The following is an 87,511-nucleotide window of genomic DNA, read 5'->3' as shown; positions in this document are numbered from 1 at the left end:
CCCTCGCCAAGGCACTGTTCCGCGACAGCCAGCGTGACAAACACGCCGAGGCACCACAGGCCGCAGAATAAACCCACCAAAACACAAACAACCCAAGCGCCGCCCAAAACAAGGGCGGCGCTTTTCGTTGATACCGTGCTCTCTAATAGAAACGGCGCTATCGGTTATCCGGCGACGACACTCTGCCGTTGCACACCCAATCCATCAATCCCAAGCTCTATGCGGTCGCCCGGCTTGAGGTAGGTCTGCGGGTTTTGCCCCATCCCAACGCCCGGAGGCGTCCCGGTCGAGATCACATCGCCCGGTTGCAGTGACATAAATTGCGACAGGTGCGAGATCACCATCGCAACACCGAAATGCATTGTTCTGGTCGAGCCGTCCTGATAGCGATGCCCGTTCACCTCAAGATACATCGGCAGGTTCTGCGGGTCGGGCACCTCGTCGCGTGTCACTAACCAAGGACCGATGGGGCCAAACGTGTCGGCGGACTTGCCTTTGACCCACTGCCCCGAGCGGTGCAGTTGAAAGTCGCGCTCGGACAGGTCGTTGACGACGCAATATCCAGCCACATGATCCAGCGCTTCTTCTTCCGAAATATATTTGGCCTTTTTCCCGATGACGACGCCCAGTTCGACCTCCCAATCGGTTTTAACCGAGCCGCGCGGAATTTCGACGGTATCGTCCGGGCCATTGATCGCTGAGGTGGCTTTGAAGAAAATCACCGGCTCTTGCGGCAGTTCCATACCGCTTTCGGCGGCGTGATCGGCGTAATTCAGACCGATGCAGATGAACTTTCCCACCTGACCGATGCAGGCGCCAATTCGGGGGGTGCCTTCGACTTTTTGAAGGGTAGAGGGATCCAACGCACGCAACCGTGTAAGCGTTTCATCTCCCAGCGCCTCGCCCGAAATGTCGTTAACTTCCCCCGAGAGATCGCGGATCGTACCTTCGGCATCCAGCAGCCCAGGTTTCTCAGCACCCTTCGGGCCATAGCGGAGCAGTTTCATATCGAGTTCCTTCGTTGCTTGGATCGTTAAGCCGCCGTTAAGGGCAAGCGGCTTTTCGGTGGTATCTCTGCTGACAACGCCCGCAAGGCGCATCCGGCGGTGTTAAACACCCTCGGGAAGCAGATCAGTGGGAATGTCCTGGTAGCAGACTGGCCGCAGGAAACGACGGATCGACAGAGTGCCAACCGATGTCGCGCCGAAATTCGTCGATGCCGGGTAGGGGCCGCCATGAACCATGCTGTCGCAGACCTCGACCCCCGTGGGGAAGCTGTTGGCCAGCAAGCGCCCGGCTTTACGCTCCAGCAGTGGCAGCAACGCTCGTGCGTCGGGCTTGTCGTCGGGGTCCAAATGCAAGGTGCAGGTCAGCTGGCCTTCGATGGCGCGTGCAATTTGCTGCATCTGAGCTGTGTCGCGGACGCGGACGACGATGCCGAGCGGGCCAAAGACCTCCTCTTGCAGTTTGTGATCCGCCAACCAGTCATCGCCGGACACCGTGAACAGGTAGGGCGCCGCATCACGCGTCGCGCAGCTGGTGCCCATGATTTGAGTGACTCCGGTGCCCGCTGCGACACGCGAAACCCCCTGACGGTAGGCGTCGGCGATGCCATCGGTCAGCATGGTTTGCTCGGCTACGGCGGACAGGCCCGCCTCGGCGGCGGACTGGAATGCATCTGCCTCGGGGCCGTCAATGATAACCGCGATGCCGGGATTGGTGCAGAACTGCCCAGCTCCCATGGTCAATGAGCCAGACCAGCCGGCCCCTATCTCGGCCCCGCGCGCGGCGGCGGCTTGCGGCAGGATGAACATTGGATTGACCGAGCCCAGCTCACCGAAGAACGGGATTGGTTCGTCGCGTTGCGCACATATATCGAACAGGGCGCGACCTCCAGCAAGGCTGCCAGTAAATCCAACCGCCCGGATAAGAGGATGCTGCACCAGTCGCGTTCCCACATCCCGCTTGCCGCCTTGCACCAAAGAGAACACACCGGGATTGACGCCTGTCGCCTTGATAGCAGCATCAATGGCCTGCGCGACGATCTCACCCGTACCCGGATGCGCCGAATGGCCCTTGACCACGACGGGGCAACCTGCGGCCAACGCGGCCGCCGTATCGCCCCCCGCGACCGAGAAAGCGAGCGGGAAGTTGGACGCGCCGAACACAGCCACAGGCCCGAGCGGGCGCTGGATCATGCGCAGGTCGGGGCGGGGCAGGGGTGCGCGATCGGGCATGGCCGGATCGTGGCGCATGTCCAGATAATCGCCCGCCACAATGTGATCGGCGAACAGGCGCAGCTGCCCGACGGTACGGCCACGTTCGCCCTGCAAACGGGCCTCGGGCAGGCCGGTTTCTTGCGTTCCGATTTCAGTGATCGCTTCGCCGCGTGCGTCAATCTCATCCGCGATCTTGCGCAGCAACTCGGCGCGCTCGGCCCGGGTTGACCATCCGAATGAGGCAAAGGCCTCCTCGGCAGCGTCTACGGCACGGTCAACCAGCGCGGGCGTGCCCACTGCAAAGTCATGGCTGGGACCATGGGCAGGTTCCGATGCGAAAGTGGCGTCTGCGCCGACCCATTCGCCAGCGATTAGGTGTTTTCCGGTTAACATGTTGGTTCTTTCTTAAAGCAGGCCCCGTTGGGCGAGGTTTCGCATCAGATGTGAGGCCCCGAAGGTCCATTCAGGGCATTCCGTGGACAGGCGCACCGTGTTTGTCAGTGCCCCAAGCTGGCCGTTGGCGATGGTGACGATATCGCCCAATTTATGAGTGAAGCCGCCTCCGGGTGTGTCGCGGTCCTGGGTTGGGGCAAAGAGCGTGCCCAAAAACAGCATCAGCCCGTCCGGATATTGGTGGTGCCGCCCGATTGTCTGTTTCACAAGATCCGCCGGATCGCGGCTGATCTGGGACATCGAAGACGCGCCGTTCAGAACAAACCCATCGGGCCCGGTGACAGTCAGCGTCAACTCGGCCTTGCGCACGTCATCGAGGGTGAAGCCATCGTCGAAGAGCCGGATCATCGGCCCGATCGAGCATGAGGCGTTGTTGTCCTTGGCCTTGCTGAGCAACAGGGCCGAGCGCCCCTCGACATCGCGCAGGTTCACATCGTTGCCCAAGGTCGCGCCCTTGATTTCGCCGCGTGAGGTTACGGCCAGAACCACCTCGGGTTCTGGGTTGTTCCAGGTGGAAATCGGGTGCAGCCCGATATCCGCATCCGAGCCGACCGAAGACAAAACCTGCGCTTTGGAGAATACTTCGGCATCTGGACCAATCCCGACCTCCAGGTACTGGCTCCAGAGTCCTTCTTCGATCAGCGCCTCTTTGACCTTTGCGGCCTCATCCGAGCCGGGCGTGATATTGGACAGGCTGTCGCCAATCCGCGCGCCGATGCGCGACCGTATCGCCTCGGCTTTGGCTGGGTCGCCTGCGGCCTGTTCCTCGATCACGCGCTCGACCATTGAACCGGCGAATGTGACGCCGCAAGCCTTGACCGCTTGCAAGTCACACGGAGCGAGCCACTGATGATCCGCGTCAAACGGTCCAAGGTCTTCGCCTCGCGCTGTACGGACGTAGTCCGCTGCATCGTCCCGCTCGAGAATATCCCGAACGGTTGGCGCAGTTTTCGATGTGATATCGACCACGCGGCCATTTCGCAGGGTCACAATGCAGGGGCCGACCCCAGCGCGCTCAATACGTCCGAGCCACAGGCCGTTGGAGTCCAGATTTGGTAGAGTCATATCAATCCCTGAGGTTATAGGCCCGCGCGGCGTTGCCACCCATGACGGCATCTCGTTCGGAACTGCTTAGTTGGCACAGCAAAAGGTCCGTAGTTTCCAGCCAGCGTTCAAAACTGCTGGCCAAGGTGCAAACCGGCCAGTCGCTGCCCCAGATCAAGCGCGACGGGCCGAAAGTGTTCAACAGGTGGTCCACATAAGGGCGCAGATCATCGACCGTCCAATCGGATGCGGCTTCGGTGACAAGGCCGGACAGTTTGCACCATGCGTTGGTCTCACTGGCTAGCGCTGCCATATCCTCGGCCCACCCCTCGAGTAGTGCGTCCCGGATCAGCGGCTTGGAGCCGTGATCAATGACGACCTTCATGTCCGGATGACGGGCCAGTAGATTTCTGAGCGGTCCCAGATGCTGCGGCAAGGTCAATGCGTCGAACGTCAGACCCCGCGCAATAAGTTCGGTAAAAGCGGGGGTCAGAGCGTCGCCGAGCATCCAGAGCGGGTCGGCAATATCCTGAATCATGGGACGAAGCCCAATCAGCGCCGGGTGCGCATCCAACGCAGCGATCTGGGTAGCCGCATCCGAGGCTTCGAAATCGACCCAACCCACAACACCTTTGATAAATGGGGTCTCATCGGCCAGGGACAGCATATATTCCGTCTCGGCCTCTGTCGGTGCCGCCTGCACCAGCACGGTGCCTTCAATGCCTGCGTCTTTCAGCATCGGGGCGAGATCATTGGGGGTAAAATCGCGGTAGATCACGTCCAAGTCAGGCGTCAGCCAGCCATAGTCCCCCCGCGCCAAGGTCCAGAAGTGCTGATGCGCGTCAATCCTCATGCGACAACGCCCTTTTTCAGGATGATATTGCCATAGAGCCTACGCTCACCCGTTTGAACGATGGCAAATGCGTTGGCCGCTCGTTCGTAGAATGCGAACCGCTCAAGCCCCCGTACCTTGGCCGGGTTGTCCGCTGTCGCGTCGATGATGTCCTGAAAATCGGCGACGGCTTCGGGAATTACGTCCGGATCACCGACCACCTGCATGGTCAGGGCCGGGTCGGTCACAAATGTATCCAGAGGCATCACGGACAGCACAGCCCGCAGCACTTCACTGGCGGTTGAGCCATCCGCCCGGATACATTCCGGGCCGGTGCTTGTGCCGGGAAAATTCGCATCCGCGATCACGATTTCATCACCGTGTCCCATGGCTCTGAGCGCATGTAGCAGGCTGGGCGACAGAATGGGGTCGATGTTACGCAGCATCAGCGGCCTCACTCGGAAGCGGTGCATCCGGTCGGATCAGCCCCTCGGAGCGCAGATCAGACCAGAGGCCCGGGGGCACTTCCCGCTCTAGCAGGGCCACGTTGGATTGCACCTCGGCTGCGCTGACGGCACCCGGCACGACTGTTTTGACGCACGGATGGCCCAGAACAAATTGCAGGGCCGCCGCGATCAGAGGGGTGTCATGCGCGGCGCAAACGGCCTCGAACTTACGGACGCGCGCCAGTATCTCCTCGGGCGCATCAGCGTAGTTGTATTTTGCACCCGGCACGGCTCCGGTTGCGAGGATGCCGGAATTGTAGGGCCCACCCAGAATGATTCCCACGTCGCGCTTTTCACAGAGGGGCAGGAAGCTGTCCAATGCTTCTTGCTCAAGCAACGTGTAGCGACCGGCCAGCAGAAAGCCGTCGAAATCACCCAGACCCAGCAGCTTTTCACACACCTGCCATTCGTTAACACCTGCGCCGATGGCGGCAATCTCTCCGGCGTCGCGCAGCTCAACCAGTGCCTTGTAGCCGCCACCGTCGAACAGCTCACGCACCTTGGCGTCGGACATTTCCTGACTGCCCTGGCTGAACACGCAGACGTCATGCACAAGAAGGATGTCGGCATTTGCGACCCCGATGCGTTCACGGCTGGCCTCGTAAGAGCGCATCACCCCGTCATAGGTATAGTCGAACACGATCCGTTTTTGCGGAACGTCCACAAATGCTTCGGGCGTGACCTCATGGGGTTCGCAATCCAGCAGCAGACGCCCGATCTTGGTGGACAGCTGGATGTTCTCGCGTCCAAAGCGAGCAATCGCCTCGCCAAAGCGACGCTCGGACCGCCCAAGCCCGTATTGCGGTGCGGTGTCAAAGAAACGGATACCCGCATCATAGGCGGCCTGAAGCGCGGCCTGCGCGTCTTCATCCGACACTTTGCGGTACAGGTTTCCCAGCGGGGCACCGCCAAATCCCATCCGGGTCAGCAGAACGGGCCGCGCAGTGCGGTTATTGAGCAATTCTGTCTGTGAAACGGTCATCCTGCCTCGCTATGCGACTGTTGGGTGAGGTTGAAAAGGTGGGGTTTTTGCTGCTTGAGTTCCTCGATACGCGGCATCAACTGCCCCAAGTGGGCACGCATGGCGTCCTGAGCGGTCTGTTCGTCGCGGCTGCAAATTGCGTCAAAAATGGCTTTGTGTTCCGCCAGTGTTTCCGCAATCCGGCCGGGGGTCGGCAACAACAGCATCCGCGCCCGGCTCACCTGCAGAGAAACATTCTGCGCAACGTTGGCGAGGTGACGGAAGCCGGTGAAGTCCATCAGCATGCCGTGAAACTCTTCGTCAGCCTGATAGAAGCCGGGAATATCATCATCTTCGATCAAAAGCTCTTGCAGGCGCATATTGCGGCTGAGGCGTTTGCGCTGATCTTCGGTCAGGTCCCGCGTTACTTTGGCGACGGTTGCCAGTTCGAGCGCTTCACGGAGAAAGGCGCCTTCGCGGATTTCCTCCATCGAGAAATAGGACACACGCGTCCCCGATTGCGGGACCACATCCACCAAACCTTCAGATGCAAGCCGGGCGATGGCGTCCGCAACAGGCGCGCGTGACACGCCTAAACGCTCGCAAACCGGGGCCTTCCGAAGATTCGCGCCTGGTGGAAAGTCCAGCGCCAGAATCGCCGTTTTCAAAGAGTGGTGAACCCGCTGAGCCAGCGATCCTTCGGTGGTCGTAATCTCGGGCAGGAGAGAGGCATCAATATCTTGGAGCTTGTTCATAGTTAGGTTTTAACATTCTAACATGTTAGTTGACAAGAGAAGATCTAACACTTAGCAACATGGGCCAAGCAAGCGGGGAAGTGATGCAAGCACAAGACGGCATAAATGTTCTGGAAAAGGCGGCGCGGGACGTCGTTCAGCTTAACCCTGATGACAATATTGTTATTGCCCTGCGTGACTTGCAGGCGGGCGAGCAGCCGTCACATGTGCCGACACCTCTGACCTCGCACGTGGCCCGCGGGCACAAGATCGCGAAGATGCCGATTCGGGCTGGCGAAAATGTCATCCGTTATGGCCAGATCATCGGTCAGGCCAAAAGCGACATTGCACCGGGGGATCACATCCATGTCCACAATCTGGGGATGGGCGCGCATCAACAGGACTATGCGCATGCCAGTGCCAATGCTCCGCTGCCGACGCTGCCCGCAGATCGGACGTTTGACGGGTATCATCGTGCCGATGGGCGGGTAGGGACCCGTAACTATGTCGGTATCTTGACCAGCGTGAATTGCTCGGGCTCGGTTGCAAGGTTCATTGCCGAGGCAGCCGAGAAGTCCGGGCTGCTGGACTATTTCCCCAATGTCGACGGGGTGGTGCCGATTGTGCATGGCACGGGCTGCGGCATGTCCGGCAAGGATGAAGGCTATGCCACCTTGTTCCGAACATTGGCCGGTTACGCTCAGCACCCGAATTTCGGGGGTATCCTGCTGATTGGTTTGGGCTGCGAGGTCATGCAGGTCGCAGACCTTGTCGGAGGACGCCCGATCCGGTCAGACGGCGCGTTGCGTTACATGACCATCCAGAACGAGGGTGGTACACGCCGCACAATCGAACGCGGTTTGGATGAGCTGCGGGGAATAGCCGAACTGGCCAATCAAGCCGAGCGCGCGCCCGCTCCCATCAGTGCAATCACGGTTGGAATGCAATGCGGTGGATCGGACGGGTATTCCGGGATCACGGCCAATCCAGCCCTTGGATATGCATCCGACCTTTTGGTGCGCCGGGGCGGCACAACGATCCTGTCCGAGACGTCCGAGATCTACGGGGCCGAACATCTTTTGACCCGCCGCGCCGAGACCATCGAAGTGGGCGAAAAGCTCATAGAGCGTATCCACTGGTGGGAAGACTACACCGAGCGCAATGGCGGCGAGATGGACAACAACCCAAGCCCCGGCAACAAGCGCGGCGGGCTGACGACCATTCTGGAGAAGTCGCTGGGCGCTGTCGCCAAAGGCGGCACGGCACCGCTGCGCGATGTTTATAAGTTCGGCGAGAAGGTGGAAAAACACGGGTTCGTCTTCATGGACAGCCCCGGATTTGATCCATGCTCGGTTACAGGGCAGGTGGCCTCAGGCGCGAACCTGATCGTGTTCACCACCGGGCGTGGTTCGGTGTCGGGTTATCAGCCAACACCCTGCATCAAATTGGCGACCAACTCGGAAATGTATGCCCGGATGGCAGACGACATGGATCTGAACTGTGGCGACATCGTCACCGATGGCGTCAGCATCGAAGCCAAAGGCGAAGAGCTGTTCGAAATTCTGATCCGTGTTGCCTCGGGCGAGAAAACCAAAAGTGAAGAACTTGGCTTTGGGGGCGTGGAGTTCGTCCCCTGGCAAATCGGCGCGGTGATGTAAGCCGCACCGCCCTTGGGGAGAGGGGCAGAATGGGAGGAGAAATGACGAAACTGGTCGACATGACGGGGATTGATAAGCACTTTCCCGGTGTGCATGCGCTGAAATCCGTGCAATTCGATCTGTTTCCGGGTGAAGTTCACGCGCTGATGGGCGAGAACGGTGCCGGGAAAAGCACGCTGATGAAGATCCTGTCCGGGATCTATCAGCGTGACGGCGGCGATCTTGTGATCGAGGGGAAATCCGTTAGCCCAACCACCCCGCGCGAGGCGCAGGATCTGGGCATTGGCATCATCCATCAGGAACTGAGCCTGATGAATGACCTGACCGTCGCGCAGAATATCTTCATCGGACGCGAACCGCGCAAAAGCTTTGGTCGTCTGGACGAAGCCGCGCTGAATGCGCAAACGGCCGAGATCTTCGCCTCGATGAACCTGAACCTCGACCCCAAGGCGCTGGTCGGCAGCCTCACCATTGCAAAACAGCAGATGGTCGAGATCGCCAAGGCTTTGTCCTTCCGGTCGAAAGCTCTGATCATGGACGAGCCGACTGCCGCCCTGAATGACGCCGAGATCGCCGAGTTGTTCGTGATCATCCGCCGCCTCAAGTCTGAGGGTGTGGGTATCGTTTATATAAGCCACAAAATGGATGAGCTGAAGCAGATCTCGGATCGGGTCACGGTCATGCGCGACGGGGAATATGTGGGTACGGTGGGTGCTGCAGAGACCCCGATCAGCCAGATCATCGCAATGATGGTGGGGCGTGAGGTGAATGAGGAACCTCTGGACGTGCCCGATCTGGGTGATGCCGAGGTTTCGCTTCAGGTTTCGGGCCTGACCCGCAGCAAAGAAATCCACGATGTCAGCTTTTCAGTTCAGAAAGGCGAGATACTGGGCTTTGCTGGTCTGATGGGCGCTGGCCGGACCGAGGTCGCGCGGGCCATCTTTGGTGCCGACCCAAAAGATGCCGGTGAAATTCGGGTGCATGGTCAGGTGGTCTCGATCAAGTCGCCCACCGACGCGGTGAAGGCCGGGATCGGGTATCTATCTGAGGACCGCAAGCATTTTGGCCTCGCCACGGGGATGAATGTGCGGGACAATATCGCGCTGGCCTCGATGGATCTTTTCACAAGCGCAGGCGGCGTTCTGAACGACAGTGAAATCAGCACCACCGCCAAAGGCTACATCGCGCAGCTGGGCATTCGGACGCCATCAGATGTGCAAGAGGTTCGGCTGCTGTCCGGCGGTAATCAGCAAAAGGTGGTCATCGCCAAATGGCTGCTGCGCGATTGCGATATCCTGATCTTCGATGAACCCACACGGGGCATAGACGTCGGTGCAAAATCCGAAATCTACAAACTGCTCGAGGAGCTGGCTGAGCAGGGCAAGACGATCATCGTGATCTCGTCCGAATTGCCCGAGATCATGCGCCTCAGCCACCGCATCGCCGTGATGTGCGAAGGCCGGCTGACCGGCATTCTGCCCGGCGGAAAAGACACCACACAAGAAGACATCATGCATCTTGCCACGCAACGCGCTGCGGCGATGCAGGTAACGGGGACAATTCAATGACCACAGCTACGGATATCGACAAGAAAAAACCCCTCGGGGGTTTGTCGGAAAGCGGCGCCTACCAGAAAATGCTGGCCTTCGCGAGCTTGATCGCGTTGCTGATCGGCTTTTCGATCGCGTCGCCGAACTTCATGCAAACCTCGAACATGATTGCAATTTTGCAGGCGACCTCGGTCAACGGGGTGCTGGCGGTGGCCGCGACTTTGGTGATCATCACCGGCGGCATTGATCTGTCGGTGGGCACATTGATGACCTTCTGCGCGGTGATCGCGGGGGTGGTGCTGACCTATCTGGGCATGCCGTTGCTATTGGGTGTCGCGGCCGCAATCGCGGCGGGTGCATTCTGTGGCCTGTGTTCGGGGACCTTCGTCGCCAAGATGAAAATCCCGCCCTTCATCGCCACACTCGGCATGATGCTGATCCTCAAGGGGCTCTCGCTGGTAATCTCGGGGACGCGACCGATCTACTTCAACGACACGCCGGGCTTTGACCAAATCTCGCGCGGGTCGCTGATCGGAGAGGTTTTCCCAGCGCTGCCCATCCCCAATGGCGTGCTGATCCTGTTTATCGTTGCGATCGCCGCCTCGTATATCCTGAGCCGTACCGTTCTGGGCCGCTATACTTTTGCGTTGGGGTCGAACGAAGAGGCCGTACGCCTGTCGGGCGTCAACACCGATATGTGGAAGATCCGCATCTACGCACTGGCCGGAGCGATCTGCGGCATCGGCGGCATCCTGATCGCCTCGCGTCTGAACTCGGCGCAGCCTGCTTTGGGCCTTGGGTACGAGCTGGAGGCCATCGCGGCGGTTGTCATCGGCGGCACATCGCTCTCGGGCGGTCGCGGCACGATCCTTGGCACCTTGATCGGCGCCTTGATCATGGCGGTGCTGACCAACGGGCTGCGGGTCCTGTCCGTCGCGCAGGAGTGGCAGACGGTTGTCACCGGCGCAATCATCATTCTGGCCGTCTATGCCGACATGGCACGGCGCAAGAAATCCGGCTGAATAAACTAACGACAAAACGACCAACTGTGGAGGAGAAAACATGTTTTCACGTCGTTTCATTCTGGGGGCGCTGAGTGCGGCCACCCTGGCAGGTCCCGCCTCGATGGCGGCTGCCGAAGAAATCTATATCCCGCTGGTGTCCAAAGGCTTCCAGCACCAGTTCTGGCAGGCGGTGAAGTCCGGGGCCGAGCAGGCAGCGGATGAGTTTGACGTCACCATCACCTTCGAAGGCCCTGACAATGAAACCATGGTGGACCGTCAGATTGACATGCTGGCGGCGGCCCTGGCCAACAATCCCAAAGCCATCGGCTTTGCCGCGCTGGACAGCCAAGCGGCGATCCCGCTGCTGAAACAGGCCAATGACAAAGGCATCCCGATCATTGCCTTCGACAGCGGCGTCGACAGCGACATCCCGCTTTCGACCGCAACTACAGACAACCTTGCAGCGGCCGGTCTGGCAGCGGACAAGATGGCCGAGAAGATTGGCGGTAAGGGCAAGGTTGCCGTTGTCGCGCATGACCAGACCAGCCGCACAGGGATCGACCGCCGCGACGGGTTTGTAAACCGTATCGCCGAGAAATACCCGGACATCGAAGTCGTTACCGTTCAATACGGTCAGGGCGATCACCTGAAATCGACCGAGGTCACCAAGGCAATTCTAACGGCAAACCCGGATCTGAATGGTATCTTCGGCACCAACGAGGGCTCGGCCATTGGTGTTGTGAATGGCGTTCAGGAACTGGGCACCGAAGGTCTGGTCATCATTGGCTATGACAGCGGCAAGGCGCAGAAAGACGCGATCAAAAGCGGTCTGATGGCTGGTGCGATCACGCAGAACCCCGTTGGTATCGGCTATGAAACCGTCAAAGCTGCCGTTTCGGCCCTGAACGGTGAAGAAGTACCGACCCTGATCGACACGGGCTTCTACTACTACGATGCCTCGAATATCGACGACCCGAAAATCTCGGCCGTTCTGTACGACTAAGACCATCCACTCACAATAACCTGTCCGGCCTGCCCTTACTGGGTGGGCCGGATGCTTTAGAGGTAGCTCGGGTCAACTAGTGGCCATGTGTCCTAGGCCTGGGGTGCAGGCCCAAGTGACTCGCGTATCTTTGTCGTGGCTTCAAGCTGAATACTTGACCCCGCATCCTCACCTTTGCGCAAAGCGACCAGCATACGGGCGGCGCCTTTGCCCATGTTTCGATGCGGAACATGAACCGTTGTCAGGGCCGGAGTTACGATCTCTGCTATTTCGATGTCATCAAACCCGGTGATGGAGACATCCCGAGGCACTTGAAGACCCATTTTCCGGGCCTGCCTGAGCGCTCCGGCGGCAAGCACATCGTTGCCGCACAGGATCGCAGTCGGCCTCGGGTCCAATTCCATCGCCGCCTCAAGGGCGCGCGCTCCGTTGTCGATCGAATAGGGAGTTTCGATCACGTGCAGGTTGCCGACATCAAGGTTCCGAGACAGCATCGCTTGTTCTACGCCCTCACAGCGGAGCCGAGCCCTGTCGTTGCCGTCCCGCTCTGCAGTGACAAAGGCAATGGCGCGATGTCCCAGGTCAAGTACCTGCTCGGTCAGCGACTGCATCGCGCTTCGGTTGTCGAACCCGATGGACAGGTGCGTTTGGTCAGGATCGTAGACCCAGGCGACTACACACGGGATCCGTTGTTTCTTCAGGAAATCGTAAACCTGTGGGGTCCGGTCAAAGCCAATCAGCAACAGCGCATCCGCACCGCGTGCCACGAGGCTACGGATCTGCTCTTCTTCAAGCTCAGGATTATATGAAGAGCTGGCGACGAGCAGGGTTATGCCATGCCTCTGAAGCTCTTCCTGAAAAGCTTGGAGGCCACGTGCGAAGATGGCGTTTTCCATCGTCGGGATAATCGCGCCAAAAGTTCTGGTGCGTTTGGCGGCAAGGGCCTGAGCCCCGAAATTCGGTGTGTAGCCAAGTGTTTTGACTGCGCTTAGAACCCTTTCGCGGGTTTTCTCGGACACCATTATAGGATTGTTGAGGCACCTTGACACCGTGGCCGTCGAAACGCCTGCACGCTGCGCAACGTCTTCCAGCGTCGGTGACGTCCGGCTTGGCTCGTCTGGAAATGGTGCCTTCGTCATCTACCTGAATACACTCGTGGCTTTGGCGCTCCATTTGCGCCCTTCGGAATGTGGGGTCAACTGGCGTGCCCGTCTAGATACAGTGTAAGCGCTTGCAATGCAAAATGTAAGCGCTTACAGTGGCTTCGAATCGGAGAGGAGGGGATTTGGCAATGTTCATATTCGCGGCCATTGCGCTTTTTCTGGCGTTCCTGATCAACGTCGTCGCGGGCGCATTTGGCTACGGCCAATTCCTGGGCGACGTAGGAGAAATGGTGTTGCTGTTCGCGGCATCGCTCGCATTCGTTGTCGTCACGCTAAGGAAAGAGGCGGCCGCACAATCAAAAAAACAATAAATGACATGACCCATAGGGAGGAAAACATGGATCGTGAAAAGCAGGAATTGACTTCGGCTTCACGCCGGAACTTCTTGAAGCTGGCAGGAAGCGGTAGCTTCACCGCAGCTCTGGTTGCAGGCGCTGCGGGGACCTTGTGGTCCAGCGAGGCCGCGGCACAGACCGCCAAGGAAGAGCGTGAGCGCGAGGATGCAGCGGAATTCACGATGACCCTTGCGACAGCGTATGTCTTGGGTGCGTCGCGCAGCTATCCGATCATGCAGCTGGACCTGAAGGAAAACATCCAGAACGCCACCAATGGCAAGGTCTATGTCAAGCTGGCACCGGGTGGTCAGCTCGGGGCAGGTGGTGCCTTGGTGCAGGCGGTGCAGGCTGGCACTATCCAATGCGCACAGCATTCCCTGTCGAACTTCGCGCCCTATGCGAGCGCGGCTGACCTGATCAACATGCCCTATTTCTGTGGCTCGAACCAGCGCTTCACCAACCTAGTGACCTCAGATGCGTGGAAAGCCGAAGTACACCCCAAGATCGAAGCCGCAGGTTTCAAGGCGCTTTTCTACATCAATATCGACCCGCGCGTTGTGGCTGTGCGCAAGGGCGGAAACGCCGTGATCACGCCAGGCGACATGGCGGGGGTCAAGTTCCGCGTGCCCGGCTCGAAGATGCTGCAGCAGTACTATCGCATGGTCGGCGCGAACCCGACGCCGGTGGCCTGGGGCGAAACGCCTTCGGCGATCAAGCAGGGCGTTGCGGATGCTCTTGACCCGTCTGTTGGCGCGCTCTTTGTGTTTGGTTTCAAGGACATCCTGAGCCATGTCACCTTTACACAGGCGGTGCCGGACAGCCAGATTTACTCGATGAATCTGGAATGGTTCAACTCGCTACCCGCAGATGTTCAGGAAGGCATCGAGTTCGCGGGCGAACTGACCTCGCATCAGAATCTGGCCAAGGTTCCATCTGCACGCACCTACGCAATGGCGGAACTGCGCAAAGCAGGTGTTGAGTTCCACAGCCTCAGCGAGGATCAGCTGGCGGAATGGAAAGCCGCTGGTGGGTACCAACTGTCCGATTGGGACGAGTTCAAGGTCGAGCTGGCCGGTTCCATGGACAACTTTGCCAAGCTGGAAGAAGCGGCTGGCACGAAAGGGCGCTACTACGTCCACGATGCTTGATTCGCCTCGTCGCGTTTCAGGGGCGGCATAGTTACTGGCCGCCCCACAAATCTGACGACAACTTGGAAATCCGGCTGCCGGCTGCCTTTGAGGTGCCGGTGAACGGGAGGATTGCATGCAAAGAATACTGCAAGAACTGAACCGGAATGCCGAGCGCTGGCTGCTGCTCGTGTTCTACACGATGCTGGTGGCGACGATGTTCATCGAAGTGCTTCGGCGCGAGTTGTTGTCCTATTCCTCGATCTGGGGCGAGGAAATCGTCCGATACTCGTTCATCTACCTCGCCTGGATCGGCGCTGCCGCTGCGGTTCGTGAGCGTGGCCATATCCGCATTGACGTGATCATGCACTATGTCAGCCCTCGGATTAAGGCGTTGCTGTATCTCTTTGGGGATTTTGTGATGGTCGCCGTGTCGGTCGTGGCGCTCTATTATTCGTATGAAACAGTCCACGTTTCCGCAAAATTTGGATCTGTGACAGACGGTCTGCGCATCAGCCGTGTCTGGTTCCTGATGGCCGTTCCAATCGGTTTCGCACTGGTTCTGCTGCGCCTCTTCCAATCCATCCTCCGCGACATCGCGGACCTTCGTGCGGGTCGCCCCGTTTACGAAGGTGACAAACTGTTCGACTGAGGGGGCTGGACATGCTTTGGAACCAACTCGATCAATCCGTTGTCCTCGGCTGGGATTTTTATGGCCCGGTCATCCTGTTCGTCGTCCTTGTCGCACTTGCTGTTCCCGTCTGGGCCGCCATCGGTTCGGCCGCGATCCTGATGCTTGTCTGGTCAGGGGCTCTGCCTTTGAGCCTCGTCGGGGAAAAGCTGTTCTCTGGCATCGACTTTTTCGCGCTGACGGCTGTGCCGCTGTTTATCTTAACGGGTGACGTCCTCGTCAGAACCGGGCTCAGTCGAAAATTTCTTGATGTGGCTGAGGCTCTAACACAATTCGCCAAGGGCGGCTTTGGATCAGCCACGGTGCTTGTCTGCGGTATGTTCGCCGCGATCTCGGGCTCAGACGCGGCAGGGGCAGCAGCTGTTGGCCGTATGACGATCGACCGACTGGTCGAATCCGGCTACCCCCGGCCTTATGCCTGTGCACTTGTTGCGGCGGGTGCCTGTACCGGCATCCTGATCCCGCCATCGATCGCCTATATCATCATCGGCCTTGTTCTGGGCATTTCTGCCTCGACACTGTTCCTGGCCGCTCTGATCCCCGGCATCGCGATCCTTCTGTCCATTCTTGCCACCAACATCATCATGAACCGCCTCAAGGGCTGGGAAGGTGGCGGCAACATCAGCATGGGAGAATACTTCTCGCGGCTAGGCAAAGCCCTGAAGTCAGGTTGGTATGCCTTCCTGGTGCCCGGCATCATCTTCTACGGCATCTTTTCGGGTCGACTAACGCCGACCGAAGCAGGCGCTACAGCCGTGGTGGTGACGATCGTCATGGGGTTCATCCTGCGCACTCTGAGCCTGAGCGATTTTCCAGCGATGCTGGTTAGTTCAGCCAAGGTGAACGGGGTCATTCTGCCGATCATCGCCTTTTCGGCTCCCTTGGCCGAAGCACTGGCCATCATTGGCGTCCCGCAAGGCTTTGTGGCAGCCGCCACCTCTGTCAGTGACGAACCGCTTGTCCTTATCCTGATGATGGTCGGCATCCTGATCGCAGCGGGCTGCGTGATGGAGACGACGCCGAACATCGTGATCCTCGCGCCGATCCTTAAGCCTCTGGCAGATGACATCGGCATGAACGAGATCCAGTTCTGCATCATGATGATCACAGCTTTGGGCGTTGGTTTTATCACGCCACCCTTGGGGCTGAACCTTTTCGTGGTCGCAGGGATAACGGGCGAGTCGATCCTGAAGATCGCTTATCGCGCCATTCCGTTCGTCCTGTTCATGCTGATCGTCACCCTGTTCATCGCTTACGTGCCGACGATCTCGACCGTTCTTCTGCCAGATATTTACAAATAGGAAGCAATCAATGCCGAGAGAATATCTCAAAAAAGCGACGCTGACCTCGAAAAGCGATGCTTCGGAAACCAAGAAAATCGTCCGCGACATTCTTGATGAAATCGAGGCCGGCGGGGATGAGGCAGCCATGGCCTACGCCCGGAAGTTCGACAACTACGATGGCGAAATTCTGTTGTCGCCTGAGGCCATTGAGGCTGCGTCGGCCCTTGTGCCCGAAAAGCTGAAGCAGGACATCCAGTTCAGCCACGCCAATGTCAAGAAGTTCGCTGAGGCGCAGTTGGGCACGGTCAAAGACTTTGAAACTGAGGTCGTCCCGGGCTTTATCGCCGGTCAGAAGGCGATCCCGGTGGATGCTGCAGGCTGCTATGTGCCCGGCGGGCGGTATAGCCACATCGCAAGCGCGATCATGACCGTCACAACGGCGAAAGTCGCTGGGTGCAAGCACATCGTCGCTTGCTCGCCGCCACGTCCTGATGTGGGTATCGCGCCTGCCATCATCTATGCGGCGCATATCTGTGGTGCAGACAAAATCTTGGCCATGGGCGGTGTTCAGGGCGTTGCGGCGATGACGTTTGGCCTGTTTGGCTTGCCCAAGGCCAATATTCTCGTAGGTCCGGGAAACCAGTTCGTGGCTGAGGCGAAGCGGATGCTGTTCGGCCGTGTCGGCATCGACATGATTGCCGGCCCGACCGACAGCCTGATCCTGGCCGACAATACAGCCGATCCGATGGTGGTTGCAGCCGATCTCGTGGGTCAGGCCGAGCATGGTTATAACTCGCCGGTTTGGCTGGTCACCGATGACCGCGCGCTGGCTGAAGAGGTCATGCGGCTGGTGCCAGAGCTGATTGCCGATCTGCCAGAAGTGAACCGCGACAATGCCACCGCCGCCTGGCGCGATTACGCAGAGGTCATCCTTTGCGCGGACCGTGAGGAAATGGCCGCAACATCCGATGCTTATGCACCCGAACACCTGACGGTTCAGGCGGAGGATCTGGAGTGGTGGTTGGATCGCCTCAGCTGCTATGGCTCGTTGTTTTTGGGCGAAGAAACCACCGTGGCATTTGGCGACAAGGCGGCAGGAACAAACCACGTCCTGCCGACCTCTGGGGCGGCCAGCTACACAGGTGGCCTGAGTGTGCACAAGTACATGAAAATCGTGACCTGGCAGCGCGCGACCCGCGAAGGTGCCAAGCCCGTCGCTGAAGCGACCGCGCGGATTGCGCGCCTCGAAGGCATGGAAGGCCACGCGCGCACGGCTGACATCCGCCTGAAAAAATACTTCCCGGACGAAGAATTCAACCTGACGGCGCAAGGCTAGAACACTTGTCTTCCTCTCGATTATTCAGCGTTGGTGGCCGCGTGGCCGTTGTGACCGGGGCCAGTTCTGGCCTCGGACAACAAGCGGCAACAATCTTGGCAAACTCTGGCGCAAAGGTGGTGGGCGTTGCCCGCCGCGCCGACGCCTTGGCAAGCTGGGCCAATGAGATGGGCAGAAACGTTGCCGTCGTCGCCGGCGATGTGGCCGATCTTGAAAAACAACCGGAGCTTGTGCGCGAAATGGCGGCTCCGTTCGGCGCGCCAGATATTCTTGTTCATGCTGCGGGCCTGAACCCCAGACTGCCAGCCGAGGACCTGTTACCAGACATTTGGAACGCGACCCTCGCAGTCAACTTGTCCGCCCCGTTCTTCCTGAGCCAGGCTTTCGTCCCGGCCATGAAGGCAAAAGGCTGGGGACGGATCCTCAATTTTACGTCGCTGCAATCCTTTCGGGCCTTTCCAAACGGGCTGCCCTATGGGGCGTCAAAGGGCGGCGTGGCCCAAATGACCCGCGCCATGGCCGAAGCGTGGTCGTCTGCGGGGATCAATGTGAATGCAATTGGTCCGGGCTTTTTTGAGACCGAACTGACTGCGGCGGTCTTTGCTGATCCCGAACGGGCCGAACGTAACGCAGCTCAAACTTGCATTGGCCGCAACGGGGCGCTCGGAGATCTCGATGGGCCTCTGCTCTTTCTGTGTTCAGAAGCCTCTCGCTACGTGACCGGCCAAATCCTGATGCTGGATGGAGGGTTCACCGCCAAATGAAAGCTCTTGTTTATACAGAAGTTAAAGCCCTGTCTTACGAAGAGACCAGGGACCCAACCCCACAGCTGGGCGAGGCGCTGATCCGGGTGGAAAGCGTGGGCATCTGTGGCTCGGACATGCATGCCTATCTGGGTCACGACAACCGTCGCCCGGCCCCTCTTATCCTTGGGCACGAAGCGGCTGGCACCATCGTTGGCGGACCTCGCGCAGGTGAGCGTGTGACGATCAACCCTCTGGTCAATTGCGGTGCATGTCCGGCCTGTGTTTCCGGACGTGAAAACCTGTGTCCGACGCGGCAGATCATCTCGATGCCCCCGCGCGAGGGCGCTTTCGCTGAGCTTGTACGCATCCCCGAAGCCAATTTGGTCACGGTTCCTGACGATGTTTCACTGGCCAAGGCAGCACTGGCCGAACCCATCGCCGTCGGCTGGCATGCGGCCCGACTTGGCGTTGAGGCGCTGCATCCATCGGAACCTCGCCACGCGCTTGTCATTGGTGGTGGCGCAATTGGAGTGGCCGCCGCTTTGTCCCTGCAAGCGATGGACTTTGAGGAAGTTATAATCGTCGAGAGAAATGACATCCGCCGAGAATACCTCTCCTCCACCTGCGGGATGCAAGTCGCCAAGGAGGTTCAGGGCGAGTTCCCTGTTGTTGTCGACGCTGTCGGATTTGCGGCAACAAGGGCGGCTGCTTCTGCAGCTGCCAAGCCGGGAGGTGTGGTTCTGCATATCGGCCTGGGTGAAGACACAGGCGGTCTGGATGTGCGTCGCATGACCCTGCAAGAGATCACCTTTATCGGCACCTACACCTATACCGCGCAAGACTTTCGCGACACCGCCGCCGCCATGTTCGAGGGCAGGCTGGGCGCACTGGACTGGGTGGAAAGCCGCCCGTTGTCAGATGGCGCGCATGCCTTCGAGGACATTCTGGCAGGGCGAGTCGCGGCCCCGAAAATCATTCTAAAACCTGACGCCTGAGGAGACTACAAATGGCTGAAATCCCCCACTTGCTCGTCCACGAACATGCCGACAATGTCGGTGTTGTCGTGGTCGAGGGCCTGACGGCCGGCACCGATATGCTGGTCTGCGTAACCCATGACAATTCGACCTTCCGCCTGACATCGGGCGCTGATGTGCCAATTGGCCACAAGATCGCGCTGAAAGACTTCAAGGACGGTGATACCGCGATCAAATACGGCGAGGACATCGGCAAGATCATCGCGGACATTCCCAAGGGTGGCCACGTCCACACCCACAACTGCAAAACGAAGCGCTGGTAAGGAGTCCTCTTCATGGCACTCGATTTCAAAAATATGTCTGTGCATGCTTACCGTCGTGAGAATGGCCGTGTTGGTGTTCGAAACCACGTGATTATCCTGCCGGTTGACGATATCTCGAACGCGGCGTGCGAAGCCGTTGCCAATAACGTCAAAGGCACACTGGCAATCCCGCATGCCTATGGCCGCTTGCAGTTTGGCGCGGATCTGGAGCTGCACTTCCGGACCATGATTGGCACCGGGGCGAACCCTAATGTGGCCGCTGTTGTCGTGATCGGCATTGAGCCCGGTTGGACCAAACGGATTGCCGATGGCATTCGCGAAACTGGCAAACCGGTCGCTGAATTCTCGATCGAGCAGAAAGGGGACTTTGAAACCATCCGTCAGGCCAGCTGGGCCGCGAAAGAATTCGTGCATCTGACCTCGGAATACCAGCGCGAAGAGTGCGCGCTGAACGAACTTTGGATCTCGACCAAATGCGGTGAGTCCGACACCACCACTGGTTTGGGTTCCTGCCCGACGGTTGGCAATATGTACGACAAGCTGCTGCCTGAGGGCATCACTGGCTTTTTCGGTGAGACTTCAGAGATTACGGGCGCTGAGCACATCTGCCAGAAACGCGCAATCAACGAAGAAGTGGGTGAGCGTTGGTACAAGATGTGGAAAGCCTATCAGGACGACGTGATCTTTGCGCATCAGACCGACGACCTGTCGGACTCTCAGCCGACCAAAGGCAACATCGAAGGCGGCCTGACCACGATTGAGGAAAAAGCCCTGGGCAATCTCGAAAAGATCGGTCGGACCTCGCAATATATAGACATCCTCGATGCCGCCGAAGCGCCAAGCTCGGGCGCGGGGCTGTACTTCATGGACAGCTCCTCGGCCGCGGCAGAATGCGTGACCCTGATGGCGGCCGGTGGCGCAGTCATCCACACCTTCCCTACGGGTCAAGGCAATGTGGTTGGCAACCCGATTGTTCCGGTTATCAAGATCACCGCGAACCCTCGGACCGTGCGTACGATGGGCGAGCACGTGGACGTCGACGTGTCGGGCATCCTGCGTCGGGAACAGACCATTGACGAAGCGGGCGATGCACTGATCGACATGATCCGCCGCACAGCCAATGGCCGCAACACAGCCGCCGAAGCACTTGGCCATCGCGAATTCTCGATGACCAAGCTTTATCGCAGCGCCTAGATCTGGCAGGGGCGGCGCCAAGGTGCCGCCCCACCCAAAGACAAAACCATGGCACATATGGAAAACATCAGCCTTTCCGAGGCCAAGGCCCTCATTTCGGGTGCATTGATGGCTCAGGGGGTTTCTAAGGAACACTCTGAGTCCGTCGCCAATGCGCTGGTGGCGGCAGAAGCCGAAGGCCAGGCGGGTCACGGGTTTTCGCGCCGCGGGGACTATGTCGCGCAGGTGCGTAGCGGGAAGATAAACCGGGACGCAAACATTACTTCTCGCCTGACCAGTCAAACTGCGATCTCCACTGACGCCGATTTCGGTTTTGCGTACCCGGCGCTGGATCATGCCATCTCACAAGGCATAAGCGTGGCGCGTTCATACGGCACGGCAACGATGTCGGTCAAAAACTCACATCATGCGGGGGCGTTGTCGGTGCAGGTCGAAAAACTCGCCGCAGAGGGCCTTGTGGGCTTGATGTTTGCCAACGCCCCTCCGGCAATCGCCCCTTGGGGCGCCGCGATCCCGGTTTTTGGCACCAACCCCATCGCCTTTGCAGCCCCGCGACGCGATGCACCACCACTGGTGATTGACCTGGCGCTTTCGCATGTTGCGCGCGGCAAGGTCATGCATGCCAAGAAAACAGGCAAACCCATCCCGCCGGACTGGGCCTTTGACAAAGACGGCAAGCCCACGACCGACCCAGCCGCCGCATTGGCTGGTTCCATGGCCCCAGCCGGAGGGGCAAAGGGAACCGTCCTCGCCTTGATGGTCGAGGTTCTCGCGTCGGTTTTCACCGATGCAAACCCCAGCTTGGGCGTGGCTTCGTTTTTCGACGCAGCGGGGCCTTCTCCGGGGTCCGGGCAGTTCCTGATTGCTATGAGCCCAAACAATCTGGGCGCCTTCACGGATCGTCTCGAAATGGTGCTAACGGCCATCGAAAGCCTCGAAGGCGCACGGCTTCCGGGGGATCGGCGGGCAAACTCGATCAGCCGCGCGCAGGCGCACGGCATAGCGGTTCCCTGTCAATATCTTGATCTGGCTCGCGAACTCGCGCGCGCAAATGTCTGAGGCCGCCAATATGACCATGTCCCTCAGCACTGACGCCACAAACGCCCCCTAAATCGACAAAGGAACCGACTATGTACAAGCACATTCTGATCCCGGTCGCTCTGGACCACGAAGGCGTTGTCGCCAACAAAATCGTCGCTGGGCGCCGTCTGCTTGCCGAAGACGGTCGGATGACCTTGTTGACAGTGCTGGAAGACATACCCGGTTTCGTCGCCGAATTCGTGGAGTCGAAACCCGAAAACCACCTTACAGCGCGCATCAAGGACGAACTGGATCGCCTTGCGAGCGGCGCGGACGACATCTCGACCGAAGTCATCACTGGCAAGCCCGGCCTGAAGGTCGCGGAGTTTGCCCGCGAGAACCATGTTGATTTGGTTATTGTCGGATCTCACAAACCTGGCGTTCGAGACTATCTTCTGGGCTCGACGGCGTCGCGTATTTCACGCCGTGCGCCGTGTTCGGTCTTCATCCTTCGATGAGGGGTAAGGGGTCTAAGACCCTCAAAAGGCCCGGTACTGGCCGCCCGGACAAAGAGACACGGCTGTTGCTTGGCCAGAGTGACGGAACAAACCTGAGCGAACAGCCCTATGATCGGCGCCGCTTGTCTTATGCATCCACATTCAGCAACCCGGTTCAGCGATGGGCGATCAAAGCGATTGAGCTGGCTACAAGCAAATTCCATTTGTTGCGTCGCATCCGCAAATTCGAGGCAATGGGCGTGCCCGCTGGGCAACCCTTCTGGGGGCAGGCCCTCAAGGTGATGGGCATCGCGCTGCAAACGCCCGATGAAGAAATTCGTCAAATCCCGAGCAAAGGGCCCGTGGTGGTTGTCGCCAATCACCCGCACGGGCTTGTCGACGGCATGATCCTGGCGGAACTGATCGGTCAGGTCCGAACCGATTATAAAATTCTAACGCGGTCTCTGCTGACGGGTGTCGTTGAGATTGACCAGTTCATGATCCCGGTCCCCTTTGATCATGAACCCAACGCTCTTGAAAAGAGCCTGGAAATGCGCCGAAAAGCTATGGAGCATCTTGCGAACGGAGGGTTAATCGCATTGTTCCCTTCCGGGGTTGTTGCCTCGTCGGACAGTTGGTGGGGGCCTGCGATCGAACGCGAATGGAATCCCTTTACAGCCAAACTTATCCAGCGCTCTGGGGCCACAGTTGTCCCCATTCGTTTTCCGGGACGCAACAGTCGAGCATATCAAATCGCCAGCAATGTCTCCGCCACGCTGCGCCAAGGGTTGCTTTTGTACGAGGTGCGGCATGCCTTGGATAAACCCCAGCGCCCGATCGTCGGTGACCCTATTGAGAGAGACGAGATTGAAAAACGGGCCGGCAATCCACGGGAAATGCTCGAGTTTCTAAGACGGCGCACTGTCTCTTTGACCAGTCGGCGTTGATCTCCCTTGGGGCCAATCAAAAAGAGAGCGTTTCAGACAGGAGAGACTGTTAAGTGCCTACAACTATTGCCTATTGCGCCCTTCATATAACGTTTGGTTCATGGGCTTGGACGACATGCAATTTGTTCAGAATCGTGGTCTGCGCTTTTGCCGCAAACAGAGCTTCCAACGGAAAGTATAGCGACTGCGCAGAGCACGACCACTACAAGATACCTAGGTCATGCCCGGCCATATTTGACGACCCCTTTTCGGCCGATAGTGCGGAAATTTGGCACGCAGAGAAGGAGCGCCAAAAAACAGGTTTTGCTTTAGGTTTGAGCATGCTTGCAGCTCCAAAGGCTTCCAAATTTTGTCAAACCGATGCCTTTCCTATTGGCCTGAACGTAGGTTCTCATTCCAACCCATCTGGGATGGCGCCTGTCATGCGCCTTGGTGATCATGCAAATTCTATGTTAGGGAATGGCGCGCTCTGGTTCTTGAAGTGCAAAACAAATTAGAACGACGATTCCAACAAAGGGAGAAATTAAATGTTTGAAAACAAAAGAACTGTTCGTGCGCCTGATGGCCGTCTGATCACTATCGGTCAATCCGGAGTTTTTGCTCAGCCTGAAACCAATTCTGCACATCGCCAATCTGCGATCGCTGCCGAATACGTTGGCCACGGCGAGCCTTCGCAGGTCGGTGCCAAGATTGACCCCGGCCAGCATGGAGCCAAAATTGACCCGTCTCAGCTGGGCGCAAAGATTGATCCGGGCCAAATCGGGGCCAAGATCGATCCAGGCCAAATTGGCGCCAAGATTGACCCCGGCCAACACGGAGCCAAAATTGACCCGTCTCAGCTGGGTGCAAAGATTGATCCGGCCCAATTCGGGGCGAAAATTCAACCAACTGCTTAAAACCAGTCCAAACAACGTACTTGAATGTTGGCTCAAGCCTTTGAGCCAACATTCGTGTCGCGCAGTATGAATCGTCATTGCGCGTACTGATAGGTTGTTGCCAGTCGCGTGAGAACTTGGTTTGAAACAGTATTTTGATGGAACACATCGCATTCGCTCGCCCAAGCAGACGGTTGAGCTTTTGCGGGACCTGTTTCCGGTTTTTGGCATCACGCGTATCGCGAATGTCACGGGGCTTGATCGTGTTGGGCTACCGACAACCGTCGTATGCAGGCCCAACTCGCGATCAATGGCGGTTTCTCAAGGGAAGGGAGTGACATATGACGCTGCGGTCGCTTCTGCCGTGATGGAGTCCATCGAGATTTTCCACGCAGAACGCATTGTGGCTCCGGTCATACTCGCGAGCCTTGAAGATATCAGATACACACACAACGTTTTGCCCGTTGATCAGTTGCCGCTGAGCAATGAGATGGAATTTGATCCTTTCGCGCCGAACCTCTGGATTGAAACGCAACTGTTGGCGGGTTCCGGAAATGTGTGGGTTCCCTACGAATTGGTTCATACAAACTACACACGCCCTCTGCCACCCGGGAGCGGGTTTTTCCTGTCGAGTTCGAACGGTCTGGCCTCGGGTAACTCACTTTCCGAAGCAAAGTTGCACGGCTTGTGCGAGGTGATCGAACGGGATGCTGTTGCGCTATGGTCGCGTTTGCCGTGGCAAGAGCGTGATGCACGTCGAATTGATCAACGGACGATCGAAGATCACGGTTTGTGCCAGACCTTAAGCAAATTCAAGGACGCCGACATAAGCTTGGCGATTTGGGACGTGACGACGGAAATCGGCGTACCGGCTTACTTGGTATGGGCATGTGAAAACGGAAACGTGCCGATACTTCTCTCTCGCCCATCTGTCGGCGCAGGGTGTCACCCGTGTCGGCAGATCGCGCTCTCGCGCGCCCTGACAGAAGCTGCGCAGGAACGGCTGACATTGATCACGGGCGCGCGTGATGATCTGCACTCGGACTACTACTCTGAGATGGAGTTCCAAGAAACGATTGCCCGACCTGGGTGCCTGAGTTTTGACTCCAGGCAATCCTATGAAAGCAAATCTCCCGAAGGCGATCTTGTTTGGCTCAAATCGCGGTTGACTGCAGCTGGACTAGACGGTGCCTGCTTCATCGACATTACAGCCGACTATGTCTCCGATCACATCGCAGTTGTACGTGTGCTCGTCCCCGGGTTGGAGGGGCCACATGATGACCCACGCTACACGCCGGGCTCGCGTGCGCAAAACGCATCAGAGTTGATGCAATGACCGTTTTTGTTTTCTGCGGCCCCACCATTCACGAAAGTGAAGCCAAACAGATTTTAGCGGCTGAGTATCTGCCGCCGGCGGCTCAGGGGGATGTATTGAATGCGGTGTCGCGAAAGCCACGCGCCATAGGAATAATTGACGGCTATTTTCAGTTCACACCGTCTGTGTTGCACAAGGAAATACTCTGGGCGCTTGATCAGGGTGTGCATGTATTCGGCAGCTCCAGCATGGGCGCGTTGAGGGCAGCGGAGCTGCATAGTTTTGGCATGAAAGGGGTTGGTCGCATTTTTGAAGAATACCGCGACGGTCTTTTGACGCGAGACGACGAGGTTGCCTTGAATCACGGACCTGCCGAACTGAAATACCCGTCTCTATCAGAGCCGCTTGTAAACATCAGAGCAACGCTAGAGGTTGCTTCGGAAAACAAAGTCATTTCCCAAGAAACGGCCGATAAGCTCATGAATCTAATGGATCAAGAGTATTTCTCCAGCCGCTCATACAAACATATGCTGCGCCTAGGCGAACAGAACAATGTACAACCCGATGAATTGCTTCGGCTTGATCGATGGCTCGAGAACAATACGGTCAATCAGAAAAAAATAGATGCGATCGAAATGCTAAAGTCTATGAACGCATTTCTACGCGACACACCTGGTCCGTTCACTGCGCGCTTTCGGCTGGAGCGAACGTCGATATTTGATCAGCTCACATCATGATCGCCCGCCTCAAACCATCGCAACTCTACGCCAATGGTCCAGCTTACTTTGCGCTTGGCGTGTTTTTTATGTCTGCGATGGATGCGGTCGCCAAGGTGCTTTCCGAGACGTATTCCGGGCTTCAGATCATCTTGTTCGAAAGCACCTTTGGCCTTTTGTTTTTCCTTTTGTTCATTGCGCCTCGAAACTGGAGATCCTTGGCTTCACCAAGATGGCCGCTATTGATGGCCAGAGGGGTGCTGACCTTAGGCACAATGTACTTTTTCATTTCCGGTCTTCAAAACTTACCGCTTGCCGAAGTGACCATGATCTTCATGGTCGCGCCTATCTTTTCGATGGTCTTGTCTTCACTTGTCTTTCGGGAACATCCTGGGCTTCCCCAGTTACTTGCACTTGTTGCAGGCGCTATGGGCGCTTTACTTTTGATACGCCCACCGGGCCTAGGTCTTAACCCGGCAGCCTTTTTTCCATTGGCGGCCGCGTTGTGTAGCGCACTCGGCTTAATCACGGCGCGTGCCCTTTCAAGACGGGATACACCGGAAGCAATCGCCGGATATGAATATCTCATGGTCTTTGCTGCGGCCGCTATTTTGGTGCCCTATGGGAGCTACGTTCCGGGTTTTTCCGACCTCTGGCTCGTTGGCTTGTTGGGTGTTTGTGGCGCTTTGTGCGTGTATTTCAGAACATCGGCATGTTCCTTCTCGCCGATTAGTACGCTGGCCTCGATTGAGTATTCCGGAATGCTCTGGGCGGTCTTCTTCGGCTATTTGATTTGGAATACCTTGCCCGATTTGTGGGGCTGGATAGGCGCTGGTCTCATCACAATTGGCGGTCTTTTGGCCAACAAAACCAAAAAGAGCGCAACTCTTGTCTAAAGATACGATTTTTGGCGAAAGCCGCCTTTTCGTAAATGAACCAGGGCGGACATATACTAACCTGCCTGACCTTGTCCCATGGTGACAAGCGACTGGTAGGTCAGGCTTGCGACTTGCCCGTGTAGAAATCAGTCAATTCTTCCGCCAGCGATTTGTAGAGTTGGTGCACGTCTTCTATTCCCGGAACTTCAAGCTGATCGATCCTTTCCAAAAATGGGCAGTTCACAACGCTGATTGCCTGCCCTTCGTGGTCCAGCACAGGGTAGGCGAGGTTCGTCACCCCAACCGCTGTGGCTGATGGCATTTGCTCATAACCCCACTCGCGTATGCGGGCGACATGTTCCCTGAATTCAACGACATCCAATTCCGGCTCACCTTGCGCAAGCCTGTGATTGTCTAGCAGGTCCTCAAGGGCGGCGTCACTGCGAAACGCTGCAAGAACACGGCCGGTACCGGTATTCCCAAGGCCAATCACGGTTCCGACGCGCAATGCCAAACCCCAGTTCCCGGGAGAGGCAATCGAGGCGACAACAACTATGTCTCCATTGCTCTCCATACCCATATGGCAGGATTGCCAGGCCTTTCTCGTTACGGCCCGCATTTTGGGTGTCGCCATCTCAAGCAACCGCTCGACTGGAGGATACCTTTGTGAAATCGCAAACATTTTCAGGCTGAGTGAATAGAGATCATCGTCAGATGACCGGATCACATAACCGCGTCGCACCAGTGTGGACAGCATGCGGTAGATTTCGCTTTGGGACCGGTCCAGAGCGCGTGCAATGTCACCTTGCGCCAGCCCGTCGGCATGCAGCGATAGCAACTCGATGATGTCCAAACCCTTCTCTAGGGCAGGGGCACGATATTTCTCTGAAGTTGCCGACACGTATTCCTCCCAATTCGCGCTTGCGGGCGAATGCGTGGGCAAAGTGCATTGAATGAACGGTGGATGTCAACATTGATTTATATGTGAATAGGTGTTTTGTATACGAACAAAGTTGGCGCGCAAGAGCCGCCAAAAAAAGAACTCAGGGAGAAGCAAGTGATGAATTCGTTATGTAAAATTAGTAACTTGCTTGAAAGCTGCGCTGTTTTGCGTGCAGGGGCAACACATGCCGAATCGAACTGTGGATCGTTCGTCGGAGCTGCAGAAAATACACGGCTTTGCGTATGATCACGGGGCTCGAAGATATCTCCGATAGTGAGATTTGTATCAGCAGTCGGGTGGTCAACGACCTGCCTCCGCGTGAAAGTAACATCGCGATGATGTTCCAGAACGACGCGCTGTACCCATATATGACTGTGCGCGAGAATCTGGGCTTCACGCTGCAGATCGCCAAGCGCCCCGAGGCCGAAATTACCAAGGTCGTGACCGAGGTCGCGGCGATCCTTGAGCCGGACGAATTGATGGGCGACAAACCAGCGGAACTGACCGGTGGTCAGCGCCAGCGCGTCGCCAATACCATCGTCTACGTGACCCACGATCTGGTTGAGGCGATGACGCTGGACGACCACATCGTTCTGAAGGATGCGCTCACGGTCCCGGCCTCGGCACGCGATCATGTAAGCGCGGGACATGTGGTTCAATTCGGCTGCCGCGCCGACAATCTCACGCAAGTCGGCCACGCGGTCGAGGAAAAGGGCGCTTTGGTCGATCTGGAGCTCCCGGTTGCACTGGAAGAACCGTTGGGCATCGAAACCTTTATGTTTGCCGGGCTGGCGGGGGTCGAGGTTCAGGCCAAGACGTTCAATCCGCACCAGGTGGAGCAGGGTGAGACGCTGCCATTCCATCTGGTTCTCGACAAATGCCACGTCTGCGACGCGGCCACCGGCGAGGCGCTGAGAGGGTAAGCAACCATGGCCACCATCACCCATATCGAACTGCGCATGATCGACCTGATCCCAAAGGTGAAACGGGTCGATGCCATTCAGTCCTTTGTCAGTCAGGAAACGCCCATTGTGACCGTGACCGACAGCGACGGGGCAAAGGGTGTGGGCTATTGCTATACCATCGGCACCGGCGGCCCGTCGGTTATGGCACTGCTTGAAAAAACGCTGGCACCCGCTCTGATCGGGCGCGATGCGGACCGGATCGAAGGCATCTGGCGCGATCTGTTGTTCCTGACACATGCGACGGCGGTGGGGGCGATCACTTCGCTTGCTTTGGCCGCGATTGATACAGCTCTTTGGGATTTGCGCTGCCGCAAACAAGGGCTGCCGCTGTGGAAAGCCGCGGGGGGATCGCGGGATCGCGTCCCGCTCTATTCGACCGAGGGCGGTTGGCTGCATCTGGACACACAGGCCTTGGTCGATGACGCGCTGTCGATGCAGGGGCAGGGGTTCCGTGGCTCGAAAATCAAGATCGGGCGCGACCAACTAAGCGAGGATGCTGCCCGTTTGGCTGCGGTGCGTGAAGCGGTTGGGCCGGGATATGAAATCCTAACCGATGGCAATCAGGGCTTTACCCTGTCCGAAGCGATCCGCCGAGCTCAGGTTTTGGAAGACTATAGTATCGCCTGGTTCGAGGAGCCTCTACCCGCGGATGACGTCGCAGGCCATGCCGAACTGTCGCAACGGACCTCGGTGCCGATAGCCGTCGGCGAAAGCATATACTCGCTGAGCCAGTTCAAGGACTATTTACACGCGGGTGCGGCCAGTATTGTGCAGGTTGATGTGGCGCGGATCGGAGGCATTACCCCATGGTTGAAAGTGGCGCATCTGGCCGAGGCGTATAACGTCATGGTCTGCCCGCATTTTTTGATGGAACTGCATCTGCCACTGGTCTGTGCGATACCAAATGCAAAATGGCTGGAATACATCCCACAACTCGACAGCGTTACGACGGACGCGATACGCATTGAGGATGGGCTTGCCTTTCCGTCAGATGTGCCCGGGCTTGGTATCGCGTGGGACTGGCAGGCAATCACTGCCCAGTCCACGCCGATGGAGATCAGGGAGGGCGCATGATGCAAGGTATGGCCATGGTGATCGCAGCGAAGCCCAAAAAGCTATACGAATACAAGCGTCTGCACGCTGCCTTCTGGCCGGATGTGCTGGCTCAGATCGCCAAAAGCAATATCCGCAACTACACGATCATTTTGCGTCAACCCGAGAACCTGCTGTTTGGGGACTGGGAATATCACGACACCGATTTCAAAGGGGATATGGCCGTATGGCGCAAGACCCCAAAACGCGGGAATGGTGGAGTTTCACCGACCCTTGCCAAAACCCTCTGCCCAGCCGCGCCGAAGGCGAGCAATGGGCGCCCATGATTGAAGTATTCCATACGGATTGAGGACGACATGACCAAACCACAGGGCCGTCTGGCCGGAAAGAAAGCACTGATAACCGCAACAGGGCAGGGCATTGGACGCGCCAGCGTCGAAAAATACGTGGCCGAAGGCGCGCAGGTGATTGCCTGCGACATCAACGATGCAACTCTTGCGGAACTGGCTGCGATCGAGGGTGTGACGGCTCTGAAGCTGGACGTCACCGATGCAGACGCTGTGGCTGAGGCCGTCAAAACCGCCGGAGCGCTGGACGTTTTGTTCAACTGTGCAGGGTTCGTTGGCGCTGGTTCGATCCTTGAATGCGACGACGACCAGTGGGATTTCAGTTTTGATCTGAACGTCAAGGCGATGTACCGGCTAGCCAAGCTGGTTCTGCCCGTCATGTTGGAGAATGGCGGTGGTTCGATCATCAACATGTCTTCGGTCGCGTCGTCGATCAAAGGCGTGCCGAACCGCTTCTCGTATTGTGCGTCCAAAGCGGCCGTGATTGGCCTGACGAAATCCATCGCCGCTGACTTCATAACGCGGGGCATCCGCTGCAACGCGATCTGCCCCGGCACGGTCGACAGCCCCAGTCTGCACGACCGCCTACGCGCCACCGGCGACTACGAGCAAGCGATGAAAGACTTCATCGCGCGCCAGCCCATGGGCCGCATTGGTCACGCAGACGAGGTCGCCGCCTTGGCCGTCTATCTGGGCAGCGACGAGACCGCATTCACCACCGGACAGACCTTCGCCATCGATGGCGGCTGGACCGTTTGATCAGGGAGATTTGAGATGAAACTGCTGCGTTACGGTCCGGTTGGACAAGAAAAACCCGGTCTTATGGATGAAAATGGCGTGATCCGCGATTTGTCGGGTGTCATTGACGATATCGCGGGCGACGCGTTGTCGGATGCCGGGCTTGATGCTTTGCGCGCGTTGAATGTGGATGCTCTGCCCGAGGTCGAAGGTACCCCCCGTATCGGCGCCTGCGTCGGTCAGGTGGGTAAGTTCATCTGCATCGGCCTGAACTATGCCGACCACGCCGCCGAAAGCGGCATGGCCCTGCCCGAGGAGCCGGTGATCTTTTTCAAGGCCACCTCAGCCATCATTGGGCCAGACGACATGGTCGAAATCCCGCGCGGATCGGTCAAAACCGATTGGGAAGTCGAACTGGGCGTGGTGATCGGCAAACACACCAAATACGTCTCCGTCGAGGAGGCGCTGGACCACGTCGCGGGCTATTGCGTGGTCAACGACCTGTCCGAGCGTGATTTTCAACTTCACCGCTCGGGCCAGTGGGTCAAGGGCAAGTCCGCCGACACGTTTGGCCCTATCGGCCCATGGCTGGTGACGCGGGATGAGATCTCGGACCCGCAAAACCTGCCGATGTATCTTGAGGTGAACGGGCATCGCTATCAGGACGGCTCGACCAAGACGATGCATTTCGACGTAGCAACGGTGATCTCGCATCTGTCGCAATTCATGTCACTGCAGCCGGGCGATGTGATCTCAACCGGGACACCTCCCGGCGTGGGTATGGGGCAGGACCCGCAGACCTACCTCAAGCCCGGCGACCGGATGGAGCTGGGAATCGACGGGTTGGGCGTTCAGCGCCAAACCGTTGAGGCCAGCAAGTGACCCGGATAACCGGCATTCGAACCGAGGATCTGAGGTTCCCGACCTCGGACAGTCTGGACGGGTCGGATGCGATGAACCCCGACCCCGACTACTCGGCGGCTTATGTGGTGCTGGAAACTGACGGCGCGCATGAGGGCCACGGGCTGACCTTCACCATTGGCCGCGGCAATGAGATCTGTGCGGCCGCGATCCAAGCCCTCGGTGCGTTGGTCAAAGGGCTGGAGCTGGACTGGATCACCGACGATATGGGTCGGTTCTGGCGTCATATCACCGGCGACAGCCAACTGCGTTGGATTGGTCCCGACAAGGGGGCGATCCACCTAGCGACCGGCGCGGTAGTGAACGCCGCGTGGGATCTGTGGGCCAAAGAGGCCGGCAAACCCGTCTGGCAATTGGTCAGCGGAATGACCTCCGAAGAGATCGTGCGCCTGATCGACTTCCGCTATGTGACCGATGCGATCACCCCGGATGAGGCGTTAGCGATGCTCCGCGCCGCTGAACCGGGCAAAGCGGAGCGCATCGCTAAACTGAAGACCGAGGGCTATCCCTGCTACACGACCTCGGCGGGCTGGCTGGGCTATCCCGACGACAAGCTGCGCCGCCTTTGCCATGAGGCCAAGGAGGCGGGCTTTACTCATACCAAGTTCAAAGTTGGCCGCGATCTGGATGACGACATTCGCCGCCTGACCATCGCACGTGAAGTACTGGGCGAAGACATGAACATCATGATCGACGCCAATCAGGTGTGGGAGGTCGATCAGGCGATCGACTGGGTCAAAGCGCTGTCCTTTGCGCGACCCTTCTTCATCGAAGAACCCACAAGCCCTGATGACGTGTTTGGCCACAAGGCGATCCGCGAGGGCGTCGCACCGGTCAAAGTAGCGACGGGCGAGATGTGCCAGAACCGGATCATGTTCAAGCAGTTCATCAAGGAAGGCGCGATCGACATCGTTCAGATCGACAGCTGCCGGATGGGTGGGCTGAACGAGGTGCTCGCGGTCATGCTGATGGCGGCGAAATACGATCTGCCGGTTTGGCCCCATGCCGGAGGCGTGGGCCTGTGCGAATACGTCCAGCATATGTCGATGATCGACTATGTCGCGATCTCGGGCGAGAAGGACAGCAAGCGGATCGAGTATGTCGATCACCTGCATGAGCACTTTATCAACCCCTGCGTGGTGAAGAACGGCGCCTATATGGCGCCGACGCGGCCCGGGTTCTCGATCGAGATAAAACCCGACAGCATCAGAGATTTCCGGTTTCTGCCCCCAATGGCAGCGGAAAAAACCCCTGTTGCCTGACCCTAGTAGCCACAATGGTCGGGCTGCGCTTTGCCCACTCTGAAGAAGATACAAAACGTTCTACTTTGGGAATACGGCCTTTGAGGCCGCCTGTTTGTTTTGCTTGCTGCAACCGAGGCTCTGGCGCAACGCCGGATTACTGCAAGAATCTTTGACCCGCCATGCGCTATACATGACATCATCCAAATATTGGCTCAAGTTTTCGAACCATACCATGACGCATGGCCAGCTGATTCGTCATGCGGGCTAAGAAAATATGTATATCTGCGAACTGACCGAGACTCCTCGACAGGTTTGACTAAGTGACATCTAACGTGTTTTTCGCGCACGGCTTTTGCAAAATTGGGGCAAGCCGCAGTTACCCCGACGTTGCATTGTTTGATCGGAAAAACGGCATCCTCTCATGCGGCCACGAACATATCCTTGTACTGGTCACGTAGGATGTTCTTTTGAACCTTGCCCATGGTGTTGCGGGGAAGTTCATCCATCAGGATCAACTTGCGGGGGTGTTTGAACCGCGCGAGGCTGTTGCATACCGCAGCCTGCATCTGTTCAAGGTTTGGGGTCTCGCCCGGTTCCGCGACAATCACACCAAGAACCGTTTCTCCGAAGTCTGGGTGGGGTACGCCAACGACGGCGCTTTCCAGCACGCCGGGTTGGTCATCGAGCACCAGTTCAATCTCCTTGGGGTAGATATTATAGCCACCTGAGATGATCAGGTCTTTGTTTCGGCCTACGATCTGGACATAGCCCTCTTCATCGATCCGGCCCAGATCGCCGGTGATGAAAAAGCCGTTCTCCCGTAGCTCGGCCGCGGTTTTTTCAGGCATTTGCCAATAGCCCTGGAATACGTTTGGTCCGCGCACCTCGATCTCTCCAATCTCGCCATTGGGCAGGGCGTTGCCATCAGAGTCGCAGATTTTCAGCTCAACCCCGGGCAGAGGGACCCCGACGGTGCCTGCGCGACGCTCCCCTTCATAGGGGTTTGATGTATTCATGTTGGTTTCGGTCATGCCGTAGCGTTCGAGTATGCGGTGTCCGGTGCGCTGTTCGAACTGCACATGCGTTTCCGCCAGCAAGGGCGCGGAACCGGAAACAAAAAGGCGCATGTGTTCGGCCAGTTCCCTTGTGAACCGATCGTCATCCAACAGGCGGGTGTAGAAAGTGGGCACGCCCATCATTGTCGTGGCCTGAGGCATCTGACGGACAACCTCGTCCAGATCGAACTTAGGCATGAAAATAATGCTACTGCCCGCAGCCAGTGACACGTTAGTTGCCACAAACAGTCCGTGAGTGTGAAAGATCGGCAGCGCGTGCAGCAGCACGTCGTCGGATGTGAAACGCCATTCTTCGACGAGCGTTTCGGCATTCGACAACAGGTTGTTCTGGGTCAACATCGCGCCTTTGGACCGGCCCGTGGTGCCCGATGTGTAAAGAAACGCCGCCAAATCCTCGCCGTCCCGATCGACTGTGTCGAAACTGATAGGCATAGCCGATGCCTTTTCCATCAGGCTACCGCTGCCATCCGCGTTCAGGGTCTCTACGCGCGCGCTCAGTTGCGCGCCAATGGGGGCAAGTTTCTCTTCACTTTTGGCGTCACAGACAATCAGCGAGGCACCGCTGTTTTCAATAAAGTAGGTCAGCTCATCGACGGTATAGGCGGTATTCAAGGGTAAAAACACCAGGCCGGCCTGCGCGCAAGCGGCATAGAGGGCCAGCGCTTCTGCTGATTTCTCGATCTGCGCCGCAACCCGGTCGCCGGGCTTTAGGCCTAACTGTGTGGTCAGATGGGCGATCTGCGCTGCGGTGCTTAAAAAGTCCTGATGCGTTATCAGCGAACCGTCGAGCAGATGCAAAAAAGGTGTGTCTTTGCCGGCGTGAGCGCCGAACAAACCGTCATAGAGAGGATTGGCCATAGGGATTACCTTTCCTGTGTCGATGTGAGAGAGGCGGACGCGGCAAGCGATTTGACCTCGGTCGAGGCGATCACCTCGCGGGTATTCGCAAATTGCTCGTGGTTCTGCGCCACGCGGCTGAGGTCATAAAGATAGTTGACCATGGTGCCGCCGGACTGTGCCCGGCCCTTGTCCGAGGTATCGGCATCCGCATGAACCGCATGAACCAGCGCACCGTTGCCAAGATGGAACCGCGCCACCGGGTCGAAAGGCATGTTGCCCCGGCCTTCGGCGTTCAGCAGGTAATGCGCCGCCAGCGCCTTCATCTGATCGGGCCTTTCGATGTCCCATTCAATTTTTTCCTGCGTCAGCCACTTGCTCAGGCCAGGAATGGGCGACAGGGTGACAAAGGTCTTCAGCCCCGACAATTCTGCCGCCAGATCCGAGGCCACCTGCTTGATCAGCGAGTTGCCGAACGAGATGCTGGCCAACCCGGCCTGACAATTCGAGATCGAGTAGAACACAGCCGTATCCGCCTGATCCTGCGGCAGCGGATCGCGGTCTTCGGCGAGCAGCGCCTGAACCGAGCCCGGGATGCCTTGGTTCAGCGCCACTTCGACAAAGATCAATGGCTCGTCGGGCATTGCGGGGTGGAAGAAAGCAAAGCAGCGTCGGTCGGTTGGCTCGAGCCTGCGGCGCAGATCATCCCAGCTGTCGATGGCGTGGACCGCCTCATAAGCGATGATCTTTTCCAAAATATGCGCCGGGCTTTCCCAGTTGATCGGGCGCAGCACCAGAAAGCCACGGTTGAACCAGCTGGCGAATAGATGCCTGAAATCCAGATCCAGCGCCTGCAACTCGGGCTCCTTGCCGCCCAACCGCAGCAGGTCGGCGCGCATCTGAACCAGCGCGCCGGTGGCACCGGGCACCCGGTTCAATCGGCGGATCAATTCCTGCCGGGCCGGTTCCACCGCAGCTGCGAAGCTGCGATAGGTGGCTTTCGAGGGATCGCGTTCGTATTCATCCAGTGACGAGCGCACCGCCTCGGGGTCGATATTCATGGCGGTGGCGAGATAGCGGAAGCACTCCAGCTTGTCGTCATCGCTCAGCGTATCGAACCGATTCAAGATTTCCTCGGCCAGCGCCAGCCCCGAGGTCTCGCCCGCTGACCCGACCAGCGCATCGGCCAGTTCGGTCAGCGGGCGGCCGTCTAGGGCCGCCGCGCCCGAGCGGCGATAACGCCGCTCGAACACGGTGGACAGAAGATCCGCTAGCAGGGTCATACCGCCGCTCCCATCACGAGGTCAGGCAGCCAGGTGGCCAGACCGGGGAACAGGCAGAGCAGGACAATCGCAATTACCATGCAGGCTACGAAGGGGAGGGAGCCTGTCAGGATGGTCTTCAGCGAGATGTCGGGCGCGATGCCGTTGATCACATAGAGGTTAAGGCCGACAGGGGGCGAGATCAGGCCAATCTCCATGTTGATGGTCAGTACAACCGCAAACCAGATCGGGTCGAAGCCAGCTGTGGTGATGATCGGCAGCAAAATCGGTGCCGCCATCAGAATTACAGCCACGGGCGGCAGGAAGAACCCGGCGATCAGCAGGAACACGTTGACCGCACCCATCAGAACCCAACGGTTCACATCCAGTGTACCGATCCATTCGGCAATCGCCTGTGTGATGAACAGCGAGCTGAGCATGTACGAGAACACACCGGCAGCGGCGATGATGAAGAGGATCATCACGCTTTCCTTGGTGCTGTCGCGCAGCACGACCCAGATGTCCTTGGGGTTCCACAGCTTGTATATGACCATTGCGATCAGCAGGCAGAGCAGGGCGCCAACGGCAGCCGTTTCCGATGGCGTGGCGATACCGCCATACATGGCGTACAGCACACCTAGAATGATGCCGAGGAAGGGTAGAACCCGCGGCAAGATCTCGAAGCGTTCACCCCAGGTGTAGCTTCCAGACCCCAGACGGGTGGCGTCACCGGATTTCCAGGTCGAATAAAGCGACCAGGCCATGAACAGACCAACCAGCATCAGGCCGGGGATCACGCCGGCCAAAAACAGGCGACCAATCGAGGTCTCGGTGGCGATGCCGTAGACGATCATGGTGACCGAGGGCGGGATCAAGATGCCAAGCGTACCACCTGCGGCGATGGAACCTGCGGCAACGCCGTCGGGATAGCCGCGCTTGCGCATCTCAGGGATGCCCATCTTACCAATTGCGGCACAGGTTGCGGGTGACGATCCGGACATGGCCGCGAACAAAGCGCAGGCGCCAAGGTTGGATACGACCAACCCTCCGGGTACACGGGTCAGCCAGCGTTCCAAGGCTTCGTACAAGTCGGCTCCGGCCCTCGTCGACGCGATGGACGCCCCCATGATGATGAACATCGGGATCGACAGAAGGGCAAAGTTATCCAGCTTTCCGAACAGAATCTCGGGCATAAGTTCCAGCGAACGCGGGCCGTCGAAGACAATCAGAAACCCGGCTGAAACTATCAGCAAACCGATGGCGACCGACACGCCCGAAAACAGAACAAGGATGGTGGCGATGGCGACAATGGCGCCGAGCAGAAGGGGGTCCATTGGCTTTACTCCAGACCAAAGGGTTTATCGATGCCAAGCAGGACGGCGACGAGGTCAGCGATTAGCTGAAGCAGCAGCAGTCCAAAGCCGACCGGGATAGACAGGTAAGGAATCCACAGCCGCACACCCCATACGGTGTCGGATTTCCAGCCACGCTCCCATGCGAAGTGCCAATACTCGTAGCCGTAGAACAGCATGACCGAGACGATGGCGATGGACAGGGCCGAGGTCAGGATCGCCATAAAATAGCGGGGGCGCGGGGCCAACGAGATCGGGATCAGGTCGACATTCACATGCCCGCGCAGGCGTTGCACATAAGGTAGACCGACGAGGGTGGCGGCGATGACAAGATAGATGACCGCTTCGGTTTGCCAGATGGTCGAGCCATTCAGGACAAAACGCACGACGATCATTTGGCAAGTGATGGCGACGGCAGCAACGATCATGGCTGCGGAACACCATCCGGCCAGTGTTGAAAGCGCAGCGACAAGGCGAAGGAAAGGATTGTTCCCGGTATGGGAAGCAACGGCAGAGCTATGGCCAGCCATTTGCGTCTCCTGATAATTGAGATGCAATTAAGTCTGAAGATCAGAACTGAGATCGGTGCCGGGCGGCGGAAGGGCCGCCCAGGCGAGAAAGGGTCACTCGACCGCCAGAGCCTTGTCCAGCAGCTCCTGCCCGTCCGGGACTTCTTCCACGAACGCCTTATAGGATGTTTCCTGCGCCAGAGCGCGCCATGCTTCGAAGTCTTCGGCGCTCATTTCGGCGATCTCGACGCCCGCTTCGGCGAAGACTTTGGCCGAGTTTGCGTCCTGCTTCTTGGCTTCTTCCAGATAGTAAGTCTGTGCCTTTTCAGACGCGGCAAGCAATGCAGCTTGCTGATCTTCATTCAGCCCGTCGAAGGTGGATTTGTTCATCAGCAATGGCTGGTACATGAACCACAGGGCAACGTCGCCCGCTGGCGTATAGCAGCTGACCTGTTCGTAGATGCGATAGCTAACAAATGACGATGACGAAGTGTTGGCCGCCTGCAAAACACCGGTCTGCATCGCGTTGTAGATCTCCGATGACGCCATCGAGGCGATCGAAGCATCGGCCCCGGCCAGCATTTGCTCAAAGGATTTACCTGCTGCACGGGTCTGCAAGCCGGCGATGTCTTCGGGCTTGGTGATGCACTTGTCCTTTCCGGCAAAGCCACCGGCCAGATAGCCATGGACCAGAACCATCACGTCATCCTCGGCCATCTTCTCTTCCAACGCTTCCATGAAAGGAGAGTCGGAGAGACGCGCTGCGTGATCGTGGTTTTTCACCAGACCAGGCATTAAAGTCAGGTTATAGGCGGGCTGCTGACCACCGGCATAGCTGAGCGGCAGAACTGTCATGTCCAGCTGACCTCGGCTGAGCGGCTTGTACTGCTCGCGCGGTTTGAACAGCGATTTTGAGCCGAAAATCTTAATCTCCAGATCAACATCGGCGGCGGCAACCTCATCGGCCACGATCTGGGCGACCTGGTGACGGATGTCCTTGTTGGACCACTGGTGCGATAGGCGCAGCTCTTTTGCGGATACAAGCGAGCCGGCGGATACAAGCGCTGCTACAGCAACGGCTGTCTTAAAAATGGTTTTCATTATTTCCTCCCTGGTTCGACCCGGCGTACCGGGGTCAGGGTATGCTTAAGCCGGTTCTGTTTTTTAGTCAACGTTTTTGTATACAAGATCATTGCTCTTGAATTTTTCGTAGATTGAGTCCTATACATAATCCTATGGACCTACGACTTGCCGATAATATCGCCCAGGAACTGGAAGAGTTGATCTTTGACGGTACATTCTCAGATGGCGACCGTCTGGATGAGGTCAAATTGGCCGAAAAGTTTGGAGTCTCGAGAACGCCACTTAGAGAAGCATTTCAACGACTTGCGCTGTCGGGCTTGGTCGATCTCATTCCACGCCGTGGTGCTTTTGTGCGACAGCCGGGTCCGGTCGAACTGATGGAGATGTTCGAGGTCATGGCCGAGCTCGAAGCTGTCTGCGGCCGACTTGCCGCCATGCGTATATCCGAGGACGCCCTGAAAGATCTGACGGACGCCAACACGAGATGTCAGCAGGCCGTCGATGCTGGTGATCCAGACACGTACTACCTCGAAAACGAACGGTTTCATCGCATTATCTACAAGCAGTCCGGGAATTCGTTTCTGGAACAGGAGGCCTCCAAGCTGCATCGGCGCCTTAAACCTTTCCGGCGGCAACAGCTTCGATTTCGTGGCCGTATGACGCAGTCGATGTCCGAACATCAGGACATCGTTCGCGCACTTGAGGACGGCTTGGCAGACGATACCGCCAATGCACTCCGCTCCCATGTCGCCGTGCAAGGCGAGAAGTTCCACAACCTGATGGCATCGCTTAAAAACACTGCTGAGCGATAAGCGGGCGGGGATTCACCACCTGCAACCACTCAACCTAGTTCAGTTCCGGCGTAGGCGAATGCTTGGCAATGCCATGTGACACGTTTCATCGGTCAGAACGCGGTTGCTCTCCTCACATTCAAAATATCGCATTGAACAACAACACGGTTCTGGCACAATTGCTGCGGCAGTCAAAATGGTAGGGTTATCGGCTATGCAATACTCATGGATTGATAAGTTCAAAGGTCTCAACCGCCTACCGGATACTGTACGTGCTGATCTGATCAGCGGTAGCCAGATCGTCAACGTTCCCGCTGGCACCCAGATATTCGCGCCAGGCCAAACGGCTGACAATCTATTGCTTCTTTTGGAGGGAACCGTCCGGGTTCAGCAGAAATCTGAGACCGGGCGCGAGGTGTTCCTCTACCGTGTTCACGCCGGTGAAAGCTGTGTGCTGACCACGGCGTGTATGCTGGCTTTTGAAGACTATTCCGCCGACGGCATTGCCGAGACAGACGTTTCAGCGGTGGCTATCCCGCGACAAACGTTCGACGATCTGGTTGCGAAATCCCCTGTGTTTCGCGAGTTCGTCTTTTCAGCTTACTCACGCCGGATCACCGATCTCTTTACTTTGATCGACGATATCGTGTTCAAGCGTATGGACGTACGGCTGGCTTCTCGGCTGCTAGAGCTGGCAGGGCAAGGCGCGACCGTACACGCAACGCATGCCGTGTTGGGTACAGAGCTGGGCACGGCGCGCGAAGTGATCTCGCGTACTTTGGCGGAATTCCAACGCCGTGGCTGGGTGGAACAGTCGCGTGGCGAAGTCTGCCTGACCGACCGTGAGGGGCTAGAACGCTTGGCAAGATCGGCGACGCCCGAGGTCTGACTTCAAACTTTGAATTTGTTTGGTTCGTTTGGTGACCATGTCACCAAAGCTGTGATCCGCGCTGTGCAAGTGTCAACTCACTGATTCCCGACGGAGTGTGACATGACCACAAATATGGGCAAACTTGACCGCGCATTGCGCATTCTGATTGCTGCGATGCTTCTATACATGGCTTTGGGCACGAGCGTGCTGGGGGCTGGACTCCTGTTCTGGCTGGCATTGATCGTGGCGGGTGTGTTCACCCTCACGGCCTTTGTCGGCAACTGCCCACTTTACCGCATCGTTGGCCTCAAGACATGTCAGGGCTGCTGATGATCGAGACAGCATTTACCCCTTGGGCGTCGCTGACGGGCGGCGTTCTGATTGGTGTGGCCTCGGTTCTGCTGATGTTGCTGTTGGGGCGCGTGATGGGGGCAACCGGAGTTTTGGCCGGCCTGTTGCGGCCTGCATCGTCCAGTGATTTTACTTGGCGCGCTGCGTTGTTGGCTGGCATGGCAACCGGCCCCTTGGTGGTGTGGGTAGTGTCTGGGCAGATGCCTCAGGTACAGGTGCCGGTCTCCACTGCCGCGTTTGTTCTGGGCGGTGTGATTGTCGGTGTCGGTGTGACCCTGGGCGGCGGCTGCACCTCGGGCCACGGTGTGTGTGGAATGGCGAGACTAAGCGTTCGCTCGATCACAGCCACAGCAACGTTCATGCTGTTCGCCTTTGCCACCGTTTTCGTCACACGCCACGTTTTCGGAGGATAAAGCGTGAAACTCATCTCAACCTATTTGATCGGTCTGGTCTTTGGTGTTGGAATCTCGCTTTCCGGCATGGCGAACCCAGCCAAGGTGCTGAATTTCTTCGACCTGTTTGGTGCCTGGGACCCGTCCCTGATCTTTGTCATGGGAGGTGCACTGATAACCACCTTTGTCGGCTACAAGATGGTCTTCGGCCGCGCCGCACCCGTGCTTGAACCTGCGTTTCATTTGCCATCGGCGCGAAAGATCGACGTCAAGCTCGTCGGTGGGTCCGCCTTGTTCGGCATCGGTTGGGGCATCGCCGGATTCTGCCCCGGCGGCGCATTGCCCGCACTGGGCACGGGCCGATGGGAGGTCTTTGCTTTCGTCGGTGCCTTGATTGTGGGCATTTCCCTCGCCAAGGGCCTGCAGGCGGCGCTGGCTCCTGATTTGCAAACAGATACCTGAATTGAGAACCGGAGGAGACAAGATATGGCCACTTACCCCGTAAACATGGCGATCAAGCCAGACGTATTTGCGTTCTTTGACGCTGCAACGAACACGATCAGCTACATCGTGAAAGACCCGGATTCGAGCGCTTGCGCGATCGTCGACAGTGTCATGGGTATCGACTACGCGGCCGGGCGTATCACTTTCGACCACGCGGATGAACTGATCCGAACTGTGATCGACAGGTGCCTTCAGCTGGAGTGGATTATCGAAACCCATGTGCATGCCGATCATCTGTCCGCCGCGCCGTATATTCAGGAAAAACTCGGTGGCAAGATCGGGGTCGGCTCCAAAATCACCATAGTGCAGGACACGTTCGGCAAGGTCTTTAACGAAGGAACCGAGTTCCAACGAGACGGCTCGCAATTCGATACGCTGTTCGAAGATGGCGACACCTATATGATTGGGAATATGCAGGCCTGCGCCATGTACACACCCGGACACACGCCAGCCTGTATGGTTCATGTCATGGGAGATGCGGCCTTTGTTGGGGATACGCTTTTCATGCCCGATGGCGGCTCCGCCCGGGCCGATTTTCCGGGCGGCGACGCGGGCGTTCTGTACGACTCGATCCAGAAAGTTCTGGCATTGCCGGATGAGACGCGTCTGTTCATGTGCCACGACTATGGGCCGAACGGGCGCGATATTGCCTGGGAAACCAGCGTAGCCGAGGAAAAGGCCCACAATATCCATGTTGGCGGCGGCAAGACAAAGGAAGAATTCGTCAAGTTCCGCACCGAACGTGATGCAACGCTGGCGATGCCAAACCTCATTATCCCTTCACTGCAGGTCAACATGAGAGCAGGCGTTGTGCCCAAGGATCCCGACGGCAACTCGATGCTCAAAGTGCCTGTAAACGCCCTCTAAAGGGCCAGAAGGAGAGCAGAGATGGAGTTTCGCACGATATCACCCAAATTCACCGCCAGCCCTCAGATCTCGGTCGAGGATGTCGGGACAATCGCTGCGCAAGGTTTCCGCGCGATCATCTGCAATCGGCCGGATGGCGAAGGGGTGGATCAGCCCTCGTTCAAGGAAATCGCCGCCGCTGCCAAGGCCGCAGGGATCGAGGCCCGCTATGTTCCCGTGCAATCAGGCATGGTGAAAGATCAGGATGTCGAGGCGTTTGGCGCAGCGCTTGAGGACCTGCAACGCCCGGTGTTTGCATATTGTCGCACCGGGACTCGCTCGGCCACGCTATGGTCTTTTCATGAGGCTATGAAACGGCCGATTGCCGAAATCCTGACAGCCACCAAGGCAGCGGGCTACGACATGAACGGCGTGGCCCGCCGGATCGCAAATGGCGGCAAGACCCCAACAGATACGGGCGACGCCCATTTTCAGGTTGTTATTGTCGGCGCGGGGGCAGGGGGGATCTCGGTCGCTGCCAGTCTGAAATCGAGGCAACCCGGTCTGGATATTGCTGTCATTGATCCGGCAGATGTTCACTACTACCAGCCCGGTTGGACCATGGTGGGCGGCGGTATCTTTGATGCCCAGACGACGGCCAAGACCATGGGCAGTCTGATCCCCAAAGGCGTGCATTGGATCAAGGCGGCCGTCGCCGCGTTTGAGCCGGAAAGCAACGCCGTCGTTTTGGATGGTTGCCGAGTGGTGAAATACGACCGACTTGTCGTCTGCCCGGGTCTGAAGCTGGATTGGGGCAAGGTCGAGGGGCTAGAGGAAACTCTTGGCCGCAACGGTGTAACCTCGAACTATCGCTATGATCTTGCACCATATACGTGGCAGTTGGTGCGTGAGATGCAAAAGGGCAGGGCAATTTTTACCCAGCCACCGATGCCAATCAAATGTGCCGGTGCGCCGCAAAAGGCCATGTACCTGTCCGGCGATGCGTGGTCTCGGCGGGGCGTATTGAGTAACATTGACATCCAATTCATGAACGCGGGCGGAGTGCTATTCGGCGTCAAAGACTACGTCCCGGCGCTGGAGCGCTATGTAGAAAAATACGACGCTTCGTTGAACTTCTTCCACAACCTCGTTGCAATCGACGGTCCCGCAAAGACGGCGGTGTTCGAGGTGACCCAACCAGATAGTGAACAGGGCAAGGTCGAAGTGTCCTTCGACTTGATCCATGTCTGCCCACCGCAGACCGCGCCAGATTTCGTGCGGGTGTCGCCGCTTGCGGATGCCGCGGGGTGGGTCGATGTCGATCAGGCCACGCTTAGGCACAAGAGCTATGACAATATATGGTCCTTGGGTGATGTAATGAATGCACCGAATGCCAAAACAGCGGCGGCAGCACGCAAGCAGGCGCCAACCGTGGCCGACAACATCGTGGCTGACATCGTAGGTCGGTCTGCCACGGCGCAATATGACGGTTATGGCTCGTGCCCGCTGACCGTCGAACGCGGCAAGATCGTATTGGCCGAGTTTGGCTATGGTGGAGCTCTCAAGCCCAGTTTTCCGCGTTTTCTTATAGATGGCACGAAACCCAGTCGTTTGGCGTGGTTTCTAAAGGAAAGCCTGCTGCCGCCGATCTATTGGAAGGCAATGCTACGCGGCAAGGAATGGATGGCGCGGCCTGAAAAGCTGAACGTGGCCCCGGAATAGCCCTACGCATCGGAAGACCTCAGATGATCAACCATCTTCGCCGGTTTGTCCCTGTTCTGGAATGGGGTCAAGGTTATACGCGCGGCACATTTTCCAACGACCTGATTGCAGCCTTGATCGTGACGATCATGCTGATCCCGCAATCGCTTGCTTACGCTCTGTTGGCGGGATTGCCTCCCGAGGCCGGCATCTACGCGTCGATTGTTCCGATTGTGCTTTATGCGATCTTCGGCACAAGCCGCGCGCTGGCGGTCGGGCCGGTGGCCGTTGTGTCGCTTTTGACCGCCACCGCGATCGGGCAGGTGGCCGAGCAGGGCACAGCAGGCTATGCCGTCGCAGCGCTGACCTTGGCCTTTCTGTCTGGCGCGTTTCTGGTGCTTATGGGCTTGATGCGGTTGGGGTTCATGGCCAATTTCCTCAGCCACCCAGTGATTGCCGGGTTTATCACAGCCTCCGGCGTTTTGATTGCGACCAGTCAGCTCAGGCACATTCTGGGTGTCGATGCGCATGGGCACACACTGCCTGAAATGATCGGATCAATCCTTGCGCATTTACCCGAGACAAATTGGGGGACGCTGGCAATCGGCAGCCTTGCCACCGGCTTTTTGTTCTGGGTGCGCAAGCACCTCAAACATTTTCTTGGGTTCTTGGGGGCAGGGCCGGTTCTTGCCAACATTCTGACGAAAGCCGGGCCTGTCGCCGCCGTGGTCGCCACAACTGTTACCGTCTGGGCTTTGGGTCTGAATGCTCAAGGGGTGCAGATTGTAGGGACGGTGCCACAGGGCTTGCCTCCGTTCACAATGCCTGACCTTTCCCTTGATCTTGTAGGAGAGCTGATCGCTCCTGCGGTTCTGATTTCGATCATCGGATTTGTTGAAAGTGTCTCGGTCGCGCAGACACTGGCCGCAAAGAAACGCCAGCGGATTGATCCGGATCAGGAGTTGATCGGTTTGGGCGCAGCCAATCTGGGGGCAGCGTTTACTGGGGGCTATCCGGTTACGGGTGGGTTTGCGCGTTCGGTTGTCAATTTTGATGCCGGAGCGGAAACACCGGCTGCCGGTGCATTCACTGCCGTAGGGCTAGCCATCGCCGCCTTTGCACTGACCCCGTTAGTCTACTTCCTGCCCAAGGCCACTTTGGCCGCGACGATCATTGTTGCCGTCCTAAGTCTTGTGGATTTTTCAGTTCTGAAAAAGACATGGGTCTATTCTCGCGCAGATTTTGTAGCGGTCGCCGCCACCATTGGCCTTACGTTGGGGTTGGGGGTCGAGGTGGGGGTTGCCTCGGGCGTGGTAACCTCGATCCTGCTGCACCTTTACAAGACTTCGCGCCCGCATGTGGCCGAGGTGGGGCTTGTGCCCGGCACCCAGCATTTCCGCAACATTCGACGACACGAAGTTGAAACGATCCCGTCCATAGTGACGTTGCGCGTGGATGAAAGCCTGTATTTCGTCAACGCGCGGTTTCTGGAAGATCTGATCCAGCACCGTGTGCCTGAAGGAAGCAATGTCAGTCATGTGATCTTGATGTTTTCTGCGGTGAACGAAGTTGACTACTCCGCGTTGGAAAGTCTTGAGGCGATCAACCACCGTCTATCAGATATCGGCGTCGGTCTACATCTGTCTGAGGTCAAGGGGCCGGTCATGGACAGACTGAAGCGATCTCATTTCCTTGAACAGTTGAACGGTCTGATATTTCTATCGCAATATGAGGCTTGGATCACGGTCGGCGCGCAAGACAAAGTTGTTGAGACAGTCCGAAACCGCTCGAAGCTTTAGAATTGTCAGGCTTAACTTCCGATTGAAGTGCGGCGCTTAAGCCCTGTATAGCGAGTGATAAATGGCAGTAACGAATCCTCTGACGGGGGTGTCTCCGCTCAACTTACAGTAGGCGTATTCCCATATCCTTTTTTGAAATGGACAACAGTTCGTCAGTTCCTCCAACAATTCTTTTGCGACGAAACCTGCCTTTGGCATCTGTAAAACGCCCGTTTGGGTCATAGTAACGAATATCCCAAGTGTAAGCATCCGGCCAATATGCAATCTTCTAGCCAAGACTAGTGAAACCGCGACTTGTATGTATCCTGGGGGAATAAACCGGTTTTCAACATAATCATGATTACACGAAGAAAATGGAGAAATCTCGCTTTTGTCGGTGTACATAAATAATGGGATTTAGTTATTGCGTCTCCTTCTCATTGAATTCGACACCTGAAAGTTTTTGTTTTTTTGAATCTTTCGGCGGTTCAAGCGCTTTAAGCCTACGTCGAACAGAAAGCCAATGAGCCTCTTCGCAACCTGGAAACAGACGCTGTGTGCCCTGCTAGGACTTGGTTTATCGGCAGAATACCCTTCCGTCACTGCGCTGCGGCCCGTTAAACTGGCCATTCCCTGCGGGCGCAAGATCTGCGGTCAGACGAATACGGGATCAGTTGGATAAAGCGACAGTTCACTGCTGCTGCGCAGGTGTCCGCTCCCTTGCGGCGAGGTTAAGAGGATCGTCGTTGTCACTGAGGACGTTTTCGACAAGTACAATTCAAATCAAGATGGCTCAGACTCTGCCATGCGCACCGTCCTGCTCATATGTCATCATGTGTTTGTGGCACAACTTCAATGACGCGAGCGCCAAGCGTTTAAAGATTCTTCGCAGCATATTCCTGACAACCGCCGCATCTTCGTGCATGATAAAAAAATAGGCAGACTCTTTTTTGCCTTCCTGGAAGTGCTTGAATTCTCAAGGGGCGCGCTTTGGAAATATTGGTTAACGGCATAAACACGGTTCTTTGGAACTACGTATTGATCTACGGTCTTCTTGGGACCGGTATCTTTTTTACAATTCGACTCGGTGCGCTTCAGTTTCTCCATTTTGGGGAAATGTTGCGCGTCCTGACGTCTGCGAAGAGCACGGACAAAAGAGGTATTACTCCTTTTCAAGCGCTGACAGTAAGTTTAGCCTCACGCGTCGGCACTGGAAACCTTGCTGGCGTAGCGGTAGCTCTGACCTTGGGAGGTCCGGGCGCAATCTTTTGGATGTGGATCGTGGCATTGGTTGGAATGGCCACCGCCTATTCCGAAAGTACTTTGGCCCAACTCTACAAAGTCACATCTTCCAACGGAAGGTTCAGGGGAGGTCCTGCGTTCTACATGGCCAACGCCTTGAACGCGCCTTGGGCTGGGGTCATTTTCTCGATCTGCCTGATTGTCAGCTTTGGTTTGGTTTTTGTCGCAGTCCAATCCAACTCGATTGCTGAAGCTTTCGAGGGCGCGTTCGGGCTAAACAAATTGGTGGTTGGCATAGCGCTGGCCGCAGCCGCAGCGGTAGTCATATTCGGTGGAATAAGAACCATCGCAAAGTTTGCAGAGATCGTTGTACCGCTCATGGCAGGTCTCTACCTCTTGCTTGCCTGTATTGTCGTAGTCCTGAACATTTCCGAAGTACCTGCTATGTTGTGGTCGATTGTTGCAGGTGCATTTGGCCTTCAGGAAGCTGCCGGAGGCGTGACAGGAGGCGTCATGGCTGCTGCACTTAACGGCATCAAACGGGGACTTTTCTCAAACGAAGCGGGCATGGGCTCGGCACCAAACATTGCGGCGGTTGCTACACCTGATCCCCACCACCCTTCCAGCCAAGGTTTCGTTCAGGCATTTGGGTGTTTTGTGGATACGATTTTGGTCGCAACGGCAACTGCACTGCTTATTCTTCTGTCGGGCGCAATCGAAATTGATGGACCTACCGGAATGCGACTGACTCAAGACGCCGCGGCGGTCCATCTCGGCGAAATAGGCCGCCACTTTATCGCGATTGCCATCGTCTTCTTTGGTTTCACATCCATACTTGGCAACTACTCATATGCCGAAAACGCGATGACGTTCCTAAAATTGGAAGGCAAATTACCGATTTACATCTTGCGATTGGGTTGCCTTTCAATGGTTGTCTGGGGCGCAGTGCAAGCTGTTGCCACAGTGTTCAATTTCGCGGATGCGGCCATGGGAATAATGGCGACCATCAATTTGGTTGCGATAGTGCTGCTCTCTGGCACCGTCTACAAACTAACGGTGGATTATTTCTCGCAACGCCGACAAAACCTTGAACCTCGCTTTGTCGCAAGCAAATTTCCCGAGCTTAGCAAGGGCGTAGATCACACTGTCTGGACGGAGGAGATCCATGCCGACACTCAAAACCACTGAAAGCGAAAGGCTTCAGGAAGTCTTGGACGACATTGCAGATCGCATTGCCGGCATGTCCGAAAGGGGGAAGGTAGCAAAGTATATTCCAGAACTCGCAACAGTTGATCTGAACCAATTCGGCATTGCCATTGCACCCATCAACGGTCCGCTCGTGTCTGCTGGGGACGCGGGCACGCTGTTTTCAATCCAAAGCATCTCAAAAGTGTTTTCGCTTACTTTGGCGCTGCAACAGGTTGGCGCCACCTTGTGGCAAAGAGTTGGCCGAGAACCTTCCGGCGATCCGTTCAATTCGATCGTTCAGCTTGAACACGAGCGCGGAATTCCAAGGAACCCGTTTATCAACCCCGGTGCGATCGTAGTGGCCGATGTTCTGCTCGAAAACCGTTCTGCTGACGACGCAATCAACGACCTTTTGACGTTGTGCCGAGAGCTTTCGGAGGACAACTCGATTGAGGTTGATGTGTCGGTTGCGGAATCAGAGATCCGAACCGGTTCCAGAAATCGTGCGCTTGCCCATTTTATGCAGGCGGAAGGCAACCTTAAGTCTCCCGTAGAGGATGTTCTGTCGCTCTACTTTCGCCAGTGTAGCATCGCTATGTCTTGCGAACAGTTGGCGCTAGCAGGTCGTTTTCTTGCGGCGGCGGTTCAAAATCCGGCCACCGGCGCTACAGTATTATCAGCGCAAAGAGCAAGAAGAGTTACTGCGCTCATGATGATGTGTGGATCCTACGATGCTTCGGGCGAATTTGCCTTCCGAGTTGGCCTTCCAGCGAAAAGCGGTGTTGGCGGCGGAATCCTGTGCATTGTACCTGGTATCGCATCTGTTGTCGCCTGGAGCCCCGGGCTCGATCAAAAAGGCAATTCCCATTTGGCAACAATCGCATTTCAAGAACTGGTACGCGCCACAGGGTGGTCCATCTTCGGACCAAGTGTTTAACCCGGATTGTGGGAACCGGGTTCAAATAAATTGTGTTGCGCTTCAATGACCGGCATAGAACACAACTGACGTCAGACCGGAATGGGTGGCGGCGCTGTCACACGAGTGATCCGAGAATAGGTTTACAGCACTTTGAGCGGCGATCATCTTTTCATGGATAGAAGCTTAGAAAGCCCCCTACCCGCCTCAAACCAAGTTCTTCTGACAAGACTGCTCCAAGGGTATCTTCTCGGCAATCAACTCGCGCGACTTGTTACCCAACGGATATGAGGCCTTAGCCAGATCTTCTGACAAGACCGAAGCGCCGCTGTCAATCACTGCGTTTTCTTCAAACTGCCTATTAAGCCTGCCTCACAGAAACTCAAAAGGTTCAAGGTCATGCTCTCGCGATCCGCCTGGCCAATGTTTCCGCTTAGAGCCAAAATTCGCCACTGCGACGTACACAAGGCGAGCATTGAAGACACGGCAAACACCAACGCACCCGCAACTCGTTCTGGACTAGCCTCAGGGTGTCTTGAGCACAGCTTTTCTACAACCCTCATGGCTACAGGATCAAAGTGTGTTTGAGCCAATTCTCTCCACCGCGTATCAGCTGAGACAATCGCCACTATTCGAGCATATGCAAGCCACTGAGGATCTCCACTAAAGGCTCGCGAAACGAGCGGCAGCATGAAGGCTGACAACAAATCACCGACACTCCAGTCCGACTGTGCGTCCAACAATTCAATTCTAGAGAGTCGCTCTTCAGAGAGTTCCGAAGCTCGACGCGCCACTATGCGCTCGAACAACTCTTCTTTAGGACCCCCGTGAAAATTCACGTTGGCTTTCTGAACCCCTGCGCGTTCAGCAATGTCTCGAATTGAAGCGCCCTCGAATCCCCTCTCGGCAAAAACCTGTTCTGCAGCGTCGAAGATTCGTTCTCTCGCGGCGACGGATCGCTGCGACGGAGCTCTTTTTCTTTCTTTTACAGCATGTTGTGGCATCTCAAAAACCAGTTTGCCTTATTTAGAACGTTCGTTCAAGATAAATACTGTCGCAGGAGGAGACGCGAATGGAACAGGCGCAGGTGAGAGCGGGCCAGCTGGTTGAGGCAAAGGCCCGCCCCGAAGAGTGTTTTGCTTTGATCGGTGCGGGGCCAATGGGCCTTGCAATGGCAAAGACGCTTGTCGAGCAGGGAGTGCCATTTCAAGGATTTGAACTGGCCGATGATGTGGGTGGTCTGTGGAACATCGATGCACCTCGGTCCACGATGTACGAGACCGCCCATCTCATTTCTTCCAAGCGCATGACGGAATTCACCGATTTCCCGATGCTAGAGGATACGGCAGAATATCCGTCACATCGCGAAATGAAGGCATATTTCCAAGACTTCTCAAAAGCGTTTGACCTTTATCAGCACTTTCATTTCGGAGCTGAAGTTCTCAAGACCGAACCATTGGAACGCGGCGGATGGGAAATCACCTGGCGAGGCAAGACCGGCACCCATCATATCCAAAACTTCGCAGGGTTAATGATTGCCAACGGTACGCTGTCGGAACCGAACATGCCAGATTTCCAGGGTGAATTCACAGGTGAGCTCATCCATGCGTCCGAGTACCGCTATCCCACCCAATTTGCCGGTAAGCGCATTCTGGTTGTTGGTGCGGGAAACTCCGGTTGCGACATCGCAGTCGATGCCATTCACCATGGCGTTTCTTGCGACCTTTCTATGCGCCGCGGGTACTACTTTGTTCCCAAATATGTCTTCGGAGTCCCTGCCGACACAATGGGGGGCAAGATCCGCCTGCCCATGTGGCTGAAGCGAAAAGTCGATGGCGCGATCCTGAAATGGTTTGTCGGTGATCCGCAAAAATACGGGTTTCCGAAACCGGACTACGCTCTTTACGAGTCACATCCAGTGGTCAATTCCCTCATTTTGTTCCACGCGGGTCATGGCGACCTGAAGGTCCGTCCGGATATTGAGCGTTTGGACGGCAAAACCGTTCATTTCCGCGATGGGACCTCGGCTGAATACGACATGATACTGGCCGCGACCGGGTACAAATTGCACTACCCATTCATCGAAAAGAAACATCTGAATTGGAGGGGTTCCGCGCCTCACCTCTACCTAAATTGCATGCACCCAGAACGAGATGACCTGTTTGTTCTTGGCATGGTTGAAGCATCGGGGTTGGGCTGGCAAGGACGTCATGAGCAGGCCGAAATGGTCGCTCGTTACATAGCTGGATTGCGGTCCGGCAATTCTGCGGCGCAGGCAATCCGCTCCACCAAGTCCGATGGATATGAGAGAGCAACAGGAGGAATGAACTACATCGACCTTCCGCGCATGGCCTACTACGTGGACAAAGCGACCTATCGGAGAGAGGTAACGGGTCAAATCGCAGCACTCAAGGCGGCCCAAGCATGAACGGAATAGATCAGGTCGCGCTGAATTTTGATGCCGGAAATCTTAGAGTTCTCAATGCCATCCTAGCGATCGTCATGTTCTCGATCGCGCTGGATTTGCGTACGGACGACTTTCGACGCATTGCAGGTGCACCCAAGCCCCTCATTGTTGGTCTTGTGTCGCAGTTTCTGGTACTTCCAGCGCTAACTTTTCTAATGATTGTCGCACTGCGGCCGATGCCATCTGTTGCGATGGGCCTTATCCTCGTTGCTGCGTGCCCTGGTGGGAACATATCAAATTTCATGACCCATCGGGCGAAAGGGAATGTGGCGCTATCAGTTTCAATGACCGCTTTCGCGACGGTCGGAGCCATCGTCGTAACACCGGCAAACATTGCATTTTGGGGTAACCTTTATGGCCCGACGCGCGAGATCCTGCAGCGCACTGAAATCGACCCAGTCGCCGTCGCAATAACGGTCGGGTTCATGCTGATCCTACCATTGGTCCTGGGAATGCTAGTAAACGCGCGGTTAAAACCATTAGCTGATCGCATCCGCCGCCCAATGCAATGGCTCTCAATGGCCATCTTTATTGCCTTCATTGTGCTTGCGCTGGCTGCCAATTGGGCGAATTTTCTTCAGGTTGCCGGAGCCGTCATAGGTCTCGTCATTGTCCACAATACGCTGGCATTCCTTAGCGGGTACACAACGGCGACAATCGCTGGGCTGTCCGAGCGGGATCGCCGTTCAGTTACCATTGAAACAGGTATTCAGAATTCAGGACTGGGGCTCATCCTGATCTTCGCGTTTTTTGGAGGGATGGGAGGTATGGCTGTTGCCGCTGCTTTGTGGGGCATATGGCACGCGATTTCTGGATTGGTTCTTGCGGGCTTCTTCGCAAGGCGGGAGATTCCGGCATGAAACGCCTTCTCATCACTGGCGCTGCAGGTGCAGTCGGAACAGCGTTACTAAGTCGCTTGGCGCAGAAAGACAACTATGCCGTCATAGCCACGGACATCCGAGAACCAGCAAAATTGCCGCCTAACGCGCGGTTTTTAAAGATGGATGTGACCAGTAGCGACCCACACGACGTCATCATGTCAGAACGCCCCGACACGGTCGTGCATCTTGCTTCGATCGTAACCCCCGGGCCAGACACAACGCGGGACTTTGAGTACCAAGTTGATGTTGAAGGTACGCGCAGAGTTCTTGATGCCGCCATTTCCGCGGGAGTACAGCGACTGGTCGTTACGTCCTCTGGCGCGGCCTATGGCTATCACGCCGACAATCCTGCGCTATTGCGAGAAACGGACGCAATTCGCGGCAATCGGGAATTCGCGTATTCTTGGCACAAAAGACTGGTCGAGGAGATGCTGGCAGACGCGAGAAAAACAGCCCCGGAATTAGAGCAAGTCGTATTGAGGGTTGGGACGGTTCTCGGGAACCATATCGAGAACCAGATAACGTCTCTGTTCCAAAAGCCTCGCCTACTTGGGCTGAAAGGTTCTGAGAGCCCCTTTGTCTTCATATGGGACAAGGACCTGGCAGAAATACTGCTGCGCGCATCGACAAACGGGCCTACGGGCATTTTCAACGTCTCTGGCGACGGTGCGCTTACTGTTTCCCAAATCGCCAAGGCCATGGGCAAGACTGTGCGCTGGTTGCCGCCAAAGTTGGTCAAGATGGTACTGGCCGTGGCCCGGCCCGTTGGACTTTCTCGCTATGGTCCTGAACAAGTTCGCTTTTTGCAGTTTCGGCCAGTGCTGGACAACACTGCACTCAAGGTGAAGTTCGGCTATCAACCCAAATACTCAAGCGCCGAAGCATTTGAGCTCTGGTGGGAGCACGCGAAGTGAAAAGAACTGCAGTCATAACTGGTGGTGCTGGCGGCCTGGGACAAGCTTTATCTGAAGCATTGCGAGAACAAGGTTGGCATACCGCTATCATTGACCTGCCAGGTCCGCGCCTGGACGCTTTGGTGAATGACGAAGATCTAAGTCTCTACGCTTGTGACCTCACAAAACCTAAACAGTGCGCAGATATATGCACTCAGATTTTGAAGGATAGACCTTCAATTGACATGGTTGTTTACAACGCAGGGGTCACACAAATCTCTGCATTTGCCGACAGTGACATGAACTCCCATCGCGACCTTTTTGAGATCAACTATTTTTCTGCAATTGAGTGCGCTCGGCACTTCTTACTTCCACTAAGAAAGTCCAAGGGAACGCATCTGGCGATCTCATCAGTCGCGGGATTTGCACCGCTTTTTCGTAGAACGGCCTACGCCGCCAGCAAGCACGCAATGGAAGGGTTTTTTAAGTCTCTGAGAGCCGAGGAAACCTGTCACGGCGTGTCCGTTACGATTGCCGCACCTTCCTTTGTTGCAACGAACATTGGGCAAACCGAAAAAGATACTAAGGGTTTCGCCCGTCCGGGTTCCGCAACTGACGGTGTTGACTATATGACGCCACAAGACGCAGCCCAGATCATTCTCCGCGGGTCTCGAAACCGAAAAGCATTTGTGCCCGTTGGTCGAGTTGCAACTCTATCGAACGTCATGAACCGGCTAGCTCCAACGCTCTTCTTCCGCCAAATGATGCGCACAATTGGAAGGAGTTAGTTTTCGAAGGGTGCTGTCAGACGAATTCGGACTAGTCTCACCTAAGCCAGTAGAGCTATCCTTCATGCCACGCCAAGTTCGGACCACTCGGCGATAGCAGCGGCGCGTGTCAGCTTGAAGACACCTCGGCTGGTGAGAGATCGCTCCGGTTTAAATTGGTTTTAGACGGAGGAGTGGACGGCGGTGAATTTCTGTAAACTTTGCATACGCCTGACTCGCTGCATCGCGCATTCTCTTCGTTGGAACGGAAGGCGCTAGTTCTCACCCCGGTTGTTAAACCACCAGCCCGTCTTCTGCTTTTCCGTAGCACCGAGATATCCGAGCGAGGCTCGGTATTACGCGAAGCAATCGGTGACAACTTCATCCGCAGCACCCTGTCGCTGCATTAATTTATTGAGAAATTTCAGTGCTGCCTGCTTATTTCGACGTTTTGTGACAATGGCTTCAAGCACCTCGCCTTAGTGATCTAAGGCGCGACACAGGTAGTGCCGCCGACCGTTTAACTTTATGAAGACTTCGTCAAGATAACTTTTTAATTTTGAGTATAACCGCAGCTGTTGGACCCGTTTTCTCCGGATCTCTGCCGCAAACCTCGGACCGAAACGGTTCCACTAAAACCGCACTGTCTCGTAACTCATTTCAATGCCGCGCGCACGCAACAGATCTTCATCGACTAGAAGCGATAGTGGAAACTGAATACAAAGCATCATTGAAAACGAATGATCTTGGGACTGGTTTTGAAGTACTTGAAGGGCTACCGTTTATGAAAGCTTGAAGGCTACAAGAGCGCCCTGCCCGCTTGAAGCCAAGTTCTTCTGACAAGGCCATGCCCAGAACTGTTGCCCAAATGCGGAAATTGAATCAGCGACTTGCGGCGAGATCAACAAAGAGTTTTTCAACGCAATCTCTGCATAGTCGCCGTCGGTTGATGGCGCAGTATCGGTGACCAGGGAGCTCGGTTTAGACGTCCGCCAAATCGCGGCCAATGTCCGGTTTGCGGACAAATTCGCATTCGCTGCGGTTCGACCAATGTTTCACGAACGCGTGATCACTGTTGCGATAGCGAGATTGAGAAATAACTTACCTATCGATAGGTAAGTAGAGACAATTTGCACCGACGCAGTGACACTGGAAGGAGACCAAACCATGCGCGTGAATGCCGACTTCAAAGAACGTACCCTTGTACATTTTGAAGAGAACGATTGGGTCGCATCCCCGATGCCTGGAGTTGAGCGCAAGATGCTTGACCGAATTGGAGAGGAAGTAGCTCGCGCCACCACCATCGTCCGTTTTGCGCCTGGCAGCGCCTTCTCTGCCCACACGCATGACGGCGGCGAAGAATACCTGGTGCTCGACGGTACTTTTCAGGACGAGGACGGTGATTTTCCAACTGGTTCCTACGTGCGGAACCCGCCGACCTCGTCTCATACACCTGCCGCACAGGACGGCGCGACAATTCTGGTAAAGCTCCACCAATTCGATGCTAGCGACCGCAATCAGGTCCAGATCGACAGCGGCAAGGCAAGCTGGATTGAAGCAGCAGACGGTGTTTCCAGGTTGCCCCTTCATACAGATGTACGTGAAACTGTAGCGATGGAATACTGGGATGCAGGTACAGTGCGCTCTCTAGATGCTTCAGGCGGGCTTGAGGTCTTTGTGATTGATGGGAGCTTGAACGAGGGTCGCGATACCCTGTCCCGCTGGGATTGGTTACGCCTACCCGTCGGGGCGAGTTTCGAGGCGACCGCTGGCGCTAACGGGGCGCGAGTCTGGATCAAGACCGGCCACCTTAGTCACGTCGCAGAGAGCGCGACATGAAGCCAAACGCAGAGATTGTCATCGTCGGCGCAGGGTTGTCTGGCCTCGCTTTGGCGCATGCGCTGAAGCTTGAAGGGCGCGACGTGCTTTTGCTGGAGGCGCGCGACCGCGTAGGCGGTCGCATTCTCTCACAGGGTGGCTACGACCTTGGCCCTGCTTGGATTTGGCCGCACAACCAACGCATGCTGGCCCTCGTAGACAATCTTGGGCTGCGAACATTTCCACAATACAGCGATGGACGATTGGCATTCGAGGATGCTCAGGGAAATGTGCGTCGTGACTTCGATTTCGCCCCCATGGGTGACGCGCTTCGCGTTTCAGGCGGACTCGCTCAGATAACCAACGCCCTCGCTCAAAAGCTTGGTGATACGCTGTGTCTTAGCCACCCAGTTCAGCGTGTGATCGAAGAAGACGAATTCGTGACATTGAGTGGAAACGGGTTTTCATTGCGAGCCGACTTCGTTGTTTTGGCGTTGCCCCCGCGCCTCGCTGCACAGATGGGTGTGGTCGTTCCGGATGTTCCAACGTGGATGGCCGGGCACGCCAAACTCGTTGCTGTTTACGACACCCCATTCTGGCGCGACGCGGGTTTGAATGGCGACGCAATCTCTCATCACGGTCCGTTGGCTGAAATCCATGACGCGTCACCCATGGACGGAACCGAGGGTGCTCTGTTCGGCTTTGCCATGCCCGGTACGGCGCGGCAGTCCGGGTTCGAGGCTCTCGCTGTGGCTCAGCTGGTTCGCCTGTTTGGCCCCAAAGCGGCCGAGCCGCGCGGTGTAGTCGTCAAGGATTGGAGCGCCGATATGGCAACCGCCACGTCTGCCGACCTCGAGCCGCTTAAATCACATCCTATGTTTAGTACAGTAACTCCCACTCCGAGGGTGATCTTTGCAGGAACTGAAACCGCACCGTCGCATGGTGGTTTCCTCGAAGGCGCTCTTGAAGCCATGGATGCTGCGCGGAAGGAATTGTCGAGGGTGATGGTATGACATCAGAAGAGAAAATCCTTGCCGCCGCCGAGGCGCGGGTCCGCACTGGTGGCTACAACGGCTTTTCGTTCCGAGACATTGCGCGCGACGCAGGGCTGACTAGCGCAGGCGTACATCATTACTTCCCGACCAAGTCCGATTTGGTCGCTCGACTGGCCAGAAATTACACGTCCCGTTTCTTAGACGCTTTGGATGAATGCCCGTCTGACGCGCGTGTCGAACGCCTACGCGAGCTTTTCGCGGAAAGCTTGCGCCAGGACGGAAAGATGTGCCTTTGTGGACTTCTCGCAGCTGAAAGCGGAGGTCTGCCTGAACCTGTCGCGGAGGCGGCAAAAACGTTCTTTGCAGAATTAGTCGATCGGCTTGTCAGCGCATTTCCGGATAGCGACGATCCGCTTTCTGACGCATTAGCAGTGCTCGCGACGCTGGAAGGCGCTGCACTACTTGCGACCGTGCAGTGTGACCACGACATCTTCGACAAAGCAACGTCAGCTTTGCACTCTTAGCGGTCATTTGCTGCACCCTGCATACGCATCAGCTTTGCGGCAGATTCTCCCGTTGCCAAGGCTTACACGTATGGCCGCGTTACGCGCTTTGCGACAGCCGCAAAAAAAACAGCAATAGGGGCTTCGCGGCATAGCTCCGGCTTTCATGTAGCGACAGCACGCAGGAGGTCAGTCCAATATTTGACGATCAGTTTTATCTCGTTCTTACGCCACTAAGGCTAAGCTTTTCCATGAGCGCTGCTGCAGGATCGAAAAGATCGAGGCGCTTGGATGACAGATAGCGAATGCGCTGAGCGAACCGACACAACAACGAGGCTGTGTCGACGAAGACGTGAGCAGCAAAACCTCAATTGGGATCGGGCAGCCAAAACCTTGGAGCATTTTGTTGATAGCCTTGATACCCGCCGTCTTGGCACCGCTCTTGTCGATCACAGTTTTCGTCGGCAATACATTGATCTTCAACATTCTGGCGAAGAACTTGATGTCGGCTGGTTCGTTTCGACACCGTGAAAGCATGAAATCAAGGGTCTTACCGTTCTTGTCGAAAGCTCGATAGAGCTAAACCCTTGCGTCTTTAACTTAGGTGTAAATTTCGTCCATTCTCCACGAACGATCACATGGCCCTTTGCGGCGACGTGCTGCTTCAGCGATTGCACCAGATCCCCTATGATGTTGACAAATGAACTCGCGTTGCAAGAAATCCACTCTGAAATGTAATCGACCGGTGGCGATTTCGATGTGCTGCTGAAACTATACGTACCTGCGAGGGAAGATGTTTGTCTTTTTGTCAACGACCAGAACAGTCCCGCACAGGGGAACGAGTGGACGCTTACAAAGCTGACCTTTCGCAAATTATGACCACAGCAAAAAATAACCACAGCAAAAAACCACAGCAAAAAACAGGGAGTAAAATCATGAAGAACACACTGGCAGCGGCGCTTGCCGTAACAGCTTTGTGCGGACCCGCCTTAGCCGAGACCAAGATCGGTATGATCACGACACTATCTGGCGGTGGCGCCGGGCTTGGAATTGACGTTCGTGACGGTTTTATGCTGGCAATAAACCAATCTGGCCGTGACGACATCGAGGTCGTAGTTGAGGACGACCAACGCAAGCCAGATATCGCCGTGCAACTGTCTGACAAAATGATCCAGTCAGAGAAGGTTGACATCATGACTGGCATCATCTGGTCCAACCTGGCCATGGCTGTCGCCCCGTCCGCTGTAAACCAAGGCGTTTTTTACCTGTCTCCAAATGCGGGACCTTCAGCATTGGCAGGAAAAGGCTGTCACGAGAACTATTTCAACGTCGCCTGGCAAAACGACAATCTCCACGAAGCAGCTGGTGCCTATGCAAACAGTGCGGGCTACGGCAACAGCTTCATCATTGCCCCCAACTATCCCGCGGGCAAAGATGCATTGACCGGATACAAGCGTTTCTTCGAAGGTGAGTTGGCTGGTGAGCTTTACACGGAACTTGGTCAAACCGACTACGCCGCTGAAATCGCTCAAATCCGTGCTTCGGACGCGGATAGCGTGTTCTTCTTCCTTCCCGGTGGAATGGGGATTTCTTTCCTGAAGCAATATGCCGATAGCGGCGTCGATCTTCCCGTGGTCGGACCAGCATTCAGCTTTGACCAAGGCATCCTCCAAGCTGTTGGTGACGCCGCCTTGGGTGTTGTGAACACTTCGCAGTGGAACAAGGACATCGACAATCCGACAAATGCCGCATTCGTCGAGAGCTTTCAGGCCGAGTACGGAAGACTACCCTCGCTTTATGCAAGCCAAGGCTTTGACACGGCAAACCTGATCCTTTCCGCATTGAACAAGGCAAGCGTTGACGATGCCGATGCGTTCCGCGCAGCTCTCAAAGCGGCCGAGTTCGATAGCACGCGTGGAGACTTTGCGTTTGGAGAAAACCATCACCCGGTGCAAACGATTTATGCACGCCAAGTGATCCAGGAAGGTGACGTTTTCACCAACAAGATCCTAGGGGTTGCCCTGGAAAACCACTCAGACGCTTACGCGGCTGATTGCAAAATGTAGCGAAAAGGCGAGCCTGTCGCGCATCATTTGCAAGACAGGCCCGCTTGTTTCCGAGGCAAATGAATGTCGACCATTCTCATCATTGAGCAGGTCCTGAACGGGCTTCAATTCGGCGTGATGTTATTCCTAATGGCAGCCGGCCTGACACTGATCTTCGGCGTAATGGGTCTGATAAACTTGGCGCATGGCTCACTTTACATGATTGGAGCATTCGCCGCTGCCGCCGTTGCTGGATACACAGGATCTTTCCTACTTGCGCTTGTTGCAGCGCTGGCCGCAGCAGCATGTGCCGGCGCGATTGTTGAAGTTGTCGTCATACGGAGGCTCTATAGCGCCCCCCACCTTGATCAGGTATTGGCGACCTTCGCCCTGATCCTGATTTTCTCAGAAGGAACGCGCTGGGTCTTTGGCTCCTTTCCGCTGTTTCTGGATATCCCGGACTACTTGTCGGGCCCAGTCATTTTGCCAGGCGGGATTGAGTATCCGCTGTATCGCTTAACCCTCATCGGGGTGGGCATCATTGTGGCGCTTGGATTGTGGTGGCTTACCGCGCGCACCCGGATCGGCATTCAGATCCGTGCCGGTGAAAATGACCGAGAGATGATCGCTGCGCTGGGCGTCGATATCTCTAAACTCTATACAATCGTCTTCGCACTTGGCGCAGCTCTCGCAGGGCTGGCCGGTGCCTTGGTGGGCGCAATCCAATCTGTTCAGGTGGGCATGGGCGAACCCGTGCTTATCCTGGCTTTCGTGGTGATCGTGATTGGTGGGATCGGTTCTATCAAAGGGGCTTTTGTCGGCGCGGTTCTCGTCGGTTTGACCGATACACTTGGCGGCATCTTCCTGCCGCAAGTCTTTAAGCTGTTTATGGAACCCGGGGCCGCGACACAGACCGGCTCAGCCTTGGCGTCGATGGCCGTCTACATTCTTATGAGTATCTTGTTGATCTGGCGTCCGACAGGTTTGTTTGGAGCGCGCGCATGATCCGGGAGGACTATATCAACTGGGTCGTATTGGCTGGGTTCCTTGCTGTCCCGCTTTGGGCGCTGATGACCGACGAGCCGTTCACGATCACTCTGACCACACGAGCCGTCATTCTCGCACTTGCTGCAGTGGGGCTGAATATCGCACTCGGGATTGGCGGTCTGGTCAGCCTTGGTCATGCCGTGTTTTTTGGCCTTGGCGGTTATGCAATGGGCATTCTCGCGTATCACGCCCAAACATATACGGCATTGGATCTTGGGCTCATCAGCATCGACGGTACGAAATCCATGCCGGTGATCTGGCTTACTGCCGTGCTCATCTCGGCCCTTGCCGCGCTTTTGATCGGGGTGCTGTCACTGCGCACCTCTGGTGTTTACTTTATCATGATAACGCTGGCCTTTGGTCAGATGTTCTTTTTCTTCTCGATATCCTGGAGCGCCTATGGCGGCGAAGATGGGTTGTCGATCTACGTGCGCAACGGGTTTCCAGTATTTAACACGCTTGTTCCGATCCAGTTCTTCGGTCTGTGTTTTTTGATGCTTTGTGCAGCGCTGTTCTTGCACGCACGGCTGCGGTCCTCGCCCTTTGGTCTGGCCTTGAACGCCGCGCGCCAAGTGCCGCAAAGAGTGGAAACAGTCGGATTGAATCCGACGCGCCTGAAGCTTCTGGCCTTTGTTATCTCAGGTGCCACTACCGGATTGGCAGGCGCGTTATTTGCTGATCTCAACCGCTTTGTGAGCCCAACGATGTTCAGTTGGCAATTGTCGGGCGAGTTGATCGTTCTGATCATCATTGGCGGCGTAGGGCGCCTGATGGGGCCTGTGATAGGAGCCGCGCTCTTTGTAGCGCTAGAGCACTTTCTGGGGGGGCTGACCGACTTCTGGCACATCTGGTTGGGGGTTATTCTTTTGATCATCGTTCTGTTTGCCCGTGGTGGTCTTGTGGGCATTCTCACAGGCAAGGAGGGTCCTCATGTCTGATACCGTCTTGTCCACCCATAACCTCAACAAAAGCTTCGGCGCTCTGAAAGCGACACAAGATGTCTCGATTGATCTGCGTGCGGGGGAAATCCACGCCATCATAGGCCCAAACGGCGCCGGAAAATCCACTTTGATCGGGCAGATCTGTGGAGGGCTGAAGTCCGACTCCGGCAGCGTGCACCTGAATGGTCAGGACATCTCTGCGTTGTCCACACAAGCGCGCGCCAAGGCCGGACTGGGTCGGACCTTCCAAATATCCCAGCTTGCGATGGAAGATACCGTTTTCGAAAACGTGCTACTTGGTGCTCTGGGACACTCCGGTCGACCATGGCGTTTCTGGCGGGCGGCAGGGAGGGATCAAGACTTGCGCGACCGCGCCACGAAGGCACTGGTCCGCGTGGGCCTCGAAGAGGCCGCCGATCAAACCACTGCAAACCTCAGCCATGGTCAACGCAGGCAATTGGAAGTTGCCGTCGCCCTGACCCTATCCCCGAAGGCTTTTGTCATGGATGAGCCAATGGCTGGGCTAGGAGCCGCAGGATCGAAAGCGTTGACCGGTTTTCTGAACGAACTGCGCCAAGAGGCCCCGATTCTGTTGGTTGAACATGATATGGACGCGGTTTTTTCATTGGCTGATAGGATCAGCGTGCTTGTCTATGGCCAGGTGATCGCGTCTGGAACAGTCGACGATATCCGGTCTTCGCCCGAGGTCAAAGAAGCCTATCTGGGGGAAGAGGCGTGAGCTTGCTAACCGTTGAAAACCTGACGGCGTCCTACGGTCCCGTGCCAGCTTTGTTCGGCATCAACCTGACTTTGAATGAGGGCGAAGTCTGTGCATTGATGGGGCGAAATGGCATGGGGAAATCCACCACCGTCAAAGCGATTTGTCGAATGATCGACTCTTCCGGCGGTCTGACCTTTGCCGGGAAAGATCTGCACAAAATGGCCAGTCACAACGTCGCCCGACTAGGAATGGGCTTGGTCCCTGAAGGGCGGCGCTGTTTTAGGGATTTAACCGTCGAGGAGAATTTAGTCGCCGCGGCGCGTCCAGGAGCATGGGATTTGACCTCGATTGCACGGCTGTTCCCAAGACTAGGCGAGCGCAAGGGCCAGCGCGCGGCCTCCCTTTCTGGGGGCGAACAGCAGATGCTGGCGATTGGACGGGCCTTGATGACCAATCCACGGCTTCTGGTTCTCGACGAGGCGACAGAAGGCTTGGCCCCGATCGTCCGGCAGGAAATCTGGGCCGCAATCACGCAGATTAAGCAGGAAACCCGCATGTCCATCTTGTTGATTGATAAATCCCTACGCGAACTGTCCTCTGTTGCGGATAGCGCGGTTATCGTGGCGCGAGGCAAGACAGTATGGTCGGGCAAGATGGATGAGCTCACTGCGGATTTGACCGAACAATATGTTGGTGTGTAGTGGTTTTTAAACTTGCACAGAATACAATGTTCAGGCTGTCCGTCGTCAGGGATTTTGGAACGTATTTCGGCCTCAGCTGGGCTCTAGAATCATTGACCTACAGCTAGAACAGCACGGTAGCTGCTAGGGCGGTGGCTGAGAGGAAGACCTTTGGACATCTGTCATATCGGGTTGCGACGCGCAGCCAATCCTTCAGACGTCCAAACATAATCTCGATCCTGTTGCGTCGTTTGTAGCGGCGCTTATCGTATCTGACAGGCTTGTCGCGTGATTTTCGACCTAGGAAACAGGGCCTTAGTCCCCTGCCACTAACGGCTTCGCGGAACCGCCCCGCGTCACAAGCTCGACCTCCCAGCAGCCAATCAGCAGATGTAGGCTGTTTGTCAAAGCCCTGGCCCCAGTATAGTCGCTCACCTGCCCGGCAGATACATCACCACCAATGCGCAATCGGGTGAAGTCCTGATGTTGGGTTGGATGAATGCAGATGCAGTTTGGCTGCGGGTCGACGCTACTGGATCGGGTGCCTTGTATTTGGGCTAGTGTTCTTGCTTCTATCGCGCCGTGCCCTTGGACCCGGATGCAGGCCAACCGCTGACATTTACGGAAGACCACAAAACCTTCGACCCCTTTAAAGTCTATTGTGATGTCCAAAACCCATCGCAACTCTGGACTCCTCCAGACGCGACATGCCCCGGGTTTGATCAACCGGGTACGCGGACATATCTGGCCAAACCCGCCAATCGGCTGCGGATCATGAAAGATGACACTCGCGCCGCCGTGGTCGACACGCCCCCCGGCGGTCTGGCTTGCCCTTTACACGCCGCAATCCAAAGCGCAAGCATGGCAACATCTCGACCGCGCTCATGATGCAGAGCAGAACGCTTGCAAAAAAGGCGCGGACCCTCTGGCACATCCAATGTACCTAGCGCCCGATCTACGTTCAGCTGAGCCACGGCGCACAATGCCATGTCTCGGTTCAAGAGGCCGTTTGAATGCACCTCAAATGCGAAGGCCCGGAAACCAAAGTGAGTATCATGATGCTCGACTTCCGAGGGATTATAACCACAATCCACTAGCCACTATCTCAAGTCTCGGCGTCAGATATTGCCGCAACACTCTGAACAAATGGCCGGTTTCAATGGCGACATAAGTTGCCATACTCCAGGCAGGTGAATGAAACAGTACGCGTAGCATGAATATCGAATTCACATGTTGGGCTCATTGCTGTCGCTCTTTGCGCGTTTGACGAACGACTGCTCTTTTTTTGGTTAGAATATCTCGGGTTCTGGGGTCTAAAAAATTCAAAACTCCAAGTAGCTTATTATGTTGAAACCACAGTCCCACCATTAAGGTAATCCGACATCTATACAGGAGTGCGTCACTTGTTGGACGTCAGTGGGTTAACTAAAGAGAGCATGGAGTGGGTGTTGTTTGTACACAACCGAGCTTGAAGGAACGTTGAAGTTTCGAGGATTGGGAACATGCAAAAGCCCCCATTCGAAACATGGCGCGCTTCCTTCTATTTGATGTCGCTCACCACGGCCATTTCGGGCACTAGAAGGAGGATTTGATGCTTTACAATAAAGTTTGGGCACACGAACGCTACATCCCTGGATCAGCGCGAAGTCGCTTTGTGGTGCTGCTGAAGAACCCTAACACACGAATCAAACCGAAATAGGTAAGCAATCCAGATTTTGAGTTACATCCGCACCTTGGGGAAACACATAGTCGAATACACCAATCGCCGCGTTCGAAGAAGGCTGCATAGAATGCGAGATATAACCATACGCATTGATCTTGATTTGATGATGATCGGTGATACCCTTATGGTGACGCCCCGCAAATGCGTCGGTTGGAAGGCGCTAAACGCAGAAATCTTGCTTATTTTTTGCTTTGTTGCTGCGATCTTGACGACCAGCCAAGTTCCTTCGAACTGAACCGCTGACACCTCACAGTTGACCGTTGGATATCCCCTCATCCGCCTGGGTCACAATCGGATGCCTTACGATATCCAGCAGCTTGTCGCGGTGTGCTTCCTTGATCTCCGCACCCGCATGCCGTTGTTTCGACTCGAACAAAGAGTGGAGCCGCAGGGACGAAGGGAAAATCCTCCGCGGCTTTCTTTGCGCGTACGTTCGACAATACGGCGCAAGGCTTGAAGAATGCTAAACTTCATCCCGAGCCAAAAGCGAACTAGTCGACAACCTGAATTTGCGTTTTACTTTATCGCCTTCGTGCAAAATCAAGCAATCGGCAACTTGTTGGTCTCACCCGCGCACCCGACCTTTTGCAGGTAGCTTTCCAGCGATCTAGGGAAGTTGGTATGCTCGATCGGGCGGGTATCGGTTTTTCGTTGCCCGTGCCTTGTGGTTTCTGAAACTCAGCAACGTGCTCGGTCTCACTACGCGTCGTGCAAGATATCACAGTGTCGGATTAGACTTCAGAGGGCCGTAGTCGTTTGATCACTGTCAAAACATCTATATGGAATTGGGAATGATCGACGGCATCCGCTGCTACGATTTTGAAATACCGAGACAGAGCGGGCATCTGGCAATACATGGACTTTCCGATGCCTGGCGGTCAGATGCCGAGAAGGCCATTGCCCGACATGGCTTCATCGACAATGAGTTCCTCCAAGCGGTAGCGTTCTGGGTAGACTAGTTGTGTCCGGAAACTGCGAAATGCGTCCACGTGGGGATAAGGTCATTGGCAAAACCTTAGCCGCTTTCGGATTCACCTCAAGGTCGACGACAGGCATTTGGAAAGGAAATCACTGTTTTGACCAGTTATTTTTGATGCACATCGCATCAGTGGGCTGTGTCAGAGAACAGCTTTTGAGAGTATGCACACACCGAACAGCTCGTGAATCGCAACGCAAACTCGTCGCGAAGCTAGCTCTCGCGGATCAAAAAAGAAAATCGTCCAGCGCTAGGTGAATCCTCGAAATCCCCAAACAATTACCATGATTGTCAAATTTTTGCAGAGAGAGCTGTCGCCTCCTTACGGCTGGTTCGATCCTCACAACCGGAGCATATGTAAACGGGCACGGCTTTTCTTCAGGAGCACACATGAGCAAGCAATACTACGCACCCCATGGCGGACACCCCGGACAAGACCAGTTGCTGACGGACCGCGCGGTGTTTACGGATGCGTATGCCGTGATCCCCAAGGGCACAATGCGGGACATCGTGACAAGCTTTCTGCCGTTCTGGGACGATACACGCCTCTGGGTGATCTCCCGCCCCATGACCGGATTTGCCGAGACATTCTCGCAATACATCATGGAGGTCCAGCCGGGCGGAGGCTCGGACCAGCCCGAGACCAACCCCGAAGCCCAAGGTGTTTTGTTCGTAGTCGAAGGCACCGCAACGCTGATCGCTGAAGGTACGCGCTATAAGCTGACGCCTGGCGGCTATGCCTATCTGCCGCCCGGATGCGATTGGACCCTGCATAACCACTCCGATGACACCTTACGGTTCCATTGGATTCGCAAAGCCTTTGAGGCGGTTGAAGGGCTCGGGACCCCGGATGTCCTCGTGCTGAACGAAAACGATATCGCGCCGACCCCAATGCCCGGCACCGATGGGAAATGGGCGACGACGAGATTTGTCGACCCGAGTGACCTGCGCCACGACATGCATGTAACTGTGGTGACGTTCGAACCCGGTGCGGTCATCCCTTTCCTCGAAACCCATGTCATGGAACACGGCCTCTACGTGCTGGAGGGAAAAGCGGTGTACCGGTTGAACAATGACTGGGTCGAGGTCGAGGCAGGAGACTATATGTGGCTGCGCGCGTTCTGCCCACAGGCTTGTTACGCCGGTGGTCCGGGCAAGTTCCGGTATCTGCTCTATAAGGATGTGAACCGACACATGCCTCTGCGCCTTGGATCTGCTGCCAACCGGCGATAGAGGCCTCTCAGTTCACGGTTCCTCCGATGGCCTGAGTCAACGCTTGGCCCGCCTCGATCACGGGGCGGCTCAGCTGTTCGATCCCGTCCTCGCGCACACGGCTGGTTGGCCCAGAGACGGAAATACCCGCAACCGCTTCACCGTTCACGTCGAACACCGGTGCAGCGATGCAGCGCATGCCCTCGTTTTTCTCTTCATTGTCGATCGAAAAACCTCGCGCGCGGATAGAAGTCAGATCCTGCTTCAGACTCTCTACCGTCGTGATCGACCGGTCCGTGAATGCCTGCAACTGGACCGAGGCCAGCAACCTGTCCAATCGGTCCTCATCCATATGCGCCAGCAGGACCTTCCCGATCCCCGATGCGTGCATGGGCGACAATGTCCCGGGAGGGAAAAAGGCACGGATGCTAGCATGCGTTTCGACTTGGCTTAGAAACAGAACCGAACCTTCTTTCTGAATGCCCAGATTGGCGGTCTCACCCGTGGCTTCCATCAGCTTGCGCATCACCGGCCTTGCCCGATCCACAAGGCTGGTACGCCGTAGAAATCGCGACCCTATAACAAAGGCGCGGGGGCCGATATGCCAGATCTGTTCGACGGGATCGAACTCTACTAAGCCCCTGCCCTCAAGCGTGACAAGGATGCGGTAGACCGTGGCCGGGGATTGCTGCATTTCATCGGACAGCATCGTCAATGACTTGCCTTGCGCCTCGCTCAGATACTCGAAAACCTCCATCGCACGGTCGAGGGATTTGATCGTGTTCTGAGCTGTTTTATCATCCCATCCCCGGGGTCTTCCCCGGGCTTTTCGAGGGGAACCAGCGCCATTGTTTTGGGAAGCCATAAGAACCTTCGGATTTTTTTCGAAAACCGAATTCATCATATGAAAAACATAAGTTACTGACAACAATATTCTAAATAGTAGTAGCCGGTTTTTGAAAATCGTTTTCAAAAAAATTTAAAATCAAAAAACTTCGTCTTAAGGTGTCCCCAACGACGGAAGGAGACCATCCATGAGCTTTCAAAATCCCGTTTTCATTCCGGGCCCGACCAATATCCCTGAAAGCCTGCGCAAGGCTTGTGACATGCCCACGATCGACCACCGGTCGCCGCTGTTTGGGCAAATTCTGCACCCTGCCCGCGCGGGTGTTCGGAAAGTTCTGAAAAGCGACAGCGCCGAGGTGTTCATCTTCCCCTCGACCGGGACGGGCGGCTGGGAAACAGCTTTGACCAACACCCTATCTGCCGGAGACAAGGTTCTGGCCGCGCGCAACGGCATGTTCAGCCATCGCTGGATCGACATGTGCCAGCGCCACGGGCTGAATGTCGAGATCGTCGAAACCCCGTGGGGTCAGGGCCTGCCTGCCGACCGCTATGAAGAGATCCTGACCGCGGACACCAACCACGAGATCAAAGCCGTTCTTGCCACGCATAACGAAACGGCAACCGGCGTAAAATCGGACATTGCCGCCGTGCGCAAGGCGCTGAACGCGTCAGGGCATTCTGCGCTGCTGTACGTTGATGGCGTCTCGTCCATTGCGTCGATGGATTTCCGCTTTGATGAGTGGGGCGTCGATGTGGCCGTCACCGGATCGCAAAAAGGGTTCATGCTGCCCGCAGGTCTCGCGATCGTCGGCTTTAGCCAGAAGGCGATGGAGGCGACCAAAACTGGCACCCTGCCCCGCACGTTTTTTGACGTCCACGACATGGCCAAGGGATACGCAAACAGCGCCTATCCCTACACGCCTGCCGTCGGCTTGATGAATGGCCTAAACCAGGCCTGCGACATGTTGCTGAAGGAAGGGTTGGAGAACGTCTTTGCCCGCCATACCCGCATCGCCGAAGGGGTGCGTGCCGCTGTTGGCGCATGGGGGCTGGAGCTTTGTGCCGCGAACCCCTCGGTTTATTCCGACACGGTCAGCGCGATCCGCACACCGGATGGTTTCAACGCAACCGATATCGTCACCCATGCCGCCGAGAAATACGGCGTGGCCTTTGGCGTCGGCCTTGGCGAAGTCGCTGGCAAAATCTTCCGGATCGGACATCTGGGCAGCCTGACCGACGTCATGGCCTTGTCGGGGATCGCGACAGCCGAAATGTGCATGGTCGATCTGGGCCTCAACATCCAACTGGGCTCGGGCGTGGCGGCGGCGCAGGAATACTATCGCGGCCATCCAGCCGCCGTTCAGAAGGACGCTGCATGATGAAGGACCTCTCCATGTATATCCCGACCTATCAGGACATGCTCGAAGCGCATGCCCGGATTGAGCCTTACATCCGACGGACCCCGGTTCGAACCTCGGACTACCTGAACGAATTGACGGGCGCCCAGCTGTTCTTCAAATGCGAGAACTTTCAGGAACCGGGCGCCTTTAAGGTACGCGGCGCCACCAACGCAGTGTTCGGCCTTAATGAGGAACAAGCGAAGAAGGGTGTTGCCACCCATTCCTCCGGCAACCACGCGTCGTGCCTGTCCTATGCCGCATCGAGGCGCGGTATTCCGTGCAACGTGGTGATGCCGCGCACGGCGCCTCAGGCCAAGAAAGACACGGTGCGTCGCTATGGAGGCAAAATCACCGAGTGTGAGCCCTCGACCACCTCGCGCGAGGCGACTTTCGCGCAGGTTCAGGCGGCCACGGGTGGGGATTTTGTCCACCCATACAACGATCCGCGGGTGATCGCCGGACAGGGCACCTGCGCGCGCGAGTTCATCGAGCAGACCGATGGTCTGGATGCGGTGGTTGCCCCCATCGGCGGCGGCGGCATGGTGTCCGGCACTTGCCTGACCCTGTCCACCCTCGCGCCCGAAACCGAAATCATTGCGGCGGAACCCGAACAGGCTGACGACGCCTATCGCAGCTTCAAGGCGGGTCACATCATCGCCGATGACGCGCCAAAAACCATCGCTGACGGCCTGTTGGTGCCGCTGAAAGACCTGACGTGGCACTTCGTTTCGAACCACGTTTCCGAGATCTACACGGCCTCTGAGCAAGAGATCATCGACGCGATGAAGCTAACATGGAAACACCTTCGGATCGTGATGGAGCCGTCCTCGGCCGTGCCTCTGGCCACAATCCTCAAGAACCCCGACGCGTTTAAAGGCAAGCGGGTCGGCCTGATCATCACTGGTGGCAATGTCGATCTGGACAAGCTGCCCTGGCTGAACACCTGACCCAGCCGCAAAAGACATCAATCCAGACACAGGAATACGGACATGAAAGATATGACCAATCTCGACGCATTCGAAGTAGGCTATGACATTCCGGCCAAGCCCGGAATGGATGAAGCAGATATCCAGACCCCTAGCCTTGTGCTGGATCTCGACGCGCTTGAACGCAACATCAAGAAGATGGGCGACTATGCCAAAGCCCACGGTATGCGCCACCGCGTCCACGGCAAAATGCACAAATCCGTCGATGTGGCGAAACTTCAGGAACGCATCGGCGGAGCAGTGGGCGTGTGCTGTCAGAAGGTCTCGGAAGCCGAAGTTTTTGTGCGCGGTGGGATCAAGGACGTGTTGGTATCAAACCAGGTGCGCGACCCTGCCAAGATCGACCGCCTGGCCAGCCTGCCAAAACTCGGCAGCCGTATCATCGTATGCGTCGACGATGTAGACAATGTCGCAGATCTTTCCGGAGCAGCCGTCGATCACGGCACTCAGCTTGAGGTCTTCGTCGAAATTGACTGCGGCGCAGGGCGGTGCGGGGTGACCACTACGCCTCAGGTGATTGAAATTGCCAAAGCCGTCGAGGCGGCCGACAATCTCAAATTCACCGGCATTCAAGCCTATCAGGGTGCGATGCAGCATCTCGACAGCTTTGATGCGCGCAAGGAAAAGCTGGATACTGCAATTGCGATGGTCAAAGACGCCGTTGACGGCCTTAAGGCGGAAGGCATCGATTGCGAGCTGGTTTCCGGCGGCGGCACTGGCTCCTACTACTTCGAGTCCAACTCGGGCGTATACAATGAGCTTCAATGCGGGTCCTATGCCTTCATGGATGCCGATTACGGCCGCATTCTGGACAAGGACGGCAACCGTATCGACCGTGGCGAGTGGGAGAACGCTCTGTTCATCCTGACCAGCGTCATGAGCCACGCCAAAGCCGACAAGGCGATCGTCGATGCTGGCCTCAAGGCGCAATCGGTGGACAGCGGCTTGCCCGTCGTGTTTGGACGCGACGATGTCGAGTACATCAAATGCTCGGACGAGCATGGCGTTGTGATGGATACGGATGGTGTTCTCGAGGTCAACGACAAGCTCAAGCTGGTGCCCGGTCACTGCGACCCAACGGCCAATGTGCATGATTGGTATGTCGGCGTGCGCAACGGCAAGGTCGAGGCGGTCTGGCCGGTATCCGCCCGCGGCCGCGCCTACTGAGACCAAACAATCAAAGAAATCTGGCTCGAGAGTAGCCTGATCCTCGCCCGTGTGCCTCCTCTCCCTTCGGGACAAGCGCACGGGCGAACGAATTCCAAGTGGAGACTGACATGTTGATCGTACCCGAGCGCGAGATCGCCGGATTGATGACCCGCCAAGCGGCTTTTGATGCCGTCGAAAGCGTCTTTGCAGCGATGGCCGCAGGCGATGCCTATAACTTCCCTGTCGTGCGCGAGGCCATCGGCCACGAAGACGCTCTGTATGGCTTCAAGGGTGGTTTTGACCGAGCCGGCCTGACTTTGGGCCTGAAGGCCGGCGGCTACTGGCCGAACAATCTTGAGAAACGCGGTTTGATCAACCACCAATCCACGGTTTTCCTGTTCGATCCCGACACAGGCAAACCTTCGGCGATGGTTGGCGGCAACCTACTGACGGCGCTGCGCACAGCGGCGGCCTCGTCCGTGTCGATCAAACATCTGGCCCGCGCAGATGCCAAAGTAATTGGAATGATCGGGGCGGGCCATCAGGCCGGTTTTCAACTGCGCGCCGCGCTGGAACAGCGTAGCTTTGAAAAGGTCATTGGCTGGAACTACCACCCGGATATGCTGCCCAATATCGAGAAAGTCGCCGTTGAGGCGGGCGTCCCGTTCGAGGCAGTCCAACTTGACGGGATGACCGAAGCGGATGTGATCATCTCGATCACTTCGGCCTTTGCGCCGTCGCTTATGGCGCACCATGTCAGCCCCGGAACGCATGTGGCCTGCATGGGGACAGACACCAAAGGCAAGCAAGAGGTCGAACCTGCCCTGCTGGCCAAGGCGCGTGTTTTTACCGACGAGGTCGCGCAATCCGTCACCATTGGCGAGGCACAGCACGCCGTCGCCGAGGGACTGATCAGCCAAAGCGATGTCGCGCAGCTTGGCGCGGTCATCAATGGAACGCATGAGGGGCGCTCGGCCGATGATCAGATCACAGTATTCGACGGCACAGGCGTTGGCCTGCAGGACCTAGCGGTGGCCGCAGCGGTGGTCGACCTTGCCGTAGAAAAAGGGATCGCGATCGAGGTCGATTTCTGACCTCGCTGGTACCTGTTTCCGAGCGGCAAGTCACCCCTCGGTTTGCAACGGCCGGGGTTCTTGCCCCGGCCAACGTCATTCCACCCGGAAGATTTTGCTAGGCGTTGAATTTTCGCTGGATTTCCAGCCTCATGCGCAGGGAAGTTGCGATACCCCGCGCATCTTCAGGCGATTTTTTCGACGACAAGGAACGGTATCTCGAACCAATGTTCCTGCAGGTTTGGTTCGGTTCCAATTCTGTCCACGACCGCAAAAAGCCCCGGATCGTGGAGCGGAGTCAGCACGCCGTGCCAGGTATTGCGGTGATAGTTCACCCCCTGCCCCGGCGCAGTTAGGAACGCAATCGGGTGGCCGGGTTTCCCATCTTCATCGGGAGCTACAACCACAACGAACGGCTTTTCGGACAATGGAAGAAACGCCTGACTGCCCTCAGGGTGACGCTCCATCATTTCCAGCGTGATCGGCAGGCTGAAAGCCTCGGACTTGAACACGCTGATCCCGGCGCGGCCGTCTTGGAAATCCAACTCCGCGCGGTCATGATAGCGGGCGCATTTGCCCTGATTGATGTACTTGTCCACCTCACCCGCCGCTTGGATCACATCTCCAAACGGCGCAAAGGCTTCGGGGCTCAGGGGCTGCAGCTTCAACTCGATGGTCATTCCGAGAACTTCTCGATCAAGCGCAACTCGGCGATCCGTTCGACCTGACGGCAGGCTTCGTCGAACTCGGTGTCCCGATCACTGTCAATGCGACGGTGAAAGGCCTCCAGGATGCTGGCCTTCGTGTTGTCCTTGACGGCGATGATGAAGGGAAAGCCGAATTTGGCCGTGTAGGCCTCATTCAACGCGGTAAAGGTTTCGCGTTCTTCATCCGTCAGCATGTCCAGACCGGCCCCGGCCTGTTCCGCCGTACTTTCCTTGGTCAGCCGCCCGGCGGTCGCAAGCTTGCCCGCCAGATCCGGGTGCGCCGTCAAAACGCCAAGGCGCTGTTCGGACGTGGCCGAGCGAAAAACGCGCGCAAGTGCGTTGTGGACACCAGCCGCATTGTCATGGGTCGGTCCCAGTTCAAGGTCAAACGCGCCTTCGGCAATCCATGGGCTGTGTTCGAACACGCCGCCAAATTCGGACACGAAGGTAGGCTGATCCATTTCGGACGGGGTGAGGCGGTGCATCGGCGGGTGTTCCTTTGCCCAGTGATCGGCAATCTGTTCACGTGTCGCGAACCAGACACCGTCGTGTTGTCTGAAATAGTCCAGCGCGCGTTTCAGGGCCATGGCGCGGCCCGGACGGCCGATCAAGCGGCAGTGCAACCCGATCGAGAGCATTTTCGGCATACCCGCTGTGCCCTCGGCATAGAGCATGTCGAAACTATCTTTCAGATAGCTTTCGAACTGCTCACCATTTGTGTATCCGGCCTGAATCGCGAAACGCATGTCGTTGCAATCCATCGTATAGGGTACGATCAACTGATCCTTGCCGCCTGCCTTGATCCAATAGGGCAGATCATCGGCGTAGCTGTCCGCGATATAGGCAAAGTCACCCTCTTCTGCGGCAAGACCGATTGTATTCATCGAACACCGACCCGTGTACCAACCGCGCGGAGGCTGACCGGTGACTTCCTTGTGCAGCTGGATGGCTTCGCGGATCTGGGCACGCTCGTCTTGCGGGTCCATATCCTTGTGTTCGATCCATTTCAGCCCATGGCTCGCGATCTCCCAGCCAGCATTTTTCATCGCCGTAACCTGCGCCGGGGCACGCGCCAAAGCGGTTGCCACGCCATAAACGGTCACTGGCAGGTCCTGCAAAAGGTGGTGAACACGCCAGAACCCGGCACGGCTGCCGTATTCGTAAATCGATTCCATGTTCCAGTGTCGTTGCCCCGGCCATGGGGCTGCACCGGTGATCTCGGACAAAAACGCCTCGGATGCAGCGTCACCGTGCAAGATGTTGTTTTCGCCACCTTCCTCATAGTTCAATACGATCTGAATCGCGATCCGGGCCCCGTTGGGCCAGTTGGCTTTGGGCATTTCGCTGCCGTAGCCGGTCATATCTCGTGGATAAGGCTTCACATCTGTTTCCTTCTTCTTGAGTTCCTCAATACTCCGGATAATCAAAGAAATTTTTCAAAAAATACGAAAAGCAGTTTCGGACAGTCTGGCTTTGCCCTCGGACGAGAAAACAGACTAAGAAATAAGCAACTTTAGGAGTGGCACAAATGACCGGTTACCTGACCACACACGTTTTAGATACAGCGCGGGGGTGCCCCGCCGAAGGGCTGAAAATCGAGCTGTACCGCATCAATGGCACAGACCGCACTTTGCTGAAAGCGCTGGTGACAAATGACGACGGCAGAACCGACGAACAGATTCTGCCGCAATCCGAGTTTTCAACGGGCGAGTATGAACTGGTTTTCTATGCTGGCGCGTATCTAGATGCCTCAGACACCCCGCCAGAAGATCCCCGTTTTTTGGATGTGATCCCGATCCGGTTCGGGATGTCCGAGCAGTCTCACTATCACGTGCCTCTGCTTCTTTCCCCCTTTGGATACTCGACCTATCGCGGCAGCTAAGGTCTCCGCTTTAGGTATTCGCGGATATCGAAGATCTGATACGCTCTATGATGAACTCCATAAAAAGCCGCGTTTTGGGGTCTTGCATGCGGCGGTGCGTAAACAGGCACGCCATCTGAATGGGTTCCGGTGGCGTTTCTGTTGCGACCGGAGCCAGATTTCCGGCCTTAAGGTGCTGTGCGATCTCAAAGATCGGCTTCAGCGCGATCCCGTGACCTGCAAGCGCCCAATCCGTCAACACATCGCCATCGTCCGACTCATAGCGACCAGAGACACGGAATCGCTTTGGCCCCGAAGCGGTCCTGAGCAGCCATTGAAACTCGGTCGCACCAGGGAAACGTAGGTTGAGGCATTCGTGATTGTCGGCGATCAAGTCGTCTCCGCTTGCCGGCATCCCACGTTTCTTGATGTATTTCGGAGAGGCGCACAGAACCCTTTCCACATCGGCGATCTTGCGAATGCGCAAATTACTGTCCTCGGGCTGCCCTAGGAAAAACGCAAGATCCAGACCTTCTGTTGTCAGGTCGACTTTTCGATCTGTCAGCCTCAGCCTGACATTGACCTCGGGGTACTCGGCCAAAAACTTTGGAACCTGTGGCGCTATCAGCCTGCGACCGACGCCCAATGGCGCAGCAACATAGAGAGAACCTTTCAGATTCTCGGTAATGTTGACGATCTGAGCTTCGGCATTTTCAACGGCCTCAAGGATTTCGGCGGCCCCCCGATAGAAGGATTGTCCCTGTTCGGTCGGCGTCAGGCTGCGCGTCGTGCGTTGAAAGAGCCGCACACCCAGATGCTCTTCCAGTTGCGAAATTCGCGCCGAGGTGACAGCCGGAGAAACCCTCAGATCACGGCCGGCGGCGGACATGCTGCCCAACTCGTAGACTCGGACAAAGGTTCTGATGTTATCTAGATAGGACATTTTTTTGCATTTTTTGATACTGCTTGGTCTTTGCTAGCAATACCAGAACAAAGCAGTCTCGCATAGAGTGAGCGGAAGCAAAGAATCTTAGGAGCAAACCCATGTATGATCTGGCCGTAGTGTGGGAGTGGATTGCCTTTTCGGTCCGCTGGCTGCACGTGATCACTGCGATGGCGTGGATTGGGGCATCTTTCTACTTTATCGCATTGGACCTGATGCTTAAGCCAAACCCTGCGCTGCCGGATGGGGCCTATGGCGAGGAATGGGAGGTCCATGGCGGCGGGTTTTACCACACCGTAAAATACCTCGTGGCCCCCGCCCGGATGCCCGAACATCTGACCTGGCACAAATGGCAAAGCTACACCACATGGCTGTCCGGTGCTGCGCTCCTGATGATCATTTACTGGGTCGGAGGAGAGCTGTTCCTGCTGGACCCAACCAAGGTCGATCTGGCGTTGTGGCAGGGAATTCTGATCTCGGGCGGGTCATTGACCATTGGTTGGTTGCTCTATGACCAGATGTGCAAATCCAAGCTGAGCGATCACCCCACCATTCTGATGCTGCTATTGTTCATGATCCTGGTGATCATGTCCTGGGGCTACAACCAAATATTCACCGGACGAGCCGCGCTGCTACATCTTGGGGCGTTTACCGCAACGATCATGACGGCCAATGTGTTCTTTCAGATCATGCCGAACCAGCGCATCGTGGTCGCAGACCTCAAGGCGGGTCGAACCCCTGACGCCAAGTACGGCAAGATTGCCAAAGTACGCTCGACGCACAACAACTATCTGACCTTGCCGGTCGTGTTCCTGATGCTGTCGAACCACTATCCGCTGGCGTTCGGCACCGAGTATTCATGGATCATTGCAAGCCTGATCTTCCTGACCGGCGTCACCATTCGCCACTACTTCAACACAATGCATGCGACTGGAACAGGCCCGCATTGGACCTGGGCCGTCACGGTCCTTCTGATGATCGCGATTGCATGGCTGTCCTCAGTCCGGTCCGGCGAAACATGGGAAGAGGCCGAAGCGCGCGAACTGACACCCTATGAACAGAAATTCGCCTCGGCCGAGGGGTTCGAGGCCGCTTATGACACGGTTCTGGGCAATTGCTCCATGTGTCACGCACGCGAGCCGGTCTACGGCACAATGAAATGGGCGCCCAAGAAAGTGTATCTTGAAACGCCCGGCGATGTCGCCCGTCAGGCTGATCAAATCTATCTGCAGGCCGGGATCAGCCACGCGATGCCGCCGCCAGCTGCGGTTCAAATGGATGACGAAGCCCGTCAGACTATCATCGCATGGGTGCGTGAAGTAAGAGGCCAGTAAGCCCCGACTTGTGGCAGGCGAAACAGGACCCTCCTGCTGGTTTATCCAAAGAACCTTTTGCTGTGTTTCGCGATGTGTTCGACGAACAGGCGTATTTTAGGATCCTGAAGTTTCTTGTGCGGATAGAGGCAGCCGAAGATGGTCGGCAATGGCGGTGTCGAGGGCAGAACCTCGACCAGTTGGCCTGACACGAGATACTCTTTCACATCAAAGCGCGGTTTGTTGACGATCCCCTTCCCTGCCAAAGCCCAATCCGTCAGGACATCGCCATCATCCGCATCGTATTTGCCCCGAACCTCAAGTTTGCGCGGACCCATGTCGGTGTTCAGGGTCCAGAAATACTCGGGCGATCTGGGATAGCGCAGCAGCAGGCAATTGTGCTGAGAGTGCAATAGGTCATCCGGCGTTTTGGGTACGCCGAAATTTGACAGATATTCAGGCGAGGCACATAGCAGCCGGTCACAATCCGCGAATTTCCGCAGTTTCATCGTGGAATCGCCCGGCTCTCCGATAAAGAACGCAATATCCAAACCATCGGCCATCATGTCCACTTTGCGGTCAGACAGGCGCATGCGGATCTCGGTCTCTGGATAACGCTCCGAGAATTCCGGCACCAGCGGCGCAACGATTCTACGCCCAACCCCCAGCGGCGCTGTGATGCGGATTGCGCCTCGAGGGGCGTCCGAAAAACTGGCGACGCGCGCCTCGGCGTGGTCCAACGCCAGTAAAACGGCCTTGGCCTCATCATAGAAAACCTCGCCGACCTCTGTTGCCGTTATCGAGCGGGTCGTTCTGTTGAACAGGCGCACGCCCAAGTGGTTTTCCAGCTCTTTCAGACGTTTGCTGGCCACTGCGGGGGTTAGCCGCAGGTCTCGGCCGCCGGACGTGATGCTGCCCAGCTCCATCACCCTAACGAAGACCCGCAAGCTTTCGATGTATGACATTCATTCCTCCCACTGCGGGAAGACTGCGATGGTGGGATTTCTTTTTCAACGTTTTGTTGAAAGAATTTGTCATTTCCGACGATTTTAAGACTCAATCTCTGTCTCTATGGTCCTGCGGCGACCCACCCGAAGGCAGGTGTAGAGGGAGACTAGCATGACGCCGCGTACTGACATCCGATTTGTCCTGAATGGCAAGGATGTATCCGTTCCAGACGTATCAGCCGACCAGACTCTTCTGGATTTTCTACGTCTCGAACGACGACTGACCGGCACCAAGGAAGGCTGCGCCGAAGGCGATTGCGGCGCATGTACCGTACTTGTCGGGCGGCTTGGGCGGACAGGACTTGCCTATGCTCCGGTGAACGCGTGCATTCGGTTCCTCGCCTCTTTAGACGGCTGCCATGTCGTGACGGTTGAGCATCTGTCCGGCCACGAAGGTCGCCTGCATCCGGTACAGCAAGCTATGGTGGACCATCACGGCAGTCAGTGCGGGTTCTGCACGCCGGGCTTCGTGATGGCGCTCTATGCGCTGTGGATGCAAACGCCTGAGCCAACAGAGGCGCAGGTCGAAACCGCTTTGCAGGGCAATTTGTGCCGTTGCACCGGGTATGAGCCGATCATTCGGGCGGCGGTTGCTGTCAGCCGCTACGGCACCCCGGCCTCGGACCACCTGAACACCGAACGTGAGGCCATGACCGAGCGTCTGGCGGCGCTGAAAGACGGGCAGCGCGTTGTCTCGGGGCCGCAGGACAATCTTAGTATCCTTCCCTCCAGCGTGGATGATCTGGCCGAATGCCTGCAGACCTATCCGGAGGCCACCATTGTCGCGGGTGCAACGGACGTGGGCCTTTGGGTCACGAAATTTCTGCGCAAAATCGGACCCGCGATCTTTACCGGGCATCTCGAGGACCTGAAAATGGTCGAAAAACAGGGCCAAAACCTGCTGATCGGAGCAGGTGCCACCTACACCGATTGCCAGGATCTGCTCTCCGAGCATCTACCGCACCTGACCTCATACTGGGATCGTATTGCCGGGTGGCAGGTGCGCAATATGGGCACATTGGGTGGCAACATCGCCAACGGCTCTCCCATCGGGGACACGCCGCCTGTGCTGATCGCGCTTGGAGCGGAAATCACGCTGCGCCGTGGGTCGGACGTCCGGACCATGCCGCTAGAGACTTTCTTCATCGACTACGGCAAACAGGATCGCCAACCGGACGAATTTGTCGAAAGCATCCGCGTCCCCCTGCCCCATTCAAAAGACCTGAACGCCGCCTACAAGATCTCGAAGCGCCGGGATGAGGATATCTCCTCGGTCGCGGCAGGCATTCATATGTCGGTTGAAGATGGCATCATCCGCGATGGCCGCATCGCTATGGGTGGCATGGCCGCGACGCCAAAGCGCGCGACGGCTGCCGAGGCCGCTCTGAACGGTCAGCCCTGGTCGCGGGAAAGTTTCGAAGCTGCGGCAACAGCGTTGGCTCAGGATTTCTCGCCCCTGACGGATTGGAGGGCCTCGTCCGACTATCGGATGCTGACGGCCCAGAACCTGCTGCGTCGGTTCTTCCTAGAACATGACGCCCAGACGGACACCCCCGTTCAACTGGCTTGTGCGTAACAAGGAGACGACACAATGAAAGACATCGTTTCCATCGTTGGGGCCGCCCACACTGACGTCAACCACGACAGCGCGATCAAGCATGTTACCGGAGGGGCTGACTACACCGACGATATTGCCCTACCCCAAGGCGCGCTGCACGCCTATCTTGGCGTGTCCGACGTGGCCCATGCCAAACTGCTTGGCATTGATTTTGCGAAGGTTCTGGCAACACCCGGCGTTGTTGGGGTTTTGACGGCAGATGACGTGCCGGGGGTCAATGATATCAGCCCGACCCACCTGAACGACGAGCCGGTTTTCCCAACTGATGCCATTCAGTTTCACGGCCAACCCCTGTTTGCCGTCATAGCCGAGACTCGCGACATCGCACGCCGCGCCGCCGAGCTGGCAGAGATCGAATACGAAACCCTGCCCCATGCGCTTGACCCCATTGAGGCCCAGAACGCCGGCTACCCGCATGTCACCGCCCCTCTAAAGCTAGAGCGCGGGGATGTTGCCCCCGCTCAGGCTGCGGCCCCCAATCGGATCCAAGGCCGGATGCGAGTCGGCGGTCAGGATCACATGTATCTTGAGGGCCACATCGCCTTTGCCATTCCGGGCGAAGATGACGATGTGGTCGTGCATTGTTCGACCCAGCATCCATCTGAGGCGCAGCATATGGTGGCCCATGTGCTTGGGGTGCCGTCCAATGCGGTTGTGGTCAATGTCCGCCGCATGGGTGGTGGCTTTGGCGGCAAGGAAAGCCAGATGAACCTGTTCTGCGTTGTGGCTGCCATGGCCGCGAAAAAGTGGAACCGCGCCGTCAAGATCAGGCCCGACCGGGATCAGGACATGACGGCGACCGGCAAACGCCATGACTTTGTGATCGACTATGACGTGGCCTTTGACGATGCCGGTCGCATTCAGGCTGTCGAAAGCAGCTTTGCCGCGCGCTGCGGATTCTCGGCAGATCTGTCGGGGCCGGTGACCGACCGGGCGCTGTTTCATGCAGATAACGCTTATTTTTACCCGAATGTGCGCCTTAACAGCCATCCGATGAAAACCAACACGGTCTCAAACACCGCTTTCCGCGGATTTGGCGGGCCGCAGGGTGTGATCGCGGCGGAAAGGATGATCGAAGAGATTGCCTACGCCACGGGTCAGGACCCTCTGGATGTGCGCAAGGCCAATTTCTATGGCACCGAAGACCGGAACGTGACGCCTTATCATCAGGTGGTCGAAGACAGCATTCTGGACCGGCTGGTCGGAGAGCTGGAGGAGACCTCGGACTACCGCCAGCGCCGTCAGGACATCATCGCTTTCAATCAATCCTCGCCGATCCTGAAAAAGGGGATCGCTCTGACGCCTGTGAAATTCGGCATCTCTTTCACGGCGACGTGGTACAATCAGGCCGGCGCGCTGGTACATGTCTACAAAGACGGCTCGATCCACTTGAACCATGGCGGCACCGAAATGGGGCAAGGCCTCAACACCAAGGTCGCGCAGGTGGTGGCCGAGGCTTTTCAGGTTGATTTCAGCCGGATCAAGATCACCAAGACCACGACCGAGAAGGTCCCGAACACATCCGCCACTGCAGCCTCTAGCGGTACCGACCTGAACGGAATGGCGGCGTTGAACGCGGTCGAGCAGATCAAGGAACGGCTGGTGAAATTTGCCTCGGAAAACTGGGATGTAAGCCCCGAGCAGGTGATTTTCCTCGCCAATCATGTCCATATCGGCGAAGAAGTTCTGCCCTTCGATGCTTTCATTAAACAGGCCTATCTGGCGCGTGTGCAGCTGTCGGCAGCCGGGTTCTACAAGACCCCCAAGATCCACTGGGACCGGGACAAGGGCCAAGGCCGCCCCTTCTACTACTACGCCTATGGGGCATCCTGTTCGGAAGTGACCATAGACACCCTCACCGGAGAATACCGGGTCGACCGCACGGATGTGCTGCACGATGTCGGACGCTCACTGAATCCCGTTCTCGATAAGGGTCAGGTGGAAGGGGCCTTTGTTCAGGGCATGGGCTGGCTGACCACAGAAGAGCTTTGGTGGGATGATGCTGGTCGCCTGCGCACCCATGCTCCGTCGACATACAAGATCCCGCTGGCCTCGGACCGCCCGCGTATCTTCAACGTGAAACTCGCCGATTGGTCGGAAAACCGAGAGTTGACGATCAAACGTTCCAAAGCCGTGGGCGAGCCGCCCTTCATGCTGGGAATTTCGGTGTTCGAGGCCCTGTCGATGGCCGTGGCATCCGTCGCCGACTACCGGGAATGTCCTCGCCTAGACGCCCCAGCCACGCCCGAGCGTGTCCTCATGGCCGTTGCCCGCCTGCAAAACGGTGCCTAAACGATGCCCGCCGCGCAGTCCCTGAAGACGTTTCTGTCCGAACAAAGCAGCGTGATCCGCATTGCGCTGACGCGTGTGCGGGGGTCTTCGCCGCGCAACGAAGGGACAGAGATGTTCGTGGCGCCTAGCGCGCTGTGGGGGACGATCGGCGGTGGGCAATTGGAATTCATGGCCATCAACGCTGCGCGGGACATGCTGCGGGACGGGTCGCTGCACCGGGATATGGATGTGCCGCTCGGGCCTGAAATCGGCCAATGCTGCGGGGGACGGGTCGAGCTGCAACTGACCCGCATGCGGTCCTCGGACAAAAGGGCCGCAACCGACCGGGCTGCGCGGCGCGAAGATGCCTTGCCGCATGTCTACGTAATGGGGGCAGGTCATGTGGGGCGCGCACTTGCGGATCTTTTTCAGCACTTGCCTGTGCGCTGCATCCTTGTCGACACACGGGCCGAGGAAATTGACCTCTGCACTGCGGATGTTGAAACCCGGCTGAGTGCAATCCCCGAAGCCGAAATCCTAAGTGCGCCTGCGGGCAGCGCCTTTATCGTCCTGACCCATGATCACGGGCTGGATTTCCTGCTGACCACCGCCGCGCTTGAACGTCAGGACGCGGCCTATGTTGGCATGATCGGATCCGCGACCAAGCGGATCAAGCTGAGGAATTGGGCACATAAACAGTGTGACGGACAATCCATCGAACATTTGAGATGCCCCATCGGGGCAAGCGGTAGCCGCGACAAGCGGCCCAGCGTCATAGCCGCCTTTGTGGTGGCCGAGGTGATGGCTGAACTGACCTCTGAAACTGCCGCGACCGCCCCAACCGGGGCAACCAAGGTGCCCCTTGCGGGCCAACATCACGACCGGAGAGGGAGAACCGCCTGACATCCACCAGGCAATTCCGGTCCTATCAGAGGAGGAGACCGTCATGGACGGGAGGACCTACGAATACAAGCTGTTTACCCGCAGCGACTTCAGCGCTTTCTGGGCGCTTTTTACGGATAACCTGGTAAACCTGCTGATCCTGTCCGGGGTCTGTCAGTTCGTGTTCCAGATGCCAGCCGAGATCGTCTTTGGCCGCATCGTACCCGGTGCCGCCATAGCAATCCTGGCCGGTGTCGGGGTTTACACGTTTCTCGCCAAATGGGCGGCCACCAAAAAGGGCGAAGACGTCACCGCCCTGCCCTACGGCATCTCGACCCCGGTCATGTTCGTCTACCTTTTTGGCGTCATCGGACCAATTTACTGGGCCACCAACGACCCGATGCTGGCCTGGCAGGTAGGAATCGGCGCGGGCTTCATGGGCGGGATCGTTGCAGCCCTTGGGGCGTTTGTGGGTCCTTACCTCAAGCGGATTACACCGCGCGCCGGGATGCTCGGCACGCTGTGCGGCATTGCGCTGGTCTTTATCGGCTCCGTCCCCTTGGCAGAGGTGTTTGAGAACCCGATCATCGGTTTTACCTCGTTGCTGTTCATCCTTTGGGGTCTGATCGGGCGGTTCCGCCTGCCGGGTAATGTGCCTGCCGGTCTGGTCGCGATTGCGGCTGGTACGGTGATTGCCATCATCCTTGGTGAATCGAAAATCGACACAAGTGGCATCGGCTTCTACCCGCCAATCCCCTATTTCGGCGACCTCATCGCCGGTGTGCAGTATCTGTTCGCCAACCCCGAGTTGTTTCTGGTGCTGATCCCGGTGCAGATCTACAACTTCATCGAAACCATGAACAATGTGGAATCCGCCGAGGCCGCGGGCGATCACTACCCCGTCGGGCTGTGCCAGGTAACGGATGGCGCGGGCACGATGCTGGGCGCGTTGTTTGGCTCTCCGTTCCCGACGACAGTCTATATCGGTCACCCGGCCTACAAGCGGCTTGATGCACATGCGGGCTACATCGTGGGTGTTGCCGTCGTGATCGCGGCTGCCGCTTTCCTTGGCTTCCTGTCCTTCCTTGCGGGTCTTATCCCAATTGCGGCTGCGGCGCCTGTTCTGGTCTTTGTCTCGGTCAGCCTGATCACCAACACGGCCTGGGCGGTGAAGCCGATGCACATGGCAGCGGTATCTTTCGCGATCCTACCCCATATCTCGGCCTTCCTGATGGTCAAATGGGGCTCACTGATGAACGCGCTGCGCAGTAGCGGTGTCGAAGGCCTGCCTGCGCTGGGTGACGAGGGTCTGACCGCCGCACTCCTGATGGAGGGTGCCCACTACGAAGGACATCTGGCGCTTAGCCAGGGTGCGATCATCACTGGTCTGATCTGGGGGGCCATTGTAGCCGACGTGATTGACGGCCGGTTCCGCATGGCTGGCGCCTTTGCCGTCGCAGGCGGGCTGATGTCGGCGGTGGGGATCATCCACTCCTACACGCTGCAGATGCCGCAGTTCGATGGGATTACCATCGGCTATCTGATCGTCGGCGCGTTCCTCTACCTCTACCCGATGCTCGCCCCAAAAGCGGATCTTGAGCATCGCGTGATCGTTCCAGATGAGCCCGATCTCATCGACGACGACACACCTGCGCAACAGGCCTGACCCATGGCGGGGCAGCCTTAGGGCTGCCCCTCTGCCCGTTTTCCCACGACATACGAGACATTCCATGACACAGAGATTGCTGCGCGGTCGTCTGCTGACCTTTCATCGTGAGCCCCAGAACGGCGACGATATCGGCGCCTATACCTATCTTGAGGACGGCGCGGTGCTGATCCGGGACGGGATCATTCAGGACACCGGCCCCTTCTCGGCGATCAGCGCAAAGGCCAGAGACGTGCCTATGACGGACCATCGCCCTCATCTGATGATGGCGGGATTCATCGACACCCACATTCACTTTCCCCAAGTGCAGGTGATCGCCTCGTGGGGCGCACAGCTCTTGGACTGGCTCAACACCTACACATTCCCAGAAGAAACCCGCTTTGCCTCGGACGGGCACAGCGCGACTATGGCGCGGGCGTTCTATGACCAGCTGATCGCGCATGGCACCACGACGGCGGTTGCCTATTGCTCGGTCCACAAAACCTCGGTTGACGCGTTCTTTACCGAGGCAACCAGACGCAACATGCGCATGCTAGGAGGCAAGGTCCTGATGGACCGCAACGCGCCTGAGGCGCTGCAGGATACGCCGCAAACCGGATATGACGACACCAAAGCCCTCATCGCCGACTGGCATGGCAAAGGGCGCAATGGCTATGTCATCACGCCCCGGTTTGCGATCACCTCAACCCCGGACCAAATGGCCATGGCCCAGGCGCTGGCGCAAGAGCATCCCGACTGCCACATCCAGACACACCTGTCGGAGAACAAGGACGAGATCGCCTTCACCAGACAACTCTACCCGCAAGCTCAGGACTATCTGGATGTCTATCAGTCCTACGGTCTGCTTGGACGGAAAACCCTACTCGGACACTCCATCCATCTTGAGCCGCGAGAGATTGACGTGCTGGCTGAAACCGGCGCGCATCCCGTGTTCTGCCCGACCTCGAACCTGTTTCTAGGCAGCGGCCTGTTTGATCATGCCGGGCTGAGCGCGCGCGGAATCGCCAATGGGATCGCAACGGATGTTGGTGCTGGCACCAGCTATTCAATGCTGCAAACCCTGAACGAAGGTTACAAAGTCCTGCAATTGCAAGGGACAGCCCTGCACCCTCTGCAAGCGTTCCATTGGGCAACCTGCGGCAATGCCTGCGTTCTGGGCCTCGAAGACAAAATCGGTACGCTCGCCCCGGGAAGCGAAGCCGACGTCGTTGTTCTGAACGCACGCAGCACCCCGGCCATGGCCCTACGTATGGACCGCGTGGACAGCCTGTCACAAGAGCTGTTCGTCCTGCAGATGATGGGAGACGATCGCGCGATTGAGGAAGTCTATGTGTCGGGTACACCCAGCAAGGTTGCAGGACCGCAACCTGAACTAGCCAAAGTCCCTGCCTAGCGGCATCTGGAGCGCGGGCCCATTTCCAGCCCGCGACGGTCTTAAATTGAAAGCCCGGATCAGTCGACTTGCTCGATCCGGGCTAGACCCTTCAAAACCGCGCGGCCAAGTTCCTGATAGCACAAGGCAAAAAGCGCGGGATGCCTCGGGTGCCCAATAAATCCTTCAGGTGCAATGAAAAATCGATCTGTATCCCGTCATTCCACAAATTGGGTAATAAGGCAGGTGACGGTATCATCTGCTGCGACTTGGCGGCGAATACCAGTGTGTTAGGTTAGGAGGCGGGTCTGCAAAGAGATTTGATCTTCTCGCAGCCACCACTTCCAATCCTTCAACTTGCGATGTGGGGTTCCGACTTGTTTGCTTGGCTTCTGCCTGCGTTTTTCGTGATCCCGAGTCTACCCCTCAAACTTCAAGGCGATGCTTTCTTGCG

Annotated in this window: 81 protein-coding genes and 4 pseudogenes (1 of these 85 running past the window's edge); 60 read left to right on the top strand and 25 right to left on the bottom strand. The window is 56.8% G+C overall.

Going from position 1 to position 87,511, the window contains the following annotated elements:
* Positions 1-164: 164 nt before the first annotated feature.
* The 7 genes from ACR0I8_RS14240 to ACR0I8_RS14210 form a co-directional block, all read right to left on the bottom strand.
* Positions 165-1,007: a fumarylacetoacetate hydrolase family protein gene (locus ACR0I8_RS14240; RefSeq protein ID WP_170689186.1), complete on the bottom strand. Its 843-nt coding sequence runs from the start codon at positions 1,005-1,007 to the stop codon at positions 165-167.
* A 102-nt stretch (positions 1,008-1,109) separates the two neighbouring features.
* On the bottom strand, positions 1,110-2,612 hold the full coding sequence (locus ACR0I8_RS14235; protein WP_170689185.1) for an aldehyde dehydrogenase (NADP(+)): 1,503 nt from the start codon (positions 2,610-2,612) through the stop codon (positions 1,110-1,112).
* A 12-nt stretch (positions 2,613-2,624) separates the two neighbouring features.
* Complete coding sequence (locus ACR0I8_RS14230) at positions 2,625-3,737, bottom strand: fumarylacetoacetate hydrolase family protein (protein ID WP_170689184.1); 1,113 nt, start codon at positions 3,735-3,737, stop codon at positions 2,625-2,627.
* Position 3,738: 1 nt separating this feature from the next.
* Positions 3,739-4,569 carry an amidohydrolase family protein gene (locus tag ACR0I8_RS14225; RefSeq protein WP_170689183.1) on the bottom strand — a complete coding sequence of 277 codons (831 nt, stop codon included), beginning with the start codon at positions 4,567-4,569 and terminating at the stop codon, positions 3,739-3,741.
* A complete protein-coding gene (locus ACR0I8_RS14220; protein ID WP_170689182.1) occupies positions 4,566-4,994 on the bottom strand; it encodes an RbsD/FucU domain-containing protein in 429 nt (142 codons plus the stop codon). Before ACR0I8_RS14220 ends, ACR0I8_RS14225 begins: the two co-directional genes overlap by 4 nt.
* Positions 4,984-6,036 (bottom strand): aldo/keto reductase, encoded by a 1,053-nt coding sequence (locus ACR0I8_RS14215; protein WP_170689181.1) that lies wholly within the window; start codon positions 6,034-6,036, stop codon positions 4,984-4,986. Before ACR0I8_RS14215 ends, ACR0I8_RS14220 begins: the two co-directional genes overlap by 11 nt.
* Positions 6,033-6,770: a GntR family transcriptional regulator gene (locus ACR0I8_RS14210; protein WP_480703298.1), complete on the bottom strand. Its 738-nt coding sequence runs from the start codon at positions 6,768-6,770 to the stop codon at positions 6,033-6,035. The genes ACR0I8_RS14215 and ACR0I8_RS14210 overlap by 4 nt, the downstream gene beginning before the upstream one ends.
* Before the next feature lie 83 nt (positions 6,771-6,853).
* Here ACR0I8_RS14210 and ACR0I8_RS14205 point away from each other — a divergent pair, with 83 nt between their 5' ends.
* The 4 genes from ACR0I8_RS14205 to ACR0I8_RS14190 are packed head-to-tail and all read left to right on the top strand — an operon-like array spanning position 6,854 to position 11,964.
* Positions 6,854-8,407 (top strand): altronate dehydratase family protein, encoded by a 1,554-nt coding sequence (locus ACR0I8_RS14205; RefSeq protein ID WP_170689180.1) that lies wholly within the window; start codon positions 6,854-6,856, stop codon positions 8,405-8,407.
* Between the two features lie 41 nt (positions 8,408-8,448).
* A complete protein-coding gene (locus tag ACR0I8_RS14200; protein WP_480703296.1) occupies positions 8,449-9,975 on the top strand; it encodes a sugar ABC transporter ATP-binding protein in 1,527 nt (508 codons plus the stop codon).
* Positions 9,972-10,979: an ABC transporter permease gene (locus ACR0I8_RS14195; protein WP_170378165.1), complete on the top strand. Its 1,008-nt coding sequence runs from the start codon at positions 9,972-9,974 to the stop codon at positions 10,977-10,979. The genes ACR0I8_RS14200 and ACR0I8_RS14195 overlap by 4 nt, the downstream gene beginning before the upstream one ends.
* Positions 10,980-11,019: 40 nt before the next feature.
* Positions 11,020-11,964 carry an ABC transporter substrate-binding protein gene (locus ACR0I8_RS14190; protein ID WP_170689178.1) on the top strand — a complete coding sequence of 315 codons (945 nt, stop codon included), beginning with the start codon at positions 11,020-11,022 and terminating at the stop codon, positions 11,962-11,964.
* Between the two features lie 92 nt (positions 11,965-12,056).
* Here ACR0I8_RS14190 and ACR0I8_RS14185 read toward each other — a convergent pair whose 3' ends face one another.
* Positions 12,057-13,103, bottom strand: coding sequence for a LacI family DNA-binding transcriptional regulator (locus tag ACR0I8_RS14185; RefSeq protein ID WP_170689177.1), 1,047 nt, complete (start codon positions 13,101-13,103; stop codon positions 12,057-12,059).
* A 152-nt stretch (positions 13,104-13,255) separates the two neighbouring features.
* Between ACR0I8_RS14185 and ACR0I8_RS14180 the strand changes: the two genes are divergently transcribed.
* From ACR0I8_RS14180 to ACR0I8_RS14125, 12 genes are all read left to right on the top strand, one after another.
* Complete coding sequence (locus tag ACR0I8_RS14180; RefSeq protein ID WP_170467628.1) at positions 13,256-13,438, top strand: hypothetical protein; 183 nt, start codon at positions 13,256-13,258, stop codon at positions 13,436-13,438.
* 26 nt (positions 13,439-13,464) lie between these two features.
* Complete coding sequence (locus ACR0I8_RS14175; protein ID WP_170378172.1) at positions 13,465-14,610, top strand: TRAP transporter substrate-binding protein; 1,146 nt, start codon at positions 13,465-13,467, stop codon at positions 14,608-14,610.
* A 115-nt stretch (positions 14,611-14,725) separates the two neighbouring features.
* Complete coding sequence (locus tag ACR0I8_RS14170) at positions 14,726-15,241, top strand: TRAP transporter small permease (RefSeq protein WP_170378174.1); 516 nt, start codon at positions 14,726-14,728, stop codon at positions 15,239-15,241.
* Between the two features lie 11 nt (positions 15,242-15,252).
* Complete coding sequence (locus tag ACR0I8_RS14165) at positions 15,253-16,581, top strand: TRAP transporter large permease (protein ID WP_170378176.1); 1,329 nt, start codon at positions 15,253-15,255, stop codon at positions 16,579-16,581.
* Between the two features lie 10 nt (positions 16,582-16,591).
* The gene (gene hisD / locus ACR0I8_RS14160) at positions 16,592-17,899 is read left to right on the top strand and encodes a histidinol dehydrogenase (RefSeq protein WP_170689176.1); all 1,308 of its coding nucleotides are present in this window, start codon (positions 16,592-16,594) and stop codon (positions 17,897-17,899) included.
* 41 nt (positions 17,900-17,940) lie between these two features.
* Positions 17,941-18,663, top strand: a complete 723-nt coding sequence (locus ACR0I8_RS14155) for an SDR family NAD(P)-dependent oxidoreductase (protein WP_480703293.1) — start codon at positions 17,941-17,943, stop codon at positions 18,661-18,663.
* Positions 18,660-19,640 (top strand): alcohol dehydrogenase catalytic domain-containing protein, encoded by a 981-nt coding sequence (locus ACR0I8_RS14150; RefSeq protein WP_170689174.1) that lies wholly within the window; start codon positions 18,660-18,662, stop codon positions 19,638-19,640. Before ACR0I8_RS14155 ends, ACR0I8_RS14150 begins: the two co-directional genes overlap by 4 nt.
* Before the next feature lie 11 nt (positions 19,641-19,651).
* Positions 19,652-19,942 carry a UxaA family hydrolase gene (locus ACR0I8_RS14145; protein WP_170378184.1) on the top strand — a complete coding sequence of 97 codons (291 nt, stop codon included), beginning with the start codon at positions 19,652-19,654 and terminating at the stop codon, positions 19,940-19,942.
* Positions 19,943-19,954: 12 nt separating this feature from the next.
* Entirely contained in the window at positions 19,955-21,136 is a 1,182-nt protein-coding gene (locus ACR0I8_RS14140; RefSeq protein WP_170689173.1) for a UxaA family hydrolase, read from the top strand.
* Between the two features lie 48 nt (positions 21,137-21,184).
* Positions 21,185-22,195: an Ldh family oxidoreductase gene (locus ACR0I8_RS14135; protein WP_480703292.1), complete on the top strand. Its 1,011-nt coding sequence runs from the start codon at positions 21,185-21,187 to the stop codon at positions 22,193-22,195.
* A gap of 71 nt (positions 22,196-22,266) precedes the next feature.
* Positions 22,267-22,674, top strand: a complete 408-nt coding sequence (locus ACR0I8_RS14130) for a universal stress protein (protein ID WP_170689171.1) — start codon at positions 22,267-22,269, stop codon at positions 22,672-22,674.
* A gap of 281 nt (positions 22,675-22,955) precedes the next feature.
* Complete coding sequence (locus ACR0I8_RS14125) at positions 22,956-23,600, top strand: lysophospholipid acyltransferase family protein (RefSeq protein WP_480703290.1); 645 nt, start codon at positions 22,956-22,958, stop codon at positions 23,598-23,600.
* Positions 23,601-24,052: 452 nt separating this feature from the next.
* On the opposite strand, the gene ACR0I8_RS14120 is transcribed toward ACR0I8_RS14125, so the two are convergent.
* Positions 24,053-24,574 (bottom strand): hypothetical protein, encoded by a 522-nt coding sequence (locus tag ACR0I8_RS14120; protein WP_480703288.1) that lies wholly within the window; start codon positions 24,572-24,574, stop codon positions 24,053-24,055.
* 43 nt (positions 24,575-24,617) lie between these two features.
* Between ACR0I8_RS14120 and ACR0I8_RS14115 the strand changes: the two genes are divergently transcribed.
* From ACR0I8_RS14115 to ACR0I8_RS14105, 3 genes are read left to right on the top strand one after another with little or no spacing between them, the layout of a single operon-like run.
* Complete coding sequence (locus tag ACR0I8_RS14115; protein WP_170689168.1) at positions 24,618-25,811, top strand: YcaO-like family protein; 1,194 nt, start codon at positions 24,618-24,620, stop codon at positions 25,809-25,811.
* Complete coding sequence (locus ACR0I8_RS14110; RefSeq protein ID WP_170689167.1) at positions 25,808-26,527, top strand: TfuA-like protein; 720 nt, start codon at positions 25,808-25,810, stop codon at positions 26,525-26,527. The genes ACR0I8_RS14115 and ACR0I8_RS14110 overlap by 4 nt, the downstream gene beginning before the upstream one ends.
* Positions 26,524-27,402 carry a DMT family transporter gene (locus tag ACR0I8_RS14105; protein ID WP_170689166.1) on the top strand — a complete coding sequence of 293 codons (879 nt, stop codon included), beginning with the start codon at positions 26,524-26,526 and terminating at the stop codon, positions 27,400-27,402. Before ACR0I8_RS14110 ends, ACR0I8_RS14105 begins: the two co-directional genes overlap by 4 nt.
* Positions 27,403-27,502: 100 nt before the next feature.
* Here ACR0I8_RS14105 and ACR0I8_RS14100 read toward each other — a convergent pair whose 3' ends face one another.
* On the bottom strand, positions 27,503-28,285 hold the full coding sequence (locus ACR0I8_RS14100; RefSeq protein ID WP_170689165.1) for an IclR family transcriptional regulator: 783 nt from the start codon (positions 28,283-28,285) through the stop codon (positions 27,503-27,505).
* 278 nt (positions 28,286-28,563) lie between these two features.
* Here ACR0I8_RS14100 and ACR0I8_RS14095 point away from each other — a divergent pair, with 278 nt between their 5' ends.
* From ACR0I8_RS14095 to ACR0I8_RS14070, 6 genes and pseudogenes are all read left to right on the top strand, one after another.
* Complete coding sequence (locus tag ACR0I8_RS14095; RefSeq protein WP_480703285.1) at positions 28,564-29,250, top strand: ATP-binding cassette domain-containing protein; 687 nt, start codon at positions 28,564-28,566, stop codon at positions 29,248-29,250.
* A 6-nt stretch (positions 29,251-29,256) separates the two neighbouring features.
* Complete coding sequence (locus tag ACR0I8_RS14090) at positions 29,257-30,366, top strand: mandelate racemase/muconate lactonizing enzyme family protein (protein WP_170689164.1); 1,110 nt, start codon at positions 29,257-29,259, stop codon at positions 30,364-30,366.
* Positions 30,363-30,694 (top strand): annotated as a pseudogene (locus ACR0I8_RS14085) (L-rhamnose mutarotase). The gene ACR0I8_RS14090 and the pseudogene ACR0I8_RS14085 overlap by 4 nt, the downstream one beginning before the upstream one ends.
* Positions 30,695-30,701: 7 nt before the next feature.
* Positions 30,702-31,451, top strand: coding sequence for an SDR family oxidoreductase (locus ACR0I8_RS14080; protein ID WP_170689163.1), 750 nt, complete (start codon positions 30,702-30,704; stop codon positions 31,449-31,451).
* A gap of 15 nt (positions 31,452-31,466) precedes the next feature.
* On the top strand, positions 31,467-32,312 hold the full coding sequence (locus ACR0I8_RS14075; protein WP_170689162.1) for a fumarylacetoacetate hydrolase family protein: 846 nt from the start codon (positions 31,467-31,469) through the stop codon (positions 32,310-32,312).
* Entirely contained in the window at positions 32,309-33,613 is a 1,305-nt protein-coding gene (locus ACR0I8_RS14070) for an L-fuconate dehydratase (RefSeq protein WP_170689161.1), read from the top strand. The genes ACR0I8_RS14075 and ACR0I8_RS14070 overlap by 4 nt, the downstream gene beginning before the upstream one ends.
* 401 nt (positions 33,614-34,014) lie before the next feature.
* On the opposite strand, the gene ACR0I8_RS14065 is transcribed toward ACR0I8_RS14070, so the two are convergent.
* The 5 genes from ACR0I8_RS14065 to dctP form a co-directional block, all read right to left on the bottom strand.
* Positions 34,015-35,529, bottom strand: coding sequence for a malonate--CoA ligase (locus tag ACR0I8_RS14065; RefSeq protein ID WP_170689160.1), 1,515 nt, complete (start codon positions 35,527-35,529; stop codon positions 34,015-34,017).
* Positions 35,530-35,534: 5 nt separating this feature from the next.
* Positions 35,535-36,791: a malonyl-CoA decarboxylase gene (locus ACR0I8_RS14060; RefSeq protein WP_170689159.1), complete on the bottom strand. Its 1,257-nt coding sequence runs from the start codon at positions 36,789-36,791 to the stop codon at positions 35,535-35,537.
* Positions 36,788-38,104 carry a TRAP transporter large permease gene (locus ACR0I8_RS14055; protein WP_170689158.1) on the bottom strand — a complete coding sequence of 439 codons (1,317 nt, stop codon included), beginning with the start codon at positions 38,102-38,104 and terminating at the stop codon, positions 36,788-36,790. Before ACR0I8_RS14055 ends, ACR0I8_RS14060 begins: the two co-directional genes overlap by 4 nt.
* A 5-nt stretch (positions 38,105-38,109) precedes the next feature.
* Positions 38,110-38,652 carry a TRAP transporter small permease gene (locus tag ACR0I8_RS14050; protein WP_170378218.1) on the bottom strand — a complete coding sequence of 181 codons (543 nt, stop codon included), beginning with the start codon at positions 38,650-38,652 and terminating at the stop codon, positions 38,110-38,112.
* A gap of 93 nt (positions 38,653-38,745) precedes the next feature.
* Positions 38,746-39,732 (bottom strand): TRAP transporter substrate-binding protein DctP, encoded by a 987-nt coding sequence (dctP, locus tag ACR0I8_RS14045; protein ID WP_170378220.1) that lies wholly within the window; start codon positions 39,730-39,732, stop codon positions 38,746-38,748.
* A 134-nt stretch (positions 39,733-39,866) separates the two neighbouring features.
* Here dctP and ACR0I8_RS14040 point away from each other — a divergent pair, with 134 nt between their 5' ends.
* The 10 genes from ACR0I8_RS14040 to ACR0I8_RS13995 all read left to right on the top strand — a co-directional run bounded on the left by ACR0I8_RS14040 (position 39,867) and on the right by ACR0I8_RS13995 (position 50,315).
* Positions 39,867-40,526, top strand: a complete 660-nt coding sequence (locus tag ACR0I8_RS14040) for a GntR family transcriptional regulator (protein ID WP_170378222.1) — start codon at positions 39,867-39,869, stop codon at positions 40,524-40,526.
* 193 nt (positions 40,527-40,719) lie between these two features.
* A complete protein-coding gene (locus ACR0I8_RS14035) occupies positions 40,720-41,394 on the top strand; it encodes a Crp/Fnr family transcriptional regulator (RefSeq protein WP_170689157.1) in 675 nt (224 codons plus the stop codon).
* A 102-nt stretch (positions 41,395-41,496) separates the two neighbouring features.
* On the top strand, positions 41,497-41,706 hold the full coding sequence (locus ACR0I8_RS14030) for a YgaP family membrane protein (protein WP_170689156.1): 210 nt from the start codon (positions 41,497-41,499) through the stop codon (positions 41,704-41,706).
* Entirely contained in the window at positions 41,706-42,140 is a 435-nt protein-coding gene (locus ACR0I8_RS14025) for a YeeE/YedE thiosulfate transporter family protein (protein ID WP_170689155.1), read from the top strand. Before ACR0I8_RS14030 ends, ACR0I8_RS14025 begins: the two co-directional genes overlap by 1 nt.
* A gap of 3 nt (positions 42,141-42,143) precedes the next feature.
* Positions 42,144-42,581 (top strand): DUF6691 family protein, encoded by a 438-nt coding sequence (locus ACR0I8_RS14020; RefSeq protein ID WP_170681112.1) that lies wholly within the window; start codon positions 42,144-42,146, stop codon positions 42,579-42,581.
* Between the two features lie 24 nt (positions 42,582-42,605).
* Complete coding sequence (locus ACR0I8_RS14015; protein WP_170689154.1) at positions 42,606-43,490, top strand: MBL fold metallo-hydrolase; 885 nt, start codon at positions 42,606-42,608, stop codon at positions 43,488-43,490.
* A gap of 21 nt (positions 43,491-43,511) precedes the next feature.
* The gene (locus tag ACR0I8_RS14010) at positions 43,512-45,191 is read left to right on the top strand and encodes a bifunctional protein tyrosine phosphatase family protein/NAD(P)/FAD-dependent oxidoreductase (RefSeq protein ID WP_170689153.1); all 1,680 of its coding nucleotides are present in this window, start codon (positions 43,512-43,514) and stop codon (positions 45,189-45,191) included.
* A gap of 23 nt (positions 45,192-45,214) precedes the next feature.
* Complete coding sequence (locus ACR0I8_RS14005) at positions 45,215-46,969, top strand: SulP family inorganic anion transporter (protein ID WP_480703282.1); 1,755 nt, start codon at positions 45,215-45,217, stop codon at positions 46,967-46,969.
* A gap of 969 nt (positions 46,970-47,938) precedes the next feature.
* On the top strand, positions 47,939-49,378 hold the full coding sequence (locus ACR0I8_RS14000; RefSeq protein ID WP_170689152.1) for an alanine/glycine:cation symporter family protein: 1,440 nt from the start codon (positions 47,939-47,941) through the stop codon (positions 49,376-49,378).
* Entirely contained in the window at positions 49,356-50,315 is a 960-nt protein-coding gene (locus ACR0I8_RS13995; RefSeq protein ID WP_170689151.1) for a glutaminase, read from the top strand. Before ACR0I8_RS14000 ends, ACR0I8_RS13995 begins: the two co-directional genes overlap by 23 nt.
* A gap of 314 nt (positions 50,316-50,629) precedes the next feature.
* Here the strand turns inward: ACR0I8_RS13995 and ACR0I8_RS13990 are convergent, their stop codons facing one another.
* A complete protein-coding gene (locus tag ACR0I8_RS13990) occupies positions 50,630-51,298 on the bottom strand; it encodes a TetR/AcrR family transcriptional regulator (RefSeq protein ID WP_170689150.1) in 669 nt (222 codons plus the stop codon).
* Between the two features lie 68 nt (positions 51,299-51,366).
* Here ACR0I8_RS13990 and ACR0I8_RS13985 point away from each other — a divergent pair, with 68 nt between their 5' ends.
* The 4 genes from ACR0I8_RS13985 to ACR0I8_RS13970 are packed head-to-tail and all read left to right on the top strand — an operon-like array spanning position 51,367 to position 55,323.
* Positions 51,367-52,722, top strand: a complete 1,356-nt coding sequence (locus ACR0I8_RS13985) for an NAD(P)-binding domain-containing protein (protein WP_170689149.1) — start codon at positions 51,367-51,369, stop codon at positions 52,720-52,722.
* On the top strand, positions 52,719-53,621 hold the full coding sequence (locus ACR0I8_RS13980) for a bile acid:sodium symporter family protein (RefSeq protein ID WP_170689148.1): 903 nt from the start codon (positions 52,719-52,721) through the stop codon (positions 53,619-53,621). The genes ACR0I8_RS13985 and ACR0I8_RS13980 overlap by 4 nt, the downstream gene beginning before the upstream one ends.
* Positions 53,558-54,556, top strand: coding sequence for an SDR family oxidoreductase (locus ACR0I8_RS13975; RefSeq protein WP_480703279.1), 999 nt, complete (start codon positions 53,558-53,560; stop codon positions 54,554-54,556). Before ACR0I8_RS13980 ends, ACR0I8_RS13975 begins: the two co-directional genes overlap by 64 nt.
* A complete protein-coding gene (locus ACR0I8_RS13970; protein WP_480526050.1) occupies positions 54,553-55,323 on the top strand; it encodes an SDR family NAD(P)-dependent oxidoreductase in 771 nt (256 codons plus the stop codon). The genes ACR0I8_RS13975 and ACR0I8_RS13970 overlap by 4 nt, the downstream gene beginning before the upstream one ends.
* A 62-nt stretch (positions 55,324-55,385) precedes the next feature.
* Here the strand turns inward: ACR0I8_RS13970 and ACR0I8_RS13965 are convergent.
* Positions 55,386-56,047: pseudogene (locus ACR0I8_RS13965) on the bottom strand (IS6 family transposase).
* A gap of 422 nt (positions 56,048-56,469) precedes the next feature.
* Here ACR0I8_RS13965 and ACR0I8_RS13960 point away from each other — a divergent pair.
* Genes ACR0I8_RS13960 through ACR0I8_RS13950 form a run of 3 tightly spaced genes read left to right on the top strand, consistent with a single transcriptional unit; the run spans position 56,470 to position 58,639 of the window.
* Positions 56,470-57,141, top strand: coding sequence for a cupin domain-containing protein (locus tag ACR0I8_RS13960; protein WP_170378250.1), 672 nt, complete (start codon positions 56,470-56,472; stop codon positions 57,139-57,141).
* On the top strand, positions 57,138-58,133 hold the full coding sequence (locus tag ACR0I8_RS13955) for an FAD-dependent oxidoreductase (RefSeq protein ID WP_170689146.1): 996 nt from the start codon (positions 57,138-57,140) through the stop codon (positions 58,131-58,133). Before ACR0I8_RS13960 ends, ACR0I8_RS13955 begins: the two co-directional genes overlap by 4 nt.
* A complete protein-coding gene (locus tag ACR0I8_RS13950; RefSeq protein ID WP_170689145.1) occupies positions 58,130-58,639 on the top strand; it encodes a TetR/AcrR family transcriptional regulator in 510 nt (169 codons plus the stop codon). Before ACR0I8_RS13955 ends, ACR0I8_RS13950 begins: the two co-directional genes overlap by 4 nt.
* Positions 58,640-58,978: 339 nt before the next feature.
* Here ACR0I8_RS13950 and ACR0I8_RS13945 read toward each other — a convergent pair.
* Positions 58,979-59,305: pseudogene (locus ACR0I8_RS13945) on the bottom strand (DDE-type integrase/transposase/recombinase); the annotation flags it as partial.
* A 248-nt stretch (positions 59,306-59,553) separates the two neighbouring features.
* Here ACR0I8_RS13945 and ACR0I8_RS13940 point away from each other — a divergent pair.
* The 5 genes from ACR0I8_RS13940 to ACR0I8_RS13920 all read left to right on the top strand — a co-directional run bounded on the left by ACR0I8_RS13940 (position 59,554) and on the right by ACR0I8_RS13920 (position 64,073).
* Complete coding sequence (locus ACR0I8_RS13940) at positions 59,554-60,684, top strand: ABC transporter substrate-binding protein (RefSeq protein WP_170689293.1); 1,131 nt, start codon at positions 59,554-59,556, stop codon at positions 60,682-60,684.
* A 63-nt stretch (positions 60,685-60,747) separates the two neighbouring features.
* On the top strand, positions 60,748-61,668 hold the full coding sequence (locus ACR0I8_RS13935) for a branched-chain amino acid ABC transporter permease (RefSeq protein ID WP_170689144.1): 921 nt from the start codon (positions 60,748-60,750) through the stop codon (positions 61,666-61,668).
* Positions 61,665-62,648 (top strand): branched-chain amino acid ABC transporter permease, encoded by a 984-nt coding sequence (locus ACR0I8_RS13930; protein WP_170689143.1) that lies wholly within the window; start codon positions 61,665-61,667, stop codon positions 62,646-62,648. Before ACR0I8_RS13935 ends, ACR0I8_RS13930 begins: the two co-directional genes overlap by 4 nt.
* Positions 62,641-63,390, top strand: a complete 750-nt coding sequence (locus ACR0I8_RS13925; protein ID WP_170689142.1) for an ABC transporter ATP-binding protein — start codon at positions 62,641-62,643, stop codon at positions 63,388-63,390. The genes ACR0I8_RS13930 and ACR0I8_RS13925 overlap by 8 nt, the downstream gene beginning before the upstream one ends.
* On the top strand, positions 63,387-64,073 hold the full coding sequence (locus tag ACR0I8_RS13920) for a branched-chain amino acid ABC transporter ATP-binding protein (RefSeq protein WP_170689141.1): 687 nt from the start codon (positions 63,387-63,389) through the stop codon (positions 64,071-64,073). The genes ACR0I8_RS13925 and ACR0I8_RS13920 overlap by 4 nt, the downstream gene beginning before the upstream one ends.
* 103 nt (positions 64,074-64,176) lie before the next feature.
* Here the strand turns inward: ACR0I8_RS13920 and ACR0I8_RS13915 are convergent.
* Positions 64,177-64,502, bottom strand: a pseudogene (locus ACR0I8_RS13915) (transposase); the annotation flags it as partial.
* A 2,064-nt stretch (positions 64,503-66,566) separates the two neighbouring features.
* Between ACR0I8_RS13915 and ACR0I8_RS13910 the strand changes: the two are divergent.
* Together ACR0I8_RS13910 and ACR0I8_RS13905 are read left to right on the top strand one after the other, a co-directional pair.
* Complete coding sequence (locus ACR0I8_RS13910) at positions 66,567-66,734, top strand: hypothetical protein (protein WP_170378266.1); 168 nt, start codon at positions 66,567-66,569, stop codon at positions 66,732-66,734.
* Positions 66,735-67,141: 407 nt separating this feature from the next.
* Positions 67,142-67,984 (top strand): bifunctional allantoicase/(S)-ureidoglycine aminohydrolase, encoded by an 843-nt coding sequence (locus ACR0I8_RS13905; protein ID WP_170689140.1) that lies wholly within the window; start codon positions 67,142-67,144, stop codon positions 67,982-67,984.
* A gap of 7 nt (positions 67,985-67,991) precedes the next feature.
* Here the strand turns inward: ACR0I8_RS13905 and bhcR are convergent, their stop codons facing one another.
* The gene (bhcR, locus tag ACR0I8_RS13900; RefSeq protein WP_170689139.1) at positions 67,992-68,828 is read right to left on the bottom strand and encodes an HTH-type transcriptional regulator BhcR; all 837 of its coding nucleotides are present in this window, start codon (positions 68,826-68,828) and stop codon (positions 67,992-67,994) included.
* Positions 68,829-68,997: 169 nt separating this feature from the next.
* Here bhcR and bhcA point away from each other — a divergent pair, with 169 nt between their 5' ends.
* The 4 genes from bhcA (at position 68,998) to bhcD (ending at position 73,438) form a co-directional block, all read left to right on the top strand.
* Complete coding sequence (bhcA, locus tag ACR0I8_RS13895; protein WP_170689138.1) at positions 68,998-70,188, top strand: L-aspartate--glyoxylate aminotransferase BhcA; 1,191 nt, start codon at positions 68,998-69,000, stop codon at positions 70,186-70,188.
* Positions 70,188-71,156 (top strand): beta-hydroxyaspartate dehydratase BhcB, encoded by a 969-nt coding sequence (gene bhcB, locus ACR0I8_RS13890; protein ID WP_170689292.1) that lies wholly within the window; start codon positions 70,188-70,190, stop codon positions 71,154-71,156. Before bhcA ends, bhcB begins: the two co-directional genes overlap by 1 nt.
* Positions 71,157-71,198: 42 nt before the next feature.
* The gene (gene bhcC, locus ACR0I8_RS13885; RefSeq protein WP_170689137.1) at positions 71,199-72,362 is read left to right on the top strand and encodes a 3-hydroxy-D-aspartate aldolase BhcC; all 1,164 of its coding nucleotides are present in this window, start codon (positions 71,199-71,201) and stop codon (positions 72,360-72,362) included.
* A gap of 110 nt (positions 72,363-72,472) precedes the next feature.
* The gene (bhcD, locus tag ACR0I8_RS13880) at positions 72,473-73,438 is read left to right on the top strand and encodes an iminosuccinate reductase BhcD (RefSeq protein WP_170689136.1); all 966 of its coding nucleotides are present in this window, start codon (positions 72,473-72,475) and stop codon (positions 73,436-73,438) included.
* Between the two features lie 164 nt (positions 73,439-73,602).
* On the opposite strand, the gene ACR0I8_RS13875 is transcribed toward bhcD, so the two are convergent.
* Positions 73,603-74,097, bottom strand: a complete 495-nt coding sequence (locus ACR0I8_RS13875) for an ureidoglycolate lyase (RefSeq protein ID WP_170689135.1) — start codon at positions 74,095-74,097, stop codon at positions 73,603-73,605.
* On the bottom strand, positions 74,094-75,506 hold the full coding sequence (gene puuE, locus ACR0I8_RS13870; protein ID WP_170689134.1) for an allantoinase PuuE: 1,413 nt from the start codon (positions 75,504-75,506) through the stop codon (positions 74,094-74,096). Before puuE ends, ACR0I8_RS13875 begins: the two co-directional genes overlap by 4 nt.
* A gap of 146 nt (positions 75,507-75,652) precedes the next feature.
* On the opposite strand from puuE, the gene uraH reads away from it, so the two are divergent.
* Positions 75,653-76,006 carry a hydroxyisourate hydrolase gene (gene uraH, locus ACR0I8_RS13865; protein WP_170659110.1) on the top strand — a complete coding sequence of 118 codons (354 nt, stop codon included), beginning with the start codon at positions 75,653-75,655 and terminating at the stop codon, positions 76,004-76,006.
* Between the two features lie 10 nt (positions 76,007-76,016).
* Here the strand turns inward: uraH and ACR0I8_RS13860 are convergent, their stop codons facing one another.
* Positions 76,017-76,928: a LysR family transcriptional regulator gene (locus ACR0I8_RS13860; protein WP_170689133.1), complete on the bottom strand. Its 912-nt coding sequence runs from the start codon at positions 76,926-76,928 to the stop codon at positions 76,017-76,019.
* A 101-nt stretch (positions 76,929-77,029) separates the two neighbouring features.
* On the opposite strand from ACR0I8_RS13860, the gene ACR0I8_RS13855 reads away from it, so the two are divergent.
* Positions 77,030-78,262: a urate hydroxylase PuuD gene (locus ACR0I8_RS13855; RefSeq protein ID WP_170689132.1), complete on the top strand. Its 1,233-nt coding sequence runs from the start codon at positions 77,030-77,032 to the stop codon at positions 78,260-78,262.
* Between the two features lie 41 nt (positions 78,263-78,303).
* Here the strand turns inward: ACR0I8_RS13855 and ACR0I8_RS13850 are convergent, their stop codons facing one another.
* Entirely contained in the window at positions 78,304-79,206 is a 903-nt protein-coding gene (locus ACR0I8_RS13850; protein ID WP_170378289.1) for a LysR family transcriptional regulator, read from the bottom strand.
* A gap of 154 nt (positions 79,207-79,360) precedes the next feature.
* Between ACR0I8_RS13850 and xdhA the strand changes: the two genes are divergently transcribed.
* The 5 genes from xdhA (at position 79,361) to guaD (ending at position 87,078) form a co-directional block, all read left to right on the top strand.
* The gene (xdhA, locus tag ACR0I8_RS13845; RefSeq protein ID WP_480703273.1) at positions 79,361-80,824 is read left to right on the top strand and encodes a xanthine dehydrogenase small subunit; all 1,464 of its coding nucleotides are present in this window, start codon (positions 79,361-79,363) and stop codon (positions 80,822-80,824) included.
* Positions 80,825-80,839: 15 nt separating this feature from the next.
* A complete protein-coding gene (gene xdhB / locus ACR0I8_RS13840) occupies positions 80,840-83,158 on the top strand; it encodes a xanthine dehydrogenase molybdopterin binding subunit (RefSeq protein ID WP_170689130.1) in 2,319 nt (772 codons plus the stop codon).
* 3 nt (positions 83,159-83,161) lie between these two features.
* Positions 83,162-84,040 (top strand): xanthine dehydrogenase accessory protein XdhC, encoded by an 879-nt coding sequence (xdhC, locus tag ACR0I8_RS13835; protein WP_170689129.1) that lies wholly within the window; start codon positions 83,162-83,164, stop codon positions 84,038-84,040.
* Between the two features lie 43 nt (positions 84,041-84,083).
* Positions 84,084-85,685: a permease family protein gene (locus ACR0I8_RS13830; protein ID WP_170689128.1), complete on the top strand. Its 1,602-nt coding sequence runs from the start codon at positions 84,084-84,086 to the stop codon at positions 85,683-85,685.
* A gap of 64 nt (positions 85,686-85,749) precedes the next feature.
* Positions 85,750-87,078 (top strand): guanine deaminase, encoded by a 1,329-nt coding sequence (guaD, locus tag ACR0I8_RS13825; RefSeq protein WP_170689127.1) that lies wholly within the window; start codon positions 85,750-85,752, stop codon positions 87,076-87,078.
* A 398-nt stretch (positions 87,079-87,476) separates the two neighbouring features.
* Here the strand turns inward: guaD and ACR0I8_RS13820 are convergent, their stop codons facing one another.
* Positions 87,477-87,511, bottom strand: the end of a protein-coding gene (locus ACR0I8_RS13820; RefSeq protein ID WP_170689126.1) for a ferredoxin--NADP reductase. Its footprint extends 1,024 nt past the window's final position; the window shows 35 of its 1,059 coding nt (coding positions 1,025-1,059); its start codon lies beyond the right edge, outside the window; it ends in the stop codon at positions 87,477-87,479.

This window comes from Ruegeria sp. BG9 (assembly GCF_056538305.1).
Note: the sequence above shows the minus strand (reverse complement) of the source record. Positions and strands in the feature narration are given on the sequence as shown.

Bases quoted from the DNA above. Each gene is read 5' to 3' on its own strand.
- ACR0I8_RS14240 (WP_170689186.1), bottom strand. From the start codon at position 1,007: ATGAAACTGCTCCGCTATGGCCCGAAGGGTGCTGAGAAACCTGGGCTG.
- ACR0I8_RS14235 (WP_170689185.1), bottom strand. From the start codon at position 2,612: ATGTTAACCGGAAAACACCTAATCGCTGGCGAATGGGTCGGCGCAGAC.
- ACR0I8_RS14230 (WP_170689184.1), bottom strand. From the start codon at position 3,737: ATGACTCTACCAAATCTGGACTCCAACGGCCTGTGGCTCGGACGTATT.
- ACR0I8_RS14225 (WP_170689183.1), bottom strand. From the start codon at position 4,569: ATGAGGATTGACGCGCATCAGCACTTCTGGACCTTGGCGCGGGGGGAC.
- ACR0I8_RS14220 (WP_170689182.1), bottom strand. From the start codon at position 4,994: ATGCTGCGTAACATCGACCCCATTCTGTCGCCCAGCCTGCTACATGCG.
- ACR0I8_RS14215 (WP_170689181.1), bottom strand. From the start codon at position 6,036: ATGACCGTTTCACAGACAGAATTGCTCAATAACCGCACTGCGCGGCCC.
- ACR0I8_RS14210 (WP_480703298.1), bottom strand. From the start codon at position 6,770: ATGAACAAGCTCCAAGATATTGATGCCTCTCTCCTGCCCGAGATTACG.
- ACR0I8_RS14205 (WP_170689180.1), top strand. From the start codon at position 6,854: ATGCAAGCACAAGACGGCATAAATGTTCTGGAAAAGGCGGCGCGGGAC.
- ACR0I8_RS14200 (WP_480703296.1), top strand. From the start codon at position 8,449: ATGACGAAACTGGTCGACATGACGGGGATTGATAAGCACTTTCCCGGT.
- ACR0I8_RS14195 (WP_170378165.1), top strand. From the start codon at position 9,972: ATGACCACAGCTACGGATATCGACAAGAAAAAACCCCTCGGGGGTTTG.
- ACR0I8_RS14190 (WP_170689178.1), top strand. From the start codon at position 11,020: ATGTTTTCACGTCGTTTCATTCTGGGGGCGCTGAGTGCGGCCACCCTG.
- ACR0I8_RS14185 (WP_170689177.1), bottom strand. From the start codon at position 13,103: ATGACGAAGGCACCATTTCCAGACGAGCCAAGCCGGACGTCACCGACG.
- ACR0I8_RS14180 (WP_170467628.1), top strand. From the start codon at position 13,256: ATGTTCATATTCGCGGCCATTGCGCTTTTTCTGGCGTTCCTGATCAAC.
- ACR0I8_RS14175 (WP_170378172.1), top strand. From the start codon at position 13,465: ATGGATCGTGAAAAGCAGGAATTGACTTCGGCTTCACGCCGGAACTTC.
- ACR0I8_RS14170 (WP_170378174.1), top strand. From the start codon at position 14,726: ATGCAAAGAATACTGCAAGAACTGAACCGGAATGCCGAGCGCTGGCTG.
- ACR0I8_RS14165 (WP_170378176.1), top strand. From the start codon at position 15,253: ATGCTTTGGAACCAACTCGATCAATCCGTTGTCCTCGGCTGGGATTTT.
- hisD (WP_170689176.1), top strand. From the start codon at position 16,592: ATGCCGAGAGAATATCTCAAAAAAGCGACGCTGACCTCGAAAAGCGAT.
- ACR0I8_RS14150 (WP_170689174.1), top strand. From the start codon at position 18,660: ATGAAAGCTCTTGTTTATACAGAAGTTAAAGCCCTGTCTTACGAAGAG.
- ACR0I8_RS14145 (WP_170378184.1), top strand. From the start codon at position 19,652: ATGGCTGAAATCCCCCACTTGCTCGTCCACGAACATGCCGACAATGTC.
- ACR0I8_RS14140 (WP_170689173.1), top strand. From the start codon at position 19,955: ATGGCACTCGATTTCAAAAATATGTCTGTGCATGCTTACCGTCGTGAG.
- ACR0I8_RS14135 (WP_480703292.1), top strand. From the start codon at position 21,185: ATGGCACATATGGAAAACATCAGCCTTTCCGAGGCCAAGGCCCTCATT.
- ACR0I8_RS14130 (WP_170689171.1), top strand. From the start codon at position 22,267: ATGTACAAGCACATTCTGATCCCGGTCGCTCTGGACCACGAAGGCGTT.
- ACR0I8_RS14125 (WP_480703290.1), top strand. From the start codon at position 22,956: ATGGGCATCGCGCTGCAAACGCCCGATGAAGAAATTCGTCAAATCCCG.
- ACR0I8_RS14120 (WP_480703288.1), bottom strand. From the start codon at position 24,574: ATGACGATTCATACTGCGCGACACGAATGTTGGCTCAAAGGCTTGAGC.
- ACR0I8_RS14110 (WP_170689167.1), top strand. From the start codon at position 25,808: ATGACCGTTTTTGTTTTCTGCGGCCCCACCATTCACGAAAGTGAAGCC.
- ACR0I8_RS14105 (WP_170689166.1), top strand. From the start codon at position 26,524: ATGATCGCCCGCCTCAAACCATCGCAACTCTACGCCAATGGTCCAGCT.
- ACR0I8_RS14090 (WP_170689164.1), top strand. From the start codon at position 29,257: ATGGCCACCATCACCCATATCGAACTGCGCATGATCGACCTGATCCCA.
- ACR0I8_RS14080 (WP_170689163.1), top strand. From the start codon at position 30,702: ATGACCAAACCACAGGGCCGTCTGGCCGGAAAGAAAGCACTGATAACC.
- ACR0I8_RS14075 (WP_170689162.1), top strand. From the start codon at position 31,467: ATGAAACTGCTGCGTTACGGTCCGGTTGGACAAGAAAAACCCGGTCTT.
- ACR0I8_RS14065 (WP_170689160.1), bottom strand. From the start codon at position 35,529: ATGGCCAATCCTCTCTATGACGGTTTGTTCGGCGCTCACGCCGGCAAA.
- ACR0I8_RS14060 (WP_170689159.1), bottom strand. From the start codon at position 36,791: ATGACCCTGCTAGCGGATCTTCTGTCCACCGTGTTCGAGCGGCGTTAT.
- ACR0I8_RS14055 (WP_170689158.1), bottom strand. From the start codon at position 38,104: ATGGACCCCCTTCTGCTCGGCGCCATTGTCGCCATCGCCACCATCCTT.
- ACR0I8_RS14050 (WP_170378218.1), bottom strand. From the start codon at position 38,652: ATGGCTGGCCATAGCTCTGCCGTTGCTTCCCATACCGGGAACAATCCT.
- dctP (WP_170378220.1), bottom strand. From the start codon at position 39,732: ATGAAAACCATTTTTAAGACAGCCGTTGCTGTAGCAGCGCTTGTATCC.
- ACR0I8_RS14040 (WP_170378222.1), top strand. From the start codon at position 39,867: ATGGACCTACGACTTGCCGATAATATCGCCCAGGAACTGGAAGAGTTG.
- ACR0I8_RS14035 (WP_170689157.1), top strand. From the start codon at position 40,720: ATGCAATACTCATGGATTGATAAGTTCAAAGGTCTCAACCGCCTACCG.
- ACR0I8_RS14030 (WP_170689156.1), top strand. From the start codon at position 41,497: ATGACCACAAATATGGGCAAACTTGACCGCGCATTGCGCATTCTGATT.
- ACR0I8_RS14025 (WP_170689155.1), top strand. From the start codon at position 41,706: ATGATCGAGACAGCATTTACCCCTTGGGCGTCGCTGACGGGCGGCGTT.
- ACR0I8_RS14015 (WP_170689154.1), top strand. From the start codon at position 42,606: ATGGCCACTTACCCCGTAAACATGGCGATCAAGCCAGACGTATTTGCG.
- ACR0I8_RS14010 (WP_170689153.1), top strand. From the start codon at position 43,512: ATGGAGTTTCGCACGATATCACCCAAATTCACCGCCAGCCCTCAGATC.
- ACR0I8_RS14005 (WP_480703282.1), top strand. From the start codon at position 45,215: ATGATCAACCATCTTCGCCGGTTTGTCCCTGTTCTGGAATGGGGTCAA.
- ACR0I8_RS13995 (WP_170689151.1), top strand. From the start codon at position 49,356: ATGCCGACACTCAAAACCACTGAAAGCGAAAGGCTTCAGGAAGTCTTG.
- ACR0I8_RS13990 (WP_170689150.1), bottom strand. From the start codon at position 51,298: ATGCCACAACATGCTGTAAAAGAAAGAAAAAGAGCTCCGTCGCAGCGA.
- ACR0I8_RS13985 (WP_170689149.1), top strand. From the start codon at position 51,367: ATGGAACAGGCGCAGGTGAGAGCGGGCCAGCTGGTTGAGGCAAAGGCC.
- ACR0I8_RS13980 (WP_170689148.1), top strand. From the start codon at position 52,719: ATGAACGGAATAGATCAGGTCGCGCTGAATTTTGATGCCGGAAATCTT.
- ACR0I8_RS13975 (WP_480703279.1), top strand. From the start codon at position 53,558: ATGGCACGCGATTTCTGGATTGGTTCTTGCGGGCTTCTTCGCAAGGCG.
- ACR0I8_RS13960 (WP_170378250.1), top strand. From the start codon at position 56,470: ATGCGCGTGAATGCCGACTTCAAAGAACGTACCCTTGTACATTTTGAA.
- ACR0I8_RS13955 (WP_170689146.1), top strand. From the start codon at position 57,138: ATGAAGCCAAACGCAGAGATTGTCATCGTCGGCGCAGGGTTGTCTGGC.
- ACR0I8_RS13950 (WP_170689145.1), top strand. From the start codon at position 58,130: ATGACATCAGAAGAGAAAATCCTTGCCGCCGCCGAGGCGCGGGTCCGC.
- ACR0I8_RS13940 (WP_170689293.1), top strand. From the start codon at position 59,554: ATGAAGAACACACTGGCAGCGGCGCTTGCCGTAACAGCTTTGTGCGGA.
- ACR0I8_RS13935 (WP_170689144.1), top strand. From the start codon at position 60,748: ATGTCGACCATTCTCATCATTGAGCAGGTCCTGAACGGGCTTCAATTC.
- ACR0I8_RS13930 (WP_170689143.1), top strand. From the start codon at position 61,665: ATGATCCGGGAGGACTATATCAACTGGGTCGTATTGGCTGGGTTCCTT.
- ACR0I8_RS13925 (WP_170689142.1), top strand. From the start codon at position 62,641: ATGTCTGATACCGTCTTGTCCACCCATAACCTCAACAAAAGCTTCGGC.
- ACR0I8_RS13910 (WP_170378266.1), top strand. From the start codon at position 66,567: ATGATCGACGGCATCCGCTGCTACGATTTTGAAATACCGAGACAGAGC.
- ACR0I8_RS13905 (WP_170689140.1), top strand. From the start codon at position 67,142: ATGAGCAAGCAATACTACGCACCCCATGGCGGACACCCCGGACAAGAC.
- bhcR (WP_170689139.1), bottom strand. From the start codon at position 68,828: ATGGCTTCCCAAAACAATGGCGCTGGTTCCCCTCGAAAAGCCCGGGGA.
- bhcA (WP_170689138.1), top strand. From the start codon at position 68,998: ATGAGCTTTCAAAATCCCGTTTTCATTCCGGGCCCGACCAATATCCCT.
- bhcB (WP_170689292.1), top strand. From the start codon at position 70,188: ATGAAGGACCTCTCCATGTATATCCCGACCTATCAGGACATGCTCGAA.
- bhcC (WP_170689137.1), top strand. From the start codon at position 71,199: ATGAAAGATATGACCAATCTCGACGCATTCGAAGTAGGCTATGACATT.
- bhcD (WP_170689136.1), top strand. From the start codon at position 72,473: ATGTTGATCGTACCCGAGCGCGAGATCGCCGGATTGATGACCCGCCAA.
- ACR0I8_RS13875 (WP_170689135.1), bottom strand. From the start codon at position 74,097: ATGACCATCGAGTTGAAGCTGCAGCCCCTGAGCCCCGAAGCCTTTGCG.
- uraH (WP_170659110.1), top strand. From the start codon at position 75,653: ATGACCGGTTACCTGACCACACACGTTTTAGATACAGCGCGGGGGTGC.
- ACR0I8_RS13860 (WP_170689133.1), bottom strand. From the start codon at position 76,928: ATGTCCTATCTAGATAACATCAGAACCTTTGTCCGAGTCTACGAGTTG.
- ACR0I8_RS13855 (WP_170689132.1), top strand. From the start codon at position 77,030: ATGTATGATCTGGCCGTAGTGTGGGAGTGGATTGCCTTTTCGGTCCGC.
- ACR0I8_RS13850 (WP_170378289.1), bottom strand. From the start codon at position 79,206: ATGTCATACATCGAAAGCTTGCGGGTCTTCGTTAGGGTGATGGAGCTG.
- xdhA (WP_480703273.1), top strand. From the start codon at position 79,361: ATGACGCCGCGTACTGACATCCGATTTGTCCTGAATGGCAAGGATGTA.
- xdhB (WP_170689130.1), top strand. From the start codon at position 80,840: ATGAAAGACATCGTTTCCATCGTTGGGGCCGCCCACACTGACGTCAAC.
- xdhC (WP_170689129.1), top strand. From the start codon at position 83,162: ATGCCCGCCGCGCAGTCCCTGAAGACGTTTCTGTCCGAACAAAGCAGC.
- ACR0I8_RS13830 (WP_170689128.1), top strand. From the start codon at position 84,084: ATGGACGGGAGGACCTACGAATACAAGCTGTTTACCCGCAGCGACTTC.
- guaD (WP_170689127.1), top strand. From the start codon at position 85,750: ATGACACAGAGATTGCTGCGCGGTCGTCTGCTGACCTTTCATCGTGAG.